We start from the raw sequence: 102,905 nt of genomic DNA, 5'->3' as shown, positions 1-102,905 counted from the left end.
CAACGCACAGAAATGGAAGCCACAAAAGTACCTCAAAAACACCATCATACACTAATCAATAAGTTGGTAGCATTACCCCCAAGTCGCATGGCATCACGATCGAGTGATTGATCCTTAAATTCAGCAAGTGTTTTAAAACGTCCTTTTTTATGCGGCATAGTTGCTCGCAAGAATGCCTTCATTCCTACAACATTCAGCGAGGTAATAGCAGCAATGTAGTCATCTAATTTTTGACATGCTGCTTGGGAGAGGCTGTTTTGGCGGTCACAAAACTCTTGGTAGTATGTGCCGATATCAATCTGCAGACGGCTAAGGAAGAATGCCTCATTCTCAAACTGAGCATAATCATCTGCTTCGATTACACTATACAGTTCTGAAAAATCGATAAATTCATTGGCTGCGATCTCGGTTTGATGACGAACTGATTCATGTATCTTGCTATGCGTCATAACGACCTTCAAGTTCACTAACGCTTCCAGCGTATTCTGAATTATCGCGATAATATTTTTTTTCCAAAGGGGTTGCTGTGCGGCATTAGCAAACAGGTTGGAAAGTTCATTTTTAATCAGCATATCTACTTGGTTCAGTGGGCAAAACGATTGTTTGGCATTCTCAGCTGCCTCAGTAGGAATGGGATAAATATAAAATCTCACTGGTCCATACTCATCATCAAATGTTGCTGGGATATTTGTTAATGCGCGTGCAACATGAAAATAAGCAAGTGGCACATTTCGCTGCCTTGCATTATTCCGTTGGGTTCTGATTGCATCACTGTAGGCAGAAAAACTCGTGTCCTTGTACGCTTTGACCTGATGCATTGAAAGGCATTGCTGGTGACAAAAAATTGCGAAATCATCTTGACTTTCTAACTGCAGTTTCAAATCCCGGTTCGCTTCATAGTCTAAGCACATCAGCTTCAAGCAATGGTACAGCGCCAGCTTACCCTGATAGACAAATCCACTCCATGTAGAAATAGCTGTGTGAGAGCTACTGCCATAAGATCCCTTATCACTCTAGATTCGTATCAATTTAGAAATTCTCAGCACGGAGAATTTTCCATCTACTAACAATTTTAAGTATATAGCCTATTGATATATGGTATCTTTTTTAATCGTTAACGGTGTTGATTTACCTTCTGAATTTATATGTTTGTTACTTATCATATTCGTACACTGAGGCTTCGTTGGTTTGGGCAGTGCCAATGATTTGCTACACACTATGAATTACTGGAACAATATATTGACCATAGAATACTACTCTTAGAACTGAACATGCGAACCCAATATATTAGTCTTGTTACAGTTTATTGAAAAACGGCAATATTAGTAATGCTTCGATCAGGCTGTGAGATCAATTGAGAACTTCGCTCCCTATTCAAGGCTGCCCATTCACTCGGTTGGTTAATAGCTTTCATTTATTGTTGTGGATGTCTAGGTTACGTACAAACAGGCGACAAGTAGAAATGCCAATAGGTAGGAAAATCAATGTAAATCCTTAGTTGAGGTTGAACAACAATGCAACATGCATCGAATATCGTTACTTTGCGATACGTATGACATCATTGAACTTTTATGAAAATTTCAGAAAACCATGAAATTCAGTTTTTTCCTTAAAAATCATAGTAATAAATATTTTCACAAAAAAAGCTTGTAACAGTAATGACGAAGGACAACTGCTGGTTGATGAAGTGCTCGATTATCTTAACCTCAGTAGCGAAAAAAAGAATGCAGTACAACGCTGCCTGATCAATGACCTCAATCCGCAGGCGGTTGAGCGTGCCATTGAGACATTACGCGACAACCGCGATTTTGTGCCGTTGTGTATCTCGGCGCTGGCCAGAGCCAGGGCTGACTGGCTGTACGGGATCAATATGACCCGTGCTTACACGCTATTTGGCAGGAACGCAGGCTATAATGGCGTATTGTCGGTCGGGCGGGTACAGACCCCGGTACTCGGGCTGGTCGTGCGTCGCGACGAAGAAATCGCTGACTTTGTGGCCAGAGATTTCTTCGAAGTCAGAGCCCATATTCTGGCCGAAAATGACCAGCGTTTTACCGCGTTATGGCAACCGAGTGACGCATGTGAATCCTGGCTGGATGAAGAAGGAAGGCTGCTGAACCGGTCACTGGCCGACCATGTCTGTAAACGTATTGCCGGTCAGCCGGCGAAGGTTACCGGTTATCAGGATAAACGCGAAACTGATATTGCACCGTTACCTTTTTCACTCTCCAGCCTGCAGATTGAAGCCGCAAAGCGCTTCGGGCTAAGTGCCCAGAGTGTACTGGACATATGCCAGCGTTTATACGAAACCCATAAACTGATTACTTATCCGCGCTCAGATTGCCGTTATCTGCCGGAGGAACATTTTGCCGGCAGACATGCGGTACTGGATGCAATTAACAGTCACTTACCACAGCAAGCCTTTCCCGAAGAACTGAATACGGACCTGCGTAACCGTTGCTGGGATAATAAAAAAGTGGATGCGCACCATGCCATTATTCCAACCGCCCGGCGTAGTCAAACCCGGTTAACTGATAATGAACTGAATATCTACGGACTGATTGCCCGCCAGTACCTGATGCAGTTCTGCCCGGAAGCTATTTATCGTAAATGTGTTATCGATCTGGAAATTGCCGGCGGTAAGTTTATCGCGAAAGCCCGCTTTCTGGCGGTTGCTGGCTGGCGTGTGTTGCTGGGGGCGAAAGAGCGTGATGAAGAAAATGACGGCACGCCGTTACCGGAAGTAAAAAAAGGGCAGCAATTGCTGTGTGAACAGGGGGAGGTGCTGGAGAAGAAAACCCAGCCTCCGCGCCATTTCACGGATGCCACCCTGTTATCAGCAATGACCGGTATCGCACGATTTGTCCAGGATAAAGCCCTAAAGAAAGTGCTCAGAGAGACCGATGGTTTAGGGACCGAAGCGACACGTGCGGGAATTATCGAATTGTTGTTTAAACGCGGTTTTCTGGAGAAAAAAGGACGTTATATCCATTCAACGGTAGTGGGGAAAGCATTGATCCATGCGTTACCACAGCCAGCGGCCAGCCCGGATATGACCGCCCAGTGGGAGTCGATGCTGACCCGTATCAGTGAAAAAAACTTCCGTTATCAGGATTTTATGCAACCGCTGGTCGGCACTCTGCAGACCCTGATTGGTGAAGCACGCCGTTCACCGCCGGTACAGGTATTAGGTCAATTGCCGGCAGTGCCGCGGAAAGCAACGCAGAAAAGGAAAAAGAAAACAGCCACGGAGAAGTAATGATGCGCAGGTTACTGTTGGTATTGTGCAGTATATTAAGTTTTCCGGTATTCAGTAGTCTGCATACCGGAGCCGGTGTCTCGGCCAGGGTCATGATTGATTCTGATAATTTACTGACCGGCAGGCCAGCCGATACTCTGAACCTGCAGGGAACTGATAACGTCTGTATATATAACAGCCAGCGTTATTCTGAAGGGGCGATACTGAAAAGCGGCACGCTGTTATTAACCTGCGTGCGCGACAAAAATATTATCGGTACGGCGCCACTGGTCTGGCAGCCGCTAAAGACATCGTCGTCTGCGGCTGCCCCGTGACAATCAGAGTTTAAATTCTGCCCAGACCGGGGCATGGTCTGATGGTTTTTCCATACTGCGGATATCGTAATCTATGCCGGTGGCAATACATTTTTCTGCCAGTGGCTGGCTGGCCAGTAACAGGTCAATACGCAGTCCGCGGTTGTCGTTAAAGCCTTTCGAACGGTAGTCGAACCAGGAAAAGCGATCGTCAACCTCCGGATTGGCTGCCCGCCAGGTATCAGTCAGTCCCCAGGACAGCAGTTTATCCATCCATTCACGCTCTTCCGGCAGGAAAGAGCATTTACCGGTTCGTAGCCAGCGTTTACGGTTATCTTCGCCAATGCCGATATCACGGTCGGTACAGCTGATATTCATATCACCCATAATCAATACCGGCTGTCCGGCAGTCAGTTGAGTTTCAAGATGCTGTTGCAGATCTTTGTAGAATTTATCTTTAGCCGGAAATTTCTGCGGATGCTCACGACTTTCCCCCTGCGGGAAGTAGCCGTTAATTACCGTAATGGTACCCATCGGGCTGGGGATCCCTGCCATGATAATACGCCGCTGAGCATCTTCATCATCCGTAAGAAAACCACGCTGCACGCTGACCGGCTCTGCTTTTGTCATCAGCGCTACGCCGTAATGGCCTTTCTGACCATGGAAGAAAACGTGATATCCCAGTTTTTGTACTTCTTCTAAAGGGAACATATCATCGTGAACTTTGGTCTCCTGTAATCCGATGACATCCGGCTGGAGTTTTTCGACCAGTGCGGCCAGCTGGTGAGGACGGGCCCGCAGACCGTTAATATTAAAAGAGACAAATTTCATGTTTTTACCACAGTCATAGAATTTAACCGCGATGGTAGCGATTTTTTTTCCCGATGTCACCGTAAGCGGATAAGGGAAGTCTCCGGCTCGAACCTTGTCGAAGGTTCTCGTCCTTCTCCGTGGAGAATATATCAGTATTATTGGAATATCTGGCTGAATCGCCATATAAGAATGGTGGTGGGAGAAGGATGATTCGCCGTACCGGCTCACCCTGCGGGCCGTGCTGCGCACGTTACCTCACGTTGTTCGGTTCGAACCTTGTCGAAGGTTCTCGTCCTTCTCCGTGGAGAATATATCAGTATTATTGGAATGTCTGGCTGAATCGCCATATAAAATGGTGGTGGGAGAAGGATTCGAACCTTCGAAGTCTGTGACGGCAGATTTACAGTCTGCTCCCTTTGGCCGCTCGGGAATCCCACCTGATTGTGATGCTTCGTAACCTGCGGAAGCGGGATGCATATTAACAGAACTTTGCTTTCTGTAAACAGGCAAAAGCAATATTTCTCATTGTTTGCCTGTTTTTTGCACGGAAAATGAATGACATGCGTATTTTGCAGTCAGTCTTTAAAGGATAATCGTCCGGTTTCCGTAAACAAAGACCCGCTGGGCCAGTACTTTGTCTAAAGCACGACTCAGTGCATTTTTTTCAACATCCCGGCCGGCAAGCATCATATCGTCAGCAGTGAAGGTATGATCCACATGGATCACGTCCTGCATAATGATTGGACCTTCATCGAGATTGTCATTTACGTAATGCGCAGTCGCACCAATAATCTTCACACCGCGTTCGTAAGCCTGATGGTAAGGGCGGGCACCGATAAAGGCCGGCAGGAACGAGTGATGTATGTTAATAATCTGGTTAGGGAAGCGCTTGACAAACTCAGGGGTCAGAACCCGCATATATTTTGCTAACACTACGTAGTCAGGCTGATAACGTTCAATCTCGTCAGCCATTTTCATATCGTGTTCTTCACGGGTCAGGCCTTCATGACTCAGCAATACGAAGGGGATATCAAACCGCTCTGTCAGTGACCGCAGTGTTTCATGGTTACCAATAACGGCTGCAATTTCCATATCCAGACCACCAAACGCACTTTTCATCAGCAAATCACCCAGACAGTGTGCTTCTTTAGTCACCATAATGACTACACGACGCCGTCCGGCAGATTGCAGTTCACGAACCGATCCTGATGGCAATGCACTGTCTAAATCAGCCAGTAAAGTGGTGTCGTTGAAAATACCCTCCAGTTCGGTGCGCATAAAAAAACGCCCGGTGCGGTGATCAACAAATTCATTATTCTGGACAATATTCAGTTCATGCTTGTAGCAGATATTGGTGATTTTGGCGATAAGTCCTTTAGCATCAGGACAGATAGTTCTCAGTACTTTTCTTTGTAACGTCTGGGCTTGCATTATGTGCATTATCCTGTTGAATCTGATTTCAGTCATGCGATGTTGTCAGGTCGTTATTAACCACAACATTTTTTATATTTTCTGCCGGAACCGCAAGGGCAGGTGTCGTTTCTGCCCGCCTGCAGATGAACGCCGTCGACATAATACCAGCGTTGTTCTTCTCTTATAAAGCGGGAGCGTTCGTAAATAGCCGAAGTGTGTTGTTTTTCAGCATAACGGGCAAAAAAAGTCACAAATGCCTGGTTATTATCATTATCATAGGTGTGTGAGATAACATTTAGTCCCAGCCAGCGGGTATCGGCAAGACCTGCGGAAAGCTGTGCTGCCAGCTGTTGATGGCGCTGAGAAGCGTGCCAGCTGGCCAGCAGCCAGTGAATCTCACCACGCTGATAAGCGGTGTATCGCGAGCGCATCAGAGCGACAGGATCAGGTGCTATCTGTTCTTCGCTGATATATCGGCCACAACAGGCGCTATAAGTGGTCTGGCTTCCGCAAGGGCAGGGGTCGGTTAACACATTATCTCCGTTATTTGCCCGCGAGCTTAACGACTCAGAGTGCCGCGACGGGCCTGAGCAGGCTGAAAGTTGAAAGGCTGAGGATGAACTATACTACACAACAGCGGCAGATTCTCTCTCCCGCAACGGCGAATTCTGGTAAGGGTCACGGCTTCAGGCTGTAGTGCACTGATTCCTGCAGAGAGGAACATAACAGCCCTGAGGTTAATAACAGGTATTTTTAATGAGTAACCCATTGTCAGGTAAGAATATTTTAGTTGCAGAAGATGAGGCGGTGTTCTCTGCTGTGATTTGTGGCTTTATTGAAACACTGGGGGCCAACACACTGACGGCTTCTGACGGTAAGACTGCACTGGATATTATCGATCATTATCCGGTTGATCTGATCATCTGTGACCTTGAAATGCCGATTATGCGTGGTGATACTTTCGTTGAACAGCTGCGTGCCCGGGGAAACGCCTTACCGGTAGTGATTGTGACCGCCAGCGAAGATGTGTCTGAAATTGCCAGGATGTTACGACTGGGTGTGCAGGATGTGATCCTCAAACCTGTTGATGATCTGACCCGGGTACGTGATGTTATTATGGAATGCCTTTACCCTTCGATGTTTGTTTCAAAAATCGAAGAGGATGAACAGTTATTTGATAACTGGGATGTTTTGATTCAGCAGCCTGAACAGGCGATAAGACTGATTAAACAGTTACAACCGCCTATTCGACAGTTACTGGCTAATACCCGCATAACCTATCGCCAGCTGACCTACACAGATCAGCCGGGGCTGGTATTTGATATTGCAGCTTTATCTGATCATCAGCTCGGTTTTTATATCATGGATGTTACCCGGGCCGGCAATAATGGCATTATGGCGGCCTTATTATTGCGGGTAATGTTTAATCAGCTATTGCAGGAAAAAATCGCCGGCCAGCAGCAGAAACTGCCACAAATCGCGACCATACTTAATGATATTAACCGGTTATTGCAGGATGCCGGAATGTCCGGACAATTTCCCTTGCTGGTGGGGTACTATCACCAGCCGACCCGCCAGTTACTGCTGGTCCCGGCCGGGCTGGATTGCGATATTTTATTTGACGGAGTGCATCAGACACTGGGCAGTGGAATTCCTGCTGGCACTTTTGAACATATCCATGGAACACAGCACTGTTTTTATCTGCGTGCCTGTGAATGCAATATACGTGGCAGTGGCGGAAAACTAACACTGATGCTGCGTGCTAATGAATAGTTATTACCACAGAGTGCCCGGAAAAGTATTAATTTGTTATTTTTATACTTATTTTCCGATAAGTATAAATCCTAATTTCGGTGCTTTTTCGCTATCAGATGAAACTCGTCGCCGATGAACTGATATACTGCCGCCGTTCAAAAACAGAAATTTCCATGGGTGTTCCTAACCCTCCAGTGAGGTAATTTGATGTCTGCTTATAAATCTAAAGTAAAAAAAGCGGTAATTCCGGTTGCGGGATTGGGAACCCGTATGTTGCCGGCAACCAAGGCTATTCCTAAAGAGATGCTGCCGCTGGTTGATAAACCCTTAATCCAGTATGTCGTTAATGAATGTATTGCTGCCGGTATTAATGAGATTATTCTGGTCACTCATTCATCAAAAAACTCTATCGAAAACCATTTCGATACCAGCTTCGAATTAGAAGCCATGCTGGAAAAGCGTGTTAAACGTCAGTTACTGGACGAAATTCAGAGTATTTGCCCGCCACATGTGACCATTATGCAGGTACGTCAGGGTGTCGCCAAAGGATTAGGCCATGCTGTTATGTGCGCCCATCCGTTGGTTGGTGATGAGCCGTTTGCGGTGATTCTGCCCGATGTCATTATTGATGAATACGAATCAGACCTTGGGAAAGAAAACCTTGCTGATATGCTGCGCCGTTTTGATGAGACCGGCCGTAGTCAGATTATGGTTGAACCTGTTGCAGACGTTACTGCTTATGGGGTGGTTGATTGTCAGGGCGCAGATTTACAGCCAGGTCACAGTGCGCCTATGGTGGGTGTGGTCGAGAAGCCTAAAGCGTCAGAGGCACCTTCTAACCTGGCAGTGGTCGGACGCTATGTGCTGTCTGCTGATATCTGGCCTCTGCTGGCCAAAACACCTCCGGGTGCCGGTGGAGAAGTGCAGTTAACTGACTCAATTGCAATGCTGATGGATCAGGAAACGGTTGAAGCTTATCACCTGAAAGGTCTGAGCCACGACTGTGGTAACAAACTGGGTTATATGCAGGCATTCGTTGAGTATGGTGTTCGTCACCCGGTTCTGGGTGAAGACTTCAGCAAATGGCTGAATAAAACCGTAAACTGACAGTAAACATATTTATCCGGGATTATCCGGTAAATATGTGCGGCCGGATTGAACCTGGCCGCTGTTATTAAGGTCATACACTGGTGTATGGCCTTTTTTTATACAGTCACACCGGTATTAACAGGCATAAATGGCGGAACGCTAAAACAATCCGTGATTTTTGCTACCGGAACCTTGTATCATTCTGCCTGTACAATGGCACACTGAAATACAGCAGCCATTTATTTTAGTTGCAAAGATGAGGGTAATATGAACTATTTGGTAACCGGCGCTGCAGGGTTTATTGGTTTTCATGTGTGTCAGCGTCTGCTTAAGGCGGGTTACCGGGTGGTTGGTATCGATAATCTTAATGATTATTACGATGTAAAGCTCAAGAAAGATCGTGTGGCATTACTCAGCGCTTATCCGGGTTTCACATTCCAGTGTATTGATATCGCCGACAGACATGGTGTAGCCACCCTGTTCAGTACTGGAAACATTCAGCGGGTGATCCATCTGGCTGCGCAGGCGGGGGTACGTTATTCAATAGAAAACCCCTACGCTTATGCCGATGCAAATCTGATCGGCCACCTGAATATACTGGAAGGTTGTCGTCAGAATAATATACAGCATCTGGTCTACGCCAGCTCCAGCTCAGTGTATGGCCTGAACCGTAAGCTGCCGTTTGCTACCGAAGACAGCGTCGATCATCCGGTATCTCTGTATGCGGCGACGAAAAAAGCCAATGAACTGATGTGCCACAGTTATTCGCATCTCTATGGCCTGCCAACCACCGGACTGCGTTTTTTTACTGTCTACGGTCCGTGGGGGCGTCCGGATATGGCCTTGTTTAAGTTTACCCGCGCGATGCTGGCCGGTGAAGCCATTGATGTTTATAACTATGGGCAAATGCAGCGGGATTTCACCTACATTGATGATATTGTTGAAGCCATTTTCCTGGTGCAGGATAAAATACCGCAGCCTGATCCTCAGTGGACCGTCGAAACCGGTTCTGCTGCAAAAAGTTCTGCACCTTACTGTATTTATAATATTGGTAACAGCCAGCCGGTCCCGTTAATGGATTATATTCATGCATTAGAAAATGCCCTTGGGATTACGGCAGAAAAAAATATGTTACCGTTACAGGCAGGGGATGTGCTGGATACCAGTGCCGATACCTCTGAATTATATAGCCTGATAAATTTTAAACCTGACACCAGCGTACCGGAAGGCGTCAGAAAATTTGTGGAATGGTACCGCGAATATTACAAAGTCTGAAAATAAACGGGAGGGGTTAACCCTCCCGTAAAATAACCGGATAATGAAAACAGCCAGTAAAATTACAGAGCAAAGTCTTCCAGAGTTTTGCCTTCTGTTTCAATAGCATTTCTGATCACCGCCGGAGTACGTCCCTGGCCGGTCCATGTACGGTTTTCACCTTTTTCATCGGTATACTGATATTTAGCCGGACGTGCCGCACGCCGTGCTTTCACTACCGGTTTATCTGTTACGGCGGATTGCAGTAATTCATTAGGGTCAATACCATCAGCGATCAACATTTCACGGTATTGTTCCAGTCTGAGCAGACGTTCTGAATTCTGAGCGATAGCCAGTGATTCGTCTTCACGACGCTCGTTAACAATAACTTCAAATTTCTCAAGTATATCTTCTAAAGTTTCAAGGCTATATTCTCTGGCCTGTGCACGCAGTGTGCGAATGTTATTCAACGATTTAATCACATCGCTCATTGTCCGGGTCTCACAATTAAGTAGTTATTATGCAGAAGATGATAATCATAGTCTCAGGTAAAATTTACTGCAACAGATAACTATGGCATGATCGGTAAATAAATATCCTTATAACTTTAAATGAAAATCAGGAATCACTGTAAAAATAAGAATGTACGGCTAAATAGTTACAAACAAATAGCGGATAAATGACCAACCTATCGGTGAATGAACGTTTTTTGTTCGCCGGATGTGTTGTAATAAGCCGGAAATAATTAATCTCCTATAGAGAACCGGACCCATGGCTCAACTTTACTTCTATTATTCTGCGATGAATGCCGGGAAATCGACATCATTATTACAGTCATCTTATAACTATCATGAACGGGGGATGAAAACAGTCATCTATACTGCTGAAATTGATAACCGGTTCGGTAAAGGAAAAGTCAGTTCGCGGATTGGACTCTCTTCTGAAGCACGGTTATATAATCAGCACACAGATATAGGTGAAGAAATTCGGTTACTGCACGCAGAAAATCAGCTGCATTGTGTATTAGTCGATGAAAGTCAGTTCCTGACCCGCCAGCAGGTGAAGTCGTTAACTGAAGTTGCTGACTTTTCAGATATTCCTGTACTGTGCTACGGACTGAGGACGGATTTTCGCGGAGAGCTGTTTGAAGGAAGCCAGTATCTTCTGGCCTGGGCTGATAAACTGGTTGAACTAAAAACAATCTGTCATTGCGGCAGAAAAGCCAGCATGGTATTGCGTCTTGATGGCAAAGGACGACCGTTTAAAGAAGGGGAGCAGGTGGTTATCGGTGGAAATGAACGTTATATTTCGGTCTGCAGAAAACACTACTGGCAGGCGCTTGAATCAGATGATCCTGCCGCTATCTATGGTGAAAGGTACATCCCTGAGTGATGATGATATCCTTCATTTAATAAACGCCGCTGTGGTGCGGCGTTTACCTGAGCAATGCCCCTGATCACAGGGGCGGTGGTTGTTATCTCAGCCTGCTTTCTTTTTACCCTTTGCCGCCGGTGCCGCAGCTGCGGGTTTTTCCGGAGTATGCAGTGAATGCTCTGTAAATTCGCGACCGTAGTAACTGTCCAGCATCAACTGTTTCAATTCAGCAATCAGCGGGTAGCGTGGGTTTGCGCCGGTACATTGATCATCAAATGCATCTTCGGCAAGTTTATCGATTTTTGCCAGGAAGTCAGCTTCCTGTACCCCGGCTTCACGGATAGATTTCGGGATCCCGAGATCAGTTTTAATCTCATCCAGCCAGTGAAGTAACGCACTGATTTTCGCTGCGGTACGGTCGCCGGGTTTACCAAGCCCCAAATGATCGGCGATTTCTGCATAGCGACGACGGGCCTGTGGCCGGTCGTACTGACTAAAGGCGGTCTGTTTGGTCGGATTATCGTTAGCATTGTAGCGGATCACGTTGGCTATCAGCAGTGCATTTGCCAGCCCGTGCGGGATATGAAACTCAGAACCCAGTTTATGGGCCATTGAGTGACAGACGCCGAGGAACGCGTTAGCAAACGCAATACCTGCGATAGTTGCCGCATTATGTACCCGCTCGCGGGCAATCGGATTTTTAGCCCCTTCATGGTAGCTTGCCGGTAAATTCTCTTTCAGCAATTTCAGCGCCTGCAGAGCCTGACCGTCAGAGTACTCATTGGCCAGTACTGAAACATAGGCTTCAAGGGCGTGAGTGACTGCATCCAGTCCGCCAAAAGCACACAGAGATTTTGGCATATCCATCACCAGATTTGCATCGACAATCGCCATATCCGGTGTCAGTGCATAATCGGCCAGCGGGTATTTCAGTCCGGTGGCATCATCAGTAACTACCGCAAACGGGGTAACTTCAGAGCCGGTACCAGAAGTGGTGGTAATAGCGACCATACTGGCTTTTACACCCATTTTCGGGAACTTATGAATACGTTTACGGATATCCATAAAACGTAATGCCAGTTCTTCGAAGTGGGTTTCGGGATGCTCGTACATCACCCACATAATTTTGGCCGCATCCATCGGGGAACCACCCCCCAGAGCAATAATCACATCAGGTTTGAAGCTGTGCATTTGTGCGGCCCCTTTGCGCACGATGCTCAGGGTAGGGTCAGCTTCCACTTCGAAGAAAACTTCCGTTTCCACACCACGGGATTTTAATACCCGCGTCACCTGATCAGCATAACCGTTATTGAATAAGAACCGGTCTGTAACAATAAAGGCCCGTTTTGCACCGTCACTGGCGATTTCTTCCAGAGCCACCGGCAATGAACCACGACGAAAATAGATGGATTTAGGGAGTTTATGCCACAACATATTTTCAGCCCGTTTAGCGACGGTTTTCTTGTTAATAAGGTGCTTAGGACCGACGTTTTCAGAGATAGAGTTCCCGCCCCATGAGCCGCAACCCAGCGTCAGTGACGGTGCCAGTTTAAAGTTATATAAATCGCCAATCCCCCCCTGAGAAGCCGGGGTATTAATCAGGATCCTCGCGGTTTTCATTTTTTCGCCAAACAGTCTGACCCGCTCAGGCTGATTGTCCTGGTCGGTATACAGGCAAGAGGTATGGCCGATACCGCCCATTTCTACCAGTTTTTCCGCTTTTTGCAGTGCATCGTTAAAACCGGTGGCACGGTACATTGCCAGGGTCGGCGACAGTTTTTCATGGGCAAAAGGTTCAGATTCATCAATATCACTGACCTCACCAATCAGAATTTTAGTATCCGGAGGCACACTGATCCCTGCCATCTCAGCAATTTTTGTCGCCGGCTGGCCGACAATCCCTGCGTTCAGGCCCCCGTTTTTCAGAATGATATCCTGCACAGCTTTTAATTCACTTCCCTGCAGCAGATAACCGCCGTGGGTCGAAAACCGTTCACGTACTGCGTCATACACAGAGCTGTCAACAATCACTGATTGCTCAGAGGCGCAGATAACACCATTGTCGAAGGTTTTTGACATCAGAATAGAAGCGACCGCTCGTTTTATATCAGCAGTATCATCGATAACGACCGGTGTATTACCGGCACCGACACCAATAGCAGGTTTACCGGAACTGTAGGCTGCTTTAACCATACCCGGTCCACCGGTGGCGAGGATCAGGTTAATGTCGGGGTGGTGCATTAACTGGTTAGATAATTCAACGGATGGCTCATCAATCCAGCCAATAATATCGGGCGGAGCACCGGCCGCAATGGCAGCCTGTAACACGATATCTGCTGCTTTGTTGGTGGCGTTTTTTGCCCGCGGATGCGGGGAGAAAATGATTCCGTTACGGGTTTTCAGACTGATTAAGGCTTTAAAAATGGCCGTCGACGTCGGGTTGGTGGTCGGGACAATCCCGCAGATAATTCCGATAGGTTCGGCAATAGTCATAGTGCCGAAAGTATCATCAGTGTCGAGGATACCGCAGGTTTTTTCGTCCTTGTAAGCGTTGTAAATATATTCCGAAGCGAAATGGTTTTTGATGACTTTGTCTTCGACGATCCCCATTCCTGACTCAGCGACCGCCATTTTCGCCAGCGGTATCCGGGCATCTGCGGCAGCTAATGCTGCGGCCCTGAAGATCTTATCAACCTGCTCCTGACTAAAGCCTGCATACTGCTGTTGTGCTTGCCTGACTCTTTCTACCAGCCCATTCAATTCAGCAACGTTTGTTACAGTCATGCTTATCTCCTGAAGGAAAATTAAACTTTTTTAGTAAACATACGTGTCAGATCGCTACCACTGTCCGCTTTTATACGGTGCTTACTAAAAGAATCTCATATCAGCATGAATTAATGAAGTCCGGTTACGTTCAGATTATGGATATGTTGCAATACAGGCACTGATGCAGATCAATTTATATGCAAGCTGATACCATTCAGCTTTATCAGTTATCCGCTTATGTAGCAAGTTTGTTTTTTAAATGTTTGTATTTGTTGATTTTGTGTGTGGGGCAGATCAGGAGGTGGGGAGTATTTATTAAGTTTTGTTAATAATTATTTATCTGCCGGTTTACGGCCCGATAAGCCGGCTTAACCAGATAACCGGTAATTTGGCGGTTATCTGCCAGAACAGCGAGCCGGATGAAGGACTCTGGTATGCTTTGTGAACCCTAGCCCGGACAAAGATATCCGTTTCCTCCGCAGGGTATGGAAACGGATAAATGCGGGCATCAGACAGGCTGATTATTCACGCCACAGGATATGGCACAGTTTATGATCTTTTTCACGACATAACAGGACTCTGGCAAACACATCGGTAACAGGCTCCCCGTCGGCATCGCCTAATCCGATAATGACCTCGGCAAAAAAGTCCGGATTAAGATCAAAATCGACATGTTCGTTCCAGTCTTCTGAAGGGTCTGAAAGCTCGGCACCGCCACGCTCTTCGAACTGTAAGTTAAACAGGATAATGTCTGCAGGATCCAGATTATCCCCTGCCAGTTCCAGAAAAATATCGTATGCCTGTTCCAGCGTTTCATCTTCTGTAAGACGATTATTAAGATCCATGATCAGCCCGTATTTATTGATAGAAATATGCGGCCTTTTTTACAGTAAAGGGCTAAAGAAGTAAAACAGTCGTTCGATTATCCTGCGCCAGTAGGGCCGTTTTGCCCACTCACGGCCATCCAGTAACTGTGAGCGCAGAATATAATCCTGCTGTACACAGCTAAGATCATCACCGAAACCGGCATCATCAATCACCAGAGTCACCTCAAAATTGAGCCACAGACTGCGCATATCAAGATTGACGGTACCCACCAGGCAAAGTTCCCCGTCAACCAGCACGCTTTTGGTATGTAACAGGCCGTCGCTGAACTGATAAATTTTAACCCCTGCTGCCAGTAGTTCGGTAAAGAACGCACGACTGGCCCAGCCGACCAGCAATGAGTCGTTTTTTTGTGGCACGATCAGGCTGACATCAACACCACGTAATGCGGCGGTACAGATAGCGTGCAGCAGATCATCACTGGGTACAAAATAAGGTGTTGTCATGATCAACTGTTCACGTGCTGAATAGACGGCAGTCAGCAGTGCCTGATGGATCACATCTTCGGGAAAACCGGGACCTGAGGCTATTACCTGAATAATATGTCCACTGGCTTCTTCAAAGGGCATAATAGTTTCATCGGGCCGGGGCGGAAGAATGCGTTTACCGGTTTCAATTTCCCAGTCACAGGAAAACACAATCCCCAGTGTGATAGCCACAGGACCTTCCATTCTGGCCATTAAATCAACCCATTGTCCGACACCGGCATCCTGTTTAAAAAACCGCGGGTCAACCAGGTTCATACTGCCGGTATAGGCAATATAGTTATCAATCAGCACTATTTTACGGTGCTGGCGCAGGTCCATGCGACGAAAAAATACCCTCAGCAGGTTTACCTGCAAAGATTCGACAACGTCGATACCGGCCTCGCGGAATTTTTTCGGCCACGGACTGCGGAAAAAACTGCGGCTTCCGGCTGAGTCGAGCATCAGCCGACAGAAAACCCCTCTGCGGGCGGCAGTAATTAATGCCGCTGCCACGTCATCAGCCTGGCCTCCGGGTTGCCAGATATAAAACACCATCTCAATATTGTGTTCTGCCAGGTCAATATCCCGGATAAGCGAACGCATTACGTCATTTGAGCTGGTCAGTAATTCCAGTTGGTTACCTTTGACTCCGGCGATCCCGTGGCGATGCTCACATAGCTTAAATAAAGCACTGGCAACACTGCTGGTACTGGTTGCAAAAATATGAGATGACTTTTTTAAGTCCGCCAGCCACCGGGAAGTGGCAGGCCACATCGTTCTGGCACGCTCCGCCCGGCGTTTACCGAGATATAATTCACCGAAACTCAGATAAGCAATTATTCCCACCAGTGGCAGAATATAAATAATAAGCAACCAGACCATTGAGGAAGAGGCGGTCCTGCGCTTCATTAAAATTCTCAGGGTAACGGCAGCGATCAGCAGCCAGTAGCCAAACAATATAAACCCGTTAACGAAGGAATAGAATGTCGTCATTAAATGGAATTCCGGTTTATGCTTTATCTATTGAGTGTACGTGTACTCAGCATATTGTGAAACCTTTTCTGAAAGCAGCGTTGGATCCGGGGAATAACGGCGTATACTGGCCGAAATGATACTCACGGGAGGTAATCATGAAAAGAAGCAGAAACGAAGTCGGGCGCTGGCGGATGGCGCGGCAAAGTAATCGCCGTAAAGTACGCTGGCTGGAGGCCCAGTCACGGCGTTATACACATATCCGGTTAATCAGACATCAGCTTGCGAAACAACAAAGGCGATCACTGCTGTTTATACTTCCGGAACTGGGGCCGTCGGTTACCCATTATTTCTGAAAATTATCTGGCGGAGATGCAGTGTAATACTGGCGGTGAGGAATAACAGAATATCATGTCGCCCGCTGTGTTATGTTATCCGCCGGTTACCCTGTCTGCCGGTATACACATATTCTAAAAAGGATAGCCGGAAACCGCCCCGCAGAGCGGCGATACGGGTGTAATCTATCCGGGAATTGAAGGCAGCCTGGCATGAATAATCGCTTTCTCAGCCTCTTCCAGATTGATAAACCCCTGCTTTAGCATGGCGAACAAATATCTTTTACCTGCAATATGACGCGTCATCCGGACATCGACTTCCTGAGATACATTTTCCGGGGGGGATTCTGTAGTAGTTTGTTGCGGGGGACGTTCGATGGTGATAGTTATGGTTTTCGGTATATTGTCTGCTTCTGTTTGCCTGGTTTCGGTTGTTCCGTCTTTATGAAAAACTAATACGTGATATTTCATATAAACCTCCTGCCATATCGAATGAATAATCCTGTGCCGCTCATCGGAGTTCGCCGGCAACAAACTTCAGCCCGTGTGGCGGCAGAATACTCCTATCAGTATAGCAGGCTGTCACAGGGCAAAGGGGGATACTGTACTGTGGAGCGAACTGAATCTGTCTGTCATCTCTGAGCAGTGCACATTGTATATAAGCCGCGACTGACAATATCCGGTTGCGGGCAAAAAGCGCAGTACAGTGTATTGCATTTTTTGCCCGGCGCTTATCAGTCACAATATGTGCTGGATAAGCATTTCATCAGCTCAGAAGACCTTTTTAAATGGCCTGACCGTCACTTTCTGGTAAACACCGGCTGCTACGTAGGGGTCATCGTTAGTCCAGGATTGAGCATCTTCGAGGGATGGAAATTCAGCGATCACGGTAGAACCGGTGAATCCCGCGACTCCGGGTTCGTTACTGTCGACGGCTGGCATTGGACCGGCAACAATTAATTTTCCTTCATCCTGCAATAATTGCAGACGAGCCAGGTGGGCAGGGCGCACAGACTGCCTTTTTTCCAGTGAGTCAGGGAAGTCTTCAGCGTAAATGACGTATAACACGATGATTATCTCTTACGGCAAAAAATTGAGAACCCAACGTTAAGCTAACCGCGCCATCAGTGCAAATAAAATGGCACATATCCGTCAGCGATACGTATTGAAACTGATTGCTATTTGCATTTAAAATGATTCATCACTGAACTGACCAGATAGCTATGAGCACTCTTACAGAACAATTTCCAAAACGTTTTTCATTATCCATGGTGGTATCAGTCGCTCTTCATGGTGCGGTGGTTGCCGGGTTGCTGTTTGCCTCATTCAACCAGGTCCTGAACGTGCCCACACCCCAGTCTGCTATCAGCGTGTCGATGGTTGCTCCGGAGGTTCAGCCTGAGGCGGCGAAAAGCCAGCCGGAGCCGGTACAGCCTGTGACCCCTCCGACACCTCAGCCAGTGCAGCCACAACCTGAACCACAGCCGGCCCCGGCCCCCGAACCCCCTCTGGATAAACCGGTACCGATTGCCAAACCGGAGCCGAAACCGAAGCCGAAACCTGAGGTAAAAAAACGCCATGAGGTGAAGAAAAAAGCAGTCAAACCTAAGCCTGTAATAAAACCGGTCGAAAAGCCTGTGACTGAAAATAAACCGACACTGACAGCACAACAAAAAAATAATCCGGCAGATCAGACCAAAGCACAAACCGCGCCGCAAACGTCGCGTAATGATCAGCAAAGTATTTCTCAGGGTAAACCACAGGCGGTCAGTATTACCAGCCCGGCCTACCCGGCCAGAGCTCTGGCTTTTCACCTTGAAGGACGGGTGAAAGTACAGTTCGATGTGGACAGTGATGGCAGGGTCGTGAATGAGCGTATTATTGAGGCGCAGCCGAAGAATATGTTTGATCGCGAAGTTAAACAGGCGATGCGGCGCTGGCGTTACCAGAGTGGCAAGCCAGGCACCGGGCTGACGATGACTATATTGTTTAAAATTGATGGCAGTTCATCAGTGCAATAATAGCTGTTGCTGAGAGATAAAGCGCAGTTATGCGCTTTACCTCTCACGGCAGGGTGTTACGGGTAGCTTTTATTGGCTATCAGCTCACTGAGTTTCCTTGGTTTTCCTTTATCATCCACCGCAACGTAAATAAATACGGCTTCTGTGGTGCAGTAAGTCTGACCAATCGGCTCGGAAGAAACTTTTTTAATCCATACCTCAACATTAATAGTAATTGAACTGTTGCCGGTACGTATACAGCGGGCATGACAAGTGACAACGTCACCGATAGCGGCGGGTTTAAGAAATGTCATACCGTCGACACGCACAGTAACAACACGGCCATTGGCGATTTCTTTTGCCAGAATCGCTCCCCCCATATCCATCTGGGACATTAACCAGCCACCAAATATATCACCATTTGCATTGGTATCTGCCGGCATTGCCAGTGTACGCAGCACCATCTCACCTTGCGGCTGTCTCAGACTGTCGGTCATTTATTATTCTCTTTATTTAAAAAGTGGCCTGCAGGAAGGCCACCCGGGTATTACTTTTCTTCGCGTGGCAGATGCCGCCATATATAAAGACCACAGGCAGCAGTAAATAGCAGAGTTAATGCGGTCAGGCCGAAGACCTTAAAGTTAACCCAGAAAGATTCAGGCAACCAGAATGCGACATAAATATTGACCAGCCCGCAAACGAAGAAAAATATTGCCCAGGCAATATTCAAACGTCGCCAGACTGCGGAAGGTAATACCAGCTCTTTACCCAGCATTGACTGAATTAATGGTTGTTCCATCCACCACTGACTGAATAACAATGCGGCAGCAAATAATGTATAAATAACCGTCACTTTCCATTTTATAAATTCATCATTATGGAAAATCAGTGTCAAAGAACCAAATACAGTCACCAGAATAAACGTAATGATAGTCATTTTTTCCAGTTTTTTGTACAGCACCCAGCTGATAACCAGTGCAATCGCGGTTGCGGCAATCAGTGCGCCTGAGGCAACGAAAATATCGTATAGCTTATAAAAAATGAAAAAGACGACAAGAGGCAAAAAGTCCAGTAATTGTTTCATAGCAGGTCCGGATAATGCGGCTCACCGGCAGGCGAGCCGAAAAAGTAAAACAGACGGTTAGCGTATCAGCATATACACACGGAACAGATAGATTACCAGCATTGCTGACAGTAAATTACCCAGAGTGGTGGCGATAATAGCCGCTGTTGTTGCAGGAAGTGCGGTGAGCGAAGCGAAGATAAACATCAACACAACTTTAGCCAGCAACCAGCAAATAACCGCGGGAGCCAGGGCTTTCATATTGTTCCAGGCCAGTGGCACGCTTTGTTTCATCGAGCCGAAAATACCGGCACGTTTCTGGCTCAGTAATACCGGAGACAGGGAAAACAGAACTGCCAGAAAAATCCCCGGGATGACAAAGGCCATAAAACCGAGCTGAACGATCAGTGTCACGATAAAGGTCTGAATAAGTAAAGCAGGCAGAAAACCGACAGAGGCTCCTATCGCCCCTAAGGCACTGAGCCGTTTACCGGAAGAAGCCGACGGGATCAGCACCAGCATCCCGCCCAGTAATAATGTGTTACCCAGTAAAGCAGCCAGAGTGCCGACAGCCGAGCTGTGCAGTAATATTCTTTGCTGTTCGGGTGACATATTCTGCAGCACTTCAATCAGTGAGCCTGCGTTGTCATTGCTTTGCATTAATGCAGACAGCTGTTCGGCACCCGGAGAAAAAACGGTACCCAGCAGAACGGTAACGAAAGCGCTGACCAGAGAGATCAGTGTTATCGTTTTTAGCTGGTGGCGCAAAAAATTTGCGGAATCACGGTATAACGAGCTGGCCGTGAGAGACATGTACACTCCTTTGGGAAACAAATGAATTAACCGCAAGATTGTACATGTTAACCACGCCTGCGGGCACCCTCACTTACATAACTTTCTGCTTTTATCTCCGCCCGGATGATTAATACTCATTATCGGGCTTTTTTTGAACGATTATAGCCTTAATACTCCGGATTATTAACAGAAGATCTAAGACAATTTTTTTAGTTAAAACGCGAAACTGTTAGCTGATAAAAATTGATCTGGATCAAGGCTTTGTTTTTTAACTATTTTTTCAGGCGGGAAAAACATGATTTTCTGCGTGAATCGCGATACACATAGCAACAACAAAATACAATGTAAAAATTGTTCACATTGAAAACAATAAAAGCAGACGAGTTCAGGAGAGGAGTGGCTATGAAAATCGGAAAAATTGCATTATTACTGGCAGCACTGTTACCGGCAGCAGCGTCAGCTCACCAGGCAGGTGACTTCTTTATCAGGGCTGGCAGCGCAACTGTCCGGCCGACCGGGGGTTCTGATAATGTGCTGGGCTTAGGTGAATTTAATGTCAGTAACAATACCCAGCTGGGATTGACTTTTACTTATATGGCGACGGACCATATTGGTGTTGAATTACTGGCAGCCACGCCTTTCCGCCACAAGGTCGGACTGGGGCCGACGGGCACTCTGGCCACCGTTCACCAGTTACCGCCGACACTGATGGCCCAGTATTACTTCCTGGATAATAGCTCTAAATTCCAGCCTTATGCCGGTATTGGTGTTAACTACACGACCTTCTTTAATAACAAATTCAATGACACCGGACGCGCGGCGGGTTTATCTGATCTGCATGTGAAGGACTCCTGGGGCGTGGCCGGACAACTGGGTATGGACTACCAGATTAATCAGCACTGGATGCTGAATACATCCCTGTGGTACATGGACATTAATACCAAAGTGAAATTCAAAGCCAATGGCGATCAGCAAAGCATCAAAACTAACATTAATCCGTGGGTCTTCTTCTTCGGTGTAGGTTACAGCTTCTGAGTACCTTGCCTGCGTTATTCGCAGGGACGGATATTGCTGAATAAAACATTATTTCCGATACGCCCGATACTCTGTATCGGGCGCTTTGTTTTCATCGGCGATGATATATACCGGCAGCCGAATAAAGTCAGTCAGGGCGATTTTTGCAGGGGGGATACAAAGGAACATCGGGGGCAGAATAAGAAAAAGCGCATTGCTGCGCTTTTTCTGTAATACAGTTCAGCTATTTGATCTGCATATTATCAACCACCGAGGTGACACCAGGCACTCTGCGGGCAACTTCAACTGCACGGCTTGCTGTTTGCAGGTTGGACACAAAACCACTGAGTTGCACACGTCCTTTAAATGTTTCGACTTTAATTTCGGTCGATCTGAGTTCTTTGGTACCCAGTAACTGAGCTTTGACTTTGGTGGTGATCACGGTGTCATCAATATAACCTCCGGTACCTTCTTTTTTCGGGCCGGGCGCACAGGCAGTTAATGATAATGCCACCACTGATGCCAGTACTGCACTGGCTAATACCTTAATAAACTTCATTTACTGCCTCCCTGTATAATAAAGGTTATGCCGGGATTTTCCGGTACACTTATAGTGTAATCCTAAATTTTTAATCTACCAGTTTTGTTGCCAAAAAAGGCACCGCGGGGTGCCTGTCTGTCGGAGAAAAGGGCTATCAGCGGGTGGCCGCTTTTAATGAGGCAGCAAAGTCGGTCAGTTTTTTCAGCATTATGGCGGGCTGTTGCAGGTTCTGTTCGATAATTCTGACGACGGCAGAACCGGATATTGCCCCTGCAGCACCGGAAGCGATAGATTCCTTCACCTGAGAAGGTTCAGAAATACCGAAGCCCTGAATCGGGGGGGCTGCATGGTACTCATGCAGTTTGCTGATTATATGCTGCAACGGCAGGGCGGCTTTATGTTCGGTACCGGTGACACCGGCACGGGATAACAGATAAGTATATCCGCGGCCGTGAGATGCGATTTCACGTAATAAATCATCACTGGCATTCGGCGGGCAGACAAAGATTGGCGCAATATGGTGCCGCATTGCTGCCTGACGGAAGGGCTGTGACTCCTCCATGGGGACATCAGCGACCAGAACCGAATCGACACCGGCTTGCTGGCAGCGGGCATAAAACGCATCAATGCCGGGACTGAAAACCAGATTAGCGTAAATTAACAAGCCAATCGGCAGATCCGGATATTTATTACGTACCTGAGTGATAATATCGAAGCTTTTGTTGCTGTCCATCCCGGCGCTGAAAGCGCGCAGGTTGGCCGCCTGAATTGTCGGGCCGTCAGCCAGGGGATCAGAGAACGGGAAGCCCAGCTCCAGGGCATCCGCCCCTCCGGCGACCAGCGCATCGATAATTTGCAGCGATAACTCAGCCCCCGGATCTCCCAGCGTGACAAATGGCACAAAAGCACCTTCTTTACGCTCAGCCAGGCGATTAAATAAAGCAGAATAACGTTCCATCAGATTTCTCCTCGCTGCTGCAGAATATCATGCACCGTAAATATGTCTTTATCACCGCGGCCTGAGAGGTTAACAACCAGTAATTGTTCTTTTTCCGGCGCCTGACGGGCCATTTTCAGCGCATGGGCCAGCGCATGGGAGGATTCCAGCGCCGGGATAATACCTTCGTGGCGTGACAGATCTTTAAATGCTTCCAGAGCTTCATCATCGGTAACTGAAACATAATCTGCGCGGCCGATACTGTTCAGCCATGCATGTTGCGGGCCGACTGACGGGAAGTCGAGTCCGGCAGAAATGGAATAAGACTCTTCAATCTGCCCGTCCTCTGTACGCATCATGGGTGCCTTCATACCGAAATAGATACCGGTTTTACCGTGTTTTAACGGCGCACCATGTTGTCCGGATTCAATGCCGAGTCCCGCCGGTTCGACGCCAATCAGCCCGACAGAAGATTCATCAATAAAATCAGCGAACATTCCGATAGCATTGGATCCGCCACCCACGCAGGCAATCACCGCATCAGGCAGACGGCCTTCGTGTTCCATAATCTGTACGCGGGTCTCTTCGCCAATCATACGCTGAAATTCACGGACGATAGTCGGGAACGGGTGCGGGCCAGCCGCGGTACCCAGCATATAGTGTGCGGTCTCGTAACTGCCAGACCAGTCGCGCAGAGCCTCATTACAGGCATCTTTCAGGGTGGCTGAACCACTGTGTACCGGAATGACTTCTGCACCCATCAGGCGCATTCTGAATACATTCGGCGACTGACGTTCCACATCTTTGGCGCCCATATAAATCCGGCATTTCATACCCAGTAAGGCACAGGCAATGGCAGAAGCAACACCATGTTGTCCGGCCCCGGTTTCCGCGATAATCTCGTTTTTGCCCATCCGTTTCGCCAGTAATGCCTGTCCCAGCACCTGATTTGTTTTGTGAGCACCGCCGTGTAATAAATCTTCACGTTTCAGGTAGAGGCGGGTACGGGTACCTTCGGTAATATTCCGGCACAGGGTCAGCGCAGTCGGTCGTCCGGCGTAGTCTTTTAACAGTCGCACAAACTCAGCCTGGAACTCAGGATCACGCTGGGCACTGACAAAAGCTTCTTCCAGCTGGCTGAGTGCCGGCATCAGAATTTGCGGAACATACATCCCGCCAAATTCACCAAAATAGGGGTTCAGTAAAGTCATAACTCAATTTCCTGTATCGTCAGATGACGCATCCTGATTAGTAAGCTCGTAATTGCCGGAAAACGTCCGCCAGTTTTTTCGGATCCTTGATGCCGGGAGCAGTTTCAACACCGGAATTAAAATCCAGACCGGCACAGCCGGTCAGGGCCGCTTCTGCACAGTTTTCCGCATTCAGCCCGCCGGCCAGCATAACATTATGTAAGTCCTGTCCTTGCAGCAGTGACCAGTCAAAACGCTGACCGCTGCCGCCGTTACCGTTATCAAACAGATAACGATCCGTATCAGGCAGGTTACGCTCCGGCAGATGGTCGCTGATACTGAAAGCCTTCCAGATAGCAATCTGTGACGGTAACTGCTGACGCAGCGCAGCAATAAATTCAGCCGATTCACTGCCATGTAGCTGAACAGCACTCAGCCGCAAATGGCTGGCGATACCGGCCACCTCTTCGGCCGGCTGGTCGCGGAAGACTCCGACAAACTTCAACGGAGCAGCTGCAACAATTTCCTCCGCCTGACGGAGGCTGACCTGGCGTGGTGAGCCCTGTGCAAAGATGATTCCGCCATAAACCGCACCGGCTTGCCATGCGGCTGCGGCATCTTCACTGCGGGTCAGTCCGCAGACTTTGTTATCACCGATCAATACCCGGCGAACCGCCACCGCCAGGTTGTCTTCTGACATTAATGAAGAACCTATCAGGAAGCCATTGGCATAACGGCGCAGTTCAGCAATCTGCTGGTAGTCATAAATACCGGACTCACTGATCACAATGGTGTCCTGAGGCAATTGCGGTGCCAGCTGACGGGTCTTATCTAAATCAATTGACAGGTCGCGCAGGTCACGATTATTGATTCCTGCGACCCGTGGTTTCAGCTTAAGCGCCCGATCCAGCTCCTGCTGGTTACTGATTTCGGTCAGTACCCCCATATTCAGCGAATGGGCAACATCGGCCAGAGCCTGATACTGCTGATCATCCAGTACCGACAACATCAGTAAAATGGCATCGGCCTGATAATAGCGGGCCAGATAGATTTGATAAGGGTCAATAATAAAATCTTTGCACAGGACAGGCTGAGTAATAGCGGCACTGACTTCAGGTAAAAATTCAAAATTGCCCTGAAAGTATTTCTCATCGGTCAGAACCGAAACTGCAGAAGCGTAGTCACGGTAAACGGCAGCAATCGCTGCAGGGTCGAAGTCTTCGCGAATCAGCCCCTTTGACGGTGAGGCTTTCTTACATTCCAGAATAAAGGCACTCTTATCACGCTGTAATGCCTGGTAGAAATTACGCGCCGAAGGCACCAGCGCCTGTTGAAAGTCTGAAAGGGGTTGTCGTGCTTTACGCGCTGCCAGCCAGAGAGCTTTATCTGCAACTATTTTTTCTAAAACGGTACCCTTCATGATTATCCTCTTGCTGCCAGTGCAGTGACTAACTCATACGCCCGGCCACTGCGGATCATGGCAATAGCCTGTTCAGCGTTATGGCGTAAATCTTCATTACCGAATAATTTCATCAGCATCGCGACATTAATTGCAATAGCCTGTTCGTGAGCCGTCTGACCATTACCCTGCAGTAACTGACGTAAAATATCACGATTTTCCTGAGGCGTACCGCCCGCCAGCGACTCTTTTTCATGGAATTCCAGCCCGAAGTCCGGCGGACTGATGTCATAGCGGGTGATTTCCCCGTCGCGTAATTCTGCCACCTGTGTCGGCGCATGGATCGCTATTTCGTCCATCCCGCCGCCATGTACCACGGCCGCGCGGCGATAACCCAGCACTTTCAGCGTTTCGGCCACCGGCTGAATTAACTGCGGGCTGTAAACGCCGATCAGTGCCAATGGCGGCCGGGCAGGGTTAATCAGCGGCCCGAGCACATTAAACAGTGTCCGTGTCTGTAACTGCTTGCGTACCGGCATCGCATAGCGAAAACCACTGTGGTACTGAGGGGCGAACAGAAAACAGAGGTTCTGTTGGTCCAGTGCCGCGCGGGCATTTTCCGCTGTCATATCGAGGTTAATACCAAACGCCGCCAGCAGGTCCGAAGACCCGGATTTACTGGATACGCTGCGGTTGCCATGTTTAGCGACCTTCAGACCACAGGCCGCTGCGACAAAAGCACTGGCGGTTGAAATATTGATACTGTTACTGCCGTCACCGCCGGTACCGACAATATCGGCAAACAGATAGTCAGGCCGCGGGAAAGGGCGTGCGTTATCCAGTAAGGCTGTGGCGGCTCCGGCAATTTCATCGGGAGTTTCGCCCCGCACTTTCATGGCGATCAATGCGGCACCCAGCGAGACGGGATCCATTTCACCGGTGATGATGGCAGAGAAAAGCCGCTCGCTTTGTTGCCGGTCAATATTTTTTCCCTGATAGAGTTGTTCCAGAATCTGTTGCATCGGCAAATCCTTTAGTCGCTAAGCGCCCAGCTGAGGGTCTGTTCCAGTAATGTTGCTCCCCGTGTCGTCAGAATTGACTCAGGATGGAACTGAAAACCACAGACTTTATCTTCATCATGACGGATGGCCATCACCATACCGTTAAAGGTGGCGTTTACGGTGAGATCCGGCGGAATATTGCTGCCGACCAGCGAATGGTAACGGGCGACAGGTAACGGGTCAGGTAAGCCACTGAACATTTCCTGGCCGTCATGACTGATAGCCGATGCTTTACCATGCAGTATTTCACCCGCCTGGCCGACAGTGCCGCCATAACTCTCAACAATCGCCTGGTGACCGAGGCAGATACCGATAACCGGTACTTTTCCGCGCACTGCAGCCAGTAGCGCAGGCATTGACCCCGCATCAGCAGGTGCCCCCGGCCCCGGAGAAAGCATCAGTACCGGATTTTCCATACTGCGCAGCTGTTCGAGCAGTGTTTCGACAGGCAGACTGTTACGGTACACCATCACGCGGTGACCAAAAGTACGTAACTGATCGACCAGGTTATAGGTAAATGAATCAAAGTTATCCAGCAGTAAAATATCAGCCATCAGAAAATCTCCTTACAGTGATGAGCTGTCGCAATGGCGCGTAATACTGCGCGTGCCTTATTGCGGCTTTCGTCGGCTTCCGCCTGGGGGACCGAATCCAGTACCACACCGCCGCCGGCCTGTACTGTGGCAATGCCTTCTTCGACATAGGCTGAACGAATAACAATACAGGTATCAAAGTCACCGCTGCCGGTAAAGTAGCCGACAGCGCCGCCGTATGACCCGCGGCGGGTACCTTCTGATTCGGCAATCAGCTGCATTGCCCTGACTTTAGGCGCACCACTCAGGGTCCCCATATTCATGACGGCGCGGTAAGCATGTAGCACATCGAGGTCTTCGCGCAGGGTGCCGATCACCCGGGAGACCAGGTGCATCACAAAGGTGTAGCGGTCGACTTTCGTCAGGTCAGCAACATGGCGGCTGCCGGGCACACAAATCCGTGCCAGATCATTACGGGCCAGGTCGACCAGCATCAAATGCTCCGCCAGTTCTTTCTGGTCGGTACGCATTTCCAGCTCAATCCGGCTATCCAGATCTTTATCCAGTTCCCCGGCGGCATTCCGTCCGCGGGGACGGGTACCGGCAATCGGGTAAATTTCTATCTGACGGGAGGCTGCGGAATATTTTAATGAACTTTCCGGGGAAGCACCGAACAGTGTGAAATCCCGGTCCTGCATAAAGAACATATAGGGGCTCGGATTGCTGCGTTTCAGGGTATCGTAGGCTGCCAGTGGCGACGGGCAGGGTAATGAGAAACGGCGCGACGGAACAACCTGAAAAATCTCTCCGATGCGGATGGCATGCTGAAGTTTACTGACAACATCGCAATAGACTTCGTCGCTCTGGTTACAGTTCAGTTCCATCTGCTCGACTTTTTTCGCCACCAGAGCAGCAGCAGGCTGCTGCATTTGCTGATTCAACTGGTGAATACGTTGCTGCAAACGCTGAAATTCGCTGGCGGACGGGGTAAACACGCTGGCCTGCAGCCTGGCCGTCCGCGACTGGTGGTCGATGACCAGTAACGTCTCTGCCAGATAAAAGCAATAATCGGGGCAGCGCTGGTGGTTATCGAGTTCCGGTAATGTTTCGAACCCGGCAACTAAATCATAGGCAAACAGCCCCCCCAGCATAACCGATTCACGGTGTCGGTCACTGTGTTCTACCAGTGAAGGAATTAAACGCAGAGCATCAAATACTGATACGGATTTCAGGCGTGAGTCTTCATCCTGTAACGGATCGATCGCCGGAAAAAAGAATTCGCGACCATCAGGACGTACCCGGATATCGACACTGGCGGGCAGTGCAGCATCCAGCAGGGGAAGCAGGCTGGCACCATTTTCGGAAAGCGCCTGAACCGAAACCTGTTGCCCCATAGCACTGATCCTTAAAGCGCTATCGGTAATTAACAGACTTTGCAGGTTATCTTTACTGTCCACATCGGCAGATTCCAGCAGCAGAGTGGCCGGACGGGCACCGCAAAGCTGGTTGAAAACCGCGGCCGGGTCATCCCTGTAGGGGGCATCACCGGTAATAATTTTTAATTCTGGTTTTGCTTTAGCCATGGTTATTTCTCTGAATTTTTTTCAACAAAAAGCCCGCATTCTGCGGGCCCTGAAATCTGCACTGTGGTTACACTTACGGTGCACGACAACATCGCCCGGTCAGGGGAGAGTCATGCGCCACCAACGTGAAGAATGTAAAGTCATAACCAACATGAGAAGTATCCTTATCTGAACTTGTGTACTAGTTAACTGGTTCGTGCGCGGATTGTCAATACATCTTTTCCAGTTATTGCTAAAATCCCTGTATCCGCACAAAGGATCAGTTATTGGAGTTAATTTGACAGAACCAACGGCATTTCAGCTGTATGATTTACATAGCCATACCCGGGCATCCGACGGAGTGCTCAGTGCAGAAGAGCTGGTGTTAAGGGCACATGAGCGCGGAGTCGATGTGCTGGCTATTACCGACCACGATACAACAAATGCGATTGAACCGGCCCGCCAGGCCATTGCCACTCATCAGTTGCCATTGCAACTGATGAGTGGTGTGGAAATTTCAACACTATGGGAAAACCACGAAATCCATATTGTTGGTCTGGGGATGGACATTAATCATCCGGCTCTCTGTGCACTTCTTGATAGCCAGCATCAGAAACGCTGGCAGAGAGCTGAAGAGATCGCCCGCAGGCTTGAGCGGGCAAATATCCCCGGCGCGTTACAAGGTGCGAGTGCACTGGCGGGGGAAGGGCAGATAACCCGTGGCCATTTTGCCCGCTATCTGGTCGGGTGTGGTAAAGCCTCCACCATGGCTCAGGTCTTTAAACAGTATCTGGCGCGGGGCAAAACCGGATATGTGCCCGCCCAATGGTGTACAATAGAACAGGCAATTGATGCGATCCATCAGTCCGGAGGCAGGGCGGTGGTTGCCCACCCCGGACGCTATGATCTATCGGCAAAATGGTTAAAGCGGTTGCTGAAATTTTTTGCCGACCACGGCGGAGATGCCATGGAAGTTGCCCAGTGCCAGCAGGCACCTGATGAACGCCAGCAGTTAACCCGATATGCTCAGGATTACGGACTGGCCGCATCTCAGGGATCTGATTTTCATCAGCCTTGCGCCTGGATAGAACTGGGCCGAAAACTGTGGTTACCGGCCGGTGCTGAAGCGGTATGGCTGCGTTTTCCGGAAATTCAAAGTAGTGCACCGTTGCAAACCGGTGCAGGGAGCGAAGTATGAGTCAGTTTTTTTATATCCATCCGGAGAATCCACAACCACGTCTGATCAGTCAGGCGGTGGATTATCTGAATAAAGGCGGTGTGATTGTTTATCCGACCGATTCCGGCTATGCACTGGGATGCAAACTTGAAGATAAGTCGGCGCTGGAGAGAATTTGCCGGCTCCGTCAGCTGGATGATTCACACCATTTTACACTGATGTGTCGTGATCTTTCTGAACTGTCGACCTATGCTCAGGTAGATAACAGTGCCTTCCGCTTAATTAAAAATAATACCCCGGGGTGCTATACCTTTTTACTTAAGGCAACCAAAGAAGTGCCGCGGCGTTTGATGAATGATAAGCGCAAAACTATCGGTCTGCGCGTAACTTCCCATCCGGTAGCTCAGGCATTACTGGAAGCACTCAACGAACCGTTAATGTCCACCACACTTATGTTACCGGGGAATGATTTTGCCGAGTCAGATCCGGAAGAGATCCAGTTAAGTATCGGTAAGCAGGTCGATCTGATCCTGAATGGCGGTACTATCGGTCAGCAACCGACCACAGTGGTTGATTTAACCGGCGATGCCCCGGAAATTATGCGTGAAGGTGCCGGTGATCCTCATCCGTTCCGCTAATTTATCCATGATTCAGAGCATTGCTCTGCAGCTGTCTGAATAATAAAAATCGTTACATTGTGACTGCCATCCTGTATAATGGCAGTCAGTTTTTACGTAAGTATTTGATTTTAATATTAAATATACCCTAAACCTGAGGCCTGGGAAGGCGACAGTGAGGCATGCTCCATGAGCGAAAAGTTACAAAAAGTATTAGCACGTGCCGGACATGGTTCGCGCCGTGAAATTGAAGCTATTATCTCCGCCGGTCGGGTCAGTGTTGACGGGAAAATCGCCAGCCTGGGTGATCGGGTCGAAAGCAACAATTCCCTGAAAATCCGTATTGATGGTCATCTGGTACGTGTGGCAGAAAGTGCCAGCGAAGTGTGCCGGGTGCTGGCTTACTACAAACCGGAAGGTGAGTTATGTACCCGTAACGATCCTGAAGGCCGTCCGACGGTGTTTGACCGTCTGCCTCGCCTCAACGGCGCGCGCTGGATAGCGGTAGGGCGTCTCGACGTCAATACCTGTGGCTTAATGTTATTTACCACCGATGGTGAACTGGCTAACCGCCTGATGCATCCCAGCCGTGAAGTGGAGCGTGAATACGCTGTCCGCGTTTTCGGCCAGATTGATGATGATAAAATTCGTCAGTTAAGTGTCGGTGTTCAGCTGGAAGATGGTCCTGCTGCGTTTAAAACCCTTAAGTTTGCTGGCGGAGAAGGTCTCAACCAGTGGTATAACGTAACCCTGACCGAAGGGCGTAACCGCGAAGTGCGCCGGTTATGGGAAGCCGTTGGTGTGCAGGTCAGCCGACTGATGCGCGTTCGCTATGGTGATATCGTTCTGCCCAAAGGTTTGCCGCGGGGCGGGTATATGGAAATGGATCTGACCTCAGTGAATTATCTGCGTCAGCTGGTGGAAATGCCGGAAGAAACAGAAACCAAACTTGCGGTCGAAAAAGATCGTCGTCGTACCAAAGCGAACCAGATCCGTCGTGCGGTGAAAAAGCACAGCCAGGCTGGCAGTAAAAGTACTCCCCGCCGTCCGGCTTCTGGCCGCAGTACGGCTGGCCGACCGGCCACCGGGCGTGCGGCGACTGGCCGGCCGGTATCAAAACGCAATAACGGTAAAGGCTGACAGTTATTACCCTGCCTGAAACCCCGGTTCTCCGGGGTTTTTTTACAGGTTTATTCTGCCGGACCGGCTTTACGGCCGGGCTGTGCATCGAAACTGATCCCCGTCTGGCCTCTGCTGGCATCAGTCATCAGATACAAGTAAACAGGCATAATATCTGCCGGTGTTTTGAGCAGTGCTGCATTCTCCTCAGGGAACGCGCTGGCGCGCATTGTGGTTCGGGTACCGCCCGGATTAATGCAGTTTACCCGCAAATTACTGTGCTGATATTCGGCGGCCAGTACCTGCATCATGCCTTCGGTGGCAAACTTAGAGACTGCATAACTTCCCCAGCCCGCCCGGCCTTCGCGTCCGACACTGGAACTGGTAAAAACTAACGACGCCGCCGGGGCGTTAAGCAGCAAAGGCAGTAATGCCCTGGTCAGAAAAAAAGTCACCTCCAGATTAATTTTCATGACCTGTTGCCACTCTTGTTCCGGAATATCGGCCATTGGCTGGATCGTGCCGAGAATACCTGCATTATGCAGTACACCTTCCAGTTGCGGGGCGGTGCGGGCTATTCGGTCAGCAAATTCACGGCACTGTGCGGCGTCAGCGGTGGCGAAGTCGAGCAGAAATATTTCGGCAGGGCTCTGTCCGAAAGCCGCGATTTGCCGGCGGACATCTTCCAGTTTCTGCAGGTTTCTGCCGGTCAGCAGTACCCGGGCGCCCTGGCGGGCATAGGTCAGTGCCGCTTCACGGCCAATGCCATCAGAGGCACCAGTGACCAGAATAGTGTGATTTTTCAGACTTAGGTTGTCGGACTGGTTGTTCACGGGCGGGTCCTTTGTTTTTTATATTTCATACAGTTATGTCGTAAATTATCATATGATACACTCTGAGGACAGGCTGTTAATTTCCTGTTTCGTCACCGTCTGAGACAGGCTGTATTGTGTCAGAGCGGACGGAATAACATGCGTTTTAACCGATGTGACAGAGGTGGACTGAGTGAGTTTTATTGCAGAATATGGGTTATTTTTAGCAAAAATTGTCACCCTGGTCGTGGCGATTATTGCGCTGGTGGTGGTATGCGTTGGTGTTTCGTCCCGTAAAAAAACGGGGCAGGGGCAGTTACAGCTTGGTCATCCCGGTGAAGATTATCAGACGCTGAAACAAACACTGGCGGTCGCAACGCTTCCTGAGCATGAGCAGAAAAACTGGCTGAAAGGGCAGAAAAAGCAACAGAAAGAGCAAGCCAAAGCAGAAAAAGCGGCAAGGAAGCAGGGAACCCCGCCACCGGCAAAGAAAACACTATTTGTTCTGGATTTTAAAGGCAGTATGGATGCCGGCGAAGTGGCTTCTTTACGTAAAGAAATTTCAGCTGTCCTGTCTGTGGCCACCGCCGGTGATGAAGTGTTGTTGAAACTGGAAAGCCCGGGCGGTGTGGTGCACGGCTATGGCCTGGCAGCGTCCCAGTTACAGAGGCTGCGCGATCACGGGATCCGTCTGACCGCGGTAGTCGATAAAGTGGCTGCCAGTGGCGGGTATATGATGGCTTGTGTCGCCTCACATATTGTTGCCGCGCCTTTTGCGATTATCGGCTCCATCGGGGTGGTTGCTCAGGTACCTAACTTTAATCGCCTGCTGAAACGTAATGATATTGATATTGAACTGCATACGGCCGGTCAGTATAAACGGACGCTGACGCTGCTTGGCGAAAATACGGATGAAGGCCGGGAAAAATTTCGCGAAGATCTTAATGAAACTCATCAGTTATTTAAATCATTTGTTCATCAAATGCGCCCGTCTCTGGACATTGACTCGGTGGCGACCGGCGAGCACTGGTACGGACGTCAGGCTCTGGAAAACGGGCTGATTGACGAGATTGCCACCAGTGATGAAGTAATTATCAGTAAAATGGATGAATTCAATTTATTATCCGTAAGTTACACTAAGAAAAAAAGTGTCATTGAGCGTTTTACCCAAAGTGGTGCCAGTGTTGCAGAACGCCTGCTGCTTAAATGGTGGCAAAAGGGCGAAAAGCCCTTGTTGTAACCCGCCTGTGTTATTGTGGCTACAGACAACCGAACCCCGGCAATTGCCGGGGTTACTGTTTCAGACAGTACAGAGGTGACAATTCCTGTGTCAGGGCTTTAAACACATTAAAGGCCGCGGTACTTTGTTTTGTCGGCAATCCCTGTGCGTCTGCAAACCAGGGGCCGCTAAAAATCAGTAAGTTACCTTGCTGACGTACAGCTGTAATTTCCATGGATGGCAGATAATTCGTATATCCGGTCATTTGTTCGCTGGCCAGTGCAATCAGAGTTGCAGAATCAACAGCCCGGGGTTTTCCGTTCATAGCATGCTCCTGTTGCTGATATATCATTACAAATCCGGAGGGTATTTTACGGCAAGAGTAACCACCAGGACAAAATTATTGGTGCTATTAGTGGCGATAAATACGCCAGGATGCTAATAAAGTTGCGTAACAGATTTTATCAGGTACAGTGTGGGCGATTTGCGAATCAGGGAGTTCACGCCGTCAGCGGCCAGGATACCTGAGTAAAAGATTATTTTAATCATACTGTTAATATCCGGGCTATGGTTAGTTATCGATGATGTGGCGTGATTAGTGAGAGTCGGCAGCAAGCGCACTTGTTGCAAATCAGGGGAGTCATCCTCTCCCGTTCTTCAGGACGTTTTTATTAGGTAAAGTTATCTATGGGTAAAGCACTCGTTATTGTTGAGTCACCGGCAAAGGCTAAAACTATTAATAAATACCTTGGCAGTGGCTTCGTTGTTAAATCCAGTGTGGGTCATATTCGAGACCTGCCGACCAGCGGTTCGTTAGCGAAAAAAACGGCAGAAGCCGGTAAAGCTAAAACAACGAAAACCGGTAAGAAAGACGAGAAAAGTGCCCTGGTAAACCGCATGGGCGTTGATCCGTGGCATGGCTGGAAAGCCAACTATCAGATTTTACCGGGTAAAGAAAAAGTCGTTTCTGAATTACAGGCGCTGGCCGCTGATGCAGATCACATCTATCTGGCGACGGATTTGGACCGTGAGGGTGAGGCGATAGCCTGGCACTTACGGGAAGTTATTGGCGGAGATGACCAGCGTTTCAGCCGTGTGGTATTTAACGAAATTACCAAAAATGCGATACGTCAGGCATTTGAACAGCCCGGTGAGCTGAATATCGATCGTGTTAATGCTCAGCAGGCCCGGCGTTTTATGGACCGGGTCGTCGGCTATATGGTATCGCCATTATTGTGGAAAAAAGTCGCCCGCGGTTTATCTGCCGGCCGGGTACAGTCTGTGGCTGTACGACTGGTGGTTGAGCGGGAACGCGAAATCAAGGCCTTTGTTCCGGAAGAATACTGGGATATTGACGTTCGTCTGAATACCGCCGCGGGCAATGAGTTACTGATGCGGGTCACACATCAGGGTGATAAAGCTTTTCGCCCCGAAAATAAAGAAACGACTCAGGCAGCCGTTTCTTTGCTGGAAAAAGCCTCTTACCGGGTTACCGAGCGGGAAGATAAACCCACCAGCAGTAAGCCCGGCGCACCTTTTATCACTTCCACATTACAGCAGGCGGCCAGTACGCGGCTGGGCTTTGGGGTAAAAAAAACCATGATGATGGCTCAGCGTCTGTATGAAGCGGGTCATATTACCTATATGCGTACCGACTCCACGAATCTGAGTCAGGATGCCATCGAAATGGCACGTACTTATATTGATGAGAGTTTTGGTGACAAATACCTGCCCAAAACGGCGACCCTGTATGCGAACAAGGATAATTCACAGGAAGCGCACGAAGCTATTCGTCCTTCGGATGTGAATGTTGTCGCCGAACAGCTCAAAGATATGGAAGCGGATGCGCAGAAACTTTATCAGTTAATCTGGCGTCAGTTTGTTGCCTGTCAAATGGTGGCGGCGAAGTATGATTCAACCACACTGACTGTACAGGCCGGCGATTACCGTCTTAAAGCCAAAGGACGTACATTACGTTTCGATGGCTGGACAAAAGTGATGCCGGCTTTACGTAAAAATGATGATGATTTGACTCTGCCAGCCATTGAGGTGGGTGAGTCCCCGGCTTTACTTGATGTGCTTCCGGCCCGTCACTTCACCAAGCCACCGGCCCGTTTCAGCGAAGCATCGCTGGTTCGTGAACTGGAAAAACGCGGTATCGGTCGTCCGTCGACTTACGCGTCAATTATCTCAACTATCCAGGATCGCGGTTACGTCAGAACCGAAAGCCGTCGCTTTTATGCCGAGAAGATGGGCGAAATTGTGACTGACCGGCTGGAAGGTAACTTCCGCGAACTGATGAACTACGACTTCACCGCCCGGATGGAAGACAACCTTGATCAGGTGGCCAGCAATCAGGCGGAGTGGCGTGCTGTACTGGATCATTTCTTCGCTGATTTCAGTCAGCAACTGGAACAGGCGGATAAAGACCCTGAAGAAGGGGGAATGCAGCCTAACCAGATGGTCATCACCTCAATTGAATGTCCGGCCTGCCAGCGACATATGGGAATACGCACCGCGACAACCGGTGTATTTCTCGGGTGTTCCGGCTATGCATTACCCCCAAAAGAGCGGTGTAAACAGACCATCAATCTGATTCCGGAAAATGAAGTATTAAATATTCTGGAAGGCGATGATGCGGAAACCAACGCATTACGCGCACGACCACGTTGTCAGAAATGCGGCACTGCAATGGACAGCTACCTGATCGATGAAAAACGCAAACTCCATGTCTGTGGTAACAACCCATCCTGTGATGGCTATCAGATTGAAGAGGGTGAGTTCCGCATCAAAGGCTATGATGGTCCGGTGGTGGAGTGTGAGAAATGCGGAAATGAAATGCATCTGAAAATGGGGCGTTTCGGTAAGTATATGGCCTGTACTAATGACGCCTGTAAAAATACCCGTAAAATCCTGCGTAACGGTGATGTTGCACCGCCAAAAGAAGATCCGGTACCGTTACCTGAATTAGCCTGTGAAAAGTCAGATGCTTATTTTGTGTTACGTGATGGTGCTGCAGGTATTTTCCTGGCAGCGAATACATTCCCTAAATCACGTGAAACCCGGGCACCGCTGGTGGAAGAATTACAGCGTTTCAGTGACCGTCTGCCGGAGAAGTTCGCTTATCTGACCCGGGCACCTGCCGCTGATCCTCAGGGAAATAAAACCCTGGTACGTTTTAGCCGCAAAACTAAGCAGCAGTATATTTCTTCTGAAAAGGAAGGCAAGGCAACCGGCTGGTCAATGTTTTATATTGACGGTAAATGGCAGGAAGCTAAAAAATAAAGCGTGCAGTACATCAGGGCCAGCGTTTGCTGGCCCTTTTATTTTTAACTGATATAGCTATTTGTTCTGTTGATAATTGTTTAATGCTATAGTAGTTATAGAAAAAATGCGTGTGTAGTCTGTTAATAATCAAAGAGATTATTAACAGATAATTATTTTGCAGGGACGCAGGCACTGACTGTCTTTTGTCCCGGAATGGTGGGCTATGAAATTACAGCAATTACGCTATATCGTCGAAGTCGTAAACCACAACCTTAATGTTTCTTCAACTGCAGAAGGGTTATATACCTCTCAGCCGGGTATCAGTAAGCAGGTACGTATGCTGGAGGATGAATTAGGTGTTCAAATCTTTTCACGGAGTGGTAAACACCTGACTCAAATAACCCCGGCCGGGGATGAGATTATCCGAATTGCCCGTGAAGTGTTGTCGAAAGTGGATGCGATTAAATCTGTGGCCGGAGAACATACCTGGCCTGATCAGGGGTCGTTATACGTTGCCACCACGCATACGCAGGCCAGATATGCTCTTCCGCCAGTGATCAAAGGCTTTATTCAGCGTTATCCGCGGGTGTCTCTGCATATGCACCAGGGCTCTCCGACGCAGATCGCGGAAGCCGTATCAAAAGGTAACGCTGACTTCGCTATCGCGACCGAAGCATTACACTTATACGATGACCTGGTGATGCTGCCTTGCTATCACTGGAATCGTTCAATAGTGGTTCCGCCGGACCATCCTCTGGCCGAAAAATCACATGTGACTATCCATGATTTGGCTGAATATCCGCTGGTGACCTATACCTTTGGTTTTACCGGCCGTTCCGCGTTGGACTCAGCATTTAATCAGGCCGGACTGACACCGCAAATTGTGTTTACTGCCACGGATGCTGACGTGATCAAAACCTATGTACGTCTGGGACTGGGTATTGGTGTTATCGCCAGTATGGCGGTTGATCCGGTTTCTGATCCTGACCTGGTGAAAATAGATGTATCAGATATTTTCAGCTACAGCACCACCAAGATAGGCTTCCGCAGCAGCAGTTTCCTCCGTACTTATATGTATGATTTCATTCAGCGTTTTGCACCTCATCTGACGCGTGATGTGGTTGATACGGCCATTGCTTTGCGCTCAAACGAAGATATTGAAGCCATGTTTAAAGATATTCGTTTGCCGGTGAAGTGAGAACCGAAGGACAGGAAAGTATTTCTGTGTTTTCTTAACCAATAGAAATATCAGTGTGTGCTATAAATTGCCGGTTATGGATGACCAGCAATTGACTCAGCTGTTGGCCGGTCATCATTCGGTCAGGGGTATTCTGGTCATTTACAGGGAGGGCTGTATGTCACTTACTTCATTATTTCATTCATTGTGCCGTTGTTATATACAGTCACTGGAAGCGCTGCCCGCGTCGCGTTTTCGTCGCCGGGTATGGCTGACGGTACTTGCTGGCTGTAGTCTATTCTGGCTAATTAGCGGCCTGTTAATTTTCCGGCTATTTTGCAGATAATGTCGGCGCGATAAAATAGCAGAGTCGTCCTGAGTATGTTTAGGCGCGGGGGAAATTAACTCCGGATGATGAGTAATAAAGGGGTATTGCGGTCATGTTGCGATATAAAATCATCCGGACCCCATAAAAACAGGCGAACAAATATTATTTCAGTAAAGTATTCCCTGTGACGGAAAAATAAAAGCCGGAATATCCGGCTTTCTGACTGACAATATTGCAGAATCAGTCGTCATTATGCTGCAGTAAATGTCCCATCTTAAGGGCTTTGGTATCCAGATAGCCGGTATTTTTCGGGTTCCTGCCGACTTCGAGGGGCACTCGTTCGCTAATATTAATTCCTGCTTCCGTCAGTACCCGGACCTTCGCCGGGTTATTGGTCAGCAGACGCACGGCATCTACCTCGAGTAATTTAAACATATCGGCACACAGGGTAAAATCACGTTCATCGGCAGCAAAACCTAATTTGAGGTTAGCTTCTACGGTATCGTAACCTTTATCCTGCAAGGAATAAGCACGGATTTTGTTCAGTAACCCGATATTACGGCCTTCCTGACGATGATACAGCAGGACGCCGCGTCCTTCGGTTGCAATGGCGTTTAATGCCGACTCCAGCTGGAATCCGCAATCACAGCGTAAACTAAACAAAGCGTCACCGGTCAGACACTCTGAGTGTACCCGCGCCAGGACAGGTGCCGGGCCGGAAATATCGCCAAAAACCAGGGCTGCGTGGTCTTTTCCGGTGCTAATTTCTTCAAAACCCACCATCAGGAAATCGCCCCATGGTGTGGGCAGTGTGGCTTGTGCCACCCGCTTAAGTTGCATGAAATACTCCGCTGTTGAAACCTGTTATTTTCAGTATTCTGAACCTGAGAGTTGAATATGTTATTGTGCCATAATCATTATCCCTGTGTGCAATACTCTGCTGCTCAGGATGAAATAAAGCACAATCAGAGCAATAACGAAGGTTAACTTATTTCGTCAGGCACAGAAAATAATAATTATCGATTTAGCCGCGGAGAAAACATATATACGATGTTAAAACTGCTGAAACTGACAGCCAGCGGCATGCTGATTTTACTGGTACTGCCATCGGCATTATGGGTTTCTGGCTGGCACTGGCAACCCGGGGCAGGCCGCGGCCTGCTGGCCGTATTGTTTGCAGCAACCGAAACCGTGACCCGTCCGTGGGGAATACTGACCACACTGATACTGGCCGCTGTGTTACTCTGGCAGCTGCGGCCTTATCAGTCAGGGGTAAAATCCCCGTTGCTGACGCTGCTATGGGTGGTGGCGGTAGTCTGGGGCGGGCAGGGCATCAATGCGCTGATAAAAAACCAGGTCAGAGAAGCCCGGCCTTATGTTGCATGGCTGTACCCTTCGTCACCGTCAGAGATTGCCGGTTTTTACCGGTTATCGCCTGAGCAACGCAGCAGGCAGGTATACAGCGCAACCGCAGGCGATGCACTGCTGCCTGGCTGGCTTAAACAGCACTGGGCATTTGAAACAGGCTATTCTTTTCCTTCAGGCCACAGCATGTTTGCCGCCTGCTGGGCGTTACTGAACCTGGTTCTGTTATGGCCCCGTCGCCACTATAAAACGGTTATTGCCACCTTTATATGGGCACTTCTGGTAATCTGGAGTCGTATGGCTCTCGGAATGCACTGGCCATGGGATGTTATCATGTCAGTGGTGAATGCCGGGGGCATAGTTATTCTGGTGTCTGTGCCCGCGTATCTGCTGCTTTCCGCCAGTGGCCGTGATATGGAATAATGTGCTGAAGCAAAAAGCCATATTGTAAATATATTCTGCATCCCCATAATATAATGATGCAGGTGTACCGGAATGTCAGCCGTCCGCGGCCGGAGTCAGCGGATAGTACGGCTTACGGAAACAACGATAACAGGATACATTGTGAAATATTTAGTGATTTTTTTAGTCGTGCTGGTCATTTTTATTATCTCGATTACGCTGGGTGCCAAAAATGATCAGATCGTGACCTTTAATTACCTGCTGGCCCGCGGCGATTTCCGAGTATCTTCCTTACTGGCCACCCTGTTTGGTGCCGGCTTTATCCTTGGCTGGGTTATCTGCGGGCTCTTCTGGCTGCGGGTCCGGTTGTCCCTGTCCCGTGCTCAGCGCAAGATCAAACGTCTTGAAGCGCAATATGTCACACCCTCGTCTGCGGTAACGACAGCGAACGGTAAAGCTGTGGTGAAGGAATAATTCGTCATGCTTGAACTGCTGTTTCTGTTATTGCCTGTTGCGGCGGCATATGGCTGGTATATGGGCCGCCGCAGTGCGCAACAAGACAAAAAACAGGAAGCGAACCGTCTGTCGCGGGACTACGTTGCCGGGGTTAACTTTTTACTGTCTAACCAGCAGGATAAAGCTGTTGACCTGTTCCTTGATATGCTTAAAGAAGACAGCGGGACTATTGAAGCGCATCTGACCCTCGGGAATTTATTCCGCTCACGGGGCGAGGTAGACCGCGCTATTCGTATTCACCAGTCGCTGATGGAAAGTACGTCCCTCGACTATGATCAGCGTTTGCTGGCCATTCAGCAACTGGGGCGGGATTATCTGGCTGCCGGTTTGTATGACCGGGCAGAAGATATGTTTAGCCAGCTCACTGATGAAACAGATTTTCGCGAAGGGGCGTTACAGCAATTATTACTGATCTATCAGCAGACCAGCGACTGGACACAGGCTATCGAGACGGCTGAACGTCTGGTGAAACTGGGTAAAACTAAACATAAAATGGAAATCGCCCATTTCTACTGTGAGCTGGCGTTACAGGCCATGAGCAGCGATGATCTTGATAAAGCGATGGGACTACTGCGTAAAGGTGAATCGGCTGATAAAAACTGTGCCCGGGTATCCATTATGCAGGGCCGTATTTTTATCGAACAGGGTGAGGAACAGAAAGCGGTACAGTCACTGCAGCGGGTGCTGCAACAGGACTCCGAATTTGTCAGCGAAATACTGGTATTGCTGGAAGGCTGTTATCAGCGGCTTGAGGCCCCCCGGTTATGGGTTGAGTTTCTGCAGCAATGTGTTGCCGCAGAAACCGGGAATGCAGCCGAATTATATCTGGCAGATATTATTGATAACGATGAAGGATCCGCTGCTGCCCAGTTATTTCTGATGAAGCAACTGGAGCATCATCCGACCACCCGTGGCTTCCACCGGCTGATTAATTATTATCTGCAGGATGCGGAAGATGGCAGAGCCAAACAGAGCCTGGTGATACTGAGGGACATGGTGGGTGAGCAAATCCGTATTAAGCCGCGCTATCGCTGCCAGAAATGCGGCTTTACCGCCCATGCTATCTACTGGCACTGCCCGTCCTGCAGAAGCTGGGCTTCAGTAAAACCAATCCGCGGCCTCGACGGTCAGTAAAAGTACGGGGCCGCGGGCCCTGTATTTTTAAGCCCCACTTTAGTTACAACATACTATATAAAAGCGACTCGTCGTGGGCCTGCCAGCGTGCAAAACAGGTGACATCGCAGGTCAGGCAGGTAGAATAAGCGCCGTTTGTCCGTATAGCCCGCAAGCCAGATTTTAAAGGAACCCTGCAATGACTGAATCATCGCCATCTTCTGTTACTTCACCGGTACTGGTCGCCCTTGATTTTGACGATACCCGTCGCGCGCTGTCGTTGGTTGACCTTATTGACCCGAAAAGCTGCCGGCTGAAAGTAGGGAAAGAGATGTTTACCCGGTTCGGCCCTGAATGGGTGAAAACATTACAGTCTCGTGGTTTTGACGTATTTCTGGACCTCAAATTCCATGATATTCCGAATACCGTCGCCCATGCGGTTGCCGCTGCTGCTGATCTTGGTGTCTGGATGGTGAACGTCCATGCCAGTGGCGGGGTACGGATGATGAATGCTGCCCGCGAAGCACTGGAGCCGATGGGGAAAGATGCGCCGTTACTGATAGCTGTTACCGTACTGACCAGCATGGAGGCCAGTGACTTAGCCGATATCGGTATTCAGCGTACTCCGGCGGAACACGCATTACATCTGGCTGCTCTGACCAGGGATTGCGGACTGGACGGCGTCGTTTGTTCAGCCCATGAAGCGGTAACTTTTAAGCAGCAACTGGGAAATGATTTTTTACTGGTAACCCCGGGCATACGGCCTGCCGGTAGTGCAGCACAGGATCAGCGCCGGATCATGACTCCGCCGCAGGCACGTCTGGCAGGTGTTGATTATATGGTGATCGGTCGCCCGGTCACTCAGGCTGCCGACCCGGCTGCGGCACTCTCCGCTATCCTCAATTCATTACAGGTATCCTGATGACTAAAGACACGCTGGTATACTCGACCGAAACCGGAAGAATAACGCCTGAACCTCAGCAAGTCGTCAGGCCAAAGGGCGATGGTACGGTGCGGATTATGCGTCAGACCAGTGGCCGTAAAGGTAAAGGGGTCTGCATTATTAGCGGACTGGATCTGGCAGATCAGCAACTGTCAGTGCTGGCGGCAGAACTGAAAAAAAAGTGTGGCTGCGGCGGTGCAGTGAAAGAGGGTGAAATAGAAATTCAGGGTGATAAACGTGATCTGCTCAAATCCCTGCTGGAAGCGAAAGGCTATAAAGTGAAACTGGCGGGCGGCTGAGACACATTACGGTAAGAAAAGGGCCATTCAGGCCCTTTTCTCTGTAACAGAACTAATGTACCTGACGCCCGATCACACCGCCGACGGCGGCACCACCTAGGGTACCCAGCGTACTCCCTCCGGTCAGAATATTGGCACCAATAGCGCCGACACCGGCACCCAGTGCGGTATTCCTGTCGCGTTTTGACCAGCCAGAGCAGCCAGCCAGGCTGCACAGTACCAGTGTCGCTATCAGGGCAGAGGTAATGCTTTTTTTTGTGATTATCACAGTCAACTCCTGTATTAATCCCCGCAGAACGGCAGATAAGACGACTGAAATTTATGAGTATTCACCTGTCTCCGGGTGACATATAGATAACGCCGGTTATGTCGCAGTTGTCAGCTGCATTTATAACGGATGCTATTTTATGCTTAACAGGCATCTGCGGAAGGGTGAATATTCCGAATCAGCATTCGTATTTTTCTTAATTCAGCGGCGCAGCGGACGGCAGGCAAGAGGCGGGGGAAGAGCAGTGCGTACCGGGTGATCCGGTACGCACCAGCCATCAGACTGCCGGACGGGCAACGACGTTACGATTTTCCATGCGAACTTCGGCAATGGTTACGTCGATAAGGTCGGTTACACGATAACGGACTTCGCCTTTAATCTGAGCGGTCCCGTTTTCCTGACTGCAGACTAATTCATCACGCACACTATGAATGAACGGGGCAGGGATAAAGGCAACCGCACCAATATCTGTCAGCCGGACACGCATACCGCCGCGGGAGATATCAATAATCTCTGCAGCAAATTTCTGCTCAGTCCCTGCATAAGGTGCCAGATAACGGGCATACAGCCAGTCACCGACATCACGCTCAGCCATACGGTTAAGGCGGCGACGCTCACCCATAATGGTGGTTAACTCTGCAGCAGGTGGTTTTACCTGTTGCTGTTCGCCAAGGATAATGGCTTTCAGCAGACGGTGGTTGACCATATCACCATATTTACGGATCGGTGAAGTCCAGGTGGCATAAGACTCCAGTCCTAATCCGAAATGTGGCGCGGGCTGGGTACTGATTTCTGCAAAAGACTGGAAGCGACGAATACGGGTATCCAGATATTGCGTTGGCTGGTTATCCAGCTCGCGGCGCATCTTTTTAAACCCTTCCAGCGTCGCGATCTCTTTAGGGTCTGCGCTAATACCATGACCCGCCAGCACACCGGCAACCTGCTCAGCATTGGCCTCATCCAAACCGGCATGGACGTTGTAGATACCGTAGCCCAGTGAGTCAGCCAGAACTTTCGCCGCACAGATGTTGGCGGTAATCATTGCTTCTTCGATCATCCGGTTAGCTATCCGGCGTGGTTCGGCAATAATATCCAGCACTTCGCCTTTTTCACCCAGCATAAAACGATAATCAGGACGGTCTTTAAACACCAGCGCATGGGTTTTACGCCATTCAATGCGGGCCAGACAGAAACGATGCAATAGCGTAATCTGCTGTGCCACCGCTTCACTGGCAGGCTGCCATTCACCGGTATTTTCCAGCCAGTCGGAAACATTGTCATAAGCCAGTTTAGCTTTGGACTCAATCCATGCCGCGAAGAAGTGAATATTGTCGTCCGGCGTACCCTCTGCATCAATGGTGATATGACAGGCAAGTACTGGCCGGCGGGCTCCCGGACGCAGAGAGCAGACATCGTCTGATAACTGGCGGGGCAGCATCGGAATATTGAAACCGGGCAAATAATTGGTGAAGGCCCGCAGAGACGCCAGTTTATCCAGTTCACTGCCTTCCGGCACGTAAGCGGTAGGATCTGCAATCGCGACGGTAAGGCGCAGCCGTCCGTCGGCCAGCTGTTCGCAGAACAGTGCATCATCCATATCTTCGGTACTGGCACTGTCAATGGTGATAAATTCGAGCGCAGTCAGATCTTCACGCACTAATTTTTCATCCAGCATCTCACCAAAAGCAGTTTCCGGGGCAGACCGCTCGAGGTTGTGACGTGACAGTGTCACCCACCACGGTGCCAGGTGGTCATCACCAAAGGTAATAAATTCGGTCAGTTCCGCATAGAAACTGCGGTCACCTTTCAGCGGGTGCCGGCGCATTTCGGCGACAGCCCAGTCACCGGCCTGAAAATTGTGTTCCAGGTTACGGGCCGGACGGCACTGGATCGCATCTTTCAGTAACGGATGGTCCGGGATAATTGACAGCCGGTCATCTTTTTTCTGAATACGACCGACAAATCGTGACAGGAAGGGCTCAACCAGCGTTTCAGGTTCAGCACTCTCTTTACCATTACTGGTATGGATCACCGCAACCACACGGTCACCGTGCATGACTTTCTTCATCTGCGGTGGCGGAATAAAGTAGCTCTTCTGGGCATCGACTTCCAGAAAGCCAAAACCTTTATCGGTACCTTTTACCACCCCTTCAGCCCGGGGGGTCTGGGCATGAAGTGTTTCTTTGAGCTGCGACAGCAGCGGATTATCCTGGAACATAGTTTTTTAGTTTCGTGGCCTAACAGCGGCTGACAGTTTTACGCGAATCATGCCACCCGGGCAAGAGCCAAACGGTGAAAGATAAAAAAAGCCGGAGATGTTTCCGGCTTTTTACACAAAATGGCTCAGGCAATTCTCAGTGACGGTGGTTCTGTGGTCAGTGAGATTTTTACCGGTACTGACTTAGAGGTGGGAGTTCCGCTGTCATCACCAAAACTTGATAAGGGCACCAGCGGGTTAGTTTCCGGATAATAAGCCGCCAGATTGCCGCGGGGGATATTATAAGGAACCAGCACAAACCCTTGTACCTGACGGGTGATACCATCATTCCACAGGGTTTCAATATCGACTTGCTGACCTTCGGCCAGACCCTGTTCATCCATATCCTGCGGGTTGATAAAGACAACTTTCCGCTGACCATACACACCGCGGTAACGGTCATCCAGACCATAGATAGTAGTATTGTACTGGTCATGGGAACGCAGAGTCTGTAAGACAAACGGGGCTTCTCCCATCGATAATTGCGGAAATAATCCGTCAGGCAGACGTGAGGCATTGAACTCAGCTTTACCCGACGGAGTGGCAAATTCAAGGCGTGCCGCAGCATTCCCCAGATAGAATCCGCCGGGCGTATCACATTTTCGGTTAAAATCACCGAATCCGGGGATGGTCGCCGCAATATGCTCACGGATCTGGCGGTAATCATCCGCCATCGCCAGCCAGTTGACACTATCACTGCCCAGTACAGCATCGGCGATACCTGCCACAATCGCGGTTTCAGAACGCTGGGTATCCGCCAGCGGAATACCGACACCTTCTGATGCATGTACCATACTGAAAGAGTCTTCGACGGTAATAAATTGCGGACCACTGCCGCGGATATCCCTTTCGGTACGTCCAAGGGTGGGTAATATCAGGCTGTTCCGGAAACCGGGAACCAGATGTGTCCGGTTCAGTTTAGTACTGATATGTACCGTCAGACCACAACGCTGAATAGCTTCTTCAGTACGTGGCGAATCCGGAGCGGCGGCGGCAAGGTTACCGCCCAGGGTCACCAGCACCCGCACTTCGTCACGCAACATAGCTTCTATGGCTTCTACCGTATTATGTCCGGCCTGCCGTGGTGGCTCGAATTTAAAATGGCTGCCTAATGCATCCAGAAAAGCACGGCCAGGTTTTTCATCAATCCCCATCGTCCGGTTGCCCTGTACGTTACTGTGACCACGTACAGGGCACAATCCTGCCCCTTTTTTACCTAACTGACCGAATAACAGTTGCAGGTTGACTATCTCACGGACAGTATCCACCGAGTGTTTGTGCTGCGTAATTCCCATCGCCCAGCTACAAATAACCCGTGATGAGTTTTGGTAAATAGCCGCAGCCTGACGGATCTCAGGCTCTGACAGACCGGACTGGCTGATGATTTTCTGCCAGTCTGTTGCATCGACCGCGGCCAGATAGGCTTCGGCTCCGACAGTATATTCGGCAATAAATTGTGTATCGAAAATACCCTGTCCGGTTGAAGCCAGCTGCTGACGATGCTGTTCGAGTAAAGCTTTTACCATCCCGCGCACGGCAGCCATATCTCCGCCCAGCTTTGGCTGATAGTAGGAAGAACTGATGTTACCTGCCATCGGTGTCACGACTTCCAGCGGGTTCTGCGGGTCAGCGAAGCGTTCCAGCCCGCGCTCACGTAATGTATTAAAAGTAACGATTTTTGCACCGTAGTCTGCTGCATGGCGCAGACTGTGCAACATTCGCGGGTGATTGGTTCCCGGATTCTGACCAAAAACAAAGATCGCATCAGCGCTGTCAAAATCATCAAGACGGATAGTTCCTTTTCCTACGCCAATACTGCGTTTAAGTCCGGTACCGCTGGCTTCATGACACATATTCGAACAGTCAGGGAAATTATTGGTACCCAGCATCCGGCCAAATAACTGGTACAGCCAGGAGGCCTCGTTACTGGCGCGTCCAGAGGTATAGAGTTCAATCTGGTCAGGGTTATCCATCTGCCGGATATGTTTTGCGATCAATGCAAAAGCATCTTCCCAGCTTACGGGTTCATAGTGATCGGTCTCGGGGTTATAAGACAGGGGGTGTGTCAGGCGGCCCTGGTATTCCAGAAAGTAATCACTTTCTGCATACAAACGGCTGACAGAATGGGCCGCAAAAAAATCATTATCCACTTTGCGGCGTGTTGCTTCCCAGGTGACGGCCTTGGCACCATTTTCGCAAAAGCTGAAAGTGCTTTTGTTATCGTCCCCCCAGGCACAGCCCGGACAATCGAAGCCACGGGCTTTATTCATGCGCAGCAGGTTACGCATATTTTTCAATACAGCTTTACTTTCAAATACATAACGGGTGGTCGCTTCCAGAGAGCCCCAGCCACCGGCGGCCGCGCGATACGGTTTGATCTGACGTTTAAATTTCATAGTGAGCGACTTATGTGATCTGAATGTTATTTACAAGTATTTATTATATGAACGAAATTGTCCTGTTTGGTGTGTTATATGTCTAATTGATTACAACAAACGAGCAATAGATAAAATTTATCGCAGGATAATGTCTTGCATCCGTGGCGGAAGCGCGGGATCCTGATAAACATATTCATCAAATTAATGATTTATCACTATCTGCGGTGAAACAGTGGCTCTGCTGCCACCATGTTACGCCGGGAGAACGCGGGGACTATGGACTTAAAGCAACTGGTTTATTTATGTAATCTCGAACGCGAAAAGCATTTTGGCCGTGCTGCAGAAGCCAGTTTTGTCAGTCAGCCGACGCTGTCTCTGCGTCTGAAAAGCCTTGAAACGGAATTAGGTGTCTCACTGATTAACCGTACCAATAGTTTCTCCGGGTTTACCCCTGAAGGCGAACGGGTACTCAGCTGGGCACGCGAGATCGTTTCGGTTTATCAGGGACTGAAACTTGAAGTGGATGCAATGAAACACGGCATACAGGGAACGCTGCGGATTGGTGTGGTTCCCCAATGCAGTCTGTCGCTGACAGGGATTCTGCAGACGGTTTCACAACGTTATCCGGAAATTAATTACCGGATAGAAGTACTAAGTGCAGACCAGCTGCTCGAAGCGATTAACAGTCATACGGTCGATGTCGCATTTGGTTTTTTTGAAATGAGCACTTTGCGTGAATTGCATTTTCAGAATGCATTCTTCTCTGATCAGGGCGTCGTTGCTCTCTATTGCCGGAAAACGTTTCCCTTACCGGACCAGAAAAAATCACTGACGCTGGCCGAAGTGTCCGAATATCCGCTGTGTCTGGCAGCCGGTACCCGTTATTTTCGCCGCTATCTGGATAACTGTTTTCGTCAGGCAGCCGTGACGGTCAGGGTGATTATTGAAAGCCCGTCAGTATTACAGTTGCTGGAAAGTGCTCACCAGGGGATGGGGATGCTGCTGGCCCCGCGGGGAAATATACTGCCGGCGATGCAGGGGGAGCTCGGACAGATCGGGCTGGAAATACCGGCAATGACCCGTCAGGGGGCGATGATCATTGCCGGTGCCGGCAGGGCAACCCCCTTAACTCAGCATTTTTTTGATGAAGCCCGTCAGTCAGTCACGCTGTTTCACAACCATTACGCCAGCAGCATCAGGGACTGATCCCATCCGCGGGCGGAGACGCGGAACAGCAGTTGTAACAGTGCTGCCATCGTCCAGCCCTGCCTGAGTAAGTTCTCCGCGTTACTGGTGTCGTAGTGTACCGGTATCTGTATCAGCTGGTGGATGAATCGGCGTATTGCCGGATTGCCCGGCGGCTGTTCGCCCATAGCCGCGGTTATTTCTGCCTGTATCTGACGATCGATCCGGTGACACCCGGGGGATGACAGCGGGCTAACCTGAGTGTCGCGTAAAGTTAACCATGCTTCTGCTGCCAGCGGGGCATGGGCGATGATACCGGCCGGGAGCTGCGGCTGGCCGAGTGCGGCAACCTGCCGCAATACGTTCAGATGAACCGGGCCGATGGAATGTAAACCGATAAAGGGTAATTTCTCACTGACAGAGTCCGTCCGCCAGCCGGGAAAGACCGGGGCCGCGGCCGCCATAAAAGCAGCAGACAGCCTGATACCTGTCAGTGCGATAATCCCGGCCATCATTCGTGATTGCCAGCGAATAAAGCCGCAAATCTGATGCAGGGTCAGGATATCTGCAGCGGTCAGTCCTGTGCCCAGCAACCGGGTCAGTGACGGGGGAACAGCTGTCGCCGGTGCACATGCCAGTTGCCGGGCATATTGGGTAATGTCAGTCAGCCGGTGATTATTCTGTCGGGTACCGGGAGGTCCGGGCAAGGGAGCAAGATGACGGGCATAAAAATCACATAACGGGTTGATATCACTCAGCTGTGCTATTGTCAGCGCAATATTAAAACGATCATACAGGCTGAGAGAACAGTGTTGTTCCGGACAGGGACCTTCCGGAAACAGGCGGCTGTAGACTGCAGCACTCTGGCGACTGACAGGGTCCAGTAACCGGCGCAAGCCGGCGGGCAGGGCCGGATGCTGCATCAGTCCGGCAAATAAATCCGCCTGCTGCCACAGAGAATCACCGCAGCTACCGGCAGGTACCGTCTGCGGTGCTGACGTTGCCTGTGATTCACTTAATAGGGTGTAGTGACTATGACTATGCCGCAATTCCATAGTAATTCCTTCTGTTTTCAGACAGAACCCATGTAACAGGGGGCCTGTAAACCGTCTCACGGATATAGTGGCTTAGCAGAGATGCAGACAGAAGGATTGTTAGGGACTAACTAATAACAGGCAGGTATATAAATGAAAATGCAGGGGGAACCAGGGGCGGCATCCGGTAACGGACTACCACAGCAGGCGGGTTAACCGCCTGCTGTGCTGTGGGAAACTTATTTCAGTTCCAGTTCGTTCATTGCGGCGATGCTGAAGCCACCATCAACGTGTAAGATTTCACCGGTAACACCACCGGCCAGGTCAGAACACAGGAAAGCCGCGGAATTACCGACATCTTCGATGGTGACGGTACGACGAATCGGCGTTACTGCTTCACAGTGTGACAGCATTTTACGGAAGTCTTTAATGCCTGAGGCTGCCAGAGTACGGATTGGACCTGCAGAGACGGCGTTGACACGCACACCTTCAGGGCCCATAGCGTTAGCCATATACCGCACGTTAGCTTCCAGAGATGCTTTAGCCAGACCCATTACGTTGTAGTTAGGGATAGCACGTTCTGCACCAAGGTAAGACAGCGTCAGCAGGGCTGAGTTCGGGTTCAGCATGGCACGGCATTCTTTGGCCATCGCGACGAAGCTATAGGCACTGATGTCATGGGCAATTTTGAATCCGTCACGGGTAACGGCATTCACATAGTCACCGTCCAGCTGGTCGCCGGGCGCAAAACCGATAGAGTGTACAAAGCCATCAAATTTCGGCCAGACTTTTTCCAGTTCGGTAAACAGATTTTTAATGCTGTCATCTTCTGCAACATCACAAGGCAGAACAATGTCTGAGCCCAGGTCTTTGGCAAAGCCTTCAACGCGAGACTTTAATTTTTCGTTTTGGTAAGTGAATGCCAGTTCAGCACCCTGTTTGTGCATCGCCTGAGCGATACCCCATGCGATAGACAGTTTACTGGCAACGCCAGTGACCAGAATGCGCTTACCGGAAAGAAAACCCATAGCTGTAATCCTTAATATGGTTATTGTTGTTGGCGGTGGCTGGTGTTTTTTCAGCCGTGCCGCAATGTTCAATCGGTGGATTCTAACACGACAATGGGTTATCAGGTAAAGTGGCGAAGGTTCAGAGCAAAATTCTGTGGATTATCGTTCACTTCGTCGCCAGGCATCGGCGGTCAGCGCCTCGCCGAAGTGGCTGTTAATCAGCCGTCGTGTCAGATCATGGAGCGGGGAAGCAAGGACATCAGCAGTACCGCCGCGTTCCACTACCTGTCCCTGATGCATCACCATCACCAGATCACTGATATGCTTCATCATGCCGATATGCTGTGTCACGTAAATATAGGACAGCCCGTCCCGTTCCTGTAACTCCAGCATCAGATTCACCAGTTGCGAGCGCATAGTCATATCCAGCGATGCCAGTGCTTCGTCAGCTACAATGACTTTAGGCTCTAATATCAGAGCCCGGGCAAGAGCCAGGCGCTGTTTCTGGCCAGGAGCCAGCATATGAGGATAGTATCCGGCATGATCGCGTAATAATCCGACCTTACGCAGTGTTTCGATGATCCGCAGTTCCCGTTGTTCCGCCGACAGACCGCTATTCAGCCTGAGGGGCAGGTCCAGTATCTGGCTGACACGTTGCCTCGGGTTGAGTGAGGTGCCGGGATCCTGAAAAATCATGCGGATAACCTGACTGCGGTAACCATAATCGCCAAATTCCAGCGGATGATTATTAATAATAATTTCGCCGCTGCTCGGCGCTATCATCCCGCTTAACATTTTTGCCAGTGTCGATTTACCGGAACCATTTTCGCCAATAATCGCCAGTGTCTGTCGCTCACGTAATGTAAAGCTGACATTTTTAACCGCATCAATATGCTGTGGCCGGAATAACCCCGTTTTATAACGATAGGTTTTACACAAATCACGGACTTCGAGTAAGGTTTCCATAGTTATTGCGGCTCTTTATTTAACGGAAAGTGGCAGGCATAAAGATGCGTTTTGCTCCCGGTCAGCCGGGGGGCCTGAATACAGTCACGTTGTGCATACGGGCAGCGAGGCCCCAGACGGCAACCCACAGGTAAATGCTCCAGAGAGGGGATGGCACCCGACAGGGTATTCAGGCGGCTTTTATGGGGCAGGGCGCGTCCGAAATCAGGCATAGAACGGATTAAAGCCTGCGTATAGGGATGATGGGGGGTCGCTATCAGTTCATCGCTGAGAGCCGTTTCAACCGTCTGCCCGCAATACATCACGTTAATCCGGTTGGCCCACTGACCGAGAGTCCGCAGGTCATGACTAATCAGTAAGATAGTGGTGTTATTATTCTGATTAAGCCGGCTCAGTAACCGGAAAATCTGCGCCTGGGTGGTCGGCTCCATGGCATTGGTCGGTTCATCGGCTATCAGCAACCGGGGTTTATTGGCCAGCGCGATGGCAATCATAACTTTCTGGCACTCACCTTCGGTCAGTTCATAAGGAAAACTGCGCATAATATCCTTATGATCTTTAATCCCTACGCGGTGTAATAACTCGATGGCCCGCTGTTTCCGCCACCGCCAGAACCGGCGATACCAGTGGCCTTTCAGTGTCCAGCCGGGGATTGCCTGAATCAACTGACGGCCAATACTTTCTGAAGGATCCAGACAGGACTGGGGCTCCTGAAAAATCATCGAAATATGGCGGCCGATAATTTTCCGGCGTTCACGGGGCGTCAGCAGCAGTAAGTCGATATCATTAAAACGCATCCGGTCCGCCGTGACACGCCAGTTATCCGAGGTCACACCGCAGATAGCCTTGGCTATCAGGCTTTTACCGGAGCCGGATTCACCCACCAGCCCGCGAATTTCGCCTTCATTCAGGGTCAGGTTTACCTTATCTACCGCTTTGACCGGCCCCTCGGCGGTGAAAAATTCAATGGTGAGATTGCGTATATCCAGTAACGGCATTATTTGACCCCGGCTTCGATAGCACGACGTATACCGTCGCCTAATAAATTGATGATCAGTACGCTGACCATCAGCATGACGCCGGGCAGCATTACTGTCCAGGGCGCTACATAAATCAGCTCCAGGGAATCACCGAGCATGGCACCCCATTCGGGTGAAGGCAATTGCGCACCGAGACCGAGAAAGCCCAGGGCGGCAATATCCAGCACTGCCATCGATAAACCCCGGGTAAATTCACTGACCAGCAGGGGTAACACATTGGGCAGAATGGTGTCTTTGAGTAAAGTGATCGGGCTTGCGCCATCCAGCCGCGCTGCCACCACATACTCTTTTTCCATCTGTTCATGAATAGCGATATAAATTGCCCGGACCAGCCGTGGCATTAACGCCAGCCAGACAGCGATTAATGCATGGAACAGGCTGGGACCGGCAAAAGCCACCACAATAATCGCCAGCAGTAACGACGGAATAGATAACAGAGTATCAAGGATGTGATTCATGATCGCCGAACGGAAACCATGGGTCAGCCCCGCAAGGATACCGATTAAAAAGGCACAGATAGCGGAAAAGACAGTAACCAGAATGGCTGAGCCGACAGTCGGTGCTGCCCCGCGTAATAAACGACTGAGCAGGTCCCGGCCCAGGTCATCGGTACCAAGAAAAAAAGAGACATCGCCGTAACGCGACCAGGAAGGGGGTAATAACTGGTAACCCATAAATTGCTGGTCAACACCGTAAGGTGCCAGTAACGCGCCAGACAGGCATAACAGCAGCAACAGGGCAAAACCATACAGACCGACCATTGCTGCAGTATCGTGATAAAATTTCCCCCAGGACTGACGAAAGGTGCCGGGCAGACGTTTTTCCTGATAGATATTATCGATGGGCATATATCACCGTCTTACTTCTGTTAATTTTCATGTAATGACTTCAGTGAGTCTTCACACTGTTTTTCCAGTCCGGCATGGACATCCGGCGGCAGTGGTGCGGTCATCATATGCTGGTATTCCAGACACTGTCGCGTGGTCTGATCGGCAGGCTTATCCGGGGAACAGCCTGCCAGCAGAGGTAGCAGTAATAATGGCATCAGTAATTTTAACATCTATCGTTTCCTGTGGTGATCTGACAACAAACCGCACTACGACTGGCAGTCAGGGCAGTAAGGGAAAACCGCAACTGCCGGTTATCTGAGGGCATACCATTCTTTATGTTTCAGCGGATTTAAAGCTGCGCCGATAATATCTGACAGTACATTTACGATGACCACCATACTGCCAATTACCATCACTCCGGCAGAAATAGCGGCATAATCCTGCTGACGGACGGCCGCGATCAACCAGTGCCCGGCCCCTGGCCAGTTGAAAACCACCTCGGTGATCATGGTCAGAGTCAGCATGGTGGAAAACTGCATGCCGAGGTGCGGGATCACCGGCGGTAAAGCGTTATGCAGTACATGGCGACGGATAACGGTAAAACGGGATAAACCGCGGGTGATGGCTGCTTTGACATAACTTTTATCGATCACTTCAAGGGTACTGTGGCGCATTAAACGGATCACTTCCGTCATCGGGGCCACGGCCAGAGTCACCACCGGTAGCAGCAGATGCTGAAAAATACTGACCAGCATTTCATGACGCCATACGGAGTGAGTCAGCAGCGCATCAATCAGCACAAACCCGGTAACATGCGGCAGAGGATAAAGCAGGTCAAGACGGCCGGATACGGGTAACCAGCCCAGAGTCAGGGAAAAGAACAACGTCAGCAGCAATGCCAGCCAGAATACCGGTAACGAAAAACCGAGTAATGCCAGAGCACTGATCAGCCGGTCCTGCCATTTTTTACGCATCACTGCCGCAATGATCCCCAGCGGGATCCCCAGCAACAGTGCCATCAGAAATGCCAGCACGCAAAGTTCCAGGGTAGCCGGAACCACTTCTTTCAGCTGGTCGATGATCGGCTGGCCATTAACACTGGATACGCCAAAATCCAGACGTAACATATCTTTAAACCAGAACCACCAGGCATCAGACAGAGAGGCACCTTCCAGCGGAGCATGGGGGGTGAAATAACTCAGGCTGAAAGCAACCAGCGATAAAAAAAACAGGGTTACTGCCAGTAATACCAGCCGCCGTAAAATAAAGATAATCATGGGGCATTTCCTTCTGAATCATCACGGTACACTCCGGCAAACGAGGTATTACCGAACGGGCTTAACACCAGCCCTTTAATATCATAGCGATAAGCCTGTAAACGCAGTGATGATGCCAGCGGCAGTACCGGTAACTGGTCGGCCAGCATTTGCTGAGCCTGATCATAACTGTCAATCCGGTCAGCCAGTTGCTGTGAGGTTAAGGCTGACTGTAATATCTGGTCAAATGCAGGGTAACACCAGTGGGCATAATTGGTTGCAGAATTGATAGCCGCGCAGCTAAGCAATGGCCTGAAAAAGCTGTCCGGGTCATTACTGTCGGTTGCCCAGCCTGCCAGAGTCAGGTCATGATTAAGTGACATCAACTGAGCTTCCTGAAAACGGCCCTCTACCGGCACAATATCGACGCTAACGCCAATCCGTCCCAGATCGGCCTGAATCAGCTCTGCCGTTTTAAGCGGGCTGGGATTCCAGGGTTGTGAGGCGACGGGCACCATCAGCTTCAGATGCAGATCCTGTATGCCGAGTTGTTTAAGCCGTTGCTGTGCTTGCTGCGGATTATAATCGGAAATACGGGTACGGTTATCATAAGCCCAGGACGCACGGGGTAAAACAGAAGCCGCGGTTTCTGCCGTACCATAATAAATGGAAGAAATCAGCCGTTCATTATTAATCGCCAGTGACAGGGCTTTACGCACCTCCGGGTTATCCAGCGGTGGTTTACGGGTATTAAATGCCAGATAGGCAATGTTCATCCCCGGGCGAAGTGCCATCCGCAGTCGCGGGTCATCGCGCAAAATAGACAGCTGACTGGCGGCCGGATAGGCCAGCACATCACATTCACCGGTCAGTAATTTAGATAAACGGCCGGTGCCTCCGGCGCCGATATCGATGACAACCTGTTGCATACGCGGCACGCCTTTCCAGTACTGCGGATTACGTATCAGCCGGATAAACTGCCCTGAACGGTATTCAGCCAGCTGAAAAGGGCCGGTGCCCACCGGATGGCTGTCCATTGCTTCCTGATGTCCGCTGGCGGTTAACTGGTCAGCATATTCTTTGGATAATACCGGTGCATAGTGGGTGGCAATATGCCACAGGAAAGAGGCATCCGGGTGGGCGAGGCGAAATTCGACCGTGTAGTTGTCCAGCGTTTTGATGCTCAGGACATTATCCGTAAACTGAAGACTGTCGAAATACGGGTAATTTCCGCCGCCGACCTGATGCCATGGGTTGCTCCGGTTAAACATCCGCGAAAAACTAAACACCACATCATCGGCATTCAGGCTGCGGTGCGGGGTAAACCAGTTGGTGGACTGAAAGTTAACCCCGTGGCGAAGGCGGAAAATATAGGTCGCACCGTGATCTCTGACTTCCCAGCCCGATGCCAGTTCTGGCACCAGACGGTAAGTGTAGGGGTCGACACCCAGCAAACGGTCGTAGAGCTGCGCGGCCAGGGTATCCACTGTAAGGCCACTGCTGGCCAGTTGCGGATTAAAGGTATTCAGTACCCCGTTCACACAATAGACAAAACCGCTCTGACGGATGTCCTGCTGAGATGCGGAAAAGGCGGCACCGCAGTACAGACTGAGTCCCAGGCACAGCGCAGAATAGAATTTCGACATAGTACTCAAAGAATTTTAATAGATTGGCGGCAGTGTATCGCAAACCCGGCGGTTACCCCAACCCTGGCGTATGCGGTGCTGCTCTTTTTCATGGTGTCTGCTGGCAGCGGTGCGCGGTACTATCCCCGGAAACAGCATCATCAGCGCCCGGCGGACACCTGATGTTTTTTTATTAAAGCCCGTAACTGATGATAGGTCAGTCCGAGATCAGCGGCTGCTTTACGCTGGTGGTAATGATTTTTTTGCAGACTCAGCATCAGCAGACGGTATTCCTGACTATTTTGCCATTCCCGTAAATTTACCGGCAATCCCGGTAAATGCTCTTCAGCGTCCGGAACGGGGGGCGTGGCCTGCAGGGAATCTCCGCCAGCACTGTCCGGCCGGAAAGGATTAAAAATAATCCGGTCCAGCAGCTGTTCGCTGCTGTTGTGGCGATAGATGGAACGCTCGATAACATTTTTCAGCTCCCGCACATTGCCTGGCCACGGCCAGCTGAGCAGCTGATGACGGGCCTTATCACTGAAACCGGGGAATAAGGGCAGTCCGAGTTCACGGCACATCCGGAGAGCAAAATATTCACCCATGACCAGTATATCGCTTTGTCTTTCACGCAGTGGCGGAATAATCACTACATCGAATGCCAGCCTGTCCAGCAGGTCAGCACGGAATTTTCCCTGCGCGGCCAGCGCCGGTAAGTCCTCATTCGTCGCGCAAACCAGCCGCACATTCACCTGCAGCGAATGGTTGCCGCCGACACGTTCCAGTTGCCCGTATTCAATCACCCGCAACAGCTTTTCCTGAACCATCATCGGTGCGGTTGCCAGCTCATCGAGGAACAGAGTGCCACCATCAGCCCGTTCAAACCGTCCCAGATGCCGTTTCTGTGCCCCGGTAAAGGCACCGGCCTCATGGCCAAATAATTCGGAATCCAGCAGGTTATCGTTCAGTGCTGCACAGTTAAGGGAAACAAAAGGCCCTTGCCAGCGGGCAGAAAGATAATGCAGACGGTTGGCAATCAGCTCTTTACCGGTACCTCGTTCACCGATCACCAGCACCGGTTTATTAAGTGGCGCCAGGGCAGAAACCTGTTCCAGCATCTCAAGAAAGTTATTGGACTCACCCAGCAGATTATCCTGACGCTCACTCATGATTATTTTGACCAGCTATTAATTAATTTCACCATTCTACGGGATCTTTCTGACAGGGCAATTAAATAAAATCATTTAAAAACATTAAGTTAAAAACTGGCATGCCGATTGCTAATACAAGTGGCAGATAACCGGTAGCCATCAGCGGACGGCTATAACCTATTCCGGGGATTTCCCGGCATTTTTCAGGAGAAACAACATGGGTATTTTTTCCCGCTTTACTGACATTGTGAATGCCAACATCAATTCCCTGCTGGAGCGGGCTGAAGACCCGCAGAAACTGGTCCGGCTGATGATCCAGGAAATGGAAGACACATTAATTGAAGTGCGTACCACCTCGGCCCGTGCACTGGCTGAGAAAAAACAGTTAGTTCGCAGGAGTGAGCAGGCGGCACTACATTCTGCCGAGTGGCAGGAGAAAGCCGAACTGGCACTGCGTAAAGACAAAGAAGATCTGGCACGGGCTGCGTTGCTGGAAAAACAGAAAACCGATGCGTTAGTGAGCTCTCTGGATCAGGAAATTGAACAGACAGACCAGACCCTGCAACGGATGAAAGGTGAAATTGCTGAACTGGAAAATAAACTGACCGAAACCCGGGCTCGTCAGCAGGCTCTGACTCTGCGCCACCAGGCGGCATCAAATTCACGGGATATTCGTCGTCAGCTGGATAATGGTAAAATTGATCAGGCAATGGCCCGTTTTGAATCTTTCGAGCGTCGTATTGACCATATGGAAGCCGAAGCAGAAAGTCAGCGTTTTGGTAAGCCTCAGTCACTGGATCAGCAATTTGCCAGCCTGAAAGCAGATGATGAAATCAGCCAGCAGCTGGCGGCATTAAAAGAAAAAATGCAGCGTCACGACGGACAGTAATCTCCGTTATAGCCCCCCGGCTGAACCGCGACTCAGGTAAGGAGAATTCATGAGCGCAATTATTCTTTTTATGATCCCGCTGACTATTTTTGTGCTGTTTGTCGCGCCGATCTGGTTATGGTTACATTACAGCAATAAACATCCGGCGGGCAGTGAACTGTCGCCACAGGAAATGCAACGACTACAGCAACTGACAATAGATGCGCGCCGGATGCAGGAACGTATCGGTACGCTGGAAGCGATACTGGATGCGGAAAACCCGCAATGGAGGCAACAGCCATGAGCCAGCGATCCGCGACTTCACGTCAGTTATGGCGCGATCCGCAACAGGGCAAGCTGATGGGGGTCTGTGCAGGACTGGCGGAATATCTCAATGTGCCGGTTAACCTGATCCGTATTATGGTGATTATCTCCCTGTTTATCGGACTATTTTTTATTACCCTGGTGGTTTATTTTGCGCTGGTTTTTTTTCTGGAGAAAAAACCGGTCAGCGGGCAACAAGAGCCGGCACAGCCCGCCGCCGCAGAGTTGTTATCGGAACTGGAACAGCAACTCCGGCAGGGAGAAAACAGGGTCAGGGAGATAGAACGTTATGTCACTTCTGAAACTTTTTCGATCCGCAGCCGTTTCAGACAATTGTAAAATATCAGTGGATATACCCGCCGGAGGTGAGCAATGAAATATGCAGAGCAACAGGGCAGGCCGTCACGCCTGATGTCGGTACTCCTTTCTGCTGTAAAATTTATCATTATCACGATACTCAGCCGGACTCCGGCAGGGATCAGTGCCAGAGTGCTTAACCGGGTCGCCCGCAGGCCTGTGCGCATTATTCTGGCAATGGTGCTCGAACCTGTATTGTCTGCGATAATGAAAAAAATATCTGCCCGACTATTCAGAGAGAAACATGAACAAACTGCAAAATGAGATTGTATCCCTGGTCAGCCGCGGTGCCGATAAACACCTGCGGCTGGCGGTTACCGGACTCAGCCGCAGTGGAAAAACGGCTTTTATTACCTCACTGGTTAATCAGTTACTGAACGTGAATAACGGTGCCCGGCTGCCGTTATTTTCTGTGGCGCGGGAAGAGCGGTTACTTGGCGTGAAACGTATTCCGCAACGGGATATGGGTATTGCGCGGTTTAATTACGATTCCGGTCTGGCGCAACTTTACGGGCAGCCAGCGCAATGGCCGACACCGACCCGCGGTATCAGCGAAATGCGTCTGGCGCTGCGTTACCGTTCTGCCGACTCTCTGTTGCGCTATTTTAAAGACACGACCACCTTGTTTCTGGAAATCATTGATTATCCGGGCGAGTGGTTGCTGGATTTGCCGATGCTGGGACAAAGTTATACCGCCTGGTCACAGCAAATGATGGCGTTGTTGCAGGGAGAGCGGGGCCAGCGGGCAGCCCGCTGGCGGCACCTGGCGGCCGCACTGGATCCCCGGGCCGTGGCTGACGAACAGCAACTGGCAGATATCTCTGCCGCCTGGACCGACTATCTGCACCAGTGTAAAAATAACGGCCTGCATTTTATCCAGCCCGGCCGCTGCGTAATGCCGGGGGATATGGCCGGTGCACCTGCGCTGCAATTCTTCCCGTGGCCAGTTGATACGCTGGCCGACAGCACAAAACTCACCGATGGCGGCAAACTCAGTAATTTCGGGATGCTGCAGGCCCGCTATGACTATTACTGCCAGCATGTGGTGAAACGTTTTTATAAAGACTATTTTGTGAAAGTTGACCGGCAGATAGTACTGGTAGATTGCCTGCAGCCCCTGAACAGCGGACCGGAGTCGTTTAATGATATGCGTCAGGCACTGACTCTGCTGATGCAAAGCTTTCAATACGGACAGCGTACATTACTGCGGCGACTGTTTGCGCCGGTGATCGATAAACTGCTGTTTGCTGCCAGCAAAGCGGACCATATTACCCACGATCAACAGGGTAATCTGGTTTCTCTATTACGGCAGATGGTGGGTGATGCATGGCAGCAGGCGGCCTTCGAAGGTATAAAAATCGATTGTCTGGGACTATCGGCCATCCGTGCCACAGCGTCAGGAAATATTATTCATCAGCAACAGAGTCTGCCGGTATTACGTGGTCATCGCCTGACTGACGGTGAAAAACTGACTTTTTATCCGGGGGAGGTGCCGGCCAGGCTGCCTGCCGCCAGTTTCTGGCAGGAACAGGGATTTCGTTTTGAAGCCTTCCGCCCTGCAACCATGGACAGCGACCAGCCTCTGCCGCATCTGCGGATGGACAGTGCGCTGGAGTTTTTACTGGGAGATAAATTACGATGACCGAACAGGAAAAGGTACCGCTCAGACCCGGCATCATTTTCAGGGACACAGCGGCGCCGGATAATCTTCGTCTGCAACCTGCCCGGCACTTTTCGGCCGATGATGCCTCATTCAGTCCGCAGGATGAGCAGGATATGCCGCCCGGCGAAGATAGCGGCGATGAACAGCCGCTGGTTGCCGTATTACGTCCGCGCCGTTCCCTGTGGCGCAATATCCTGTTACTGGGGGTCTGCGTATTTTTAGCCAGTATTATCGCCCGGACGGGGGACTGGCTGATCACTGCATGGCAAAACCGTCAGTGGATCGACGCAGGCATCAGCCTGGCGATAGGACTGGTGGTAATTGCCGGGGCCGGTAGCCTGCTGGCAGAATGGCGACGGTTATTTTTATTGCGTCACCGGGCACAGGAAAGGGATCATGCCCGGCAGTTACTGGACAGTCATGATACGGGCAGGGCCAGAACATTTTGTGAACAACTGGCGGCGCGGGCGGGTATTAATGACTCAGAAGCCTTCCGCAAATGGCAGACTGCACTACAGGATACCCACAGTGATCGTGAAGTAATCAGCTTATATGCATTGCAGGTTCAGCCGCTGGCCGATAAACAGGCGAGGGCCACAATCAGCCGTTTCGCTGCTGAATCCGCATTAATGATCGCTGTCAGCCCGCTGGCTGTCGTTGATATGGCGCTTATTGCCTGGCGTAATATCAGGATGATTAACCAGATAGCACGTATTTATGGTATTGAGCTGGGTTACTTCAGCCGGTTACGTTTGTTCCGCGGGGTATTATTCAATATTGCTTTTGCCGGGGTCAGCGAACTGGTGCGGGAAACCGGTATTGACTGGATGTCACAGGACATTATGGCCCGTTTGTCAGGGCGCGCAGCGCAGGGGATCGGCGCGGGGCTGCTCACGGCACGGCTGGGTATTAAAGCGATGGAGTTATGCCGGCCGCTGCCATGGCTTGAGGGTCAGAAGCCCCGGCTGAGCGATTACCGAACCGATTTACTGACAAGGCTTCGCCAGGCGATGAAAAAGAAACCCGCCTCCGGCTCCCCTTCAAAGGATCCCTCATCCCCGGTCACTTAAAGGTGTGGCGTGGCGTGATCTGCCGCGCCCGTCAATAAATACGTACAAAAATGGGTATTCTCCGTGATATCTGTAAACTTTTAATGACGATTAGGGGAAGTCTGGTATGATAACCGGCATACGTCATGGCCGGGAAAATACACTGATGCGCCTCGAAATTATATGCAAAGACAGATTAGGCCTGGTACGGGAACTGCTCAATCTGCTGGTGGCACGAAATATTGATCTGTATGGTATCGAAATTGTTGCCCTGGAACGCTTGTATTTACGCTTCAGCCCGATTCCTTTTCACGAATTCAGTGCCCTGATGGCGGAGATCCGTCGTACCCGCGGGGTATCCGATGTACGTACCGTTACAGACCTGCCTTCAGAACGGGAAAACCGTGTACTGACCTCACTGCTGGTGGCAATTCCGGAACCGGTGATCTCCATTGATCTCCGCGGACGGATAGAGCGGGCCAACCCCGCAGCCCTGTCGTTGTTCGGACTGGATGAAAAAAAGATTATGCATTATCCGATCAGTCAGCTGATTGATAATTTCCAGTTTATTCCGCGCAATGAAGGTGACAGTGTCACGGCATCCACCCGCAGTGTAGTGATCCAGGGCCGTGATTTTCTGATGGAACTGTTGCCGATTTACCTGCCTGATCAGCAGGAGCAACAGGAACAGCCGGTCGGGGCCATGATTATGCTCAAATCCACCGCGCGTATGGGCCATCAGTTACAGAATCTTAACCATACTGATGAATCAGGCTTTGCCCATATTGTTGCCGTCAGTGCGAAGATGCGGCAGCTGCTGAGCCAGGCGAAAAAGCTGGCCATGCATGATGCCCCGTTGCTGATTATCGGTGATACAGGGACCGGTAAAGATATGCTCGCCAGAGCCTGTCACCTGCGCAGTCATCGCAGCAGTAAACCTTTTCTGGCGCTTAACTGTGCCTCGTTACCTGATGATGTCGCTGAAAGTGAATTATTTGGCCATGCGGCGGGAGCTTACCCTAATGTGTCAGGCAGCCAGAAAGGTTTCTTTGAACAGGCAAATGGCGGTTCTGTTCTGCTGGATGAAATTGGTGAAATGTCACCACGTATGCAAACCAAATTATTACGTTTTCTCAATGACGGAACTTTCCGCCGTGTCGGAGAAGAGCATGAGGTGCATGTGGATGTGCGGGTTATCTGCGCGACACAGAAAAATTTACAGGAACTGGTCAGCCGCGGGGAATTCCGCGAAGATTTATTTTACCGGCTTAATGTGCTGACGCTGAATCTGCCCGCACTGCGGGAACATACTCAGGATATTCAGCCGCTGACCGAGATGTTTGTTGCCAGGTTTGCCGATGAGCAGGGTATTCCCTGTCCGGTTATTTCCCCGCAACTGGCTGGTTATCTGGCGCGCTACAGCTGGCCGGGTAATGTCAGGCAACTGAAAAATATTATTTACCGGGCCATGACTCAGCTGGAAGGGCATGAACTGAAGCCGAAAGATGTGCTGTTACCTGAAACCTTTACTGCCGATCTGGCGGTGGAGGATAATCTGGAGGGGTCGCTGGATGATATTACCAGCCGTTACGAACGGGCGGTGCTGGTCCGCTTATATCACCATTATCCAAGCACCCGTAAGCTGGCAAAAAGGCTTGGGGTTTCTCATACAGCAATCGCAAATAAATTACGTGAGTACGGACTGAATCACAAAAAAACAGCCGGTGAGGAATAATACCGGCTGTCGGACAGAACACCACCGGGGGATAAGCCGGTGGTGTTCAGAAAACAGCGATAACTTACTTCAGTACCGCTAATGCAGCATCGTAGTCAGGCTCGTCAGCGATTTCTGCTACCAGCTCGGCATGTAATACGGTGTTATCTTTGTCCAGCACCACAACGGCACGGGCGGTCAGGGCTTTCAGCGGGCCTTCGAGGATTTCCACACCGTAATCCTGCTTAAATTGACTGCCACGCAGGGTGGACAGGGTGATCACATTATCCAGACTATCAGCCCCGCAGAAGCGGCTCTGGGCAAACGGCAGATCAGCAGAAATACATAATACTACGGTATCTGAAAGCTCAGAGGCCAGCTGGTTAAACTTACGTACCGACGTTGCACAGGTGCTGGTATCGATACTTGGGAAAATATTCAGGACTTTGCGTTTACCGGCATAGTTTTCCAGAGACACATCATTCAGGTCTTTTGTGACCAGACTGAAATCAGGCGCTGCTTTACCGGTGGCCGGGAACTGACCTGCGACTGCAATAGGCTGACCTTTGAAGTTAACTGTCTGAGACATTTGAGGTTCCTTTTAATCCTAACTGATTTACTGTAATGCTGACTGACCAGCACCACAGGGCAAGTGATGTTTTTATTTATCCCATATTCCGCAGTATTTTACGAGCTGCGCCCATCAATATCCGCTTAAAAAGCCATAACCGTTAAACAGAATGCTGAAAATACCCGCAATCCTCCGCGCAATATTCCGTTGCAGCCCTGTGCGGAGAGACAGAGACAGGTAAGTATTTCTGATAACGAAAATACTGAAGAGTTCAGTCAGTGCTATCAGTGGCAGAGTTTTTTCCCGTACTTGTCAATCCCTGTGCCTGCCGAGGGAGATCCCCGGAAAGTCTGCGCTATCAGATTGATTTTAAGCATCATTGTTTGGCTTCTTTTTTTCCGGTTGTAATGCGTCTTTACGTTTTAAACCCCATAGACGGTCACTAATCCTCTACAATAACGGTTATATACATCAGTCAGAGTGAAGTAAGGGGAAGGAGTGAGTATTATTGACGGTAAAGAACTGCATATCCCGGATGCGATTATTTCCTGTCAGTTAGACGGGCAAGGCGGCATGTTGCCTATCAGTGAAACTGAAGTGGTAAACAGTGAGCATGCCTGTTGGCTGCATCTGAATTATGCTCAACAGGAAAGTGCAGAATGGTTACAGGACACGCCGCTGTTACCGGATTCGGTACGGGATGCATTAGCCGGTGAGAGTATGCGGCCAAGGATCACTAAGCTGGCTGACGGCTTTATGATTACGCTGCGCAGTATTAACTTTAACCATGACTCACGGCCCGATGAACTGGTGGCTGTCAGAATTTTTATCAACGATCGGCTGATTGTCTCTACTCGTCAGCGTAAAGTCGCGGCAGTGGATGATGTCTGGTCCAGCCTGAAAAATAAAGCCGGCCCGGAAAACGCCGGCGACTGGCTGGTGGAATTTTGCGATGCGCTGACGGACCATATCAGTGAATTTATCGAAGATCTGCACGATAAAATTATTGATCTGGAAGATGGCCTGCTGGAAGGCAAGGTGCCGCAACGGGGCCAGATGGCATTATTACGTAAGCAGCTGATTGTTATGCGACGTTATATGGCACCTCAGCGCGATGTTCTGGCACGGATAGCCAGTGAAAAATCACTCTGGCTGGACGATGCGCAACGGCGGCTGTTGCAGGATATCGCCGACCGGCTGGGAAGGGGGCTGGAGGATCTTGATGCCGGTGTTGCCCGTACAGCGGTGCTTAACGATGAAATCAGTTCGCAGATGACCGAATCGATGAATAAACGCACCTATATTATGTCATTACTGGCGATGATATTTTTACCGGCGACTTTTCTGACCGGATTATTCGGGGTCAACCTGGGGGGGATCCCCGGCGGCCAGTGGAGCGACGGATTCAGTGTGTTCTGCGTGATACTGGTGGTCATCGCACTGATGATTACCTTGTGGCTTAAGAATCGTAAGTGGCTGTAAGCGCACAGAATGGCGGCAATCGAAAAAAGTATGATCTCAATCAACGCATGATGGCTTTAAATCGCTGATACTTCTTCCCGCAGGTGAATGCAACGTCAAGCGATGGGCGTTGTGCTCCACATTGTCTTACTTTTGAATTACTGCATAGCACATTTAATTCTTATGACCCCGGCGTTATTCACGCCGGTTTTTTTTGTCTGTTTCCCCGCCATAGTCACTGTTTTTTCTGCCTTATTACCCGCCGGTTTTTCACCTTGTGGCAGGTTATCTGTCTGCCGGCAGATAAGGAGATTTCCCCGCTGAGGAAAAATCCGTATAATCCGCTGCCATGCAGGTACCTAACCAGGAAATAAACAGCCGGACTCTCCGGCGGTGTGAACGTAAGCTATGAATCAGACAGATAACAGAAAAGAAACCCTCGAATTCAACAAACTTCAGAAACGTCTCCGCAGAAATGTGGGTAATGCCATTACGGATTACCAGATGATTGAAGAGAATGATGTGGTCATGGCTTGCATGAGCGGCGGCAAAGATTCATTTGCAATGCTGGATATTCTCCTCAGTCTCCGGAAAGTGGCCCCGGTAAAATTTCAGGTCATTGCGGTTAACCTTGATCAGAAACAGCCGGGTTTCCCTGAACATATTTTGCCGGACTATTTCGAACGTCTGGATATTCCTTATTACATCGTTGATAAGGACACCTACTCGGTGGTTAAAGAAAAGATCCCTGAAGGTAAGACGACCTGTGGTTTATGTTCGAGGCTGCGCCGCGGCACCCTGTATTCGTTTGCTGAGAAAATAGGTGCTACCAAAATTGCTCTTGGTCACCATATGGACGACATTGTTGAAACCCTGTTTCTGAATATGTTTCACGGAGCACGTCTGAAAGCCATGCCACCGAAGCTGCGTTCTGATGACGGACGTAACGTTGTTATCCGGCCGCTAACCTACTGCCGGGAAAAAGACCTGATCAGCTTTGCCGGGCAGAAAAACTTCCCCATCATTCCCTGTAACCTGTGTGGTTCACAGGAAAACCTGCAGCGCCAGGCGATCAAAGCCATGCTGAATGAATGGGATAAAAAGGATGCGGGACGTGTAGAAAGCGTGTTTAAGTCACTGCAAAATGTCAGCCCCAGCCAGTTAGCCGATCGGCAGCTGTTTGATTTCGGCCATTTGCCGCTGGACAGGGAAGGTGAGCGTGACACTTACCAGTTTACCGAAGCCACAGTCTCTTCAACCAATATCGACGAGTCATTGTTTATCGATATTACTAACGTCTGAAGTCTGTGTTGCCGGTAAACGGGCAGCGGTGGTGATTGCTCTCCTGCAGACGCTGGCAGGGGAGCGGCAACATAAAACTCAAACATTGGTCCTGCCTGCCACCGGCTGAATACTCTCAGTATCGGCGAACCGGGATAAATCTGCTGGTAATACGGCTGCCACTAAAGAGTAAAAACATGTAACAGCAGTCGACCCGCACCCTTTCCTGACATATTCTGTGTTGCGAACTGTCAATATCCCCCGGAGCCCGAACCATGAAAATAGCCGCTTTATTGCTGGCCAGTGCCAGTCTGTTGCTTTCTGCCTGTAGCAGTAATAACGAGAATGATCCGCCACAGCAGGCAACAGCAGCCCATATTCAGCCAGTAGTAATGTCATCGTTAGCCGAAACTAACTGTGCCGATGCGGGGGGAAGACTGGCTTATTCACGTCAGCTGGATGGCAGCCGGATAGGCATGTGCCAGCTGGCGAATGGCAAACGTTGCAGCGAAAATGCCCTTATCGGAGGTGGCTGCGCCCTGTAGGCCGCAGTCTCCCCCCGATAACCTGGTATTATCAGACGTCCGATACCAGGTTATCAGATTGCTCTCCGCTGGCTAATAACTGTAAATTACCGAGAGTAACTTTGGCAATCGAAGTCAGCGCTTCGGTGGTAAGGAATGCCTGATGCCCGGTAAACAGTACGTTATGGCAGGAAGAGAGACGGCGGAAAACATCGTCCTGAATAACATCGTTAGATTTATCCTCGAAAAACAGGTCGCGTTCGTTTTCGTAGACATCCATTCCCAGAGCCCCCACTTTTTGCTGTTTCAGGGCTTCAATCGCGGCCTGAGAATCGATCAGCCCGCCACGGCTGGTGTTAATAACCATTACCCCGTTTTTCATCTTATCGAAAGCGGCAGCATCCAGCAGGTGGTGGTTTTTTTCGTTCATCGGGCAATGCAGTGAAATAACATCCGACTCTTTCAGCAGGGTATTGATATCGGTATATTCTGCCGACAGATCCAGTGCCTGCTGTGAAGGATAAGGGTCGGTGGCCAGTAACCGCATGCCAAAGCCTTTCAGGATACGCAGGGTGGCGAGGCCGATTTTACCGGTCCCTATGATACCGGCTGTTTTGCCGTGCATGGTAAACCCGGTCAGCCCTTCCAGGGAGAAATTTGCATCACGGGTACGCTGGTAAGCACGATGAATTCGCCGGTTCAGGGTCATCATTAAACCGACAGCATGTTCGGCCACGGCTTCAGGTGAATAGGCAGGGACACGGACCACCTGAATACCGGCATGGCGGGCGGCGGCAATATCGACATTATCAAAGCCGGCACAGCGCAGGGCAATATAACGTACTCCCAGCCCGGCGAGCTCGCGGATGACTTTTGCGTTACAATCATCATTAACAAAAATACAGATAGCATCGAACCCTGCGGCATTTTTGGCTGTGTGCTGATCGAGTTTAAAATCATAAAAAGTTAAGGAAAAACCGAACTGCTGGTTGACGCGTTGCAGGGAAAGCTGGTCATAATTTTTTGTACTGTAAATCGCGATTTTCATTACCGGACTCCGGAATAACTTTGCAGGGAATGCGCCATACTAATAGCGCTTAGTTATCATTTTGCCTAAACTGAATCAGTATAGCGGCTATGGTGTTATATGACGGCGGTATAACCAGTTTTACTGAAGATTCAGAATAAAACGGATGTATTATTTATGAAGGGAAAGCTAACAGTTGTGCTGCTGGTTGTGCTCAGCCTGCTGTTGATCATCAGCGCCAGTATATTATCCCTCAGCTTATGGTTACCGCGGCTGGCGGGGATATGGCTGCCAGCCGGAGTACATCTGCAGACCAAAGGTGCTTTACGGCCGGGCCTGCGCTCACTCCGCTTACCGGATATCTCGCTGCATACTGCGGGTTGTGAAATTATGGATATTTCCGGTCTGTCGGCGGGTTACCGGCAGCAGATGTGGCAACTGACAGCAACCACTGTCCGGGCAGATTCAGAGTGCCTTGCCACTGTGTCCGCGACATCCTCATCATCAGCACCGTCGAAAAGCCTGGCCGACTGGCAGCATTTACTGCCGGACAGTCGTCTGCACATAGACAGCCTGCAGATATTGCCCTGGCAGCAGTATGCAGGCAGTGTCACTGTCACCCAACAGCAGGGCAGGCAACGTCTCAGTATCCGCGGTGATAATCTGCAGCTGGATGCTGATCTTAATCAGCAACAATTATATCTCCGCCAGCTTAAATTTACGGCGCCCGGATTACCGCAACCGGTGACAATGCAGGGAAAAGTAACCCTGTCCCCGCAGACCAGCGGCTGGCCACTGGCAGGAGAACTGACCGGCCAGTTCTCACTGGATCAATCACCGTTCGTTGTGGCGACGCACTGGCAACAGCAGCGCGGAGAGCTGCGTCTGACGGCATCGTCATACCCGCGCCCGATACTGACGCTGCCCTGGGAAGTGACTCCGCAGTCTGTAACCGTCCGCCAGGGGCAGTGGTGGTGGCCTTTTAACGGCCAGGTATTACAGGGCGGCATAGCCCTGACCGCAGATAACTGGCCGTCAGGGCTGGAAAATACTGCCTTTAGCGGGCGTCTGAATGTTTTAACAGCAGGTTATGGCGGCAAAGGGAACGCAGTACTGAGTTTCGGCCCCGGAAAACTGAGTCTGCAGCAGAGTGATATGCCGCTGCGGCTGACAGGCAGTGCCGGTAGCCCGCAATTACAATTTTTTGCCAGTCTGCCCGCCAGATTAACCGGTCCGCTGATACAACCGGAAGTCCGTTTTATCAGTGGTGCTTTACTCAGAATGCGCGGCCGGATACTGGATACATTACAGGTCGATGAAGCGCGTTTTCCGCTGGCAGGGGTCAGTTTATCGGTTGGCGGGGTCAGCGGCCCATTACAGGCAATTCTCAGGGTACATAATCCGTTTTACGGGCAGTACCGTTTGCAGTTACAGGGACAGGCACAACAGTTCTGGCCAGACAATGGCCGCTGGAACTGGCGCTACTGGGGAAATGGCTATTTCCGGCCATTGCAGGCGGAGTGGGATATACAGGGACGGGGCCAGTGGGCGGACCGTCTGATCACTTTACAGAGTCTGTCTACCGGTCTGCGGCGGATAAAATATGCAGGGATAACTACCCGCGCCGCACGGATCACCCTGAGTAAACCTGTTCGCTGGTCACGTGACCCGGCAGACCCGCAATTTACCGCAGCATTGTTACTGAATGCCGGACAAACCCGGTTTGCTTATGGCGGCAGACTGCCCGCTGCCCGGTTACCTTTTACACTGCAGGGCAGCTCTCCGGAAAATTTCCTGTATAAAGCGCAACTGGAGGCCGGAGCTATAGGTCCGCTCACCCTCAATGGCCGCTGGGATGGAGAGCGGGTCCGCGGACAAATCTGGTGGCCTTCTCAGCCACTGCAGGTCTTTCAGCCCCTGATGGCAGAAGATACACAGATGAAACTGACCGGCGGCAGTTTGCGGGCACAGGCTGCATTCTCTGCCTCGGCCACTGAAGGGTTTCAGGCCGGGGGCCACTGGGTGATCACTGATGGCAGCCTGTGGACTCCCGACAACCAGGTGAGTGGCGTGGACTTTTCCCTGCCGTTCCGTTACCGGCAACAGCGCTGGCAGTTTGGCTACCGGCAGCCGGTAAGGTTATCGGTGGGTAACATTACTAACCAGATACAAATGAAGGATATTACTGCCAGTGTACAGGGATACTATCCGTGGAGCGAAAACCGGCCGTTATCACTGAGTGATGTCAGTATATCGCTGCTTGACGGACAACTGAGCCTGAGCCAGTTACGGCTGCCTCAGCATCAGCCGGCTATTCTTAAGGCCAGTAATATCAGCCTCAGCCGGCTGATCACCGCATTGCACCCGAAACAGGTCGCCATGTCAGGCAGAATCGACGGAGAGCTGCCATTGCTGGTCAGTGATCCGCAGTACATTGTCCGTAATGGCTGGATAAAGAACCGTGGCCCTCTGACCCTGCGGGTAGATAAAGACCTGATTGATTCAGTTACCAGTAATAATATGGCGGCAGGAGTGGCAATAGACTGGCTGCGTTATATGGAAATCAGTCGTTCCGAAGCAACACTGAATGTGCAGAGTAACGGCGAACTCACCCTGACATCAAAGGTGCAGGGCACCAGCCGCTTCAGTAATAAAGACCAGCGGGTTAATCTGAATTACACCCACCGTGAAAATCTGTTTCTGCTCTGGAAAAGCCTGAGCTTCGGTGACAATTTACAATCGCTGCTATCACAGCAACTGATACTGCCCGGCAATAACCGGCTGAAGGAACCGTCTGAATGAAAACCGTTAACCTGATTGTTTACCTGTTGCCGGGTTTTGTCCTGTGCGGATGCGTTCCGCGTATTGAAGTTGCGGCACCGAAAGAACCGATCACTATTGATATGAATGTGAGAATCGATCACCAGATTACGGTGAAAGCCGATAAAAATATCGAAACTCTGCTGAGTAATGATGAGAACAACCGGAGCCGACAGGGGAAATAACCGAGATATCGCCGGCACTGTCGTCCCGGCGATGAACTTATCAGGCCGCGATAATTGATTCAATCGCGCTTTTTGCATCGGTCGTTGCTTTGGCGCTGACTTCCGGACCGTAACCATAACCTTCCGCAAAGACAAAGTTAATCTCGGTCATTCCCAGGAAACCAAGGAAGACTTTCAGGTATGGGGTCAGCAGATCTGCCGGTGTATCTTTGTGGATACCACCACGGCTGGAGATAACAACGACACGTTTACCTTTGATCAGACCTTCAGGGCCGGATTCGGTATAACGGAAAGTCACTCCGGCACGGGCCACCAGGTCAAAATAGTTTTTCAGCTGAGTGGGAATGTTAAAGTTATACATTGGTGCCGCAATCACGATAACGTCATGGGCCAGCAGCTCATTGATCAGTTCGTCGGACAAAGCGGCAACCTGTTTCTGACGCTCAGATAACGGTGCATCGGAAGGACGCAGGCCACCGACCAGCTCACCATCCAGCACCGGTACTGGCTGCTCTGCCAGGTCACGAAAAGTGACAGTGTCACCTTTGGCCATCGCCTGCTGCGCATAGAAGTCAGCCAGCTGACCTGACTGGGAATAACCGGCGAGAATACTTGACTTAAGGACCAGAACTTTACTCATTACGTTATCTTCCTGTCTTTAGGGCGGAAGTCCTTCCGCTGAATTTCAGATAATGTAAGGTGCTCAGGCATCAGATAAAAGCTGATAATTTCGAGGACTATATTCGAAAAAACTGAACAACATTATCACCCGTGTCGATGCGGAGCGATAACGGCAGTTCAGGGGATATGTTACAATGTTATATCATTGCTGATTGCCGGGGGATTTACCGTCACCGTTTACGGTCTCCGGCTGTTTTGTCATATAAAATCAAGGTAACACATTATTATGTCATCTCAGGATTTTTCACTGTTGTCTTCTCTGCGCCAGCGTCTGGAGCCTTTGATCCTGCGGGACCGCCAGCAACTCAGACGCCGGATTACTGGTGCTGAAAAGGTGAAAAACCCGCAAGCCCGTGCGGAAATAACCAGTAAGATTGAACAGGAAATCAGCGAAGCCGAAACCCGGCTGGCCCTGCGGCTGGCATCCGCGCCACAGCATATTGATTTCCCGGAAAATTTACCGGTCAGTCAGAAGCAACAGCAAATTGCAGAGGCAATCAGCAAACATCAGGTAGTGATTATTGCCGGTGAAACCGGCTCAGGCAAAACAACCCAGATCCCTAAAATTTGTCTGGCGTTAGGCCGGGGTAACCGCGGCCTGATTGGCCATACGCAGCCCCGCCGACTGGCGGCCAGAACCGTGGCTACCCGTATCGCCGAAGAGATGAATACCCCGCTGGGCGACTATGTCGGCTATAAAGTCCGTTTCAGTGATCAGGTCGGAGAAAATACCCGCGTTAAACTGATGACTGACGGTATTCTGCTGGCAGAAATACAGCAGGACAGACTGTTACTGCAATACGACACCCTGATTATCGATGAAGCCCATGAGCGCAGCCTGAATATCGATTTTCTGCTGGGTTACCTGCGGGAACTGCTACCACGCAGGCCCGATTTGAAGGTGATTATCACCTCAGCTACCATCGATCCTCAGCGCTTTTCCCGCCATTTCAACCATGCTCCGGTCATTGAAGTTTCCGGCCGGACTTATCCAGTTGAAGTACGTTACCGGCCGGTCGCCGAAGATACCAGTGACGGTGACCGCGATCAGTTGCAGGCGATTTTTGATGCCGTCGATGAACTGATGCGTGAGGCAGCGGGTGATATTCTTATTTTTATGAGCGGTGAACGGGAAATCCGTGATACAGCCGATGCCTTAAACCGCCGTGAATTACGGCATACGGAAATCCTGCCACTCTACGCGCGGTTATCTAACGCCGAACAGAACAGGGTGTTCCAGTCTCATAGCGGGCGGCGGATAGTGCTGGCAACCAACGTGGCCGAAACATCGTTAACCGTGCCGGGGATTAAATACGTGATCGATCCCGGCACGGCACGTATCAGCCGCTACAGTTACCGTACCAAGGTGCAGCATTTACCGATAGAACCTGTTTCTCAGGCTTCCGCTAATCAGCGTAAGGGACGTTGCGGGCGTGTTTCCGAGGGGATTTGTATCCGTTTGTATTCGGAGCAGGACTTTATTAACCGTCCGGAGTTCACTGACCCGGAGATACTGCGTACCAACCTGGCATCGGTCATTCTGCAGATGACGGCCCTCGGGCTGGGCGATATTGCTGCTTTCCCGTTTGTTGAAGCCCCCGATAAACGTCATATCCAGGACGGTGTGCGGTTACTGGAAGAACTGGGCGGTATTCTGCCGTCAGCTGACGGTCACTATAAGCTGACCCCGCTGGGGCGGCAGCTGGCGCAGTTGCCGGTTGATCCGCGACTGGCGAGAATGGTACTGGCCGCACAGCAATTTGGCTGTGTCCGTGAAGTGATGATTATTACGGCTGCGCTGTCAATCCAGGATCCCCGCGAACGTCCGGCAGACCGCCAGCAGGCCTCTGACGAAAAACATCGCCGCTTTGCGGATAAAGACTCAGATTTTCAGGCCTGGGTAAATCTGTGGAATTATCTCGGTGAACAGCAAAAGCGGCTATCCGGTAACCAGTTCCGCCGGCAGTGTAAAACCGATTATCTGAACTACCTGCGGGTACGGGAATGGCAGGATATCTATACCCAGCTGCGGCAGGTGGTAAAAGAGTTGCGGTTGCCGGTAAACAGTGAACCGGCGCCGTACCGCGAAGTGCACAGCGCGTTACTCTGTGGTCTGTTATCACATATCGGCCAAAAGGATGTTGAAAAGCAGGAATATACCGGGGCGCGTAATGCCCGTTTTTCTGTTTTCCCCGGCTCGGGCTTATTTAAAAAGCCGCCAAAATGGGTCATGGTCGCTGAACTGGTTGAAACCAGCCGTTTGTGGGGGCGTGTTGCCGCTCGCATTGAGCCGGAATGGATTGAGCCGCTGGCAAAGCATCTGCTGAAATATCATTACAGCGAGCCTCATTGGGAAAAAAGCCAGGGGGCGGTTATGGCCCTGGAAAAAGTCACCCTCTACGGATTACCGGTGATCAGCGGGCGTAAAGTGAACTATGGCAAAATTGATCCGCGCTTATCCCGCGAGTTATTTATCCGTCACGCGCTGGTGGAAGGGGACTGGCAAAGTCGTCATGCGTTCCTGAAGAATAACCGTAAGTTGCTGAATGAGGTGGAAGATCTCGAGCATAAATCACGACGCAGAGATATCCTGGTCGATGATGAAACCTTATTGACTTTCTATGACCAGCGTATTGGTCATGAGGTTGTGTCAGCGCGTCATTTTGACCAGTGGTGGAAAAACGCCAGCCAGCAGCAGCCCGATCTGCTTAACTTTGATAAGCAGATGCTGATCAAAGACGGTGCTTCACAGGTCAGTCAGCTGGATTATCCAAATTTCTGGCATCAGGATAACCTGAAACTGCGTCTCAGTTATCAGTTCGAACCGGGCACCGGCGCAGATGGCGTGACGGTACATATTCAGCTGCCGTTATTAAATCAGGTTGAGGACAGGGGATTCGAATGGCAGATTCCCGGGGTACGCCGCGAACTGGTGATCGCCTTAATTAAATCCCTGCCTAAGCCATTACGCCGTAACTTTGTGCCGGCACCAAATTATGCAGATGCATTTTTGCAACGGGTTACTGACCACAGTCAGCCACTGACCGATTGCCTGGAACGTGAATTCCGCCGGATGACCGGTGTAACAGTCACCCGCGAAGACTGGCAATGGCAGGGGGTGCCTGACCACCTGAAAATGACTTTCCGGATAGTGGATGAAAACAACCGCACCCAGGCCGAAGGTAAAGATCTGACAGCGCTTAAACAGTCACTGAAAGATAAAGTGCAGGCAACCCTTTCGGATGTCGCCGATGACGGTGTAGAACAGCAGGGGCTGCATATCTGGAGTTTTGGCGATTTACCGCAAAGTTATCAGCAGAAACGCGGAAATTATCAACTGCAGGCCTGGCCTGCGCTGGTGGATGATAAAGAGAGTGTCGCGATCCGGCTGTTTGACAGCCAGAGTGAGCAGCAGAAGCATATGTGGCGTGGTCAGCGCCGGTTGCTCTGGCTGAATATTCCGTCACCGGTGAAATATCTGCATGAAAAATTGCCGAATAAGGCCAAACTGGGACTTTATTTTAACCCTTATGGCAAGGTGCCGGAACTGATTGACGACTGTATTTCCTGTGGCATCGATAAACTGATGGCGGAACACGGCGGTCTGGTCTGGACTGAAACGGCGTTTGAGCAGCTGAAAGAGAAGGTACGTGCTGAGCTGAACGACACTGTGGTAACTATTGCGATGCAGACTGAGCAGATCCTGACGACGGTATTTCAGATCAATAAACGGCTGAAAGGGAAAGTGGATATCAGTCAGGCGCTGGCCCTGTCGGATATCAAATCTCAGCTGGCAGGACTGATTTATCGTGGTTTTGTCACCGGTAACGGCTGGCAACATCTCGCGGATACTCTGCGTTATCTGCAGGCTATCGAGCGCCGGCTGGATAAGTTACCGGTTGATCCCCACAGTGACCGCAGCAGAATGCTGAAAATCCAGAGTATTGAGCAACAATGGCAGCAATGGCGGGGTAAATTAGCGCCGCAACAGCAGGATGATGACGATGTGGTAGCGATACGCTGGATGCTGGAAGAACTGAGAGTGAGTCTGTTTGCCCAGCAATTGGGTACACCTTATCCGGTCTCTGAAAAGCGGATTTTACAGGCGATGGCACAGAAAAACGGCGGGTAAAAAACGCGGCAGCACAGGAGTCGCTGTGCTGCCGCGCCAGACTAGTGGGTCAGTTGCTGCAATTGCTGCAGTTTGTCATAAAAAGAGGTTACAGCAATCGCCCGGTTATCGGCACGATAACGATCTTTTGCTGCCGGAGCGGAACTCTGTACCGCAATAATCTGCCAGCCATTATCGGTCTTTAACAACAGAGGTGACCCGCTGTCACCCGGCAGGGTATCACAGCGATGGGATAATACCGCTTTTTGTGCCCAGCCAGTGATCAGACAATTCTGGTGAGCATATAAGTTATCCAGATGATCGGCCGGATAACCGGCTTGTGTTACCCGCCCGCCAGTGGCTTTCAGTGCTGCGATCAGGTCGGCCCGGCTGCCTGAAAACAGTGGTACCGGCTGGATAGCGGATGGCGGATTGTGAATAATCACGACTGCATAATCATAGGGTGCCGCCGCCGGTGGAACAATCCAGCCATCGCCTTCGGCTTTCAGCTTACCGGGCAGTAAAGGCTCAACCCGCGCGTCAATATCATGGATCTCGTAGCGCCAGCCGGTCGGCATCGCCATAAAACGGATGGCTACCGGAGGATCAAACTTACCCGGCGGAGTCAGCAGGCAGTGTCCGGCAGTCAGGGCTATATGCGGGGAGATCAGGGTGGCAGTACACAGATTACCGCTGTCTGTTTCCAGCTGGCCAATGGCATCCCAGGGGGCGCTGGTCACATCAGTAATCGCCTGACGATGGTCTTTGCCAAAAAACAGCGCCTTGATTTCGCTGGCATTCGGTGTGTCATCATCGTCATCATCAGCGTGCACCTGCACACTAACGCAAAATAAACTTAAAATAAGGACGGTCAGCAGGCGCATAATTCTCTCAACTGCGGGAAGTATGTAGGTTAATCATCGGATTCCGGAATGATTACTATAAGCCGTAAGATGGAAAAAAGGGAGAGATATTGCGTATTTACCGGTCTGAAGTTAAATAAAAAAACTGGCAGCGACAACGCCACACATAATGACTGCGACCAGAATGATTTCGAAACGATAGCGACGCACCATATTTATAACTCCGGGAAACAAACACCCGGCATAACCGGGTGTTTCTGTCACTATGACGCGAGTTCAGGAGTAATCCTGGCGGTCAGAGATTTATTTTTTTGCAGCTTTTTTAGCAACGGCTTTGTGGTGATGCTTTTTAGCAGCCTGTGCTTTCTGTGGTGCAGCTTTTTTAGCGACTGCTTTGTGGTGATGTTTTTTAGCAGCCTGCGCTTTCTGTGCAGCCGCTTTCTTAGCTACTTTTTTGTGGTGATGTTTTTTAGCCGCCTGTGCTTTCTGAGCAGCCGCTTTTTTGTGATGACGTTTTTTAGCGGTTTTCTTATGATGTTTATGAGCAACATGCTTAGCCGGAGCAGCAGGTGCCGCAGCAGGAGCGGTTGCAGCAGCAGGTGCCGCCGGGGCCGGAGTTGCAGTAGTTTCTGCAGCGAAAGCAGCAGAGGACAGACCCATAGCAGCGGCAACTACCAGTGCAAATAATTTTTTCATTGCAAATTCCTCAAATTCATTTCATTTAATAGCCCACTGCGGGGCCGGTAAAATGACTATATGAGAATATTTCGATAGTGTCCGTTGCTGAATGGTATCGCTGTGTAACCGATTGTACAAACGACACTCTGGCCGGGAAAACAACCGAGAGCAGCCGGGAAAAACAGCTGCTCTTCAAAAGGTTACCCCAGATATCTCTTTTCAAGATGACGACGGAAAAACTGACTGTTTAACCCTTCTCCGGTTGCTTTAGTGATCAGTTCACTGGTCGATAACCGGCTGCCATGTTGCCAGATATTTTTTTCCAGCCAGCCGAATAAAGGCTGCAGATCTCCCCGTGAAATCTGCTCCCCGAGGGACGGCAGTTGCTGATGTGCAGAGGCAAATAACTGTGCGGCATACATCGCCCCCAGAGTATAGGTAGGGAAGTAACCAAAAGAACCATCCGTCCAGTGAATGTCCTGCATACAACCGTCTTTAAAGTTACCGCGGGTATCCAGTCCCAGGTAATGGTGCATTTTTTCATCCCACAGGGCCGGAATATCTTCAACTTCAATGATGCCGTCAATCAGTGCCTGTTCGATTTCGTAACGTAACATCACATGGGCAGGGTAGCTGACTTCATCCGCATCCACGCGGATAACCCCGGGCTTCACCTGCTGTGCCAGACGAATAAAATTATCGGTTTCAAGGGCTGGCTGCGAACCAAAGGTTTCCGCAACCAGCGGCTGAATTAATTGCAGAAAGCCGGGGCTGCGTGCCAGTTGCATTTCCAGTAGCAGACTCTGTGATTCGTGGATTGCGGTTGATCTGGCCTGTGCAACCGGCAGTCCGGCAAATCTGCGCGGCAGGTTCTGTTCATAACGTGCATGGCCCGTCTCATGAATCACTCCCATCAGTGCGCTGAGAAACAGTTTTTCGTCATAGCGGGTGGTGATACGTACATCGTCGGGAACGCCACCACAAAACGGATGGGCACTGACATCAAGCCGGCCGTGATTAAAATCAAAGCCCAGCAGCGCCATGACCTGCAAACCCAGTTGTTTCTGGGCCACCTGCGGAAAAATACCTTCCGGTTGCAGAGGCAGGGCCTGCGATTGTTTGCTGACCACCTGTTGCAATAAACCCGGCAGCCATTGTTTAAGGTCAGCAAAAACAGGGTCAAGCGTCTGGCGGGTCATCCCTGGCTCATAAAGTCCGAGTAATGCATCATAGGGTGAGGTACCGCTGGCACTGGCTCTGATTTGCGCTTCGCGGCGGCTCAGGGCAACGACTTTACGCAGATTTGCAGAGAATCCGCGCCAGTCGTTTGCCGGACGCTGTGTCCGCCAGGCATGCTCACACTGGCTACCGGCAATAGCTTTCGCTTCAACCAGTTCGTCAGGCAGTAACGATGCCTGCTGCCACTGCCGGGTCATTTCATACAGGCTGGCCCGCTCATCTTCATTCAGAGACTGTTGCTGCGCGGCACTCAGTAATTCCCCGACCTGTTTACCGGTCAGTAACTGATGACGTAATACGCTCAGCTCCGCTAAGGCCTCTCCGCGGGCTCTGCTGCCCCCGGCAGGCATCATGGTCTGCATATCCCAGCCGGCAACCGCCGATAAATGGTCAAACCGCGATATACGGCGAAAAATCTGACATAACTGCTGATAAGCATCGGTATTCATATTACTCCTTGCGGGGGCTGACGGAAGAAATAGCTTTACCGGCGGTCGGTGGTGTTACCGGCCAGCAAAATCTGACACTGGCGCCGCCTAACGGGCTGCTGTCAATGGTGACGGTACCACGGAATGCCTGAGCAATAGAATGGACAATTGCCAGTCCGAGCCCGCATCCGCCGGTCGCCCGGTCACGGCTGGGGTCAAGACGGACAAAGGGTTCGAAAACATGTTCCCGTTCTTCAGCCGGGATACCCGGACCATCATCTTCAACCTGTAACAGACCATTATTACCGTCAAACCACAGGCTGATCCGCATCCGCTGCGTGGCATAACGTAAACCATTATTCACCAGATTATCCAGTACCCGCTCCATCAGGCGCAGATCAGCATAGCCCTGGTTTTCCTGCTGAGGAATATCCAGTTCGACCAGATGGCCGGGGTTCAGCGAGCGGACATCATCCACACGCTCCGCCAGCCAGCGGGCCAAATCAAACTGCTGTAACTTCATATCAACTTTCGGACGGTCGAGACGGGCATAGGTCAGTAGTTCCTCGATGAGTCCTTCCAGCTGACTGATATCCCGGTTCAGGGCCGCCGCTTCGTTATCACTCAGGTTGTCGCTCATCTCCAGCCGGTAGCGCAGTCTGACCAGCGGCGTACGCAGTTCATGGGCAATACCATCGATCAACTGTTTCTTGCTGGCAACCAGCACTTTTATATTTTCTGCCATCTGGTTAAAGGCAATACCCAGCCGGTACAGGCTTGAGGTGTTATCAAAGTGGGTACGGGAATCCAGATCACCCTGGCCGAAACGCTGTGCGGCACGTTCAAGGCGCTGCATCTCTTTCCAGTGGGGCCGCATCCAGATAAACACCGGGAATGCCAGCGACATCCCGATAAAAGCCAGCAGACCAATATCCAGTAACCGCATCTGGTGCAGATAAAACAGGTAAGGAATGGGGCCGACCGACAGAACATAGTGGCTGCGGGGGATATGCTGTAAAAAGGTATATTGATCGTCCAGCGCGACTATCTCTCCGGCGCGTAACCGCCGCATATCGTCGGCCCCTAACTGATAGCGGGTAATGGGCTCAATATGCAGTTTAAAGGAGAGGTTTAAATCAAGATTATCTATCGTTTTATTCCAGTCTTTTGGCGGAATTTCACGTAATTCGCTGCGCATCAGGTACAGTGAGCTGGCCATCAGGTCATTCATCGACTGGCGGCCGGCACGTTCGGCGGTCATTTTATACACCAGGCCAACCAGCAGGGTCATGACCAGAAAACAGGCGAAGAGCAGCAGATAGAACTGGATAAACAGTTTTTTCATTCGGAATGGGTATCCCAGGCCTGAGGCGCGAACAGATAACCTTTATTACGGATGGTTTTTATTCTGAAAGGCTCGGTGGCATTGTCATGCAGTTTTTTACGTAACCTGGAGATAGCCACATCAATACTGCGATCCATGCCGTCGTAGCTGACACCACGCAGGGTTTTCAATAGTGCATCACGGTTGAGGATCTGTCCGGCATGGCTGGCCAGTTCCCGGAGTAAATCAAAATCCGCGGTCGACAACGGGATCGGCTCTTCTGCCAGAGTCACTTCCCGGTTCAGCATATCAATCGTCAGACTGCCGAAACGGATCAGCCGGGCCGGTGCAGTACCGGAAGCTAATTCTTCGTTGCTGCTGTTTTGCTGTGACTGACGCAGGTGCAGACGCAGTCTGGCGAGTAACACCGCCGGCGGGGTGGTTTTCAGAATATAATCGTTGGCACCCATTTCCAGCGCCAGAATATGGTTCATATCACTGTCCAGCGAAGTCAGCAATACAATCGGGCCGTGCCAGCGTGTACGCAGGTCACGACACAGGGTCATACCGTCTTTGCCGGGCAGCATAATGTCCAGCATCACCAGTTCGGGCTGTTCGCGGATAATCGTTTCTTCAGCCCGATCGCCGCGGGTTTCAACCACCACATCGAAATCATGTTTGCTAAGGTAAGCGGCGATCAATTCACCAACTTCAGGTTCATCTTCTACGTAAACTATTTTATTCATAATTAACAATAATTATTTATATTTAACAACAAAGTAACCCGGAACAGTCATCACCGTTACGTTATCATGAAAAAGGCATCTGTTGCTGGTATATACCCTATATAATATGCCATTATAATCCGCGGAAATATGAGTTTCCTAAGGATCGTGCTAACAGGGGGAGTTTGAGTGTCTGATGATAAATTGACTTCAGGCGCGGATAACCGGCGCATTTGCTTCAATTACAGTGATTTTCTGTCGGCATCCTGTAAGAAGCACTGGAGTTTTGTGGATGCTATCTATGGTGTTCTGCCTATTTTCGGTATGGTGACGCGTAAAACTGCGCGCAACATTAACGGAATGACTAACGATGCAGAACATTTTAAGGCTATGGCGCTGCAGATAATTTCTACTCAGGTCAGCGATGAAATTAATATCGCCCGACTGATTGCCCTTGCTGAACAGCAAAAAATTATCAGTTTTGAAATCCAGCTTCCTTATCCTCTTTCAGAACATCAGCTGGCGGGTATTTATGATGAATATCGTAAGCCGCTGACACTCAGGCAGGATGATGACTGCCTGAGGATCGCCTTACCCTGATATAAAAACGGCTGGCCTGTCAGGCCAGCATCAGTTTTATTCCTGTCGCCAGCGCCAGTAACAAGATTAATCCGGTCAGTGAATACTCTTTACGGGTCAGTTTCATCGGCTGCGGAGCGGTATAACGCGCAAAGATAAATACCAGCAAGCCCGGGGCATACAGCATTACAGACATTAATAAATTTTCCGGCCCGGACGCATACAGCAGCCAGAGACCATAAACTGAGGCACCCAGCCCGATCAGCCACGGGGCTGACATCCCTTTATGGTGAACGGTTTTAATTAAAAACAGTCCTACCAGTAAATAGGGAACCAGCACCATTTCAGAAGCGATGGTCAGCAGAGTCCCGTAACCGGCATGGGTGATACCAATAATCAGCAGGCAGGCCTGTACACAGCCGTTAGTCAGCCACAGTGAGGCGGCAGGGGCTTCATGCCGGTTTTGCCGGCTGATAATCCGTGGGAAGGCGTCTGTTTTGGCGGCCAGAAACGGGATCTCGGCAGCCATAATTGTCCAGCTGAGGTAAGCACCTGATACGGAAAGTACCAGCCCGGAAACAATGACGACAGTGCCCCAGGGGCCGATAATGGTTGCCAGTAATCCGGCCATCGACGGGTTATGCATTGCTGCCAGCTGCTCGCGGGGCACGATGCCTAGCGACAACAGTGTCACCAGCAGATAGACGACCAATGCTGCCACAACGGCCCATAATGTTGCGCGGCCCACATCACGGCGGTGGCTTGCCCTGGCAGAAATAACCACAGCCCCCTCAACCCCGATAAACACCCACAGGGTAATCAGCATGGTTTGTTTTACCTGCGACCATAATGGCTGGTGAAGCGTCAGTCCGCTGAAATCATAACTGAAGTTTTCCATCCGGAAGGCGACGATGGCTATAATAATGAACAGACACAGGGGGATCAGTTTACCGAGGGTCGCCAGCACATTGATACTGGCTGCAGTTTGTACACCGCGCAAGACCAGGAAATGGATCATCCATAACAGTAACGAGGCGCCCGCCACTGCCGGCCAGGTATTGCCTTCACCAAACAGGGTATGGTCCGGAGAATCCGTAAAAAAACTTAATGCAGAAAAAACGATCACCAGGTACGACACATTGGCGATCACAGCACACAGCCAGTAGCCCCACGCAGAACAAAAACCGATAACTTCCCCAAACCCGTCACGGGCATAGGTGAAAATACCGCCATCGAGATCAGGGCGTAACCGGCTGAGTAATAACATTGCCAGTGCCAGAAAAATGATCCCGACCCCGGTGATTAGCCAGCCGCATAACAGCGCCGCAGGACCTGCTACTGCTGCCATATTCTGTGGCAGACTGAATACCCCTGCGCCAAGCATTGAACTCAACACCAGAGCTGTCAGTGCTGCGAACCCTAATTTTTTTTGAGACATGTCGTTCCTGCATTTACATTCAGCGGTTCGCGCTGAATTGTGTTTAAAACCAGCAGAAGCTGCTGAGATAGTAAAATTGGCTGAGATTTTTCACCAGAATAACAGGCCGGTGATTCTACGGAGTGGCAGGGGGTAACGCAATCTGTAAAGCGGGGAAAAACAGGCCGCAGCACAGAACACGGGTAACAAAATATTACCCGTGCCTGAGGGGATCCGGACTTACTTAAATAATTCTGCAGTAACGGTCAGATTACCGCCGCTCTGGTTTTGCCATTGGCGGGTAATATGGTAAAACTTCGCGCCTTTATCAGCCGCCCGACGGGCGATGGCGTCAGAAATTTCCGTCGGGGTGCCGAAGTGGTCAGTGATGGTAACAGTAGTAAACGGCGTCATCTGTGCGGCGGTAATCGCACTCAGTTCCTGAACTGACGTACCGTCTGGCAGTTTGACCGTATAACGCTGGCCGGTACTGGTCTGGGTTTCGAAGAAACGACCGATATTTCTGTCCGGCGTGTCAGAAGAGGCCACTCCCGGAATTTCCACTTTGGCTGCCGCGGCGCCGCCTGCGGCTAATGCGGCTTTACCGGCTGCAGAGTTCGCCGGGATAGCATCAGGGCTTTGTACCTGACGCTGTCTGGCATCGGCCTTATAAACATAGGCGGTGACAAACTGATTGCCACCATTGTTGGCATCAATCTGACGAACAATAAAGAAAGAGGCTGCGTTTTTGTCTTTGGCGGCACGGGAGATGGCATCCACGACATCAGGCTGGCTCGGGAAGTAGCCGCTGACAGAAACCGTATCAAAAGGCTCTAAACGGTAGGCGACATTTTTAGGCAGCTGAGCAACGCCATTGTACTTACGGTAGTCGGTATTTTTAACCACTTCCGGCGCATCTTTATGGTAAAGGTCTGCGGTGACGCGCCAGTTACCACTATTACCCGTGGCATCGTTTACGCCCTGAATATAATAGGCGGCGGCACCCAGTTCATCGGCACGCTTTGAGATCGCGGCACTGGCATCAATCAGAGAATTAAAACGGCCATTAATATTAATACGTTTGAAGGGCTGTAATGCTGCTGCTTTTTCTGGCGCCAGCTCCTGGGCTGCAAACGCATTAACAGCAGTAACGGAGAAAAGAGCTGCTGCTAAAAAAGTGTTCTTAAGCTTCATAAAAATAATCCTTCGCCTTGCTCAAAAAAGAGTACGAAATCGTCCCGGACGTTGATGTGTAACCTGTTTGTGGTTGATTATTACATGTAAAAATTGTGCTGTCTCAGCCAATTTATGCATTTATCCTGCCAGCGATAAAAAAAGCAGATTCCGGAGATTGCGGCATTTTTATGACAATCAGATGACAGAAAATTCAGGGCAGGATGTCGGATGGCGGGCAGGTCGCTGCAGATCAGATAACCCCCCTGTGTCTGCACAGGGGGAAGGCATTAGTCGTCTTCGGCATCATCCTCTTCGTCTTCCGCTTCTGCTAAGACGAAATCATCAGGTTTGAATACCAGTAAGTCGCAGCGCAGATGATCGATCACCTGTTCTGCGGTATTGCCCAGAAATGCGGCTGACAGCCCGGTACGGCCGATGGTACCCAAAACCACCACCCCCGCGTCCAGGGTATTTGCCAGCCCGGGAATAACCTCTTCAGGCTCGCCTTTATCGACATGGGTAAATTCATCACCAATCGAGAAGGTCTGGCGTAATGTTTTCATCGCAATCAGATACTGACCGCGGATGGCATCATTATAGGTTTGCGGGTCAAAATCAGGCAGCTCAATTGCGATATTTACCGGTGTCAGAGGATAAGCCCCCACCAGATGTACTTCCGTATGATTGACCATATCAGCCAGTAACTGACTCTCACGCACCAGTTTATGATTAAGGGCATCATGGCCGGGGTCTTCGCTGGCAAGGTTCACCGCCACCAGTGCCTTGCCTTTTTCCGGCCAGGGCTGATCCTTAACCATCCAGACAGGAGAAGGGCATTTACGCAGGATATGCCAGTCAGTCGGTGTAAAGATCACAGACTCCAGCCGGTCATACTGGTGGGCCATTTTCAGGACCAAATCGTGCTGATGCTGTGATACTTCCTGAATAATGGCCTCATGGGGGCGATTGTGCCATACCACCTTGATATTAATATTTACACCGGCATCAATATACGCCTTTGCCTGATGACGGATCCATTCCGTGCGCTGATCAATGACACCCTGACGCATACTGGCCCGCTCATCGGGGGACAGTAAGGTCGTCATTTCGTAGGAAAAGTCATAGATAGGGAGAAATGCTTTTATTTTACCGCCAATGCGCTGGTTCAGATAGACGGCACGCCGCAATGCGGGCTGGTCGTCCTGCTCTGCATCAACAGCCACGAGGATATTCTGATATCTGGACATTCTGACATCTCCTTGTAAAAGCCTGAGGATTTAAAGATAGCCTGGCTTAGATGGCGGGAGAAGGAAAAATTAAAAAACCGGAAACTGACGGTCGTTTTACCGTACGGTTCCGGTTATCCCGGGCTCAGGGACTGCAGGGGGAGGTTTGTCCTGCCAGCTCAGTCAGCATCTGGTGATTTTCGATAGTGATATATTTACCTTTGACTGCCAGCATACCGCTTTTCTGAAAACGCCCCAGCAGACGGCTGATGGTCTCGACTGTCAGTCCCAGATAGTTACCGATATCGCCGCGGGTCATGGTCAGACGGAATTCACGCTGTGAAAAGCCGCGCTGGGCAAAACGGCGAGACAGGTTCCAGATAAAGGCAGCCAGACGTTCTTCGGCGCTCTTTTTCGACAGCAGCAGGATCATGTCCTGGTCACTTTTGATTTCACCGCTCATCAGACGCATCATTTGCTGGCGCAGGGCCGGCATTTTTCCGGACAGGTCATCGAGGGTGTCAAAAGGAATTTCGCATACCATTGAGGTTTCAAGGGCCTGAGCGAAGCTCGGATGATGACTGCTGATAATAGCATCGAAACCGACAAGGTCACCGGCCAGATGAAAACCGGTAATTTGCTCATCGCCCTGTTCGGTAATGGTATAGCTTTTCAGGGTACCGGAACGAATTGCATAAAGTGATTTTAATTCATCTCCTGCTTTAAAAAGGGATTGTCCTTTCTGAATCGGTTTTTTACGCTCAATAATATTATCCAGTTGATCCAATTCATGTTCATTAAGAGTGAAGGGGATACATAGCTGGTTAATACTGCAGTCCTGACAATGAATTGCACAACCGCCAGATTGAACGCGACGAATAATCCTTTTTTCTGGAATCATAATTCAGTTCCGGTAGTGGTTAACTGGCCATAATTTTAACATTTTTCGCGAAGAAAAACAGGTTTACACGCAGGTGCTTATGAAAAAATTTTATAATTTAAAATTTATATTTAAATAAGGTATAAATTCATCAGCTTACTGAAGGCGAGTATAAACTACTTTGTTACCACAGGATAAGTGTGGTTATGCAATTCGTGCCAATTGTGATACAGATTCAGATTTTACTCAGGCATAACACGATCACCCTCGGCGGTATCTCAGAAAAAATACGCAGGATCTATTGCGTTATCACGTATCTGCGTAACACTTAAACCGTGTCTGTTAATTTTCAAGGGGCGAGTATGAGCGGTAAATATGACGTTTTCCGGGGGAAAGACCAGCAGTATTATTTCCATCTCAAGGCAGCAAACGGGGAAGTTATTCTCAGCAGTGAAGGCTATAAAGAGAAGAGCGGCTGCCTGAACGGGATAATATCGGTACAGAAAAACAGTGCTGACGATCATAACTATCAGCGTCTGACCGCTAAAAATGGTGCACCTTATTTCACTCTGAAAGCACAAAATCATCAGGTTATTGGTTGCAGCGAAATGTACAGCACTGTGGCAGCGCGGGAGAAAGGCATTGAATCGGTGAAAAAAAATGGTCCGGACAGCCCGGTAACGGAACTGTCCGCAGAGTAACCTCCGCTCAAATCCCCGGCGTACCGGGGATAGCATTACAGGTTAGAGCGTAATTCAGGGTATTTTTTCAGGCCGTACAGGCACCAGCCCAGACTGACCAGGGCAAATGCGGCACCCACATACCCGACCAGCCCCATACCCAGATGGCTGCTGACCTGATTACCAATCAATGCCCCGGCGCCGATACCAATATTATAAATCCCTGACATCAGAGACATCGCAACATCTGTTGCATCCGGTGCCAGAGACAGCACCCGCACCTGCATCGACAGGTTAATCAGCATCATGGCGATCCCCCAGACAATGCACACAGTAATGATACTGCCCGGGTGGGTGGCGGTAACCAGCAATAATCCCATACACAGCATAATCGCGGTAATTGCACCGGCTAACAGTGATGAAGGGAAGTGTTTACCCAGTGACGAGAACAGCACACTGCCAAAGATACCGGCTGCGCCAAACAGTAATAACAACAGGGTCGTGAAGTTTTCACCCTGTTGTGCCAGCTGTTGCATAAACGGTTCGATATAGCTGTAAGCCGTATAATGGGCGGTGACGACCAGGGTCACCAGCAAATACATGCTCATCAGCGCCGGGCGGCGCATCAGCAGCGGCAGGCTACTCAGGGAACCCGTATGTTCACTTGGTAATTTCGGCAACAGTTTTATCAGCATAACCATCAGCACCAGTGATGAGATAGCGATAATACCGAAGGTGGAGCGCCAGCCCATAGTCTGACCAATAATCCGGCCAAGGGGAACACCTAACACCATTGCCAGTGCTGTACCGGTGGCAATCATACTCAGTGCCTGGGTTTTCTTGCCCGGCGGTGCAATCCGGATAGCCAGTGAGGCGTTGATCGACCAGAAAACAGCGTGGGTGATGGCAATACCGACCCTGGAGACCAGCAGTGCGTTAAAATCCCAGGCGAAGGCTGACAACAGATGGCTGGCCGTAAACAGTACCAGCAGGATCACCAGCAAAAAGCGGCGCTCGATATTGCGGGTCAGCAGCATCAGCGGTAATGACAGTAAGGCGACGCACCAGGCATAGATGGTCAGCATAATCCCTACATCAGCCGTTTTCATATTGAAACTGGCACCGATATCCGACAACAGCCCGACGGGGACAAACTCGGTGGTATTGAAGATGAAGGCAGCCACCGCCATCAGCAGCACTCTTAACCATGCTACTTTACGTGAGCCTGGCGGGTTATATTGCGGGTCTTCTGGCTGGCAGGAAGATTCAGCTATCATAAAAAGGCTTTTTCCTTGGCGTTAGGTGATCTCAATCACATTATTCGCGTATTGTGACGAATTTGAACACAGGATTAAACCTTTAATTAGTCTGATAAACAGAATGCAGATGTTTATGGGTGCGGCGGAATTCTGCGTGATGGCAGCATCCTGCGCAGAGTGTTATCCCGCAGTAAAAAATGATGGATAATGGCGGCCAGCGCATGTAACCCAATCAGCCAGTAGCCCGCATCTGCCAGGGTTTCATGCCAGCGGATGATTTGACGACTGAGGCCGGGGTCAGGGCGGGTGGTGACCGGCATCAGTATGCCAAACAACGGCCACGGCTGGCCACGCAGATAGCGCGATGCGACTCCCATCACCGGTAATGACAGGAATAACAGATATAACAACTGATGTACCGCAGAAGATAGACGGTGCTGCCATTGTCTTGCCAGTGACAGTGGCGGAGGGGCCGGATAGCGCAAGCGCAGTAACAGCCGCAGACAAATCACCGCAAAGACCAGAACACCGCAACTGAAATGGGTCATTATCACCATCTTACCTTGCCAGGAACCACGTACTGCCAGCCCGCGCAGTTCAATAGTCCCGTAAACAATAATCAGCAGCACTAATGTCAGCCAGTGCAGACGGATCTGCCAGCGGTGATAGGTTGTATATATACAATCTGGCATGGTGTTCTCCGTGACGGATCGGCGCGGGTCATCGGGTGATGGTTGTTACCGGCAGAGACTGTTGCGGCAAGTATAGAGACTATTACAATCAGGCTAAAATATTCTTACGAATATATACAATCGGAGGTAAGGTGACAGCAGCAGTCGTACCGGTATCCGCACACGGATACCGGTAAAAAGCAATCAGCGGGCAGGTTGCAGGCGGTTCATCAGTTTATAACCGACGCATAATGCCAGTATCAGCAGCACCGAGATAAACCCGACAACGCCTGTCCAGCCAAAATGGCGCCAGAAAATCCCCCCGGAAGTCCCGGCCACACTGGAACCAAGGTAATAGCAGAACAGATACATTGATGACGCCTGGCCTTTGGCCCGCCGGGCCCGCACCCCAATCCAGCTGCTGGCAATCGAGTGGGCGGCAAAGAATCCGCCGGTAAACATCAGCAGTCCCGGCAGGATCAGCCAGACCGGGGAGAACAGGGAGACAAGCACCCCGGCCAGCATCAGACTGACGGAAAACAAAAATACCGGGCCGCGGCCAAACCGGACGCTCATCGCACCGGCTTTCGGAGAACTCCATGAACCGGCGAGGTAAACCACCGAAATTAACCCGACGGTTGCCTGACTCATGGAGTACGGTGCGTGCAGCAGCCGATAACCAATATAGTTAAACAGAGTGACGAAAGCCCCCATCACCAGGAAGCCGATAATAAACAGCAGGGGCAAGCCTTTATCGCGGAAATGCAGGCGGAAGTTAATCAGCAATGCTTTAGGCCGCAGACGTACCGGCCTGAAATGGCGTGATTCCGGTAAAATTTTCCAGAACATAAATGCGGCAGCCAGCGCGCAGCAACCAATACTGAGAATAGCCACTCGCCAGTTAAAGAAATCGGTGATCACGCCGGTCAGTAAACGTCCGCTCATCCCGCCGATAGAATTACCACTGATATATAACCCCATCGTAAAAGCCAGTACGCCGGGGTGAATTTCTTCGCTCAGATAGGTCATTGCCACAGCAGCAACCCCGCTGAGAGACAAGCCAATTAAGGCCCGCATAATCAGGATCCCGGTCCAGTCGGACATCATACCGGACGCCAGGGTACAGCAGGCTGCAAGCAGCAATGCACCAACCATCATTGATTTCCGGCCAATGGCATCAGAAATAGCGCCGGTAATTAACAGGCCGAATGCCATACAGGCGGTGGAGATTGACAGGGAGACCGAGCTCATTGCGGGGGAGATATTAAACTGATGGGAAAGCACCGGTAATACGGGCTGTACGCAATAGAGCTGAGCAAAGGTGGCAAGGCCGGCAGAAAAAAGAGCAATAGTGACCTGAATAAAAGAAGGGGTGCCGCGGGTAATAAAGGGTGATTTACTCCGGCGTTGGGCAGGACTCTCTTCTTCCGCCAGCGGAAGAGTTGTCGCCCGGGACGTGCTGTTCATGAACATTCCTCAGTGATTGGTGTGCGCTAACTCTAGGAAAAGGTTAATAAGTTGTCTAATATATTAATAATCTCAAATAAGATAATTAACATATGAATATCGAGCTGAGGCACTTACGTTACTTTATTGCGGTGGCAGAAGAACTGCATTTCGGGCGGGCAGCAACAAGACTTAATATCTCCCAGCCTCCTCTGAGCCAGCAAATTCGCCAGCTGGAGGAAGCGATAGATGCAAGGTTATTCGCCAGAAACAATCGCCGTGTCGAACTGACCCCGGCCGGAAAACAGTTTCTCAGTGATGCAAGGGCGATACTGGCTCAGGTGGCGCAGGCCAGTGAGCGGGCATCACGCCTGCATTACGGTGACAGCGGAGAACTACGGCTTGGTTTTACGTCATCGGCGCCGCTGATAAAAAAAATATCCGAGGCGGTATACCGTTATCGTCTGACATATCCTGATGTGCACCTGCATATGCAGGAAATGAACAGCCGCCAGCTACTGCTTCCGTTACAGGAAGGGCGTATTGACCTGGCGATTATGAGAAATACGGCTCTGCCTGATGATCTGCAATATCGTTTACTGCAGAAAGAATCCATGTATGCGGTAGTGCATAAGGACCACCGGCTGGCCGGACAACGGCAGGTGTCGATTCGTCAATTGCGTGATGAGCCTTTTGTTTTCTTCGATCATCAGGGCGGTACGGCACTTTACAGTGAGATACTCGGTCTGTTACTGAGAAACCAGATAACGCCGAATATTACCCTTGAGGTTGAAGATGCGGTAGCAATCCTCGGGTTAGTAGCCACCGGGCTGGGGGTTTCTATTCTGCCTGCCTCTTTTCGCCGCGCGAAACTCAGTGAAGTGGTGTGGCTGGAACTCAGCGAGGCTGATGCCCGTACCGAAGTATGGATGGTCTGGTCTGCCCAGCGACAAACAACCGCAACCCTGCAGCATATGCTCGACCTGATGTCACCGGTTAACGGTTTGTGAAAAATCTTGTGTGAAGCCAGTCACATTAAATTATTCTCTGACGTACGGCGCGGCGCTAACCCCCCATAATTAATTTATTTCGATCTGCGAATAAATAGATAAGGGAGGCAGTGTTGACAGACAATCAGCCAGGACATATTGACCATATCAGGCAAATAAATGCCGGTACTGTCTACCGGCTGATTGACCAGTATGGCCCTTTGTCACGTATTGAACTTGCTAAACGAACAAAACTGGCCCCTGCCAGTATCACTAAAATTATCCGCGAAATGTTGCAGGCAGATTTGATCCGTGAATGTGAAATCACCGAACCCGGCAACCGCGGACGCCCTGCCACCGGACTGGAACTCTGCTCTCAGCGCTGGCGATTTCTGGCGATGCACCTTTCTGATCACTGTCTGCGGATAACTTTGCGCGATCTCGGGGGAGGTAAAATAACCGAAAGAGTACAGCCACTGCCTGCGGGTTCGGAGACATCACTGGCCGGCGTACTGGCCGCAGCCGCAGAGGACTTTCTCTGCTGCTATCCGCTATTACCGTCACAGCTGGCAGCATTAGCCGTCACCTTACCCGGGATGGTAAACAGTAATCGCGGGGTGATCCCTAACCGGTCTGACTGTCAGCAGCCGGATATTCCGTTATCTGCCATGCTGCACCAGCGAACCGGCCTGAATGTTTATGTACAGAATGTTATTTCAGCCAGGGTACTGGCTGAGCATTACTTTGGTGCTGCTACGGACTGTCGCGATGTCATACTGGTGGTTTCCGATCAACAGACAGAGGCTGCAGTGATCACCGGCGGGGAATTGCTGCATCAGAACCGTTGTTCACGGGTTGATATTGGTCATACCTGTATCGACCCTGATGGCAGCTTATGTGACTGTGGCAATAGCGGTTGTCTGAATACCCTGGCCAGCACTGAGAGTCTGCTGGAACAGGCCAGACAGCAGATAGCTGAGTATCCCGACAGCCTGCTGCACCAGTCCCCGTCCGCGATTACGGATATCCGCGAGCTATGCATTGCTGCGCTCTGCGGTGATACCCTGGCCAGCGGGATTATTACCAGAGCGGGGCATGTTATTGGCTACAGTCTGGCGATGATGGTGAATATTTTTAATCCCCAACAAATACTGATTGATTCGCCGCTTAACACTGCAGCAGAAATACTGTTTCCTGCCATTAAAAGCCGCATTGAAAAGGCTGCTTTACCGGCCTATAGCCGGCAGGTGAGTATCCGGCAAGCCGCATTAGTCAGGCCGGGGACCCTGGCCTGTACCGCGCTGGTCAAAGATGCGTTATACCGCGGAGAATTGTTAGTAAAGCTTTTCGCGGGGTAAGCGTCACTAAACTTGCGTTAACGCAATTCATACCATCAGTCAGTCACTTAGAATGCATCCTGTATTTTCAAAACTTCTGAACCCTACTGCGAAACCAGGGAGCATACGTGAAAAAAGTGTTTATTACAGGCACGGATACGGCCGTGGGTAAAACAGTCGTATCTCTGGCATTGTTACAGTCTGCTGCTAAGCAGGGGGTGAGTTGTATCGGGTATAAGCCGGTAGCCAAAAATTCACGGCTGACCGATGAAGGGATGCGTAATAATGATGCACTGTTATTGCAGCAGGCATCATCATTGCAACTGCCTTATCAGTGCATTAACCCTTTCGCCCTGCAGGGCGATGAAATCAGTACCAGCCCCGGTTGCCGGGTGGATTATAAGAGACTGAGTGATGGTCTGGAAACCCTTAGTCATCAGGCTGAACAACTGGTGATTGAAGGAACCGGAGGCTGGAACTGTCTGATGAATAATGAACAACCTCTTTCAGACTGGGTGATCAGTGAGCAGTTGCCGGTAATCATGGTGGCCGGGATCAAACTGGGGTGTATTAATCACGCACTGCTGACCGCAGAAGCTATTCTCAGTGACGGGTTACCCTTATGTGGCTGGGTTGCGAACCGTATCAACCCGGGACTGGCCGGATACGCCAGTATTATTGACGTGCTGAAAAAACAGATAGGAGCCCCGTTACTCGGGGAAATACCGTATTTACCTCGTCCTGAGCAGCGCGATCTTACCGGTTACCTCGACCTTTCGTTAAGCGGTGAACCGGGCCTGTCTGCCGGATCCTGTTGAGAATAAAAACAACGGCAGGTATGCCTGCCGTTGTTTTTGCTGCGTCAGTATCAGGATGACGGGGTGCTGCCATCACTCAGACGTTTGTAGACAATTTTCTGAGTATCATTCTGGCAATGACCTACCACCAGTCCGCCTTGCTGATCGGCCTGATCACTCGGTACGATATCAAGGCTGAATCCGGACTCAGGCACACCGTTAGCAATAATTTTCTTACTGATATCTGCTTTCACAGATTCGCAGGATGCCTGTGCGAACAGGGGAAAAACAATTAACAACGCGCTGGACAACAGTACGGATTTTTTCATAGGAAGTACCTTTAATAAAATGAACGGCCCGCTTCGGGGATCAAGGCGTTACCGGACGCCCGGTGCGGCGGTCAAGACAGCGTAAGGTTTTTGGCTCCCAGTATGCGTTCAGGTTTGCACTTTGTTCGCATTTATCCCGGGTATCGTAAGCCTTATCAATCTTACTGAACTCTTTATCAGCCCGCTGATTAATCCTGTTACGCAGGTTACGGGTCTCATCCCATTGCTGCTGGCTTTGACGGGCCTGTTCTTTGGTCAATGCATTATCGCCACTGTCGATAACAACATGCTGTGTTGCCGCCTGACTCGCCACTGCAGCACCGAACAGTCCGCCGCCAAGCAGGATACTGCTAAGGATCACCGGCAATATTGTTGAGTTCACTTTCATATTGAGTTCCTTTTATCGGTTACCGGACAGCACAGCATTACCGTTGCTGCCGGACAAAAGTATAACATTGCTGACGGATTTTCGGCTACTTTTGCCGGTTATCGGTAACTGGTTTAGGAAGGGTTAATCTTTTAGCCGGCCGGCAGCATATTCTCCGGTCCGGCAGGCTGGTGGTTATTGTTTGGTGACTTTAAGGCCGCCGTAAGTCTGGCTGACGGGCATCATTTCCAGAGTATTAATATTCACATGGGCTGGCAGGGATGACACCCAGAACACCGCTTCTGTCACATCATCCGGTGTCAGGGCCTGAGTACCGTCATAGACTGAACTGGCTTTACCCTCGTCACCTTTAAAACGTACGTTAGAGAATTCGGTGCCGCCGACCAGACCGGGTTCGATATTGGTGACCCGTACAGCAGTGCCCTGTAAATCTGTACGCAGATTCAGGCTGAACTGGCGGACAAATGCTTTTGTTGCGCCATAGACATTACCTCCCTGATAAGGCCAGTTGCCGGCAGTGGAACCGATATTAATAATATGACCTTTGTTACGGGCCACCATGCCAGGCAGAACGGCACGGGTTACCATCACCAGACCTTTAGCATTGGTATCGATCATTGTTTCCCAGTCATCAGCGTTGGCCTGCTGGGCAGGTTCAAGGCCTAATGCCAGCCCGGCATTATTGACCAGGATATCGATATCCTGCCATTCTGCAGGAAGCTGACTGATGGCCTGATCAATCGCTGCACGGTCACGGACATCCAGCTGCAGCGGCAGAACACTTTCACCAAACTTATCTTTTAGCTGTTGCAGGCGCTCTGTACGGCGGCCGGTAGCAATAACTTTATGGCCGGCATCAATAAAACGGCGGGTGATAGTCTCACCAAAACCTGCGGTTGCACCTGTTACCAGAATAATCATATCAAGACCTTACCTTTCAGCGGTGGAGTTTCAGAGGTATGACAACATAGCATTGATGTTGCGGGGATGCCTACTTATTAATACTTCAGAAGTAATTACCGGAGAGGCATAACGGATGCAACATGATAATGACCCTCTCTGCCTGTTGTGACTGACGGATATACAGCAATCAGCGGGTCAGCTATCAGCAAGGGGAAGTATTCGTGGTGTCGTTTCTCCCTGCGGCAGCATATGGTATAGCAGGGTGCTCTATCATGGTTTTATCGCCAGCGGGTCACTGGCACACCTTTTGCAAGTTTTGCTAATCCAACCGTTTGTATATGAAACTCCGGCAAAACGAATGCCGGGGTAAATGGCTGAGGAGGCCGGAATATGTCACACACGGGGTTACAGGCCATTCGTGCCGCATTTGTCGACTTCGCCGGGACAGTCGCTGACCCTGAGCAGATGATGCAACAATTTCGCTATCTGCCTGACGGGTTGCTGCTGACGGAGGGCGGGAAAATTATCTCTTTAACGCCCTGGCAGGAAACTACCGTCTTACCGGAAAACTGCATATTCAATGACTTTCGTGGTCAGCTGATTATGCCGGGTTTTATTGATACGCATATTCATTATCCGCAGACAGAAATGATCGCCGCCTGCGGAGAACAGTTACTTGAATGGTTAGAGCAATATACTTTTCCGGTCGAAAGTAAATACGGTGATCCTGAATACGCCGCAAAAATGGCGGCTTTTTTTATTCGCCAACTGTTCAGTAACGGAACCACCACCGCTCTGGTATTTGCATCGGTCCATCCACAGTCTGTCGATGCTCTGTTTAGTGAAGCAGAAAAATACGCTATGCGGTTAATTGCCGGTAAGGTCATGATGGATCGTCATGCCCCGCAGTCATTACTGGAAACACCGGAGCAGAGTGCGGAACAGAGCAGGGCGTTGATCGAACGCTGGCATGGTAAAGGCCGGCTGGGATACGCGATAACCCCGCGTTTTGCGCCCACTTCTTCTGCAGAATTACTGCAACAGGCAGGTGCACTACGTAATCAGTATCCGGATGTCTGGATGCAGACCCATCTGAGTGAAAATCTGCGTGAAGTTGAATGGGTACGGGAGTTGTTTCCGCAGCAAGACAGTTACCTCGGTGTATATCACCATTTTGGTCTGACGGGGAAACGCAGTGTATTTGCACACTGTATTCATTTGCAGGATAAAGAATGGGATTGTCTGCAACAAACCGGATCCGCGATCGCATTTTGTCCGACATCAAATCTTTTTCTTGGCAGTGGGCTCTTTCCGTTGGACCGGGCCCGGGCGCAGCATATTCCGGTCGGTATGGGGACGGACGTAGGTGCAGGGACCAGCTTTAGTCTGCTGCGTACCCTGGGGGATGCCTATAAAGTGCAGCAACTGCAAAATAACCGGCTTAATGCCTGTGAAGCCTTTTATCATGCCACCCTGGGCGGAGCCCACGCACTGGATTTACATCATCAGACGGGTAATTTTAATGCGGGTAATGACGCTGACTTTATTGTTATTGACATGGCCGCAACACCTTTACAGGCACTGCGGCAGCGTAATAGTAAAGATATCATCGAGCAGCTGTTTGTTCTGATGACCCTTGGTGATGAACGTAATATTGCTCAGACCTGGGTGAATGGTCAGTGTGTCTGGCAACAAGGGACAACCGAAGCGCTGGCCATCCCCTGAACAAGGGCCTGACAGAATAGGCCGCATCTGCCGGTATTGAGACCGGATACCGACAGATGCGGCAGTGCGCTCAGCCCAGCGGACCGCCTTCGATAGTCTGGCACATTCCTTCAAGTACCCGTTCACCTGTTTCTGAACGCAGTTCAAGGTACCAGTCAGCGGTCAGTTGAGGATCTCTGGCATGAGTCAGATCGCAGCGTTTACGGGCTTTCAGTATCAGATCTTTTGCCCGTTCATTGCGACGATTCTGGTAGCGGAGCAGTGCATCCTCAATACCCAGAGAATGGGATGACAGGGTAGACGCCAGTACTATGGCATCTTCCATGGCTGTACATCCCCCCTGACCAATATCCGGTGTGGTGCTGTGTGCCGCATCGCCGAGCAGTGCCACCCGTCCTTTTACAAACTCCATAAAAGGCTCAATATCATGAATTTCTACCCGATTGGTCGTTTGTGGGTCGATAAGTTCAATCAGTTTACGGACGGGTTCAGCCCAGCCGGAAAAATAGCGTCGCAGATCCTGTTTCAGACTGCTACGGTCTTCGGCCAGCCCTTTGGCTAACGGCACATCAAAGAAAAAGTAAAAACGGTTGCCGCCGACTGGCATCAGAGAGACTCGTTTACCCTCTCCGACAAAAGTGGTCCATTGATCGTCGGGTGCCACAGATTTATCAATAGTCACCAGACCGTTCCAGTTCACATAACCGGCATAGCGGCGTTCGGTTGGTTTGCCCCGCACATAATCCCGTATCACTGAATGGGTACCATCAGCAGCAATCAGAAAATCCCCGCGTGCCTGACTGCCATCATCGAAGCTTACCCGCACTCCGTCAGAATGTTGTTCCACCCGGATAGCCCGTTTACCAAACCGGATATCCTCAGCCGCGTAATGGTTTATCAGCATTTGCTGTAACTCGGCCCTGGCGACGGGGCTGGGGTATTCCCCGACGCGTTCGACCAGTGGCGATAAGCTGAAACGGGTCAGTACGTTGCCGGTGGCGAAATCATGATATGCCATCCATGCCATATTACCGGCCAGTGCTTTAATTTCTTCTCGCAACCCGAGGGCATTAAGGCATTTAACCCCGTTGGGCCAGATGGATATTGCTGCACCGACCGGTTTTATCTGCTTAACGGACTCAAATACTTCAGTCTGATAACCGCAAGCACGTAAAGCCAGTGCGGCACTCATCCCGCCGATTCCCGCCCCGATGATCAATGCTTTCATATGTTCTCCTTTTTCCAGACGGCAGAACTTTGCAACTTTTGTACCAGTTGCAAAGGCACAGCCAGTGAGCATCAGAACGCATTAATACCGGCAGTTAGCAAGAATGACTGTTGACGGAAAGCTGTACCCTGCGCTGTCAGTGTGCATTTCAGAACAATAAGCCAGGGGAATGCACCGTTATGAATCATTACGTGAATTCGGCTGTGTCAGCAACAGAATAAATCCGCAAGTGAGTAACAGTATTTTTTTTCGGCATATAGAATAACTCCTTTAATGCACAGCAATATAACTCCCGGTGGACGGGTTTTTATTTTTTAATAATAAACGCTATACGGCCACTCTGAATTTTTATATTCTATCGGTAACTGATAACCATGACGCCGAGTGAATGCTGCGGATTAATCCAGGTCAGTTTTCGGGTGCCAAGGTCCATCGGCAGAGCACCATCGCGAACGGAAAGGGCTGTCTTCTGGCGGGTTTTAAGCTGCCCCTGCTGACAACGGAATATTACCGAGCCATCAGTGAAAGTCTGGGAACAGGGCGACTGGTATATATTTCCGTTAAATCTTATCATCCCGGCATGGGAATAAAACATGGATAACATCAACAATAAAAAAACAACGGAAAGTTTATATTTTTTCATTACAACCTCCTGTGATTTGTTTATCACTAACCCTGAAGTTAATATATTTAAAATTAATTAAAATAACATTGATCACTGTGATAAATAGACGATATACACTCATGGGTAGTTAACTTACTGGTCGGATTTGTGTTACTGAAGGATATTTAAATTCATACCTGTTTTTACGGTTTAATTATTTTTTGTAGTTCGGATTTTAATGGAAATTAATTTTTTAAAATATGGATATCAGACAGGTTATAACACAGGAGAATACTGGTTATTTGATGTGTACATATAGCTTACATTATAATTACATTTATCTCACTCTGTGAAATATAACACGGCGGGTAGTTTATTATGAAAATATAGCCGATGTTATTAAAGGTAAAGCTGTCCGTATCGCAACTGGCAGGGTATCGCGATTAGCAGTATCAAAAGGATCCTCCGGAGATCCTTTTGCGCTGGCCGGGCTGGTTTTTTCTGTGTGCCGGAAGGTATTGTCAGAGATCTCGCCAGTTCAGCCATAATCTCATATCAAACTCCAGCTGGTGGTAATCGGGTTCCATATGGCAGCATAACTGATAAAACGATTTGTTATGTTGTTTCTCTTTAAGGTGCGCCAGTTCATGGACGACGATCATTCTCAGGAAGTCTTCCGGACCTTCACGAAACAGAGTCGCAATCCTGATTTCGTTATTTGACTTTAGTTTACTGCCCTGTACGCGGGAAACAAAAGTATTGGTGCCGAGGGTACCGGTCACCGGGTTTTGTTTATTGTCATAATATACTTTGGATAGTGCAGGCGCATTTTTCAGGTAGCGTTGTTTGTACTCAGCAACAAACTGATAGAGGGATTTATCACTTTGTACCGAATGCGGCGCTACAGCGTATTTAGCCTTCAGCCAGTCACCCAGCCGTCCCTGATCGGCGAGTGTTTGAACCTGACTGATAATCGCAGGGGGATAACCATTAAGATATCGTAACTGTGTCATAAGAGAGCGATGTAAGATAACAGGGCTGTATCATAACATTAGCGACACAGGTAATAAAAATAACGGGTTATGGCTTTTCACCCTCCGGACGAAGCGAAACAGAAACGGGATAATTTTTGCTGTAAAAATGGCCAGCGTCACGGTGATAATCCGGAACTTATGCGGTGAATCCGCCACAGATTCACCGCATACGGAAAACGGGGTTCAGGCTGAAAATACCCGATGAGGGCAGGGAAGCACCCTCTGATCTGATGGCACAACCTGCACAAATAAGTGACAACGTCACTTTTTATATTTGCTTTACCATAACCCGGAGAATATTAAAGCCAGATAACTAGCGAAGTTGACTGTCTTTACTGCCCCGGCGATTGTACCCGCTGTGTATTTCATCTTGTTTGTCCATTTTGCTCTGGCAACTGACACAATAGCGTACGCCGGCAAGCGCTTTCCGTCGGGCGTCAGGGATTGGTTCTCCGCATTGTTCACAAAACCAGGCGCTCTCTCCGTGTCCGAGATGATCTCTGGCTCTGGCGACCGCATCTTCAACGGTTGCATCAATTTGTTTATTTACTGCGCCATCGTCAGACCATCCGCCAGCCATCTTTTTTCCTCCATCAGGGCCTGTAAACAGTATAAGCCGTTATATTCGTCAGTACAAAAATCACGCTACGGGACTGATGGTGATACGGAGCCGCTTTGCTGCTTTACGGTCCGGAATAACGTAGGGTTAAACGTCGGGATCCGCTGCAGAGCGCCGGTCACCGACTATACTAATCAGTGGGAATTACACAAAAAACAGGTCTGCAGGAGGCGTTATGTGGGAAGAAGCTGGTGGTGATATGTGGCTGCATAAGGTAAACCGGCAAGTGGTATTCCGGACAACACTGATTGGCGGATTTATGAGCTCTCTGGTGAAATGGGGCTCGGAAGTCAATATGCCGCCCAGAGTTCCGGGTGAAATTTCACCGCCGGGGGCGAATATTGATGCGTGGCTGGGATGGCTGGGGGTAAACTCGCATTCTCTGGACTATGTTTACCAGGGGGTGACGGTTCCCGGGGCAATAACGCTGTATCACTGGTTGTTTAGTTTTGTATTTGCATTTGTCTACGTCTTTCTGTCGGCTTATATGCCACGCATCCGACTGTGGTTCGGCGCTTTATTCGGAATTGTCATCACTATTGTGATGCACGGTTTTCTCATCCCGGCACTGGGCTTCCGGAAACCGGTTTATGATCAGGGAGTGATCGGCTGGTTATGGAACCTTAACGGTTATGAGTTATGGAGTGAAATTCTTGGCCATATTTACTGGGCGGTATCGATTGAAATTTGTCTGATTGCCGTACTGGCTTGTTTATCACGGCCATTAAAAGGTAACTGGGTAAAAGGCCTGTAAAGCTGGCCGACTGAGGTGGCCGCAATCGCGGTAACCGTTTTTTCAATTATCCTATGGTGTAACAATCAGAGAAGAGCAGGGAGGCTCGGTTTTTACAGGGGAACGGCTCAGCAATCCGCTGTCTGTTCCGCCTGGCCGGTATTTGCATCAAGTCTCTGTGTCCCAAAGGTTATTTATACCGCAGTAAAAATGGCGTCGCTGTGTTAATTCTGTAAATTTCGCAGGGTACCAGTACCTGTTTTTTTACAGAGCGACGCCTTAAATTTGCCGGTATTTTGTACACCGGCGGACAATAGGCCCGAAATCCGGAGTTTCACGGAAAGATAACAGTGAACTATGCAGAACAGATTGTCCGTCAGCAGCATATGTTGCTCGGGGGGGGTAATTTCATCCCCGCATAACGGTCCCTGACAGGAATGATCAACAAGCCCTCCGGTATGCTGATCAACAAACCGGCGACGAGTTTAGCGTTTCTCTGGAGTCATTATTCTGATGCAGTCACTATGGATTGATAAGGGCTATTCGCGCGGTTTACTGCTGCAGCCATATACCGGGAATCTCGTCCCGACAAGTCTGACAGCAATACAACAGTCCGCGGGTGACACCTGACAATTCCATCAATAGTGGCCGGAGTTATCTTATCAGTAAGGGGATCACTCTTAACGTGAGCTCAGACTTATCTGCAATGAGTGTTCTGAAAGAGAGGTGGTTATCAGCTTAACGACGAAGTTCCATTATTTAACATAATATACATTATGCGCACCAATGTAGGTAGTGTTCAAAATTCTGTGTCATTTCAGTAAACTAATCTAAAAAAAGAGATGACACATGACCAGGCCCACCTTAG

At 50.1% G+C, this 102,905-nt stretch carries 96 protein-coding genes, 1 tRNA gene, 1 other RNA gene and 2 pseudogenes; 42 read left to right on the top strand and 58 right to left on the bottom strand.

Annotated elements, in window-relative coordinates; translation table 11 throughout:
• Positions 1-44: 44 nt before the first annotated feature.
• A complete protein-coding gene (locus JK211_RS06550; RefSeq protein ID WP_212707871.1) occupies positions 45-881 on the bottom strand; it encodes an ABC-three component system protein in 837 nt (278 codons plus the stop codon).
• 782 nt (positions 882-1,663) lie between these two features.
• Between JK211_RS06550 and JK211_RS06545 the strand changes: the two are divergent.
• Both JK211_RS06545 and JK211_RS06540 read left to right on the top strand, forming a co-directional pair.
• Positions 1,664-3,259 (top strand): annotated as a pseudogene (locus tag JK211_RS06545) (DNA topoisomerase III); the annotation flags it as partial.
• On the top strand, positions 3,259-3,573 hold the full coding sequence (locus tag JK211_RS06540; RefSeq protein ID WP_212707870.1) for a DUF1496 domain-containing protein: 315 nt from the start codon (positions 3,259-3,261) through the stop codon (positions 3,571-3,573). The pseudogene JK211_RS06545 and the gene JK211_RS06540, both read left to right, overlap by 1 nt.
• Before the next feature lie 3 nt (positions 3,574-3,576).
• Here JK211_RS06540 and xthA read toward each other — a convergent pair whose 3' ends face one another.
• From xthA to JK211_RS06515, 5 genes are all read right to left on the bottom strand, one after another.
• A complete protein-coding gene (gene xthA / locus JK211_RS06535) occupies positions 3,577-4,383 on the bottom strand; it encodes an exodeoxyribonuclease III (protein WP_212707869.1) in 807 nt (268 codons plus the stop codon).
• A 172-nt stretch (positions 4,384-4,555) separates the two neighbouring features.
• Positions 4,556-4,679, bottom strand: a non-coding RNA gene (locus JK211_RS06530) — RtT sRNA.
• Positions 4,680-4,718: 39 nt separating this feature from the next.
• A tRNA-Tyr gene (locus JK211_RS06525) sits at positions 4,719-4,803 on the bottom strand.
• Between the two features lie 144 nt (positions 4,804-4,947).
• The gene (gene purU / locus JK211_RS06520; protein WP_212707868.1) at positions 4,948-5,796 is read right to left on the bottom strand and encodes a formyltetrahydrofolate deformylase; all 849 of its coding nucleotides are present in this window, start codon (positions 5,794-5,796) and stop codon (positions 4,948-4,950) included.
• A 56-nt stretch (positions 5,797-5,852) separates the two neighbouring features.
• Positions 5,853-6,311, bottom strand: coding sequence for a YchJ family metal-binding protein (locus JK211_RS06515; protein WP_212707867.1), 459 nt, complete (start codon positions 6,309-6,311; stop codon positions 5,853-5,855).
• Positions 6,312-6,534: 223 nt separating this feature from the next.
• Here JK211_RS06515 and rssB point away from each other — a divergent pair, with 223 nt between their 5' ends.
• The 3 genes from rssB to JK211_RS06500 all read left to right on the top strand — a co-directional run bounded on the left by rssB (position 6,535) and on the right by JK211_RS06500 (position 9,897).
• Entirely contained in the window at positions 6,535-7,551 is a 1,017-nt protein-coding gene (rssB, locus tag JK211_RS06510; RefSeq protein ID WP_212707866.1) for a two-component system response regulator RssB, read from the top strand.
• 189 nt (positions 7,552-7,740) lie between these two features.
• A complete protein-coding gene (gene galU, locus JK211_RS06505; RefSeq protein WP_212707865.1) occupies positions 7,741-8,640 on the top strand; it encodes a UTP--glucose-1-phosphate uridylyltransferase GalU in 900 nt (299 codons plus the stop codon).
• 249 nt (positions 8,641-8,889) lie between these two features.
• On the top strand, positions 8,890-9,897 hold the full coding sequence (locus JK211_RS06500; protein WP_212707864.1) for an NAD-dependent epimerase: 1,008 nt from the start codon (positions 8,890-8,892) through the stop codon (positions 9,895-9,897).
• A 62-nt stretch (positions 9,898-9,959) separates the two neighbouring features.
• On the opposite strand, the gene JK211_RS06495 is transcribed toward JK211_RS06500, so the two are convergent.
• Positions 9,960-10,367: an H-NS family nucleoid-associated regulatory protein gene (locus tag JK211_RS06495; protein ID WP_212707863.1), complete on the bottom strand. Its 408-nt coding sequence runs from the start codon at positions 10,365-10,367 to the stop codon at positions 9,960-9,962.
• A 280-nt stretch (positions 10,368-10,647) separates the two neighbouring features.
• On the opposite strand from JK211_RS06495, the gene JK211_RS06490 reads away from it, so the two are divergent.
• The gene (locus JK211_RS06490; RefSeq protein ID WP_212707862.1) at positions 10,648-11,268 is read left to right on the top strand and encodes a thymidine kinase; all 621 of its coding nucleotides are present in this window, start codon (positions 10,648-10,650) and stop codon (positions 11,266-11,268) included.
• Positions 11,269-11,355: 87 nt separating this feature from the next.
• On the opposite strand, the gene adhE is transcribed toward JK211_RS06490, so the two are convergent.
• From adhE to cls, 3 genes are all read right to left on the bottom strand, one after another.
• The gene (gene adhE / locus JK211_RS06485; protein ID WP_212707861.1) at positions 11,356-14,034 is read right to left on the bottom strand and encodes a bifunctional acetaldehyde-CoA/alcohol dehydrogenase; all 2,679 of its coding nucleotides are present in this window, start codon (positions 14,032-14,034) and stop codon (positions 11,356-11,358) included.
• A 503-nt stretch (positions 14,035-14,537) separates the two neighbouring features.
• Positions 14,538-14,867, bottom strand: a complete 330-nt coding sequence (locus tag JK211_RS06480; RefSeq protein ID WP_212707875.1) for an HI1450 family dsDNA-mimic protein — start codon at positions 14,865-14,867, stop codon at positions 14,538-14,540.
• A 33-nt stretch (positions 14,868-14,900) separates the two neighbouring features.
• Positions 14,901-16,361 (bottom strand): cardiolipin synthase, encoded by a 1,461-nt coding sequence (cls, locus tag JK211_RS06475; RefSeq protein ID WP_212707860.1) that lies wholly within the window; start codon positions 16,359-16,361, stop codon positions 14,901-14,903.
• A 137-nt stretch (positions 16,362-16,498) separates the two neighbouring features.
• Here cls and JK211_RS06470 point away from each other — a divergent pair, with 137 nt between their 5' ends.
• Positions 16,499-16,696: a YciY family protein gene (locus JK211_RS06470; protein WP_212707859.1), complete on the top strand. Its 198-nt coding sequence runs from the start codon at positions 16,499-16,501 to the stop codon at positions 16,694-16,696.
• A gap of 165 nt (positions 16,697-16,861) precedes the next feature.
• On the opposite strand, the gene JK211_RS06465 is transcribed toward JK211_RS06470, so the two are convergent.
• Positions 16,862-17,146, bottom strand: coding sequence for a hypothetical protein (locus JK211_RS06465; RefSeq protein WP_212707858.1), 285 nt, complete (start codon positions 17,144-17,146; stop codon positions 16,862-16,864).
• Positions 17,147-17,446: 300 nt separating this feature from the next.
• A complete protein-coding gene (locus JK211_RS06460) occupies positions 17,447-17,743 on the bottom strand; it encodes a YciI family protein (RefSeq protein WP_212707857.1) in 297 nt (98 codons plus the stop codon).
• 155 nt (positions 17,744-17,898) lie between these two features.
• On the opposite strand from JK211_RS06460, the gene JK211_RS06455 reads away from it, so the two are divergent.
• Positions 17,899-18,696: an energy transducer TonB gene (locus JK211_RS06455; protein WP_212707856.1), complete on the top strand. Its 798-nt coding sequence runs from the start codon at positions 17,899-17,901 to the stop codon at positions 18,694-18,696.
• 56 nt (positions 18,697-18,752) lie between these two features.
• Here the strand turns inward: JK211_RS06455 and yciA are convergent, their stop codons facing one another.
• Genes yciA through JK211_RS06440 form a run of 3 tightly spaced genes read right to left on the bottom strand, consistent with a single transcriptional unit; the run spans position 18,753 to position 20,551 of the window.
• Positions 18,753-19,172: an acyl-CoA thioester hydrolase YciA gene (gene yciA / locus JK211_RS06450; protein ID WP_212707855.1), complete on the bottom strand. Its 420-nt coding sequence runs from the start codon at positions 19,170-19,172 to the stop codon at positions 18,753-18,755.
• 50 nt (positions 19,173-19,222) lie between these two features.
• Positions 19,223-19,759: a septation protein A gene (locus tag JK211_RS06445; RefSeq protein ID WP_212707854.1), complete on the bottom strand. Its 537-nt coding sequence runs from the start codon at positions 19,757-19,759 to the stop codon at positions 19,223-19,225.
• A 57-nt stretch (positions 19,760-19,816) separates the two neighbouring features.
• Entirely contained in the window at positions 19,817-20,551 is a 735-nt protein-coding gene (locus JK211_RS06440; RefSeq protein ID WP_212707853.1) for a YciC family protein, read from the bottom strand.
• A gap of 384 nt (positions 20,552-20,935) precedes the next feature.
• Here JK211_RS06440 and ompW point away from each other — a divergent pair, with 384 nt between their 5' ends.
• On the top strand, positions 20,936-21,568 hold the full coding sequence (ompW, locus tag JK211_RS06435) for an outer membrane protein OmpW (RefSeq protein ID WP_212707852.1): 633 nt from the start codon (positions 20,936-20,938) through the stop codon (positions 21,566-21,568).
• A 223-nt stretch (positions 21,569-21,791) separates the two neighbouring features.
• On the opposite strand, the gene JK211_RS06430 is transcribed toward ompW, so the two are convergent.
• The 6 genes and pseudogenes from JK211_RS06430 to JK211_RS06400 form a co-directional block, all read right to left on the bottom strand.
• Positions 21,792-22,106: a BON domain-containing protein gene (locus JK211_RS06430; RefSeq protein WP_212707851.1), complete on the bottom strand. Its 315-nt coding sequence runs from the start codon at positions 22,104-22,106 to the stop codon at positions 21,792-21,794.
• Between the two features lie 136 nt (positions 22,107-22,242).
• Complete coding sequence (trpA, locus tag JK211_RS06425) at positions 22,243-23,046, bottom strand: tryptophan synthase subunit alpha (protein WP_212707850.1); 804 nt, start codon at positions 23,044-23,046, stop codon at positions 22,243-22,245.
• Complete coding sequence (gene trpB / locus JK211_RS06420; RefSeq protein WP_212707849.1) at positions 23,046-24,236, bottom strand: tryptophan synthase subunit beta; 1,191 nt, start codon at positions 24,234-24,236, stop codon at positions 23,046-23,048. The genes trpA and trpB overlap by 1 nt, the downstream gene beginning before the upstream one ends.
• Positions 24,237-24,273: 37 nt before the next feature.
• Positions 24,274-25,635, bottom strand: a complete 1,362-nt coding sequence (trpCF, locus tag JK211_RS06415) for a bifunctional indole-3-glycerol-phosphate synthase TrpC/phosphoribosylanthranilate isomerase TrpF (protein ID WP_212707848.1) — start codon at positions 25,633-25,635, stop codon at positions 24,274-24,276.
• Between the two features lie 2 nt (positions 25,636-25,637).
• Positions 25,638-27,229, bottom strand: a pseudogene (gene trpD / locus JK211_RS16885) (bifunctional anthranilate synthase glutamate amidotransferase component TrpG/anthranilate phosphoribosyltransferase TrpD).
• Positions 27,229-28,791 (bottom strand): anthranilate synthase component 1, encoded by a 1,563-nt coding sequence (locus JK211_RS06400; RefSeq protein ID WP_212707845.1) that lies wholly within the window; start codon positions 28,789-28,791, stop codon positions 27,229-27,231. Before JK211_RS06400 ends, trpD begins: the two are co-directional and overlap by 1 nt.
• A gap of 277 nt (positions 28,792-29,068) precedes the next feature.
• On the opposite strand from JK211_RS06400, the gene JK211_RS06395 reads away from it, so the two are divergent.
• The 3 genes from JK211_RS06395 (at position 29,069) to rluB (ending at position 31,704) form a co-directional block, all read left to right on the top strand.
• On the top strand, positions 29,069-29,968 hold the full coding sequence (locus tag JK211_RS06395; protein WP_249213763.1) for a PHP domain-containing protein: 900 nt from the start codon (positions 29,069-29,071) through the stop codon (positions 29,966-29,968).
• Positions 29,965-30,585, top strand: a complete 621-nt coding sequence (locus JK211_RS06390; RefSeq protein WP_212707844.1) for an L-threonylcarbamoyladenylate synthase — start codon at positions 29,965-29,967, stop codon at positions 30,583-30,585. Before JK211_RS06395 ends, JK211_RS06390 begins: the two co-directional genes overlap by 4 nt.
• Positions 30,586-30,753: 168 nt before the next feature.
• Positions 30,754-31,704, top strand: a complete 951-nt coding sequence (gene rluB / locus JK211_RS06385) for a 23S rRNA pseudouridine(2605) synthase RluB (protein WP_212707843.1) — start codon at positions 30,754-30,756, stop codon at positions 31,702-31,704.
• A gap of 50 nt (positions 31,705-31,754) precedes the next feature.
• Here rluB and JK211_RS06380 read toward each other — a convergent pair whose 3' ends face one another.
• Positions 31,755-32,516 carry a YciK family oxidoreductase gene (locus tag JK211_RS06380; protein WP_212707842.1) on the bottom strand — a complete coding sequence of 254 codons (762 nt, stop codon included), beginning with the start codon at positions 32,514-32,516 and terminating at the stop codon, positions 31,755-31,757.
• Positions 32,517-32,688: 172 nt separating this feature from the next.
• Here JK211_RS06380 and sohB point away from each other — a divergent pair, with 172 nt between their 5' ends.
• The gene (sohB, locus tag JK211_RS06375) at positions 32,689-33,735 is read left to right on the top strand and encodes a protease SohB (protein WP_212707841.1); all 1,047 of its coding nucleotides are present in this window, start codon (positions 32,689-32,691) and stop codon (positions 33,733-33,735) included.
• 52 nt (positions 33,736-33,787) lie between these two features.
• Here the strand turns inward: sohB and JK211_RS06370 are convergent, their stop codons facing one another.
• Complete coding sequence (locus JK211_RS06370) at positions 33,788-34,039, bottom strand: DUF2498 family protein (RefSeq protein WP_212707840.1); 252 nt, start codon at positions 34,037-34,039, stop codon at positions 33,788-33,790.
• Between the two features lie 362 nt (positions 34,040-34,401).
• On the opposite strand from JK211_RS06370, the gene topA reads away from it, so the two are divergent.
• The 3 genes from topA (at position 34,402) to JK211_RS17050 (ending at position 38,504) form a co-directional block, all read left to right on the top strand.
• Complete coding sequence (gene topA / locus JK211_RS06365; protein ID WP_212707839.1) at positions 34,402-36,999, top strand: type I DNA topoisomerase; 2,598 nt, start codon at positions 34,402-34,404, stop codon at positions 36,997-36,999.
• A 205-nt stretch (positions 37,000-37,204) separates the two neighbouring features.
• Entirely contained in the window at positions 37,205-38,179 is a 975-nt protein-coding gene (cysB, locus tag JK211_RS06360; protein WP_212707838.1) for an HTH-type transcriptional regulator CysB, read from the top strand.
• 76 nt (positions 38,180-38,255) lie between these two features.
• Complete coding sequence (locus tag JK211_RS17050) at positions 38,256-38,504, top strand: YmiA family putative membrane protein (protein ID WP_371734585.1); 249 nt, start codon at positions 38,256-38,258, stop codon at positions 38,502-38,504.
• 222 nt (positions 38,505-38,726) lie between these two features.
• Here the strand turns inward: JK211_RS17050 and ribA are convergent, their stop codons facing one another.
• Positions 38,727-39,326, bottom strand: a complete 600-nt coding sequence (ribA, locus tag JK211_RS06350) for a GTP cyclohydrolase II (RefSeq protein WP_212707836.1) — start codon at positions 39,324-39,326, stop codon at positions 38,727-38,729.
• A gap of 210 nt (positions 39,327-39,536) precedes the next feature.
• Between ribA and JK211_RS06345 the strand changes: the two genes are divergently transcribed.
• From JK211_RS06345 to yciH, 5 genes are all read left to right on the top strand, one after another.
• Positions 39,537-40,274: a phosphatase PAP2 family protein gene (locus JK211_RS06345; RefSeq protein WP_212707835.1), complete on the top strand. Its 738-nt coding sequence runs from the start codon at positions 39,537-39,539 to the stop codon at positions 40,272-40,274.
• A 141-nt stretch (positions 40,275-40,415) separates the two neighbouring features.
• Positions 40,416-40,727: a LapA family protein gene (locus JK211_RS06340; RefSeq protein ID WP_212707834.1), complete on the top strand. Its 312-nt coding sequence runs from the start codon at positions 40,416-40,418 to the stop codon at positions 40,725-40,727.
• Positions 40,728-40,733: 6 nt separating this feature from the next.
• Positions 40,734-41,903: a lipopolysaccharide assembly protein LapB gene (lapB, locus tag JK211_RS06335; protein ID WP_212707833.1), complete on the top strand. Its 1,170-nt coding sequence runs from the start codon at positions 40,734-40,736 to the stop codon at positions 41,901-41,903.
• Between the two features lie 178 nt (positions 41,904-42,081).
• Positions 42,082-42,804, top strand: a complete 723-nt coding sequence (pyrF, locus tag JK211_RS06330) for an orotidine-5'-phosphate decarboxylase (protein ID WP_212707832.1) — start codon at positions 42,082-42,084, stop codon at positions 42,802-42,804.
• Complete coding sequence (gene yciH / locus JK211_RS06325; protein ID WP_212707831.1) at positions 42,804-43,124, top strand: stress response translation initiation inhibitor YciH; 321 nt, start codon at positions 42,804-42,806, stop codon at positions 43,122-43,124. The genes pyrF and yciH overlap by 1 nt, the downstream gene beginning before the upstream one ends.
• A 52-nt stretch (positions 43,125-43,176) precedes the next feature.
• On the opposite strand, the gene osmB is transcribed toward yciH, so the two are convergent.
• The 3 genes from osmB to JK211_RS06310 form a co-directional block, all read right to left on the bottom strand.
• Complete coding sequence (gene osmB, locus JK211_RS06320) at positions 43,177-43,389, bottom strand: osmotically-inducible lipoprotein OsmB (RefSeq protein ID WP_371734584.1); 213 nt, start codon at positions 43,387-43,389, stop codon at positions 43,177-43,179.
• A gap of 280 nt (positions 43,390-43,669) precedes the next feature.
• Positions 43,670-45,610, bottom strand: a complete 1,941-nt coding sequence (locus JK211_RS06315; RefSeq protein WP_212707829.1) for an exoribonuclease II — start codon at positions 45,608-45,610, stop codon at positions 43,670-43,672.
• 125 nt (positions 45,611-45,735) lie between these two features.
• Complete coding sequence (locus JK211_RS06310) at positions 45,736-48,045, bottom strand: FdhF/YdeP family oxidoreductase (RefSeq protein ID WP_212707828.1); 2,310 nt, start codon at positions 48,043-48,045, stop codon at positions 45,736-45,738.
• Positions 48,046-48,303: 258 nt separating this feature from the next.
• On the opposite strand from JK211_RS06310, the gene JK211_RS06305 reads away from it, so the two are divergent.
• Complete coding sequence (locus JK211_RS06305) at positions 48,304-49,233, top strand: LysR family transcriptional regulator (protein WP_212707827.1); 930 nt, start codon at positions 48,304-48,306, stop codon at positions 49,231-49,233.
• On the opposite strand, the gene JK211_RS06300 is transcribed toward JK211_RS06305, so the two are convergent.
• The 9 genes from JK211_RS06300 to pspF form a co-directional block, all read right to left on the bottom strand.
• Positions 49,209-50,267 carry a hypothetical protein gene (locus JK211_RS06300; protein WP_212707826.1) on the bottom strand — a complete coding sequence of 353 codons (1,059 nt, stop codon included), beginning with the start codon at positions 50,265-50,267 and terminating at the stop codon, positions 49,209-49,211. The two genes, JK211_RS06305 and JK211_RS06300, sit on opposite strands and share 25 nt — an antisense overlap.
• A 218-nt stretch (positions 50,268-50,485) precedes the next feature.
• On the bottom strand, positions 50,486-51,274 hold the full coding sequence (gene fabI / locus JK211_RS06295) for an enoyl-ACP reductase FabI (RefSeq protein ID WP_212707825.1): 789 nt from the start codon (positions 51,272-51,274) through the stop codon (positions 50,486-50,488).
• 141 nt (positions 51,275-51,415) lie between these two features.
• Positions 51,416-52,222 carry a putrescine export ABC transporter ATP-binding protein SapF gene (sapF, locus tag JK211_RS06290; RefSeq protein WP_212707824.1) on the bottom strand — a complete coding sequence of 269 codons (807 nt, stop codon included), beginning with the start codon at positions 52,220-52,222 and terminating at the stop codon, positions 51,416-51,418.
• 2 nt (positions 52,223-52,224) lie between these two features.
• Entirely contained in the window at positions 52,225-53,220 is a 996-nt protein-coding gene (sapD, locus tag JK211_RS06285; RefSeq protein ID WP_212707823.1) for a putrescine export ABC transporter ATP-binding protein SapD, read from the bottom strand.
• Complete coding sequence (sapC, locus tag JK211_RS06280; protein ID WP_212707822.1) at positions 53,220-54,110, bottom strand: putrescine export ABC transporter permease SapC; 891 nt, start codon at positions 54,108-54,110, stop codon at positions 53,220-53,222. Before sapC ends, sapD begins: the two co-directional genes overlap by 1 nt.
• A 20-nt stretch (positions 54,111-54,130) precedes the next feature.
• Positions 54,131-54,322, bottom strand: a complete 192-nt coding sequence (locus JK211_RS06275) for a hypothetical protein (protein WP_212707821.1) — start codon at positions 54,320-54,322, stop codon at positions 54,131-54,133.
• An 81-nt stretch (positions 54,323-54,403) separates the two neighbouring features.
• The gene (gene sapB, locus JK211_RS06270; RefSeq protein ID WP_212707820.1) at positions 54,404-55,369 is read right to left on the bottom strand and encodes a putrescine export ABC transporter permease SapB; all 966 of its coding nucleotides are present in this window, start codon (positions 55,367-55,369) and stop codon (positions 54,404-54,406) included.
• Positions 55,366-56,994 carry an ABC transporter substrate-binding protein SapA gene (gene sapA, locus JK211_RS06265; protein ID WP_212707819.1) on the bottom strand — a complete coding sequence of 543 codons (1,629 nt, stop codon included), beginning with the start codon at positions 56,992-56,994 and terminating at the stop codon, positions 55,366-55,368. Before sapA ends, sapB begins: the two co-directional genes overlap by 4 nt.
• A gap of 140 nt (positions 56,995-57,134) precedes the next feature.
• Positions 57,135-58,142 carry a phage shock protein operon transcriptional activator gene (pspF, locus tag JK211_RS06260; protein ID WP_212707818.1) on the bottom strand — a complete coding sequence of 336 codons (1,008 nt, stop codon included), beginning with the start codon at positions 58,140-58,142 and terminating at the stop codon, positions 57,135-57,137.
• 199 nt (positions 58,143-58,341) lie between these two features.
• Here pspF and pspA point away from each other — a divergent pair, with 199 nt between their 5' ends.
• The 7 genes from pspA to tyrR all read left to right on the top strand — a co-directional run bounded on the left by pspA (position 58,342) and on the right by tyrR (position 64,120).
• The gene (pspA, locus tag JK211_RS06255) at positions 58,342-59,013 is read left to right on the top strand and encodes a phage shock protein PspA (RefSeq protein WP_212707817.1); all 672 of its coding nucleotides are present in this window, start codon (positions 58,342-58,344) and stop codon (positions 59,011-59,013) included.
• A gap of 49 nt (positions 59,014-59,062) precedes the next feature.
• Positions 59,063-59,296 (top strand): envelope stress response membrane protein PspB, encoded by a 234-nt coding sequence (gene pspB, locus JK211_RS06250; protein ID WP_212707816.1) that lies wholly within the window; start codon positions 59,063-59,065, stop codon positions 59,294-59,296.
• Positions 59,293-59,655 (top strand): envelope stress response membrane protein PspC, encoded by a 363-nt coding sequence (gene pspC, locus JK211_RS06245; RefSeq protein WP_212707815.1) that lies wholly within the window; start codon positions 59,293-59,295, stop codon positions 59,653-59,655. Before pspB ends, pspC begins: the two co-directional genes overlap by 4 nt.
• Before the next feature lie 33 nt (positions 59,656-59,688).
• A complete protein-coding gene (locus JK211_RS06240; protein WP_212707814.1) occupies positions 59,689-59,937 on the top strand; it encodes a phage shock protein PspD in 249 nt (82 codons plus the stop codon).
• Positions 59,918-61,315: a YcjX family protein gene (locus tag JK211_RS06235; RefSeq protein WP_212707813.1), complete on the top strand. Its 1,398-nt coding sequence runs from the start codon at positions 59,918-59,920 to the stop codon at positions 61,313-61,315. Before JK211_RS06240 ends, JK211_RS06235 begins: the two co-directional genes overlap by 20 nt.
• Positions 61,312-62,406, top strand: coding sequence for a YcjF family protein (locus JK211_RS06230; protein ID WP_212707812.1), 1,095 nt, complete (start codon positions 61,312-61,314; stop codon positions 62,404-62,406). Before JK211_RS06235 ends, JK211_RS06230 begins: the two co-directional genes overlap by 4 nt.
• A gap of 145 nt (positions 62,407-62,551) precedes the next feature.
• The gene (tyrR, locus tag JK211_RS06225; protein WP_212707873.1) at positions 62,552-64,120 is read left to right on the top strand and encodes a transcriptional regulator TyrR; all 1,569 of its coding nucleotides are present in this window, start codon (positions 62,552-62,554) and stop codon (positions 64,118-64,120) included.
• A 64-nt stretch (positions 64,121-64,184) separates the two neighbouring features.
• Here the strand turns inward: tyrR and tpx are convergent, their stop codons facing one another.
• Positions 64,185-64,688, bottom strand: a complete 504-nt coding sequence (gene tpx / locus JK211_RS06220; protein WP_212707811.1) for a thiol peroxidase — start codon at positions 64,686-64,688, stop codon at positions 64,185-64,187.
• A 480-nt stretch (positions 64,689-65,168) separates the two neighbouring features.
• Here tpx and zntB point away from each other — a divergent pair, with 480 nt between their 5' ends.
• From zntB to JK211_RS06205, 3 genes are all read left to right on the top strand, one after another.
• Positions 65,169-66,152: a zinc transporter ZntB gene (gene zntB / locus JK211_RS06215; RefSeq protein ID WP_212707810.1), complete on the top strand. Its 984-nt coding sequence runs from the start codon at positions 65,169-65,171 to the stop codon at positions 66,150-66,152.
• Between the two features lie 387 nt (positions 66,153-66,539).
• Complete coding sequence (gene ttcA, locus JK211_RS06210) at positions 66,540-67,433, top strand: tRNA 2-thiocytidine(32) synthetase TtcA (RefSeq protein ID WP_212707809.1); 894 nt, start codon at positions 66,540-66,542, stop codon at positions 67,431-67,433.
• 254 nt (positions 67,434-67,687) lie between these two features.
• Entirely contained in the window at positions 67,688-67,957 is a 270-nt protein-coding gene (locus JK211_RS06205; RefSeq protein ID WP_212707808.1) for a DUF333 domain-containing protein, read from the top strand.
• A 31-nt stretch (positions 67,958-67,988) separates the two neighbouring features.
• On the opposite strand, the gene JK211_RS06200 is transcribed toward JK211_RS06205, so the two are convergent.
• A complete protein-coding gene (locus JK211_RS06200) occupies positions 67,989-68,984 on the bottom strand; it encodes a 2-hydroxyacid dehydrogenase (protein ID WP_212707807.1) in 996 nt (331 codons plus the stop codon).
• A 156-nt stretch (positions 68,985-69,140) separates the two neighbouring features.
• Between JK211_RS06200 and JK211_RS06195 the strand changes: the two genes are divergently transcribed.
• A complete protein-coding gene (locus JK211_RS06195) occupies positions 69,141-71,765 on the top strand; it encodes a YdbH family protein (RefSeq protein WP_212707806.1) in 2,625 nt (874 codons plus the stop codon).
• Positions 71,762-71,968 (top strand): YnbE family lipoprotein, encoded by a 207-nt coding sequence (locus tag JK211_RS06190; RefSeq protein ID WP_212707805.1) that lies wholly within the window; start codon positions 71,762-71,764, stop codon positions 71,966-71,968. Before JK211_RS06195 ends, JK211_RS06190 begins: the two co-directional genes overlap by 4 nt.
• Before the next feature lie 40 nt (positions 71,969-72,008).
• Here JK211_RS06190 and JK211_RS06185 read toward each other — a convergent pair whose 3' ends face one another.
• Positions 72,009-72,608, bottom strand: coding sequence for an FMN-dependent NADH-azoreductase (locus JK211_RS06185; protein WP_212707804.1), 600 nt, complete (start codon positions 72,606-72,608; stop codon positions 72,009-72,011).
• A 267-nt stretch (positions 72,609-72,875) separates the two neighbouring features.
• Here JK211_RS06185 and hrpA point away from each other — a divergent pair, with 267 nt between their 5' ends.
• Positions 72,876-76,781, top strand: a complete 3,906-nt coding sequence (gene hrpA / locus JK211_RS06180; RefSeq protein ID WP_212707803.1) for an ATP-dependent RNA helicase HrpA — start codon at positions 72,876-72,878, stop codon at positions 76,779-76,781.
• Between the two features lie 41 nt (positions 76,782-76,822).
• Here hrpA and JK211_RS06175 read toward each other — a convergent pair whose 3' ends face one another.
• From JK211_RS06175 to rstA, 5 genes are all read right to left on the bottom strand, one after another.
• Positions 76,823-77,644 (bottom strand): serine protease, encoded by an 822-nt coding sequence (locus JK211_RS06175; protein ID WP_212707802.1) that lies wholly within the window; start codon positions 77,642-77,644, stop codon positions 76,823-76,825.
• A gap of 282 nt (positions 77,645-77,926) precedes the next feature.
• Positions 77,927-78,319 (bottom strand): acid resistance repetitive basic protein Asr, encoded by a 393-nt coding sequence (gene asr, locus JK211_RS06170; RefSeq protein ID WP_212707801.1) that lies wholly within the window; start codon positions 78,317-78,319, stop codon positions 77,927-77,929.
• 182 nt (positions 78,320-78,501) lie between these two features.
• Positions 78,502-79,989, bottom strand: a complete 1,488-nt coding sequence (locus JK211_RS06165) for a carboxypeptidase M32 (protein WP_212707800.1) — start codon at positions 79,987-79,989, stop codon at positions 78,502-78,504.
• Between the two features lies 1 nt (position 79,990).
• Complete coding sequence (gene rstB / locus JK211_RS06160; protein ID WP_212707799.1) at positions 79,991-81,313, bottom strand: two-component system sensor histidine kinase RstB; 1,323 nt, start codon at positions 81,311-81,313, stop codon at positions 79,991-79,993.
• The gene (gene rstA / locus JK211_RS06155; RefSeq protein ID WP_212707798.1) at positions 81,310-82,038 is read right to left on the bottom strand and encodes a two-component system response regulator RstA; all 729 of its coding nucleotides are present in this window, start codon (positions 82,036-82,038) and stop codon (positions 81,310-81,312) included. Before rstA ends, rstB begins: the two co-directional genes overlap by 4 nt.
• A gap of 168 nt (positions 82,039-82,206) precedes the next feature.
• Between rstA and JK211_RS06150 the strand changes: the two genes are divergently transcribed.
• Complete coding sequence (locus JK211_RS06150) at positions 82,207-82,617, top strand: hypothetical protein (RefSeq protein ID WP_212707797.1); 411 nt, start codon at positions 82,207-82,209, stop codon at positions 82,615-82,617.
• A 19-nt stretch (positions 82,618-82,636) separates the two neighbouring features.
• Here the strand turns inward: JK211_RS06150 and JK211_RS06145 are convergent, their stop codons facing one another.
• The 4 genes from JK211_RS06145 to JK211_RS06130 all read right to left on the bottom strand — a co-directional run bounded on the left by JK211_RS06145 (position 82,637) and on the right by JK211_RS06130 (position 87,316).
• Positions 82,637-84,034, bottom strand: a complete 1,398-nt coding sequence (locus JK211_RS06145) for a basic amino acid/polyamine antiporter (RefSeq protein WP_212707796.1) — start codon at positions 84,032-84,034, stop codon at positions 82,637-82,639.
• A 219-nt stretch (positions 84,035-84,253) separates the two neighbouring features.
• Positions 84,254-85,207, bottom strand: coding sequence for a DUF1471 family protein YdgH (gene ydgH / locus JK211_RS06140; protein WP_212707795.1), 954 nt, complete (start codon positions 85,205-85,207; stop codon positions 84,254-84,256).
• Positions 85,208-85,476: 269 nt separating this feature from the next.
• Complete coding sequence (gene uspE, locus JK211_RS06135) at positions 85,477-86,436, bottom strand: universal stress protein UspE (RefSeq protein WP_212707794.1); 960 nt, start codon at positions 86,434-86,436, stop codon at positions 85,477-85,479.
• A 124-nt stretch (positions 86,437-86,560) separates the two neighbouring features.
• The gene (locus JK211_RS06130; RefSeq protein WP_212707793.1) at positions 86,561-87,316 is read right to left on the bottom strand and encodes an FNR family transcription factor; all 756 of its coding nucleotides are present in this window, start codon (positions 87,314-87,316) and stop codon (positions 86,561-86,563) included.
• Positions 87,317-87,657: 341 nt separating this feature from the next.
• Here JK211_RS06130 and JK211_RS06125 point away from each other — a divergent pair, with 341 nt between their 5' ends.
• Positions 87,658-87,996 carry a YegP family protein gene (locus JK211_RS06125; RefSeq protein WP_212707792.1) on the top strand — a complete coding sequence of 113 codons (339 nt, stop codon included), beginning with the start codon at positions 87,658-87,660 and terminating at the stop codon, positions 87,994-87,996.
• Between the two features lie 35 nt (positions 87,997-88,031).
• Here JK211_RS06125 and JK211_RS06120 read toward each other — a convergent pair whose 3' ends face one another.
• The 3 genes from JK211_RS06120 to JK211_RS06110 all read right to left on the bottom strand — a co-directional run bounded on the left by JK211_RS06120 (position 88,032) and on the right by JK211_RS06110 (position 91,372).
• Entirely contained in the window at positions 88,032-89,252 is a 1,221-nt protein-coding gene (locus JK211_RS06120) for a sugar transporter (protein ID WP_212707791.1), read from the bottom strand.
• Positions 89,253-89,365: 113 nt separating this feature from the next.
• On the bottom strand, positions 89,366-89,926 hold the full coding sequence (locus JK211_RS06115; RefSeq protein ID WP_212707790.1) for a cytochrome b: 561 nt from the start codon (positions 89,924-89,926) through the stop codon (positions 89,366-89,368).
• Positions 89,927-90,109: 183 nt separating this feature from the next.
• A complete protein-coding gene (locus JK211_RS06110) occupies positions 90,110-91,372 on the bottom strand; it encodes an MFS transporter (RefSeq protein ID WP_212707789.1) in 1,263 nt (420 codons plus the stop codon).
• A 92-nt stretch (positions 91,373-91,464) separates the two neighbouring features.
• Between JK211_RS06110 and JK211_RS06105 the strand changes: the two genes are divergently transcribed.
• The 3 genes from JK211_RS06105 to bioD all read left to right on the top strand — a co-directional run bounded on the left by JK211_RS06105 (position 91,465) and on the right by bioD (position 94,495).
• The gene (locus tag JK211_RS06105; RefSeq protein WP_212707788.1) at positions 91,465-92,361 is read left to right on the top strand and encodes a LysR family transcriptional regulator; all 897 of its coding nucleotides are present in this window, start codon (positions 91,465-91,467) and stop codon (positions 92,359-92,361) included.
• A gap of 110 nt (positions 92,362-92,471) precedes the next feature.
• Positions 92,472-93,698, top strand: a complete 1,227-nt coding sequence (locus JK211_RS06100) for an ROK family transcriptional regulator (protein WP_212707787.1) — start codon at positions 92,472-92,474, stop codon at positions 93,696-93,698.
• Positions 93,699-93,805: 107 nt separating this feature from the next.
• Positions 93,806-94,495, top strand: a complete 690-nt coding sequence (gene bioD / locus JK211_RS06095) for a dethiobiotin synthase (RefSeq protein WP_212707786.1) — start codon at positions 93,806-93,808, stop codon at positions 94,493-94,495.
• Between the two features lie 50 nt (positions 94,496-94,545).
• Here the strand turns inward: bioD and JK211_RS06090 are convergent, their stop codons facing one another.
• From JK211_RS06090 to ydfG, 3 genes are all read right to left on the bottom strand, one after another.
• Positions 94,546-94,803, bottom strand: a complete 258-nt coding sequence (locus JK211_RS06090) for a DUF1161 domain-containing protein (protein ID WP_212707785.1) — start codon at positions 94,801-94,803, stop codon at positions 94,546-94,548.
• A gap of 40 nt (positions 94,804-94,843) precedes the next feature.
• Complete coding sequence (locus JK211_RS06085; protein ID WP_212707784.1) at positions 94,844-95,191, bottom strand: DUF1283 family protein; 348 nt, start codon at positions 95,189-95,191, stop codon at positions 94,844-94,846.
• A 174-nt stretch (positions 95,192-95,365) separates the two neighbouring features.
• Positions 95,366-96,112, bottom strand: coding sequence for a bifunctional NADP-dependent 3-hydroxy acid dehydrogenase/3-hydroxypropionate dehydrogenase YdfG (gene ydfG / locus JK211_RS06080; RefSeq protein ID WP_212707783.1), 747 nt, complete (start codon positions 96,110-96,112; stop codon positions 95,366-95,368).
• 372 nt (positions 96,113-96,484) lie between these two features.
• Between ydfG and guaD the strand changes: the two genes are divergently transcribed.
• A complete protein-coding gene (guaD, locus tag JK211_RS06075) occupies positions 96,485-97,819 on the top strand; it encodes a guanine deaminase (protein ID WP_212707782.1) in 1,335 nt (444 codons plus the stop codon).
• A 70-nt stretch (positions 97,820-97,889) separates the two neighbouring features.
• On the opposite strand, the gene hpxO is transcribed toward guaD, so the two are convergent.
• The 4 genes from hpxO to JK211_RS06055 form a co-directional block, all read right to left on the bottom strand.
• Positions 97,890-99,047, bottom strand: a complete 1,158-nt coding sequence (gene hpxO, locus JK211_RS06070; protein WP_212707781.1) for an FAD-dependent urate hydroxylase HpxO — start codon at positions 99,045-99,047, stop codon at positions 97,890-97,892.
• Between the two features lie 355 nt (positions 99,048-99,402).
• Positions 99,403-99,690 (bottom strand): hypothetical protein, encoded by a 288-nt coding sequence (locus tag JK211_RS06065; protein WP_212707780.1) that lies wholly within the window; start codon positions 99,688-99,690, stop codon positions 99,403-99,405.
• A gap of 482 nt (positions 99,691-100,172) precedes the next feature.
• A complete protein-coding gene (locus tag JK211_RS06060) occupies positions 100,173-100,664 on the bottom strand; it encodes a M48 family metallopeptidase (RefSeq protein WP_212707779.1) in 492 nt (163 codons plus the stop codon).
• A gap of 334 nt (positions 100,665-100,998) precedes the next feature.
• Positions 100,999-101,265: a DksA/TraR family C4-type zinc finger protein gene (locus tag JK211_RS06055; RefSeq protein ID WP_212707778.1), complete on the bottom strand. Its 267-nt coding sequence runs from the start codon at positions 101,263-101,265 to the stop codon at positions 100,999-101,001.
• A gap of 238 nt (positions 101,266-101,503) precedes the next feature.
• On the opposite strand from JK211_RS06055, the gene JK211_RS06050 reads away from it, so the two are divergent.
• Positions 101,504-102,058, top strand: a complete 555-nt coding sequence (locus JK211_RS06050; RefSeq protein WP_212707872.1) for a DUF1440 domain-containing protein — start codon at positions 101,504-101,506, stop codon at positions 102,056-102,058.
• Positions 102,059-102,905 lie beyond the last annotated feature (847 nt).

The organism is Tatumella sp. JGM130, assembly GCF_018257525.1.
GTDB classification, from domain to species: Bacteria; Pseudomonadota; Gammaproteobacteria; order Enterobacterales; family Enterobacteriaceae; genus Tatumella; species Tatumella punctata.
Note: the sequence above shows the minus strand (reverse complement) of the source record. Positions and strands in the feature narration are given on the sequence as shown.

Bases quoted from the DNA above. Each gene is read 5' to 3' on its own strand.
- JK211_RS06540 (WP_212707870.1), top strand. From the start codon at position 3,259: ATGATGCGCAGGTTACTGTTGGTATTGTGCAGTATATTAAGTTTTCCG.
- xthA (WP_212707869.1), bottom strand. From the start codon at position 4,383: ATGAAATTTGTCTCTTTTAATATTAACGGTCTGCGGGCCCGTCCTCAC.
- purU (WP_212707868.1), bottom strand. From the start codon at position 5,796: ATGCAAGCCCAGACGTTACAAAGAAAAGTACTGAGAACTATCTGTCCT.
- rssB (WP_212707866.1), top strand. From the start codon at position 6,535: ATGAGTAACCCATTGTCAGGTAAGAATATTTTAGTTGCAGAAGATGAG.
- galU (WP_212707865.1), top strand. From the start codon at position 7,741: ATGTCTGCTTATAAATCTAAAGTAAAAAAAGCGGTAATTCCGGTTGCG.
- JK211_RS06500 (WP_212707864.1), top strand. From the start codon at position 8,890: ATGAACTATTTGGTAACCGGCGCTGCAGGGTTTATTGGTTTTCATGTG.
- JK211_RS06495 (WP_212707863.1), bottom strand. From the start codon at position 10,367: ATGAGCGATGTGATTAAATCGTTGAATAACATTCGCACACTGCGTGCA.
- JK211_RS06490 (WP_212707862.1), top strand. From the start codon at position 10,648: ATGGCTCAACTTTACTTCTATTATTCTGCGATGAATGCCGGGAAATCG.
- adhE (WP_212707861.1), bottom strand. From the start codon at position 14,034: ATGACTGTAACAAACGTTGCTGAATTGAATGGGCTGGTAGAAAGAGTC.
- cls (WP_212707860.1), bottom strand. From the start codon at position 16,361: ATGACGACATTCTATTCCTTCGTTAACGGGTTTATATTGTTTGGCTAC.
- JK211_RS06470 (WP_212707859.1), top strand. From the start codon at position 16,499: ATGAAAAGAAGCAGAAACGAAGTCGGGCGCTGGCGGATGGCGCGGCAA.
- JK211_RS06465 (WP_212707858.1), bottom strand. From the start codon at position 17,146: ATGAAATATCACGTATTAGTTTTTCATAAAGACGGAACAACCGAAACC.
- JK211_RS06455 (WP_212707856.1), top strand. From the start codon at position 17,899: ATGAGCACTCTTACAGAACAATTTCCAAAACGTTTTTCATTATCCATG.
- yciA (WP_212707855.1), bottom strand. From the start codon at position 19,172: ATGACCGACAGTCTGAGACAGCCGCAAGGTGAGATGGTGCTGCGTACA.
- JK211_RS06445 (WP_212707854.1), bottom strand. From the start codon at position 19,759: ATGAAACAATTACTGGACTTTTTGCCTCTTGTCGTCTTTTTCATTTTT.
- JK211_RS06440 (WP_212707853.1), bottom strand. From the start codon at position 20,551: ATGTCTCTCACGGCCAGCTCGTTATACCGTGATTCCGCAAATTTTTTG.
- ompW (WP_212707852.1), top strand. From the start codon at position 20,936: ATGAAAATCGGAAAAATTGCATTATTACTGGCAGCACTGTTACCGGCA.
- JK211_RS06430 (WP_212707851.1), bottom strand. From the start codon at position 22,106: ATGAAGTTTATTAAGGTATTAGCCAGTGCAGTACTGGCATCAGTGGTG.
- trpA (WP_212707850.1), bottom strand. From the start codon at position 23,046: ATGGAACGTTATTCTGCTTTATTTAATCGCCTGGCTGAGCGTAAAGAA.
- trpB (WP_212707849.1), bottom strand. From the start codon at position 24,236: ATGACTTTACTGAACCCCTATTTTGGTGAATTTGGCGGGATGTATGTT.
- trpCF (WP_212707848.1), bottom strand. From the start codon at position 25,635: ATGAAGGGTACCGTTTTAGAAAAAATAGTTGCAGATAAAGCTCTCTGG.
- JK211_RS06400 (WP_212707845.1), bottom strand. From the start codon at position 28,791: ATGGCTAAAGCAAAACCAGAATTAAAAATTATTACCGGTGATGCCCCC.
- JK211_RS06390 (WP_212707844.1), top strand. From the start codon at position 29,965: ATGAGTCAGTTTTTTTATATCCATCCGGAGAATCCACAACCACGTCTG.
- rluB (WP_212707843.1), top strand. From the start codon at position 30,754: ATGAGCGAAAAGTTACAAAAAGTATTAGCACGTGCCGGACATGGTTCG.
- JK211_RS06370 (WP_212707840.1), bottom strand. From the start codon at position 34,039: ATGAACGGAAAACCCCGGGCTGTTGATTCTGCAACTCTGATTGCACTG.
- topA (WP_212707839.1), top strand. From the start codon at position 34,402: ATGGGTAAAGCACTCGTTATTGTTGAGTCACCGGCAAAGGCTAAAACT.
- cysB (WP_212707838.1), top strand. From the start codon at position 37,205: ATGAAATTACAGCAATTACGCTATATCGTCGAAGTCGTAAACCACAAC.
- JK211_RS17050 (WP_371734585.1), top strand. From the start codon at position 38,256: ATGGATGACCAGCAATTGACTCAGCTGTTGGCCGGTCATCATTCGGTC.
- ribA (WP_212707836.1), bottom strand. From the start codon at position 39,326: ATGCAACTTAAGCGGGTGGCACAAGCCACACTGCCCACACCATGGGGC.
- JK211_RS06345 (WP_212707835.1), top strand. From the start codon at position 39,537: ATGTTAAAACTGCTGAAACTGACAGCCAGCGGCATGCTGATTTTACTG.
- lapB (WP_212707833.1), top strand. From the start codon at position 40,734: ATGCTTGAACTGCTGTTTCTGTTATTGCCTGTTGCGGCGGCATATGGC.
- pyrF (WP_212707832.1), top strand. From the start codon at position 42,082: ATGACTGAATCATCGCCATCTTCTGTTACTTCACCGGTACTGGTCGCC.
- yciH (WP_212707831.1), top strand. From the start codon at position 42,804: ATGACTAAAGACACGCTGGTATACTCGACCGAAACCGGAAGAATAACG.
- JK211_RS06315 (WP_212707829.1), bottom strand. From the start codon at position 45,610: ATGTTCCAGGATAATCCGCTGCTGTCGCAGCTCAAAGAAACACTTCAT.
- JK211_RS06310 (WP_212707828.1), bottom strand. From the start codon at position 48,045: ATGAAATTTAAACGTCAGATCAAACCGTATCGCGCGGCCGCCGGTGGC.
- JK211_RS06305 (WP_212707827.1), top strand. From the start codon at position 48,304: ATGGACTTAAAGCAACTGGTTTATTTATGTAATCTCGAACGCGAAAAG.
- JK211_RS06300 (WP_212707826.1), bottom strand. From the start codon at position 50,267: ATGGAATTGCGGCATAGTCATAGTCACTACACCCTATTAAGTGAATCA.
- fabI (WP_212707825.1), bottom strand. From the start codon at position 51,274: ATGGGTTTTCTTTCCGGTAAGCGCATTCTGGTCACTGGCGTTGCCAGT.
- sapF (WP_212707824.1), bottom strand. From the start codon at position 52,222: ATGGAAACCTTACTCGAAGTCCGTGATTTGTGTAAAACCTATCGTTAT.
- sapD (WP_212707823.1), bottom strand. From the start codon at position 53,220: ATGCCGTTACTGGATATACGCAATCTCACCATTGAATTTTTCACCGCC.
- sapC (WP_212707822.1), bottom strand. From the start codon at position 54,110: ATGCCCATCGATAATATCTATCAGGAAAAACGTCTGCCCGGCACCTTT.
- JK211_RS06275 (WP_212707821.1), bottom strand. From the start codon at position 54,322: ATGTTAAAATTACTGATGCCATTATTACTGCTACCTCTGCTGGCAGGC.
- sapB (WP_212707820.1), bottom strand. From the start codon at position 55,369: ATGATTATCTTTATTTTACGGCGGCTGGTATTACTGGCAGTAACCCTG.
- sapA (WP_212707819.1), bottom strand. From the start codon at position 56,994: ATGTCGAAATTCTATTCTGCGCTGTGCCTGGGACTCAGTCTGTACTGC.
- pspF (WP_212707818.1), bottom strand. From the start codon at position 58,142: ATGAGTGAGCGTCAGGATAATCTGCTGGGTGAGTCCAATAACTTTCTT.
- pspA (WP_212707817.1), top strand. From the start codon at position 58,342: ATGGGTATTTTTTCCCGCTTTACTGACATTGTGAATGCCAACATCAAT.
- pspB (WP_212707816.1), top strand. From the start codon at position 59,063: ATGAGCGCAATTATTCTTTTTATGATCCCGCTGACTATTTTTGTGCTG.
- pspC (WP_212707815.1), top strand. From the start codon at position 59,293: ATGAGCCAGCGATCCGCGACTTCACGTCAGTTATGGCGCGATCCGCAA.
- JK211_RS06240 (WP_212707814.1), top strand. From the start codon at position 59,689: ATGAAATATGCAGAGCAACAGGGCAGGCCGTCACGCCTGATGTCGGTA.
- JK211_RS06235 (WP_212707813.1), top strand. From the start codon at position 59,918: ATGAACAAACTGCAAAATGAGATTGTATCCCTGGTCAGCCGCGGTGCC.
- JK211_RS06230 (WP_212707812.1), top strand. From the start codon at position 61,312: ATGACCGAACAGGAAAAGGTACCGCTCAGACCCGGCATCATTTTCAGG.
- tyrR (WP_212707873.1), top strand. From the start codon at position 62,552: ATGCGCCTCGAAATTATATGCAAAGACAGATTAGGCCTGGTACGGGAA.
- tpx (WP_212707811.1), bottom strand. From the start codon at position 64,688: ATGTCTCAGACAGTTAACTTCAAAGGTCAGCCTATTGCAGTCGCAGGT.
- ttcA (WP_212707809.1), top strand. From the start codon at position 66,540: ATGAATCAGACAGATAACAGAAAAGAAACCCTCGAATTCAACAAACTT.
- JK211_RS06205 (WP_212707808.1), top strand. From the start codon at position 67,688: ATGAAAATAGCCGCTTTATTGCTGGCCAGTGCCAGTCTGTTGCTTTCT.
- JK211_RS06200 (WP_212707807.1), bottom strand. From the start codon at position 68,984: ATGAAAATCGCGATTTACAGTACAAAAAATTATGACCAGCTTTCCCTG.
- JK211_RS06195 (WP_212707806.1), top strand. From the start codon at position 69,141: ATGAAGGGAAAGCTAACAGTTGTGCTGCTGGTTGTGCTCAGCCTGCTG.
- JK211_RS06190 (WP_212707805.1), top strand. From the start codon at position 71,762: ATGAAAACCGTTAACCTGATTGTTTACCTGTTGCCGGGTTTTGTCCTG.
- JK211_RS06185 (WP_212707804.1), bottom strand. From the start codon at position 72,608: ATGAGTAAAGTTCTGGTCCTTAAGTCAAGTATTCTCGCCGGTTATTCC.
- hrpA (WP_212707803.1), top strand. From the start codon at position 72,876: ATGTCATCTCAGGATTTTTCACTGTTGTCTTCTCTGCGCCAGCGTCTG.
- JK211_RS06175 (WP_212707802.1), bottom strand. From the start codon at position 77,644: ATGCGCCTGCTGACCGTCCTTATTTTAAGTTTATTTTGCGTTAGTGTG.
- asr (WP_212707801.1), bottom strand. From the start codon at position 78,319: ATGAAAAAATTATTTGCACTGGTAGTTGCCGCTGCTATGGGTCTGTCC.
- JK211_RS06165 (WP_212707800.1), bottom strand. From the start codon at position 79,989: ATGAATACCGATGCTTATCAGCAGTTATGTCAGATTTTTCGCCGTATA.
- rstB (WP_212707799.1), bottom strand. From the start codon at position 81,313: ATGAAAAAACTGTTTATCCAGTTCTATCTGCTGCTCTTCGCCTGTTTT.
- rstA (WP_212707798.1), bottom strand. From the start codon at position 82,038: ATGAATAAAATAGTTTACGTAGAAGATGAACCTGAAGTTGGTGAATTG.
- JK211_RS06145 (WP_212707796.1), bottom strand. From the start codon at position 84,034: ATGTCTCAAAAAAAATTAGGGTTCGCAGCACTGACAGCTCTGGTGTTG.
- ydgH (WP_212707795.1), bottom strand. From the start codon at position 85,207: ATGAAGCTTAAGAACACTTTTTTAGCAGCAGCTCTTTTCTCCGTTACT.
- uspE (WP_212707794.1), bottom strand. From the start codon at position 86,436: ATGTCCAGATATCAGAATATCCTCGTGGCTGTTGATGCAGAGCAGGAC.
- JK211_RS06130 (WP_212707793.1), bottom strand. From the start codon at position 87,316: ATGATTCCAGAAAAAAGGATTATTCGTCGCGTTCAATCTGGCGGTTGT.
- JK211_RS06125 (WP_212707792.1), top strand. From the start codon at position 87,658: ATGAGCGGTAAATATGACGTTTTCCGGGGGAAAGACCAGCAGTATTAT.
- JK211_RS06120 (WP_212707791.1), bottom strand. From the start codon at position 89,252: ATGATAGCTGAATCTTCCTGCCAGCCAGAAGACCCGCAATATAACCCG.
- JK211_RS06115 (WP_212707790.1), bottom strand. From the start codon at position 89,926: ATGCCAGATTGTATATATACAACCTATCACCGCTGGCAGATCCGTCTG.
- JK211_RS06110 (WP_212707789.1), bottom strand. From the start codon at position 91,372: ATGAACAGCACGTCCCGGGCGACAACTCTTCCGCTGGCGGAAGAAGAG.
- JK211_RS06105 (WP_212707788.1), top strand. From the start codon at position 91,465: ATGAATATCGAGCTGAGGCACTTACGTTACTTTATTGCGGTGGCAGAA.
- JK211_RS06090 (WP_212707785.1), bottom strand. From the start codon at position 94,803: ATGAAAAAATCCGTACTGTTGTCCAGCGCGTTGTTAATTGTTTTTCCC.
- JK211_RS06085 (WP_212707784.1), bottom strand. From the start codon at position 95,191: ATGAAAGTGAACTCAACAATATTGCCGGTGATCCTTAGCAGTATCCTG.
- ydfG (WP_212707783.1), bottom strand. From the start codon at position 96,112: ATGATTATTCTGGTAACAGGTGCAACCGCAGGTTTTGGTGAGACTATC.
- guaD (WP_212707782.1), top strand. From the start codon at position 96,485: ATGTCACACACGGGGTTACAGGCCATTCGTGCCGCATTTGTCGACTTC.
- hpxO (WP_212707781.1), bottom strand. From the start codon at position 99,047: ATGAAAGCATTGATCATCGGGGCGGGAATCGGCGGGATGAGTGCCGCA.
- JK211_RS06065 (WP_212707780.1), bottom strand. From the start codon at position 99,690: ATGAAAAAATATAAACTTTCCGTTGTTTTTTTATTGTTGATGTTATCC.
- JK211_RS06060 (WP_212707779.1), bottom strand. From the start codon at position 100,664: ATGACACAGTTACGATATCTTAATGGTTATCCCCCTGCGATTATCAGT.
- JK211_RS06055 (WP_212707778.1), bottom strand. From the start codon at position 101,265: ATGGCTGGCGGATGGTCTGACGATGGCGCAGTAAATAAACAAATTGAT.
- JK211_RS06050 (WP_212707872.1), top strand. From the start codon at position 101,504: ATGTGGCTGCATAAGGTAAACCGGCAAGTGGTATTCCGGACAACACTG.